The organism is Ralstonia sp. 1138, from assembly GCF_040544795.1.
GTDB classification, from domain to species: domain Bacteria; phylum Pseudomonadota; class Gammaproteobacteria; order Burkholderiales; family Burkholderiaceae; genus Ralstonia; species Ralstonia flatus.
This window is the reverse complement of the sequence record NZ_JBEPKQ010000004.1, coordinates 57,672-170,061: the sequence shown is the minus strand read 5'-3', so window position 1 is coordinate 170,061 and position 112,390 is coordinate 57,672. Positions and strand designations below refer to the sequence as shown.

Here is a 112,390-nt window from a genome sequence, read left to right as displayed (position 1 = left end):
AGCATCACCGACGTGGCCGGCGTCACGGTCGGCCATGCAACGATTGCCGGCGGCGACATCCAGACCGGCGTGACCGTGGTACGCCCGCACGCCGGCGACCCGTTTCTCGACAAGGTGCCCGCCGCCAGCGCCGTGCTCAACGGCTTCGGCAAGAGCATCGGCCTCGTGCAGGTGGAGGAACTCGGCGTGCTGGAAACGCCGATTGCGCTGACCAACACGTTTGCCGTGGGCGCCGTGGCGCAAGCGCAGATTCGCCAGGCGGTTGCCGCCAACCCGCAGATCGGCCGCGCATGGTCGACCGTCAATCCGCTCGTCTTCGAATGCAATGACGGCTACCTGAACGACCTGCAGGCGTTTGCCGTGCAGGACGTGCACTACGACGCGGCCTACGCTGCAGCAGCCCAAGCGTTTGAGCAGGGCGCGGTCGGGGCAGGGCGCGGGATGTCGTCGTTCGGCGTGAAGGGCGGCATCGGCTCTGCATCGCGCGTGGTGATACTCGCTGACGGCACGCAACGCACGGTGGGCGCGCTGGTGCTGTCCAACTTTGGCGTGACCGAAAACCTGACGCTTGCAGGGCGCCACGTCGGTGTGGAGCTGGCGAAAGCGCTGGCCGCAGGCGCGCCGACGCCCGAGAAGGGCTCGATCATCATGTTGCTCGCCACGGATGCGCCGCTTGACGCACGCCAGTTGCGCCGCCTCGCCTTGCGCGCGGGCGCCGGCCTGGCGCGTACCGGTTCCGTCTTCGGCCACGGCAGCGGCGACATCGCGCTGGCGTTCTCCACCGCCTACACCGTGCCGCACGAAGGCACACGCGCCATGCCGGCCGTCGCCATGACACACGAGTCGCACCTCGACCCGCTGTTCCAGGCCGCCGCCGACAGCGTCGAACAAGCCATCGTGCACGCGCTGTTCCACGCAACCGCCGTCACCGGCCGCGACGGCAACACGCGCCGCGCACTGACCCAATTGATCTGACCTGACTCCATGCGAATCCTGATTTCCGCCGACATCGAAGGCGTGGCCAACGTGTTCCACCCCGAGCAGACGCGCGCCGGCAACGGCGAATACGAACGCGCCCGCCGCTGGATGACCGCCGAAGCCGACGCCGCCGTGCGCGGTGCCTTCGACGGCGGCGCCACGGACGTGCTCGTCAACGATTCGCACGGCGGTTTCCGCAACCTCATCCCCGATTCCATCGACCGCCGCGCACGCTTCGTCCTCGGCAAGCCGCGCTACCTCAGCATGATGGCCGGCGTGGACGGCTGCGATGCCGTCTGCATGATCGGCTACCACGCGCGCGCCGGCAGTCGCGGTGTGCTGGCTCACACCATCAACAGCTTTGCCTTTGCGCGCGTCTGGTTCAACGAACAGGAACTGGGCGAAGCCGGCCTCTACGGCGCCCTGGCCGGCGAGCGCGGTGTGCCGGTCGCCGTGGCCAGCGGCGACGATGTGTTCATCAAGGAAACGAAACCGCTGCTGCCGCACACCACGTTCGTCGAGACCAAGCAGGCCGAAGGCCAGAACGCCGGGACATCGCTCTCGCCCGAGCAGTCGTGCGAAGCCATCTACGCCGCGGTGAAAGCCACGGTACGGCGAGGCCATTTCAGCATGCCGCTGCGCCTCCAGGCCCCGATCGTCTGCCGCCTGCAAACGCAAACACCCGCACAGGCCGACCTGTTCTGCCAATGGCCCGCCCTGGAGCGCATCGACGGCACGACGCTGCGCTTCGCCGCCGACTCCGTAGAACATGCCGTACGCATGCTCAACAGCCTCTCTGCCATGTCAGCGATGCTCCGCTGAGCGCCAGCTCAGCACATCACAGCGCCAACGCTCGCGCTCAGACGGTTTGGCCGTTGACGTTCCTGCCCTTGATGGCGCCTTGAATTTCTGTAAGCGGGCGGAAAAAAGACGGGGAACTGTCTGAGCGAAGCGAGTTTTTCCCGTCTCCGCCCGGTTACATAAATTCAAGGGGAAGTCGCCATCTCGGGCGCGCCTTTCTTTGCCTACCTTTCTTTGGCAAGACAAAGAAAGTAGGTCGGCCCCGACAGGGGACGAAACAGAGGATGGACCCAAACCCCCAACCCCAGCGTAAACTTCAGGACACCCAACCCCGAAGGAGCCCCCCATGACCCGCGCACTCACACTCACCACGTTGCTGTGTGCGCTAGCAGTCGTCACGGTAACCGCCTGCGACCGCCGCCCATCCCCCAATCCGCCCGCGCCTCAAACATCAAAAGCCGAAAAGGCCGCCGCCGCGCTCGCCAAGGCTGCCGCAGAATTCAAATGCCCCGCGCCCTCGGGCCGCTTCATGATCGACGACGGTACCAACCGCGGCCCCAAGCAACCCGTGCGCACCAACTGCACCACCGCCTACGCCACCTGCGACGCCCAGTCGCAAGCCGTCTTCGACCACTGCCCGAGCGGCCAGGTGTTCGATAAGCGCTTTTCGATCTGCGTCGTGAAAGACGCCTGTGATGAGGTGAAGTCCTGACGCTGTTTTGGGTGTTTCGGCTGAGGCGGCCGTTGCGGCCGTTGCGGCCTCGCCGGAGCGTTGCACTCGGCGCGTCGGGTTCCGAACGTCAAATGCGCGGTTCAAAGCCCGGCGCATGGGGTTCTGAACGGCAATCATCGAGTCCAGAACCAGAGAAGTGGGGTTCGGAACCCCGCGCCCTTAAAGCGCCTCGCGCGTCACCAGGAACACCTGGTCTTCGCCCGCGCTGGTCGGCAGCCAGACCAGGTCGAGATCGGGGAACGCCGCCTCAACGTTTTCACGCTCGTTGCCGATTTCCACCACCAGCACGCCGTGCGGCTTGAGGTGCCGGGGTGCGTCGGCCAGGATGCGGCGCACGATGTCCATGCCGTCGTTGCCGCCGGCCAGCGCCATGTGCGGCTCGGCGCGGTACTCGGGCGGCAGCGCCTGCATCGACGCCTCATTTACGTACGGCGGGTTCGTCAGGATCACGTCGTAATGCACGCCCGGCGGCAGCGGCGCATACAGGTCGCCCTCGTGCAGGCGGATGCGGTCTTGCAGGCGGTATTCGTCGACATTGCGATTGGCCACCACCAGCGCATCCGGCGACAGGTCCACCGCGTCGATCGTCGCATTGGGCCATTGCAGCGCCGCCAGGATCGACAGGCAGCCCGAGCCGGTGCACAGCTCCAGCACGTCGGTCGGGCCGTCTTCCTGGTCGATCCACGGTTCCAGCCCGTCTTCGAGCAATTCGCCGATGAAGCTGCGCGGCACGATCACGCGCTCGTCCACGTAGAAGCGCATGCCGTGCATGAACGCCTCGTGCGTGATGTACGCAGCGGGCACGCGGTCGACGGCGCGGCGCTCGATCACCTTCAGTACGGCCGCCACTTCTTCGGGCAGCAGGCGCGCGTCCATGAACGGCTCGAGCGTGTCGATCGGCAGGTGCAGCGTGTGCAGGATCAGGTAGGCGGCTTCGTCGTAGGCATTCTCGCTGCCGTGGCCGAAGACGAGGCCCGCCGCGGTGAAGCGCGACACGGCGTAGCGCAGCAGGTCGCGCACGGTGGTGAACGGGTGGGAAGCGGGGAGGGTAGGCGTGGTCATGGGTGACGTGAGTTGGCTCAGCGTGGGGTGGCAGCAAGCAGGTCGACGTAGGCCACGTCGAGCAGGTCGGATTCGGCAATGCCGAGGGCGTGCATCAGTTGGTGGGCGGCCTTCACGCCGTCGTCTTCGGACTGCGTATCGCGCAGCACGACTTCGAGTTCGACGAAATCGCCGAGGTCTTTCACCGCATCGACATGAATGCGCGTCTGGCCGGCGAGGTACAGCTGGCGCACCTTGATGACCCGGCCGGCGGTGCCGATGGCGGCGGCCAGCGTGTCGCGCAGGGCATCGGGCGCGCTGGTCGGAACGATGTGGTAGCTGGACACGCGCGGGCCGGCGCTGTTGGCGCGGAAGTAGTGGATCAGCTCCCCGCGCTCGGGCGAGAACTGCCGCAGCTTCAGGCGCCCGTTCGCGCAGGCGAAGAACGTGTCGTCCTGCTCGATGCGCTGGGGGCCGGAATCCGCGATGGCGGCCGCGCGTTCAATCAGCGCAGCCACATCGCGCACACGCGCCTTGATCTCGACGTTGCGCGCCATCGGGGCAACCTCAGGCGATCAACGTTTCCAAGACGCGGCGATACACGTTCTTCAGCGGCTCGATAAACGCCACTTCGACGTGTTCGTCGATCTTATGGATGCTCGCGTTCGGCGGGCCGAACTCGATCACCTGCGGGCAGATCTTGGCGATGAAGCGGCCGTCCGACGTGCCGCCCGTGGTCGACAGTTCGGTCGTCACGCCGCACTCGGCCTGGATGGCGGAGGCGAGGGCTTCGGACAGGTCGCCGCGCTCAGTCAGGAAGGGCTCGCCGCCCAGCGTCCAGTCGAGCGTGTAGTCGAGGCCGTGCGCATCAAGAATGCTGTGCACGCGCGCCTTCAAGCCGTCCGGCGTGCTGGCGGTCGAGAAGCGGAAGTTGAAGTCGATCGTGACGTGGCCGGGAATGATGTTCGTCGCGCCCGTGCCGCCGTGGATGTTCGACATCTGCCAGGTCGTCGGCGGAAAGTAGGCATTGCCGTCGTCCCACTTGGCGGCGGCCAGCTCGGCCAGCGCGGGGGCAGCCAGGTGGATCGGGTTCTTGGCCAGATGGGGGTAGGCGATGTGGCCCTGCACGCCATTCACCGTGAGCTTGCCCGAGAGCGAACCGCGTCGTCCGTTCTTGACCATGTCGCCGAGGGTGGAGACGGAAGTCGGCTCGCCGACCACGCAGTAGTCGAGGCGCTCGCCGCGTGCGCGCAGCAGGTCGCACACCTTGACGGTGCCGTCGTGCGCCGGGCCTTCTTCGTCGCTGGTGATCAGGAAGCCGATCGAGCCGGCGTGGTCCGGATGCTCAGCAACGAATTCTTCCGAGGCCACCACGAAGCCGGCAATCGATGTCTTCATGTCGGCCGCGCCGCGGGCGTAAAGCTTGCCGTCACGGTGCGTGGGCTCGAACGGATCGGAACTCCATTGCTCGACGGGGCCGGTGGGCACCACATCGGTGTGGCCTGCGAAAACGAGCAGCTTGCCGTCGGTGCCGGCGCGGCCGCGCTTGACGGCCCACAGGTTGGTCACCCGAAAGTGGTCCGGGCCGCTGATCACGGTTTCGCATTCGAAGCCGGCGGCGGTCAGGCGTTCGATCAGCACGTCCTGGCAGCCCTTGTCTTCGGGCGTGACGGAGCGGCGGCGGATCAGGTCTTCAGTGAGGGCAAGCGTGGGCTGCATGTTCGACATGACGACAGTCACGGTGATGTTGTTGTGGTTAGAACAGGGCGGCGTACTGATCCGCCGAGAAGCCGACGTTGACGCTTTTGCCGTGCACGAGCACCGGACGCTTGATGAGCGACGGGTTGGCCTGCATCAGCGCGATGGCGCCGGCTTCGTCTTCGGCGCGGGCCTTGTCGGCGTCAGACAGGGCGCGCCACGTGGTGCCCTTGCGGTTGAGCAGCGTGGTGAGCGGCACATGCTTGAGCCAGCCGGCCAGCATGTCGGCGCTCACGCCTTGCTTCTTGAAATCGTGAAACGTGTAGGCAACGCCGTTTGATTCGAGCCACGTGCGGGCTTTCTTCACGGTGTCGCAATTGGGGATGCCGTGCAGGGTCGTCATGGTGGGATTCGCAATCAGTGTCGAGAGGCTTGCAGGGCAAACGACAGGGCGGCAACGGCCAAGGCAAAACCGATGGACGCCAGCCATGTCATGCGCTTCAGGCGGCGCTCCAGCCGCGCGGCTTCGTCGCGCAGCGCGTCGATGGTGATGGCGTGCTGCTCAGCCAGCAGCTTGACGGATTCAGCCTGCTGCAGGATCGCCGCTTCCAGCTCGGCAATGCGTGTATTCGGGTCGGGCGCGGCGCCTTCTGCGCGGGCAGCTTCGGTGCCGGCTTTCTTGCGGTTCTTGAACTTGTCGATGGTCTTGTTCGCCTGCTCCAGGATGGTGGGCAGCAGCGACAGGACAGTCCCGATGGTGTTTGGATCAAGACCCATGATGCGTTGGCGCAGCTTGCCGAAGCGGGAGCCGGTGGCATTGCGTTCGGACATGGCTGCGCTTGAAGTGGTTGGCATGCCCGCAAGACTAGCAGGCATGCCTTGCGCCGGTGCTTAATCGCCGCGCAGCAGCTCGTTCAGGCCAACCTTGGCGCGCGTCTTGGCGTCGACCTTCTTGACGATCACGGCGCAGTACAGGCTGTGCGTGCCGTCCTTCGACGGCAGGTTGCCCGCCACCACCACCGAGCCCGCCGGAATGCGGCCGTAGCTGACTTCACCGGTTTCGCGGTCGTAGATTTTGGTCGACTGACCAAGGTACACGCCCATCGAGATGACCGAGTTCTCTTCAACGATCACGCCTTCCACGACTTCCGAGCGCGCGCCGATGAAGCAGTTGTCTTCGATGATGACCGGGTTGGCCTGCAGCGGCTCCAGCACGCCGCCGATGCCCACGCCGCCGGACAGGTGTACGTTCTTGCCGATCTGTGCGCACGAACCGACGGTGGCCCACGTGTCGACCATCGTGCCTTCATCCACATAGGCGCCGATGTTCACGTACGACGGCATCAGCACGGCGTTCTTGGCGATGAACGAGCCACGGCGCGCCACGGCCGGCGGCACCACGCGGAAGCCACCCGCGGCGAAGTCTTCTGCCGTGTAGTTGGCGAACTTGCTCGGCACCTTGTCGTAGAACTGCGTGAAGCCGCCGGCAGCCATCGGCGCGTTGTCTTCCAGGCGGAACGACAGCAGCACAGCCTTCTTGATCCACTGATTGACGATCCACTCGCCGTCCTTCTTCTCGGCCACACGCAGCGCGCCGCGATCGAGCTGGCCGATCACGTTGGCGACGGCTTCGCGGACATCGGCCGGAGCGGACTTGGGCGACAGGTTGGCGCGGTCTTCCCACGCTTGGTCGATCAGGGATTGCAGTTGTTGCGTCATGGTCTTGTTGGCTCTCGGAGAGGAAACAGAAGAGAAAAATCAGGTTCAGCGTTGCTGGCAGAACTCGACGATGCGGCGCGCACCTTCCAGGCATTCGTCCACGCCGGCCACCAGCGCGATGCGGACGTAGTCCTGGCCCGGATTCGTGCCGTGCGCCTCGCGGGCGAGGTAGCTGCCCGGCAGGACGGCGACGTTCTTGGCGGCCAGCAGCTGACGTGCGAATTCGGTGTCCGACAGGCCCGTGCGCTTGACGTTGGCCCACAGATAGAAGGCTGCATCGGGCAGGGCCACGTCCAGCACCTCGGCCAGCATCGGCGTGACCTGCTGGAACTTCTTGACGTACTGCGCGCGGTTGTCGCGCACATGGGCCTCGTCGTTCCACGCAGCGATGCTAGCGGATTGCACCGACGGGCTCATCGCGCTGCCGTGATACGTGCGATACAGCAGGTAGGCCTTGAGCAGCTTGGCGTCGCCGGCCACGAAACCGGAGCGCATGCCCGGCACGTTGGAGCGCTTGGACAGGCTCGAGAACATCACCAGGCGGTCAAAGCCGCGGCCCAGTTGGTGCGCGGCCTGCAGTGCGCCCAGCGGCGGATTGGCCTCGTCGAAATAGATTTCGGAGTAGCACTCGTCCGACGCGATGATGAAGCCGTATTCGTCCGACAGCGCGAAGAGCTGCTTCCAGTCTTCGAGCGTGAGCACGGCGCCGGTCGGGTTGCCGGGGCTGCATACGAAGACGAGCTGCACGTTGCGCCATTCTTCGGGCGTGATCGCGGCGAAATCGGGCGCATAGTTGCGCGCCGGGTCGCTGTTGGCGAACAGCGGCGTGGCGCCGGCCAGCAGCGCCGAGCCTTCGTAGATCTGGTAGAACGGGTTCGGGCACAGCACGCGGGCGCCGGGCTTGCTGCCGTCGATCACGGTCTGCGCGAACGAGAACAGCGCCTCGCGCGAGCCGTTGACCGGAATCACTTCGGTGGCCGGGTCGACCTTCGGCAAGCCGTAGCGGCGCTCCAGCCATGCGGCGATGCACTGTCGCAGTGCATCGGAACCGAGCGTCGTGGGATAATTCGCCAGCCCGCCAAGCGCCGCCGTCAGCGCATCTTTCACCAGGGCCGGCGTCGGGTGCTTGGGCTCGCCGATGCCGAAGCTGATCGGCGTATGGGCGGCGCTGGGCGTGACGTCCTTCACAAGCGCTTTCAGTTTCTCGAACGGATACGGCTGGAGGGCGGACAGGCGCGGATTCACGGTGTGGGCGGCGGTGTTGGGCTGGTCAGCGGGGCAAGCTGGGCGCTTGCCGGGAAGCCCGAAATTATACGGCCAACGTGTGCTGGCCGCCCCAAGACAATGCTGCATGCGGCGGATTTCCGCCGTTTTTTTATTGCTTAGATGACATCGATAGCCTCCTCGGCGGACGCGTCCGCCCACCACGAGCCGCAATGGGCGGCGGCACTCTTCATCCTCCTGGGCGCCTCGGTCTGGGGCATTTCCTGGTATCCGTACCGCCTGCTGGCCGGCTGGGGGCTCGGCAGCATGCTGGCCTCGTCGATGGCGGGCGCGGCTGCGGCCGTGCTGGCTGCCGTGGTGCTGCGTCGTCACTTTTCGACGTTCCAGTGGTCGTGGCTGATCCCGGCGCTGGGGATCGCGGCGGGCATCACCAACGCCGGCTTTGTCTGGGGCACGGTGCACGGCACGGTCATGCGCGTGCTGCTCCTGTTCTATCTGACGCCCGTCTGGACGGCGCTGCTAGCACGCCTGTGGCTGCACGAGCGGTTGGGCTGGCGTGGCGGTGTGCTGCTCGCGCTGGCGCTGTCGGGTGCGGTGATGATGCTGTGGTCGGGCCAGGCCGGCACGCCGTGGCCCGGTTCAGCGGCGGAATGGGCGGGGCTGATTGCGGGGCTCGCTTTTGCGTGCAACAACGTGCTGTCCCGCCTGGCGGGGCAGCGTCATCCGACCATGCGCCCGGAGATGCGGACCGTGGTCGTCTTCACCGGCTGCGCGCTGGTGGGCTTTCCGGCTGCGCTGATGCTCGACGGCGTGCGCACGGTACCGGCGGCTTTTTCACAGGGCAATACGTGGCTGCTGCTGGCTGGCATGGCTTGCGTGCTGGTCGGCGGCAATGCGATGGTGCAGCGCGGCCTGCAACGCTTGCCCGCCAATCGTGCGGCGCTGCTGATGCTGTTCGAGATCGTGGTCGCGGCCGTGTCGTCGGCGCTGCTGACGGCAGAGCGTCTGTCCCCACAGGAGATGGTGGGCGGCGCCTGCATCATCCTGGCCGGGGCGCTGTCGGGGCTGTCGCGGCGCAAGTAAGGCTGCCGGCGTTTCGCCAACCAACCAAGGAGTTGCCGATGTTGCTTCGTTTGATTTCCATCGCGCTGACGTTTGCACTGTCGACGGCCGCTGCGGCCGCGCACGCCGCTCCGGCGGAGACCGGCCCCGCGTATGGCCCGCGCCTGGAAGGCTTCGATTACCCGGCGCCCGTCAAGCTCTTCAAGTTCGAGTCGCAGGGCGCCGCGCTGGAGATGGCGTATCTGGACGTTGCGCCGAAACGGCCGAACGGTCAGGTGGCGGTGCTCCTGCACGGCAAGAACTTCTGCGCGGCCACCTGGGAAGGCACCATCGCCGCGCTGACGGGTGCCGGCTACCGCGTGATCGCCCCGGATCAGATCGGCTTCTGCAAATCGAGCAAGCCGCGCGCCTATCAGTTCACGTTTCAGCAACTAGCGAGCAATACGCATGCGCTGCTGGCGTCGCTCGGGATCGAGCAGGCCATCCTGATCGGCCATTCGACGGGCGGCATGCTGGCGACGCGCTACGCGCTGATGTATCCGAGCGCGGTGTCGCGGCTGGTGATGATCAACCCGATCGGCCTGGAGGACTGGAAAGCCAAGGGCGTGCCGTCCATGACGGTCGACCAATGGTTCGCGCGTGAGAAGCAAACCACCGCCGAGCGCATCCGCGCCTACGAGCAGTCCACGTACTACGCCGGGCAATGGCGCACGCAATACGAACCGTGGGTGCAGATGCTGGCCGGCATGTACCGCGGCCCGGGGCGCGATCTGGTGGCGTGGAATTCCGCACTGCTGTACGACATGATCTACACGCAGCCCGTCGTCTATGAGTTCGGCCAGTTGCGCCCGCCGACGCTGCTGCTCATCGGCCAGAAAGACACCACCGCCATCGGCAAGGACGCGGCGCCGCCCGAAGCACGGGCGCAGCTGGGGCATTACCCCGAACTCGGCCGCGCAGCTGCCAAGGCCATTCCGCGCGCGACGCTGGTGGAATTCCCGGATGCGGGCCATGCGCCACAAATCCAGGATCCTGATGCGCTGCACAATGCGCTGCTTGACTGGCTCGCCGCGCCGGCGCCTTCGCGTACCCGCCGGCCGGACTGACGCCGTTTGTCATGAAGGTGAAACTGCTTACAAATCCGCAGCAATTTGGCCTCGCGCGCTGCAAATTTCGTCCATTTTTGTAGCGATTTGATTGGCGGGAGGCCCGGGTGCGAATGGTATGATGACGCCATCCGCGCCCCTGGGGCGTGCCTTGTGAGTCCGCGCCGAACGGCGTTGGTGTGACGCTCAAGGCGCGCTCCTGGGGCGCCCGCTTTATCCCCCTTTTCTGATCCCTTCGAGACGAACACAACGTGCGCCTCTCTTCGATCAAGCTCGCAGGCTTCAAGTCTTTCGTCGATCCGACCAATTTCCATGTTCCGGGCCAGCTTGTCGGCATCGTCGGCCCGAACGGTTGCGGTAAATCCAACATCATCGACGCCGTGCGCTGGGTGCTCGGCGAATCACGCGCTGCGGAACTCCGCGGCGAATCGATGCAGGACGTCATCTTCAACGGCTCGACCCAGCGCAAGCCGGCTGGCCGCGCCAGCGTCGAACTCGTTTTCGACAACGCGGAAGGCCGCGCCGCCGGCCAGTGGAGCCAATACGCCGAAGTGGCGGTCAAGCGCGTCCTGAGCCGCGATGGCACCTCGTCGTACTTCATCAACAACCAGGCGGTGCGCCGCCGCGACATCCAGGACATTTTCCTCGGCACGGGCCTGGGGCCGCGCGCCTACGCCATCATCGGGCAGGGGATGATCTCCCGCATCATCGAGGCCAAGCCCGATGACATGCGCATCTTCCTGGAAGAAGCCGCGGGTGTGTCCAAGTACAAGGAACGCCGCCGCGAAACCGAAAACCGCCTCTCCGACACGCGTGAAAACCTCACACGCGTGGAAGACATCCTGCGCGAACTTGGCTCCAACCTCGAAAAGCTCGAGGGCCAGGCGGAAGTGGCGCAGCGCTTCCAGGCGCTGCAGGCCGACGGCGAAGAGAAACAGCACCTGCTGTGGCTGCTGCGCAAGCGGGAAGCGCAGGCTGAGCAGGAGCGCCATCAGCGCGCCATCGAACAGGCGCAGATCGATCTGGAAGCGCAGACCGCGCAGCTGCGTCATATCGAGGCCGAACTCGAAACGATGCGCGTGGCGCATTACGCGTCGTCCGACGCGATGCATGCCGCGCAGGGCGCGCTCTACGAAGCCAACTCCGAAGTCAGCCGCCTGGAAGCCGAGATCCGCTACGTGGTGGAATCGCGCAACCGGATCCAGCAGCAGATCGCCACGCTCACCGCACAGCAGGAACAGTGGCACACGCAGGGCGAGCAGGCGCAGGAAGACCTCGCCGCGGCCGAGGAAGAGCTGGCCATGGCCGAGGAGCGTGCCGCGCAGGCGGCCGAGGATGTCGCGCGCAAAGCCGACGAACTCCCCGCCATGGAAGCGCAGTGGCGCGATGCGCAGACCGCGCTGAACGATCAGCGCGCCGCGATCCTGCAATCCGAACAGGCGCTCAAGCTCGAAGCCGCGCACCAGCGCAATGCTGATCAGGCGCTGCTGCAGCTTGAGCAGCGCCGCGAACGTCTGACGCAGGAATCCTCAGGCCTCGACAAGCCGGACGACGTGCAGCTCGAAACGCTGCGCGCCGAACTGGCCGAGCAGGAAGAGGTGCTGGCCGAAGCGCAAGCCGCGCTGGAAGACGCCGAGACTCAGGTGCCGCAGCTCGACGAGGCACGCCGTGCCGCGCAGGACCGCGTGCAATCGGAAGCCGCCGCGATTGCCAGCCTGGAAGCCCGCCTTGCCGCGCTCAAGCAACTGCAGGAAAACGTGCAGACCGACGGCAAGGTCCAGCCGTGGCTGGCCAAGCACGAACTGAGCGATTTGCCGCGCTTCTGGAAGAAGCTGCAGATCGAGCAGGGCTGGGAGCCCGCACTCGAAGCGGTGCTGCGCGAAAAGCTTGGCGCGCTGGAAGTCTCCAACCTCGATTGGATCAAGGCGTTTGCGGCCGACGCGCCGCCCGCCAAGCTCGCCTTCTATGCGCCGCCGCCTGCCGCGCGTCCGGTGGAAGCGCCCGCCGGGTTGCGTCCGTTGATGTCGCTGGTGCAAGTGACGGAGCCCGGCATGCGCGCCGTGCTGCAAGACTGGCTGGCCGACGTCTATATCGCCGACGACATGCAGGCTGCGCTCGCTGCGCGGCAGACGCTGCCGGAAGGCGGCACGTTTGTCGTCCAGGCTGGGCATCTGATTGGCCGGTCGTCGGTGCAGTTGTACGCGCCCGATTCCGAGCAGGCCGGCATGCTGGCTCGCGCGCAGGAAATCGAAAACCTGAACAAGCAGGTGCGTGCGCAGATGCTGTTGGCGGACGAAGCCAAGAGCGCCGCCGTGCGTGCTGAAGCGGCGTACAGCCAGGCCAGCCAGAACCTCACGCAGGTGCGGGCTCGCGCCGAACAGGCCACGCGCCGCGTCCACGTGTTGCAGATGGATGTGCTCAAACTGTCGCAGGCGATGGAGCGCTACAACGCGCGCAGCGGCCAGATCGACAGTGAGCTGGAAGAGATTCGCGCGCAGATCGAAGAGCAGCGCGCCATCCGTGCCGAATCCGAAGCGACGTTCGAACAGCACGACGCGGCGCTCGCCGACATGCAGGCGCGTTTCGAAGACAGCCAGCAGGCGTTCGAAGCGCTGGAAGTTCGCCTGAGCGACGCACGCAACGCCTTGCGCGATCAGGAGCGTGGCGCACAGGAGGCGCACTTTGCCGAACGCAATCTGCAGAACCGCATTGCCGAACTGAAGCGCAACATCCAGGTGGCGAGCGACCAGGCGCAGCAGATCGTGCTGACGCTGGAAAACGCGCGCGCCGAGCTGGAAACCATCAACGAGCAGACCGCGCATACCGGACTGCAGGAAGCACTGGAGCGCCGTGCCGAGAAGGAAGAAAAGCTCGGGCTGGCGCGCATGGAACTGGACGCGCTGACCGCGCAACTGCGCACGCACGACGAGCAACGCCTGACCGCCGAACGCGCCCAGCAACCGCTGCGCGATCGCATCACCGAGCTGCAGTTGAAGGAGCAGGCCGCGCGCCTGAACCAGGAGCAGTTCACCGAGCAACTCACCGCTGCCAATGTTGACGAAGCGGCGTTGGCGGAACGTCTGACGGGCGACTTGAAGCCGTCGTACCTGCAAGGCGAAGTCACACGCATCAACAACGCCATCAACGCGCTCGGCCCGGTCAACATGGCCGCGCTGGACGAACTGGCGGCGGCGCGCGAGCGCAAGGGCTTCCTCGATGCGCAATCGGCTGATTTGACCGACGCCATCACCACGCTGGAAGACGCCATCCGCAAGATCGACCAGGAAACACGCGCGCTGCTGCAAGGTACGTTCGACCAGGTCAACTATCACTTTGGCGAGCTGTTCCCGACGCTGTTCGGCGGCGGCCAGGCCAAGCTGATGATGACGGGCGAAGAGATTCTCGATGCGGGCGTGCAGGTGATGGCGCAGCCGCCGGGCAAGAAAAACTCGACCATTCACCTGCTGTCGGGCGGCGAGAAAGCGCTGACCGCCATTGCGCTGGTGTTTGCGATGTTCCAGCTCAATCCGGCCCCGTTCTGCTTGCTGGATGAGGTGGACGCGCCGCTGGACGACGCCAACACCGAGCGCTACGCCAACATGGTCAAGCGCATGTCCGACAAGACCCAATTCGTTTTTATTTCTCACAACAAGATTGCGATGGAAATGGCGCAACAGCTCATCGGTGTGACCATGCAGGAGCAAGGTGTGTCCCGGATCGTGGCGGTGGACATGGATGCCGCGCTGACCATGGCGGAGGCAGCGTAAATGCAGGACAACAACCTGGTGATGGCCCTGCTGGGCGCAGGCGTGGTGTTTGTGCTGGTGATCGTTGTCTACAACCAGTGGCAGATCCGCAAGGCGCGCCGCCCCGAGGTATACAACCCGGCCGTCGACGAGACGCCCCGCGGCGAAGGTTGGACCGAGCGCGCCGAACCTGCCCTCGGCGGCGAGCGCGATGAAATCGACCGCGTCGAACCGCGTCTTGAGCCGGGGTTCTCGGCGAAGACGCATACGCCTGCTACGGGCAGCGCTGAAACCGAAGCCGGCGTGATCGGCGCTGAACTCACGCCCGCGGGCGACGATGCCGCGCTCGAAACGGCCGAAGCGGAAGAGGTTGCCGAGCCTGCGCCGGGTTCGCTGGAGCCCGCCAATGGCGTGATCGATCCGCTGATCGATTGCATCGTGCCGCTGCATCCGGAACGCGAAGTGTCGGGCGATCGCCTGCTGCCGGCGCTGACCAAGCTGCGCCGCGCAGGCACCAAGCAGATTCACGTGGAAGGTTTGAACCCCGCCGCCAATGCGTGGGAAGCCATCCGCGCCGGTCAGCGTTACCTTGACGTGCAAGTGGCCGTGCAGCTGGCCAACCGCACGGGCCCGCTGAATGCGCTGGAGTTCTCGGAATTCATCAACGCCATCGATCCGCTGTCGGAAGCGGCCGATGCCGTGCCGGAACTGCCGGACATGAACGAGACGATTTCCAACGCGCGTGAACTCGACGCGTTTGCCGCGGAGTGCGACGTGCAACTGGGCGTAAGCGTGATCTCCGACGGGGCGCCCTGGTCGGCAGCGTATGTGCAGACGGTGGCCACGCAAGACGGGCTGGTGCTCTCGCGCGACGGCACCCGTTTCACGCGCTTTCACGCCGGTGCCGATGGTGTGCAGCGCGCGCTGTTCACCCTGCAGTTTGGCGACACCAACTTCCTGCGCGATGACCTGACCGTCAAGGCGGGTCGTCAGATCACGCTGTTGCTCGATGTCCCGGTGGCGGAAGAGGCGAGCAAGCCGTTCAAGCTGGTGTGCGAATACGCCTACACGCTGTCGCAGCGCATGGGTGCGCAGGTCGTGGATGACAACCTGCGTCCGCTGACGGAGCAATCGTTCGTCGCCATCCAGAAGCATCTGCGGGTGCTGTACGACAAGCTCGAATCGCGCGGCATCCCGGCCGGTTCGAGCACTGCGGTCCGCTTGTTCAGCCACTGACGGACGCACGATGCGCAAGATTGCAGAACCCGCGTCCGGTGCCACGCCCGAGGCGCGGGCAGCTTGGCTGCGCGCCGAGCTGAACCGCTACGCCCATGAGTACTACGTGCTCGACCAGCCCAGCGTGCCCGACGCTGAATACGACCGGCTCTATCGCGAGCTGGAAGCGCTGGAATCCGAACATCCCGAGCTGAAGACGCCCGACTCGCCCACGCTGCGGGTCGGCGGCGCCGTCCTGCCCGAGTTTGCGGCGGTCAGGCATGTCATTCCCATGCTGTCGATCCGCACCGAGACCGACACCACCGCCAACGGCGCGCGTGCATTTGATGCGAGCGTACGCCGCGAGCTGGGCCTCGACGATACCGACCCGCCCGTCGAATATGCCGCCGAGCTGAAGTTCGACGGCCTGGCGATCAGCCTGCGCTACGAGCGCGGTTATCTCGTGCAGGCGGCCACGCGCGGCGACGGCACCACGGGCGAAGACGTCACGCAGAACATCCGCACGATCCGCCAGATTCCGCTGGGGTTGTCGCCCGTTGATGGTCATGTGCCTGACGTGCTGGAAGTGCGTGGCGAGGTCTACATGCGCCGCGACGACTTCGAAAAGCTCAACGCACGCCAGCGCGAGCGCGGCGACAAGACCTTCGTCAATCCGCGCAACACCGCGGCCGGCGCCGTGCGCCAGCTCGATCCGAAGATGGCTGCCGAGCGCCCGCTCTCGTTCTTCGCCTATGGGTTGGGCGAGGTGGTCGGCTGGAAGGGCATGCCCGAGACGCATTCCGGCATGCTCGACGCGCTGCAGGCGTTCGGTTTTCCGGTCAGCGCGGAACGCGCCGCGGTGAAGGGCGGAGATGGCCTGGTCGAGTTTCATGACGCCATCGGTGCCAAGCGCGACAGCTTGCCGTTCGACATCGATGGCGTGGTCTACAAGGTCAACTCGCTGGCGCTGCAACGCGAACTCGGCTTTCGCACGCGTGAACCGCGCTGGGCGGTCGCGCACAAATATCCGGCGCAGGAAGCACTGACCACGGTCGAGTCGATCGGCGTGCAGGTCGGCCGCACAGGCGCCATCACGCCGGTGGCGCGGCTGGTGCCGGTGTTCGTTGGCGGGGTGACGGTCACCAACGCCACGCTGCACAACGAAGACGAAGTGCGCCGCAAGGACGTTCGCGTCGGCGACACCGTGATCGTCCGGCGCGCCGGTGACGTGATCCCCGAGGTGGTGAGCGTGGTGCTCGACCGCCGCCCGATGGACGACGTGCCGGGCAGCGACTTGTTCAGTCCGAAGCAGCAGCCCAAGTACCCGCCGTTCGAACTGCCGAAGACGTGCCCGGTGTGCGGCTCGCACGTCGTGCGTGAAGAGGGCGAGGCGGTGGCCCGTTGCTCGGGCGGCCTGTTCTGCTCGGCGCAGCGCAAAGAGGCGATCCGCCACTTTGCCGGCCGCCGCATGATGGACATCGAAGGCCTGGGCGAGCGTTACATCGACAACCTCGTCGAGCTGGACTACGTGCACGGCATCGCCGATCTGTACAAGCTCAAGCTCGAAGACTTCCTGGAGATGAAGCGCCGCGCGGACGAGCGTGATGGCGTGACGCCCGAGACGGTTTCCTCCGGCAAGATCGCCACCAAGTGGGCCGAGAATCTGCTGGAGGGCATCCAGGCCAGCAAGACACCACCGCTGGCGCGCTTCCTTTTTGCGCTTGGCATTCGCCACGTGGGCGAGTCGACCGCCAAGACACTCGCGGACTGGCTCGGCAGCCTGGCCATCATCCGGCGCGCGCCCGCGCCGCTGCTGCTCGCGCTGCCCGACGTGGGCGCCACGGTGGCGGAGGCCATCGCCGACTTCTTTGCCGAGCCGAAGAATCAGCAGGCACTGGATGCATTGCTCGAAGCCGGGGTCGCGCCGCAAGGCGAGCACGCGCCGAACGCGAAGCTGCGCGAGAAGCTGGAGCCGGCCGAGCTGTACGCCACGCTCGGCGTGCCCAAGCTCACGGCCACGCGTGCCAAGCAGTTGGCGGTGGCAGCGCCCACGCTTGCGCAGTTGGCCAGCGTTGAAGCCGAGCAGTTGGCAGGTCTGCCGGCCGATGTGGCGGCGTCACTGCTCGAATGGCTCGCCTCGCACGACCATCGCGCGCAACTGGAAAAGCTGGACGTGCTGCGCGGCGAGCTGCTTGCCACCATGCCCGCAGAAGCCGCGGAAGAAGGCGTGCTGGCCGGCAAGACGGTCGTGTTGACCGGCACGTTGCCGAGCCTCACGCGCGACGAAGCCAAGGCCATGCTGGAAGCGGCGGGCGCCAAGGTGTCGGGTTCGGTGTCGAAGAAGACCGACTTCGTTGTCGCCGGAGAAGACGCCGGCAGCAAGCTCGCCAAAGCCGAGGAATTGAACGTGAAGGTTCTGGACGAAGCGGGTATGCTCGCGCTGTTAAAAAATCCGGCGGGAGACCAGTCATGATCCGAAACATCCTGAAGATGGGCGACAGCCGGCTGCTGCGGGTGGCCAAGCGGGTCGAGCGCTTTCACACGCCCGAACTGACCGCCTTGATCGAAGACATGTTCGACACCATGGATGCGGCGCGCGGTGCCGGCCTGGCGGCCCCGCAGATCGGCGTGGACCTGCAAGTCGTCATCTTCGGGTTCGATCGCAACGAGCGATATCCGGATGCGCCGGCGGTGCCCAAGACGGTGTTGATCAACCCGACTCTCGAACCGCTGTCGGACGAGATGGAAGAGGGCTGGGAGGGTTGCCTCTCGGTACCCGGCCTGCGCGGTGTGGTGCCGCGCTACACACGCCTGCGCTATACCGGCTTTGACCAGCATGGCCATGCCATCGACCGTATTGCCGAGGGCTTCCACGCCCGCGTCGTGCAGCACGAATGCGATCACCTGCAGGGCGTGCTGTATCCCATGCGCGTGAAGGATTTCACTCGCTTCGGTTTTACCGAAGTGCTGTTCCCGGAATTGCCCGCCAATCACGACGACTGATCGCGACTGCGGGAGCGTCGGACCTGCGGGGGCGGGTCGGCGCGTGTTTCATCCACCACGGAGACGATATGAAGCGCGATGGTTCGAGGGGCTGGCGCCGGCTGGCGCTTGGCGTGGCCATGACTGCAATGCTGGGGCTGGCCGCATGCGCGGGGCCGCAGACGCCGGAAACGACCGCGGCTGCGTCGGCTGCGCAGAAGCCTCAGGGGCCCGTCTGGCAGCGCGTGCATCTTGGCACCGATGCAGCGGGCTACGATTTCCCCGTCTACGCCAACCATCCGCTTGATGGCGATCTGAGCCGCATTCGCGAAGTCGTGTTCGTGCAGCACGGCCTGCAACGCAACGGCAACGACTACTACACCGCTGGTGCCGATCTGCTCCAGGCCAGCGGCCGCAATCCCGACGAAGTCCTGCTGATCGCCCCGAACTTTCCCGGCACGCCCGATGAAGGCAAGGGCTTCGACGGCATGCCGGTGTGGTCGGTGGATGGCTGGATCGGCGGCTTCAACGCCACCAACGCGCCGTACACGGACCTGAGTTCGCTCAAGGTGCTCGATGACCTGATCGGCTACGTGACCGACCCGGCGCGTGCGCCCAACGTCAAGCGCGTGACGGTGGCAGGCCATTCGGGCGGCGGCCAGATCGTGCAGCGCTACGCCGTGCTCAACAACGTGGACGAGGCCATCCGCAAGCGCGGCATCGATCTGCGCTACGTGGTCGCCAACCCGTCGTCGTATCTGTATTTCACGCCGGAGCGACCGCGCGGCAAGGGCTTTGCGCGCTACAGCACCAGCGTCTGCCCCGACTACGATCACTACAAATACGGCATGGTCGACATGGTGCCGTATGCCGCCGGCAAGACCGGCCGTCAGTTGTTCAACCGATACGCGCAGCGCCACGTGACCTACCTGGTCGGCACGAGCGACAACGATCCGAACCACCGCGTGCTCGACAAGCTGTGCGGTGCGGAAGCCGAAGGCCCGACGCGCCTCGATCGTGCCCGCAACTATTGGCGCTACGAGCGCTACCTGGCAGGGCGCAAGCGCGTCAACCACCAGGCGCACGAAGTGGTTGGCGTGGGCCACGACCAAGCGAAGATGTTTGGTTCGCGTTGTGGTGCACAGGCCGTGTTCGGCATGCCCGCGTCGGCCAACACCTCGGGCGCAGCCTGCCAGGCTCCGCATCTGTAACGTAGGCAGCGCGCAAAAAGAAAACCGGTCAACGCAGGGTGCGCTGACCGGTTTTTTGTTGGGGCAGAGGCTGCCTCAGAACTTCTCGAACGGCCCCAGGAATCGCCACTGGCCGACCGGCAGATCGCCCAGCACGATGCTGCCCATGCGGATGCGCTTCAGGCCCACCACTTCCAGTCCGACCTGTTCGCACATGCGGCGGATCTGGCGTTTCTTGCCTTCGCGCAGCACGAAGCGCAGTTGCTCTTCGTTCTGCCAGCTCACCTTCGCGGGCTTGAGTGCTTCGCCGTCGAGCGACAGGCCAAAGCGCAGCTTTTCCATCAGCTCTTCGGGGAAGACCTTGGAGATGTCGTGCTCGACCACGCCGTCCGGCGAATGCCACACGACGCGGACCAGGTATTCCTTCTCGACCGTTGAATCCTCGCCGATCAGGTGGCGTGCCACGCGGCCGTCCTGCGTCAACACCAGCAGCCCGGTGGAATCGATATCCAGTCGACCGGCCGGCGCCAACGCCCGACGCTGCCACGGCGCGAAGCGCTTGCGTGTGGGGTCACCTTCCCATTGGTTTTCCGGCACGAACAGCGACACCGCCGGCTGATAGCCATCTTCTGCCTGGCCGGACACATAACCGACGGGCTTGTGCATCAGCACGGTCACGCGCTCGCCTTGCTCCGAGCGCGCCGACTGGTGGATTTCGATGACCGCATCCGGCTTGACGCGTGACCCCAGCTCGGTGACGGGCTCGCCGTCCACCAATACCCAGCCGCGCGGAATCCATTCATCAGCCTCGCGGCGTGAGCACAGGCCCAGTTCGGACATGCGTTTGGACAGACGGACCAGCCCGCTCGATTCGGTTTGCGCGCCCTGGCGCGGTGCCTGCTCCTCGGCATGACGCGGGGCGCGCTCTTCACGCTCGCGCTCGGGCCGTTGTGGACGCGCCGGACGGTCTTCGAAGCGTCGCGACGGACGGTCGTTGTCAAAACGACGCGGAGCGCGGTCATCGCCATAGCGCCGCGGCGGCCGCTGCTCATCGTCGAATCGACGCGGTGGGCGTTGATCGTCACCGTACCGGCGAGGCGGACGTTCGTCGTCAAAGCGTCGCGGAGGACGCTGATCGCCATCACGACGCGGCGCGCGTTGATCGTCGCCATAGCGGCGCGGGCGCTCGTCGTCGAAGCGACGGGGCGGCCGTTGGTCGTCGCCGAACTTGCGTGGCGGGCGATCCTCGAACCGGCGCGGCGGGCGTTGCTCATCGTCGAAACGACGCGGCGGACGTTGGTCGCCATCGCGACGCGGTGCGCGTTGATCATCGCCGTAGCGGCGCGGGCGTTCGTCCTCGAAACGACGGGGCGGGCGTTGATCGTCGCTGAACCTGCGCGGCGGACGCTCATCGTCAAAGCGCCTCGGTGGGCGGTCGTTGTCGAAACGGCGCGGAGGACGTTCGTCGTCAAATCGGCGAGGCGGGCGATCTTCGAAACGACGCGGCGGACGCTCGTCATCAGAGCGACGAGGCGGCCGTTGGTCGTTGTCGAAGCGTCGCGGAGGGCGTTCGTCGTCGAACCGGCGGGGTGGGCGATCTTCGAAGCGACGCGGCGGACGCTCATCATCAGAGCGACGGGGCGGCCGTTGGTCGTTGTCGAAGCGTCGCGGAGGGCGTTCGTCGTCGAACCGGCGGGGTGGGCGATCTTCGAACCGACGCGGCGGGCGCTCGTCATCAAAGCGACGCGGCGGGCGATCGCCTTGCATGCGGCGCGGCTTGGCGTCGCGCGTCTGGCCATCGTCGTCGCGGCGGGGCGGGCGCGCCGGGCGCGGCGGCTTGCCGGCGCCTTCTTCCGGCTTGGGGCGGCGTTGCGATGGGCGCAGCGGCTGGCGCTCGCGGTTCAGGTCGGACGAGCGCAGCGGCTTGCCGGTCGAACGCACGGCATTGCCTTCGTCATCGCGGCGCACGCCGAGCGTGGTGCGCTTGCCCGGGCGCGTGGCGCGCTGCGTCGGGTCGCTGGCGCGGCGCTTGTCGTCGTCGCCCGGAAAATCATCGGAATCGGTAGTCATGAATCTAGACCGGTAAGGCTGGCGCTCAGATGGCGAGCGCATCGAGCAGCTCGCTTTCAAGCTCGAGCTGCAGTTTGTTGTCCTGGGTCAGGCGAGTGCCGTCGACCAGGAAGATGTCTTCCACGCGCTCGCCGAGCGTGTTGATGCGCGCGGTGTGCACCGACACGCGACGGTGTGCGAGCACGCGGGCAATGGCGTAGAGCAGACCGGTGCGGTCTGTTGCAGAAATGGAGAGCAGGTAGTACTGGCCGCGTTCGTCTGCCCGCAGGTCGACGCGCGGCTTGATCGGGAAGCTGCGCGACTGGCGCGAGATGCGCCCACGCGGCGGCTCGGGCAGGGCGGTTTCGCGCGAGATCTGCTCGGCGAGTTCGTGCTCGACCAGCGTGATGATGTCGCGGTAATGGCCGGGCTCCACCAGGCCGCTGCTGGGATCGGCCACCTGGAAGGTGTCGAGCGCGTAGCCGTGCTTGGTGGTGTGGATCTTGGCGTCGAGAATCGTCAGGCTCTTGCGCTCGAAGTAGCCGCAGATGCGCGCAAAAAGATCGGGCCGATCCGGCGAATACACCGCCACCTGCAGGCCGACGCCCGCCGGTGAAATGCGCGCACGCACGATCGGGATCGTCGTGTCGACGCGGTTGTAGAAGTGCCGCGTGAACCAGGCGATGTCGCGCGCGTCGTGACGCAGGAACACGCCCACGTCGAGCTGCTTCCAGAGCGCTTCGTGCGCGGTGTCGTCCAGCGCGGCCAAGCGCAGCAGGGCGCGCGCTTCTTCCTTGCGGCTTTCGAGCACGGCGTGCGGGTCGGTCGTGGCGCCGCCGAGCACGCGCAGCGTCATGCGATACAGGTCTTCCAGCAGCTTACCCTTCCAGGCGTTCCACACTTTCGGGCTGGTGCCGCGGATGTCGGCAACGGTGAGCAGATACAGCGCGGTCAGCCGGCGTTCGGTGCCGACCAGATCAGCGAAATGACGGATGACTTCCGGATCGCCGAGGTCCTGCTTCTGGGCGACCTGGCTCATGGTCAGGTGATGCTCGACCAGCCAGACGATGAGGTCGGCGTCTTCCTTGGCGATGCCGTGTTCCTTGCAGAAGCGGCGCGCGTCGGACATGCCGAGCACGGAGTGGTCACCGCCGCGTCCCTTCGCAATGTCATGGAACAGCGCCGCCACGGTCAGCACCCACGGCTTGTCGAAGTTCGCCATCAACTGGCTGCAGAACGGGAACTCGTGCGTGTGCTCGACGATGGAGAAGCGTCGGATATTGCGCACCACCATCAGGATGTGCTGATCGACCGTGTAGACGTGGAACAGGTCGTGCTGCATCTGCCCGACGATGCGGCGGAAATTGACCAGGTAGCGGCCGAGCACGCTGGTCTGGTTCATCAGGCGCAGCGCGTGCGTGATGCCCTGCGGCTGCTGCAGGATCGACAGGAACAGCGCGCGATTGGCCGGATCCTTGCGCCATTTGGCGTCCATCAACGTCCGCGCGTTGTAGAGCGCGCGCATCGTGCTGGCAGCCAATCCCTTGATGCCGCGCGTCTGCTCGTACAGCAGGAAGGTTTCCAGGATGGCCGTCGGCTCGCGCTGGTAGAGATCGGCGTCGGCAATCTCGAGCATGCCTTGTCGCTCGACAAAGCGATCGTTGATCCGCCGCGTGATACCCAGCTCGCTCGGGAACAGCTTCGCCTCGATGTTCTGCAGCACCACGGTATTGAGCTGCGTGACGGCCTTGGCGACCCAGTAATAGCGGCGCATGAGCTGTTCGCTCGCGCGCTTGGCGGTGGTGGGGCGGTAACCGAACGACTCGGCCAGTTGCGTCTGCAGATCGAACACCAACACGTCCTGCCGGCGCCCGGCCAGCAGGTGCAGACGCGCGCGGACAGTTTTGAGCAAGCGCTCATTGCTTGCCAGCTCCTGCGCTTCACGGCGCGTCAGCAGGCCATTGGCAAGCAGCTCGTTCCAGCTGGAGCCGAAACCAGCCGCCCGCGTCATCCACAGAATGACCTGCAGATCGCGCAGGCCACCGGGGCTTTCCTTGCAGTTCGGTTCGAGCGAGTAGGGCGTGTCCTGGTACTTGGCATGCCGCTGGCGCATCTCCAGCAGTTTCGACTGGAAGAAATCGGCCGCGTCCAGATGGCCCTGATAGTGCGTCTCGAAGGTGCGGTACAAGCCTTCGTCGCCGGTCAACAGGCGGGCTTCCAGCAGCGAGGTGCGCACTGTTACGTCTTGCGCCGCTTCCTTGATGCACTCGTCGACCGTGCGCACCGAGGAGCCAATATCCAACCCCATGTCCCAGCAGCGGCCGATGAAGGCCTCCAGCCGCGCCTCGAGTGCCTTGTCGGCGGTGCCTGGCAGCAGCAGGAGGATGTCGACGTCGGAATACGGGAACAGCTCGCCGCGCCCATAGCCGCCCACGGCAATCAGGGCGCAGTCGGCTGGCATCTGCTCCTCTTGCCAGAGCCGCACCAGCGCACGGTCAACGGCGCGTGCCAGCTTGGTCACGAGCTGCTGAACGTTGGCGTGCTGGTCGAACTGCGCGAACAGGTGCGCGCGCTCAGCTTTCAGGGCGTCGCGCGGTTGGACTTCTTCGGCAGGGGCAGCGGCAGCGGAGGGCATGAGTGGAGCGTGAATGAAACAGCGACCGGAACGAGCCGGTCGCTGCAGGAGTTGAGCCGAGGCGGGGCGAGATCAGCGCGACGCTGCTGCCGCTGAAGGTGCGGCTCGCCCGCGATGATCAGGCCGTGGCCGGCGCGCCTTCGTGCACGAATTCCGGTGCCGGCGGCGTCAAGGCCGACACGGTCAGCACTTCGTGGCCGGTCTCTGTCACAAGAAGCGTGTGTTCCCACTGCGCCGACAGGCTGCGATCGCGCGTCTTGACCGTCCACTGGTCGGGCATCGTGCGGATATCGCGCTTGCCCGCGTTGATCATCGGTTCAATCGTGAAGATCATGCCGGCCTTCAGCTCCATCCCGGTGCCGGGGCGGCCGTAATGCAGGATCTGCGGATCTTCGTGGAATTTCTTGCCGATGCCGTGGCCGCAATATTCGCGCACCACGCTATAGCCGGCAGCTTCTGCATGTTGCTGGATCACGTGGCCGATGTCGCCGAGGCGGGCGCCCGGGCGCACCGCGGCGATACCCTTCCACATGCATTCGAACGTGACCTGCGTCAGGCGTTTGGCGAGGATCGAGCCTTCGCCCACAACGAAGGTGCGGCTGGTATCGCCGTAATAGCCTTCCTTGGTGATGACAGTGATGTCCAGGTTGACGATGTCACCATTCTTGAGCACCTTGTCGCCCGGAATGCCGTGGCAGATCACATCGTTGACCGACGTGCAGATCGATGCCGGGAAGGGCGGATAGCCGGGCGGTGCATAGTTCAACGGTGCCGGCACGGTGCCTTGCACGTCACGCATGTAAGCGTGGCACAGCTGGTCCAGCTTGCCCGTCGTCACGCCGGGCACGACGAACGGGGTGATGTAGTCGAGAACTTCGGACGCAAGCCGGCAGGCCACGCGCATGTGCGCAATGTCTTCGGCGGTGTGAATGGTAACGGCCATGCTGTGACTCTTTCTGCACGCAGGCGCCTGAAGCGCCGCGTCGTGGCTAAAGCATGAATTATCGCACCAAAGCGCCCCGGCCGGGGTTTTCGGGCGGTGGGTGCCAGTCTTGCTTCGTTTGTCGCCAATGCTCGGAAGGTCTTGAGTCGATTGGGTTTTTGTCGCTATAATCGCAGGCTAAGCAGTTGCCGGTCGTGTGGCCGGTAGCGCTTGAAATCGCGAGCCGCCTCACCGCGGGTGTTTTTCGTATCGCATGCGAAAGATGTCTGAGGCGGCTTTAGACCTAACCCGACTGGAGAATTTCATGTCCGTGACCATGCGCGAAATGCTGGAAGCCGGTGTCCACTTTGGCCACCAGACCCGCTTCTGGAACCCCAAGATGGCCCCCTACATCTTCGGCCATCGCAACAAGATTCACATCATCAACCTGGAAAAGACGCTGCCGATGTACCAGGACGCACTGAAGTATGTGCGCCAACTGGCAGCCAACCGGGGCACCATCCTGTTCGTCGGCACGAAGCGCCAATCGCGTGAGATCCTGGCTGAAGAAGCGGCTCGCGCAGGTATGCCGTTCGTCGACAGCCGCTGGCTCGGCGGCATGCTGACCAACTTCAAGACGGTCAAGACCTCGATCAAACGTCTGAAGGACATGGAAGTCGCCAAGGAAGCCGGTGCGACCGACACCATGAGCAAGAAGGAAGCACTGATGTTCGAACGCGAAATGGACAAGCTGGTGAAGTCCATTGGCGGCATCAAGGACATGGGCGGCATTCCGGACGCCATCTTCGTGGTGGACGTTGGTTACCACAAGATTGCCGTGACCGAAGCTGCCAAGCTGGGTATTCCGGTGATCGGCGTGGTTGACACGAATCACTCGCCGGAAGGCATCGACTACGTCATCCCGGGTAACGACGACTCGAGCAAGGCTGTTGCACTGTACGTGCGCGGCGTGGCCGACGCGATCCTGGAAGGCCGTGCGAACGCGGTCCAGGAAGTGGTTGAGGCCGCTCGTGGCGGCGACGACTTCGTCGAAGTCCAAGAAGGCTAAACACAAGAAGGCGGGCGCCCGCGGCTTGATTGCGCGGGACGCGTGGCCAGGCCGCACCTGGTGGAACGCATCAGGGCTGATGGCCAGACAGGGGCGCGTAATAAACGCCCCTTTTTTTTAATTTGTCATGCGGATGTCCCACACGCGCCGTATCTCGTGGGGCGGCCGGATGGAAACCGGACGACAGGCCGGCGTGCAGCGAAGACGCAAAGACCTTTCAGCGCGCGACCGGACGACGATCTGAAACAAGGAGCATGAAATGGCGGCAATTACCGCAAGCATGGTGGCAGAACTGCGCGCGAAGACCGATGCGCCGATGATGGAATGCAAGAAGGCCCTGACGGAAGCCGAAGGCAACCTGGAAAAGGCCGAAGAAATCCTGCGTGTGAAGCTGGGCAACAAGGCAGGCAAGGCCGCCTCGCGCGTCACCGCTGAAGGCGTGGTGGCGGCTGCAGTGGAAGGCACGACCGGCGCGCTGGTCGAAATCAACTGCGAAACCGACTTCGTCTCGAAGAACGATTCGTTCCTGGCCTTCGCCAACTCGGTGGCTGCACTGATCGCCAAGAACAACCCGGCTGACGTTGCCGCTGTCGGCGCGCTGCCGCTGTCGCAAGACGGCTTCGGCCCGACCGTTGAAGACGTGCGCGTGGGCCTGATCGGCAAGATCGGCGAAAACATGACGATCCGCCGCTTCCAGCGTTTCGACGGCACCAAGCTGACGTCGTACCTGCACGGCGCCCGCATCGGCGTGATGGTGGCGTACGAGGGTGACGAAGTTGCGGCCAAGGATGCGGCCATGCAGGTTGCCGCCATGAAGCCGGTGTCGCTGTCGGCTGACGACGTGCCCGCAGATCTGGTTGCCAAGGAGCGCAGCGTTGCTGAGCAGAAGGCTGCCGAATCGGGCAAGCCGGCTGAAATCGTTGCCAAGATGGTGGAAGGCAGCGTGCAGAAGTACCTGAAGGAAGTCTCGCTGCTGAACCAGCCGTTCGTGAAGAACGACAAGCAGACCGTTGAGCAGATGCTCAAGGCCGCCAACACGACCGTGAAGGCTTTCACGCTGTACGTGGTGGGCGAAGGCATCGAGAAGAAGCAAGACGACTTCGCTGCCGAAGTGGCTGCCCAAGTGGCCGCTGCCAAGCAACAGGCGTAATGCTGCAGCGGCCGTTTCCAACGGTGCGGCGATTCACCTCCCGGCGCAGGCCGGCAGGGGGCGTTTCCACCGTTGGCGCAGCCGTATAATGCCAAACAGACAGGGCACCGAAAGGTGCCCTGTTTGCAGGTGCAGCCTGCTTGCGCGGGCATCGTTGGGGATTTTCCCGACGGCTTCCGCGCAAGAAGGTTGCGGGATGTGCGAAGTCCCCGCTTTGCACGTCGTTGTCATCTCCGCAGCGTCATTTCCCCCTTTCCTGTCTCCCGTACCAGGAATCGTCACGAGGATCTCCATGCCTGCCTATAAGCGCGTTCTACTCAAACTTTCCGGCGAAGCCCTGATGGGCGACGATGCCTTCGGCATCAACCGCAGCACCATCGAAGGGATGGTCAACGACATCGCTGAAATCGTGAAGCTGGGCGTGCAGGTGGCAGTGGTGATCGGCGGCGGCAACATCTTCCGCGGTGTCGCGGGCGGCGCCGCCGGCATGGACCGCGCCACGGCCGACTACATGGGCATGCTGGCCACCATGATGAACGCGCTGGCCCTGCAGGACGCCATGCGTCACGCCAACCTCGAAGGCCGCGTGCAATCGGCGCTGCGCCTGGACCAAGTGGTCGAGCCGTACATCCGCCCTCGTGCGATCCGCCAGTTGGAAGAGGGCAAGATCGTGATTTTCGCGGCTGGCACCGGTAACCCGTTCTTCACGACCGACACCGCTGCCGCGCTGCGCGGCTCGGAAATCGGTGCCGAGATCGTTCTCAAGGCCACCAAGGTCGATGGCGTCTACACCGCCGATCCGAAGAAAGACCCGAGCGCCACCCGCTACACCACCATTACTTTCGACGAAGCCATTTCGCGCAACCTGCAGGTGATGGACGCGACCGCTTTCGCGCTGTGCCGCGATCAGAAGCTGCCGATCAAGGTGTTCTCGATCCAGAAGCCGGGCGCGCTCAAGCGCGTCATCCTGGGTGAAGACGAAGGCACGCTGGTACACGTCTGAAGCCAGCGGAAAGCCTCATCGCAGGCCCCTTTTTTACCGTTCGCTGACCCCGCTTGAATGGCGTTGGCGAGCGGCTTCCATGTAAAATCGTCTATTGTCTTTTTGGTCTTGCCGGTGCCCTGTGTCGTGTTCCGGGGCGCAAGTTCGGCAGACCGCCGTTATCGTTCGGAGGAAGTATGAGCGTCGCCGATGTCAAAAAGAATGCCGAGCAGAAGATGCAGAAGTCGATCGAGGCTCTCAAGGCGGATCTGGCCAAGATTCGCACTGGCCGTGCCCACACCGGTCTGCTCGATCACGTGCAAGTCGACTACTACGGCTCGATGGTGCCGATCAGCCAGGTTGCCAACGTGACGCTGGTGGACGCACGCACGATCGGCGTGCAGCCGTGGGAAAAGAAGATGGTGCAAGCCGTCGAGAAAGCCATCCGTGAAGCGGACCTCGGCCTGAACCCTGCCACGATGGGCGACATCATTCGCGTGCCGACCCCCGCGTTGACCGAAGAGCGCCGCAAGGAGCTGACCAAGGTCGTGAAGGGCGAGGGCGAGGATGCCAAGGTCGCCGTGCGCAACCTGCGTCGCGACGCCAATGAACAGCTCAAGAAGCTGGTGAAGGACAAGGCCATCTCGGAAGACGACGAGCGTCGCGGTGGTGACGACGTCCAGAAGCTGACCGACAAGTTCGTCGCCGAAATCGACAAGCTGGTCGCCGAGAAAGACAAGGAAATCATGACGGTGTAAGGCCGTCTCCCGTCGCCGGCGCATTGGGCGCAGGCGGCGGGAAGCCCGATTCATGCATATCAGTTCCACACTGGCGGTGCCAGACACCGCCGACACGCCGCGCCACGTTGCCGTCATCATGGACGGTAACGGCCGCTGGGCCACCGAACGGCACCTGCCGCGCGTGGCCGGGCACAGCCGCGGCCTCGATGCCGTGCGCGCAACCGTTGAAGCAGCGGCACGCCGTGGCGTCGGTTACCTCACCCTGTTTGCCTTCAGCTCCGAAAACTGGCGTCGTCCGGCCGAGGAAGTCACCTTCCTCATGAAGCTGTTCATGACAGCGTTGCGTCGCGAAGTGGGCAAGCTCCACGACAACGGCATCCGCCTGCGCGTGGTGGGCGATCTGTCGGCGTTCAGCCCGCGCATCCAGCTATTGATTCGCGAGGCGGAGGCCAAGACGGCTGCCAACCCCGGCCTGACGGTCACGATCCTCGCCAACTACGGCGGGCGCTGGGACATCCTGCAGGCCATGCGCGCGTTGTTGGCGGCGCAGCCCGGCATTGCACCTGAGACCATCACCGAAGAGATGCTGGCGCCGTACATGGCACTGTCCTACGCGCCGGAGCCGGATCTGTTCATCCGCACCGGTGGCGAGCAGCGCATCAGCAACTTCTTACTGTGGCAGCTTGCCTATTCCGAGCTGTACTTCACCGATCGCTACTGGCCCGACTTCGATGCTGCAGAACTCGATCGCGCCTTTGCGTGGTATCGCAACCGCGAGCGCCGCTTTGGCCGTACCAGCGCGCAGCTCGAGCCCGATGTTCCCCCCGCGCTATCCGCCGGAGCCTGACACATGCTGCTGACTCGCGTCATTACCGCTGTCTGCCTGCTGATTGTCATCCTGCCCATTCTGTTCTTCGCGCCGCCCGCCGGCCTGGCCGGGTTGGTGACGGTATTTGCAGCCCTCGCCGCGTGGGAGTGGGGGCGTCTCGTCCGCCTGCCGGGCTGGTGGGGGCCGCTTCTCTATGCCGTCGTTGTCGTCGTGCTGACGATCGCCTGGCACGACATTCCCGTTCGCGGCGATGTGCAGCCGCTGTTCCACGGCGCCGTCATCGCCTGGGTGATCGCCTGGGCGCTGCTGGCCGGGGGCGTGCGCGAGTTGCACGGCACGCGCAGGATCGTTTTCACGCTGCTGGGCTTGGTGATGCTGCCGGCGTTTGTGCATGGCGCCATTGAGTTGCGCACGCACGGCGTCGCCTTTCTGCTGTCGGTCGCGTTGCTCGTGTGGGCGGCCGACGTGGGTGCGTATTTTGTCGGCAAGGCCATTGGCCGCCGCAAGCTTGCACCGACCATCAGCCCTGGCAAGTCGTGGGAAGGCGCGATCGGCGGTGCCGTGCTGGTCGCCGTGATCGCCACCGTGGCCGGCATCACGCACTGGTTTGCGCCGACGTGGTTTTCGTACCAGTTTGACCAGCGCGGCGCCGTCGTCGCCCTGGTGCTGACCATCCTTCTGGTGGCTGCAAGCGTCGGCGGCGATTTGTTTGAATCCCTGCTCAAGCGTCAGGTCGGCATGAAAGACAGCAGCCGCCTGTTGCCCGGCCACGGCGGCGTGCTCGATCGTATCGACGCGCTGCTGCCGGTGTTTCCGCTGGCTGCGCTGCTGATTTCCTGAGGCGTCTGAACATGATGCGTTTGACCGTTCTTGGCGCCACTGGCTCCATTGGCGACAGCACGCTCGACGTGGTGCGCCGTCATCCCGACAAGTACAGCGTTTTTGCGCTGACCGCCAACGCGCAGGCCGACAAGCTCGCGGTGCTCTGCCGCGAGTTTCGCCCGAAGATGGCGGTGCTTGGTTCGGCGGTCGCGGCGGATGCATTGCGTGACCAGCTCGGCGCAGAGGCCACCGGCATCGAGATCCGTTTCGGCAGCGAGGCATTGGAAGAGGCTGCGGGCCACCCCGACTGCGATGCCGTGATGGCGGCCATCGTCGGCGCAGCGGGGTTGCGCCCGACGCTCGCCGCTGTGCGCGCGGGCAAGCGCGTGCTGCTGGCCAACAAGGAGGCGCTGGTCATGTCCGGCGCGCTCTTCATGGACGCGGTGCGTCAGCATGGCGCCACCGTGCTCCCGATCGATAGCGAGCACAACGCCATCTTCCAGTGCTTGCCGCAGCAAGTTCCTCAGTTTGGGCGCGGCGTGTCGCGCATCGTCCTGACGGCGTCAGGTGGCCCGTTCCGCACGCGCGCCGTCGATTCGCTTGCTGATGTCACGCCAGATCAGGCTTGCGCGCATCCGAATTGGGTGATGGGGCGCAAGATCTCGGTCGATTCCGCCACCATGATGAATAAGGGGCTGGAGGTGATCGAAGCGCACTGGCTGTTCGGCGTGCCGGTCGAGCATCTCGAAGTTCTGATCCACCCGCAGAGTGTCATCCATTCGATGGTCGGCTACGACGACGGCTCGGTGCTGGCGCAGCTGGGCAATCCGGACATGCGCACGCCGATTGCCTACGGCTTGGCCTATCCCGAACGCATCGAAGCCGGCGTTCCGCTGCTCGATCTCGTCACCACGGGTGCACTGACATTCGAGGCACCGGATCTGCGCCGCTTCCCGTGTCTGGCGTTGGCCTTCGACGCACTGCGCGCCGGTGGTACGGCACCTGCTGCGCTGAACGCGGCCAACGAGGTGGCCGTCGAGGCATTTTTACAGCGCCGCATCCGGTTCACCGAGATTGCCGCGGTGGTGGCTGACACACTCGCCCACACCACGATCGTGCCGGCCGACTCGCTCGACACCGTTTTTGCTGCCGACGCCCAGGCGCGTCAGCAGGCTGAGCGCTATATCGCGACCGTATGCGCGCAACTGCCGGCCGCGTGAAAGCGCCCCGTCAGAGCAAGCGGGTAACATAGCGGCTTCGCGCCGGGCACCCCGGCGCGTGCCCTTCAGTGCATCCGGAGAAGGTTTTGCAGACCGTTTTAGCGTTTGTCTTTGCGATCGCGGTACTGATCGTCATTCACGAACTGGGCCACTACAGCGTCGCGCGCTTGTGCGGCGTCAAGGTGCTCCGGTTTTCCGTTGGCTTCGGCAAGGTGCTGTTCCGCCGTGTCGGCCGTGGGCCCGACCACACCGAATGGACGATCTGCGCCATTCCGCTGGGCGGCTACGTCAAGATGCTCGGCGAGGGCGCCCGGGACCCCGAGAAAGACCCACCCATCCTCCCGGAAGATCTCCCGCGCACGTTCGACCACCAGCCGGTCTACAAGCGATTCGCCATCGTCGCCGCGGGCCCGATCGCCAATTTCCTGCTCGCAATTGCGCTTTATGCCGTGCTGGCATGGGTGGGTGCGATCGAGCCGGTGCCTATTCTGGGCGCACCCCCGCCGGGCAGCATCGCCGCGCAGGCCGACCTGCGCGCACGGGACCGCGTGATCGCAATCGGCACGGACGGCGAAGCGCCCGCCGCTGTGCGCAGTTGGAGCGATGTCCGCATGCGTTTGTACTCGGCTGGCATCGCCGGGCGCGACGCGCTTGTGCAAGTGCGCGGCACGGATGGAGTCGAACGTACCGTCCGCCTGCAGGGCTTGCCGAGTGCCGCCCGTACGCCGCAGGCCGACGTGATTGACCAGATTGGTTTGCGCCTGCTTGGCGGTCCGGTCACCATCGTCGACGTACTGCCGGGCAGTGCCGCGGCACGCGCCGGGTTGCGAGCGGGTGACCAAATCGTGCGCTTCGCGGGCCAGCCGGCCGATCAGGCGATGGACCTCATCCGCCAGATCCGCGCCATGCCCGAGCAAAACGCCTCGATCGATATCCTCCGCAACGATCAGCCCATGACGTTGCCCGTTCGCCCGGACGCAGACGCCGATCCCAAGAACCCCACGGGCCCGAAGATCGGCAAGCTTGGCGCACAGCTCAACCAGAAGGTGGAAACGGCGATGATCCGGGACGAGCCCGTCGCCGCCTTGGGCCATGCCGTGGGTGAGGTCTGGCGGACTTCGGTGCTGTCGCTGCAGGTGCTGGGCAAGATGATCGTCGGTCAGGCATCGCTGCAGAATCTGAGCGGGCCGATCACGGTGGCGGACTTTGCGGGCAAGGCGGCAAGCCTTGGCTGGCAGACGTTTGTGAGCTTTCTCGCGTTGATCAGCGTCAGTCTCGGCGTGTTGAACTTATTGCCCGTTCCGGTATTGGATGGGGGGCATTTGCTGTATTATTGCGTGGAATTTTTGACTGGCCGACCCGTGCCGGAATCCTGGCAAGCAGTCCTTCAGAAGATCGGCGTCGCCTGCATCCTGCTTCTCACTTCGCTCGCCCTGTACAACGATTTGAGTCGGTTGTTTTTGACTCGAGGCTAGACCGTATTCAAATTGGGTCGGTCAGCCGCATCGTTGCCACCGGCGTGAGCGGGCAACTCAGGGTTTTGAAAACACTCAGAAGTGGATTCCGATTGAATCCAACTAGGGGATTAGATTGATCAGACAACATCGCTTCCCGCTCAGCGTGCTGGCGGCTTCCGTGCTGACCGTCACTGCCGGTCAGGCTCATGCAGTGGAGCCGTTCGTCGTCAAGGACATTCGCGTGGAGGGGGTGCAGCGCGTCGAGCCGGGCACCGTGTTCGGCTATCTGCCCGTGAAGGTGGGTGAGACCTTCACCGACGAGAAGGGCGCCGAATCGATCCGCGCGCTCTATAACACCGGCTTCTTCAAGGACGTGCAGATCCGCTCCGAAGGGAACGTGCTGGTGGTGCGCGTGGAAGAGCGCCCGGCGATCTCGCAGCTCGAGTTCATCGGCTTCAAGGAGTTCGACAAGGAAGCGCTGCGGCGTACGCTGCGCGGCGTGGGTGTGGCCGAGGCCCGTTACTACGACAAATCCCTCATCGATCGCGCCGAGCAGGAAATCAAGCGCCAGTATGTTTCGCGCGGCTACTACGCGGCCGAGGTGACGACGACCGTGACGCCGGTCGACGCCAACCGCGTGTCGATCACCTTCACGGTGGACGAAGGCCCGACCGCCAAGATTCGCCAGATCAATATCGTCGGCAACAAGGCCTTCAAGGAAGGCGACCTGCGCGACGAGATGCAACTGTCCACGCCGAACTGGCTGTCGTGGTACACCAAGAACGATCTGTATTCGAAGCAGAAACTCACGGCCGACCTCGAAGCGCTGCGCTCGTTCTATCTGGATCGCGGCTACCTGGAATTCGCCATCGAGTCGACCCAGGTGTCGATCACGCCGGACAAGAAGGACATCTACCTGACGCTGAACATCCACGAGGGTGAGCAGTACAAGGTGTCGGACATCAAGCTGACCGGTGAGCTGCTCGGCAAGCAGGCCGAGATGGAGAAGCTCATCAAGCTCAAGCAGGGCGATGTCTTCTCGTCGGCCAAGCTGTCGTCGACGACCAAGTCGATTACCGACCTGCTCGGCACGTACGGCTACGCTTTCGCCACCATCAATCCACAGCCGCAGATCAACCAGTCGGACCGCACGGTTGCGCTCACGCTGGTGGTCGATCCGGGCCGCCGTGTCTATGTGCGTCGCGTGAACGTGGTCGGCAACAGCAAGACCCGCGACGAAGTCGTGCGCCGCGAAATGCGTCAGATGGAAGCATCGTGGTTCGATGGCGAGAAACTGCAGCTGTCGCAGAATCGCGTGAACCGCACCGGTTACTTCACCGATGCCAACATCACGACGGAAGACGTGCCCGGCACGACGGACCAGGTCGATGTGAACGTCAACGTGACCGAAAAGCCGACGGGCCAGATCAACCTGGGCGTGGGCTTCTCGTCGACCGACAAGCTGGTGCTGTCGGCGGGTATCCGTCAGGACAACGTGTTCGGCTCCGGTACGAGCCTCGGCCTGGATGTGAACACGTCCAAGTCGAACCGCACGATTGCGGTGACGCAGTTCGATCCGTACTTCACGGTGGATGGCATCAGCCGTTCGACCGAACTGTACTACCGCACGTACCGCCCGCTGTACTACACGGGTGACCAGGACTACCGCGTTGTGCAACAAGGCGGCAACGTCAAGTTTGGCGTGCCGTTCTCCGAAACCGATACCGTCTTCTTCGGCATCGGCTACGAGCGCACGACCATCGACGTGACGACCAACACGCCGCTGGCTTACCAGAATTACGTCGCGAAGAACGGCCGTATCACCAACAACTTCCCGATCACCATCGGCTGGTCGAAGGATCAGCGTGACAGCGCACTGGTGCCGACGCGTGGCCGCTATCAGCAGGCCAACCTTGAATTCGGTATCCCGGGCGGCGATCTGCAGTACTTCCGTGCGTACTACCAGCACCAGTATTTCTACCCGCTGTCGAAGTCGTTCACGATGGCGTTCAACAACGAAATCGGTTACGGCCACGGTTACGGCGGCAAGGACTTCCCCGTCTTCAAGAACTACTACGCGGGCGGTATCGGCTCGGTGCGCGGTTACGAAACCAGCACGCTGGGTCCGCGCGACGCTAACGGCGTGGCCATCGGTGGCGCCAGCAAGTTCGTCGGCAACGTGGAATTCATCTTCCCGCTGCCGGGTTCTGGCGTAGACCGCACGGTTCGCCTGTTCACGTTCTTTGACTACGGTAACGTGTTCGCCGAAGGTCAGCCGTACAAGCTGGGCGACATGCGCTACTCGACTGGTTTCGGTCTGTCGTGGCTGTCGCCGATCGGCCCGCTGAAGATCAGCATGGGCTTCCCGATCAAGCGCAAGACCGAAGATCAAACGCAACGCTTCCAGTTCCAGATCGGGACTGCATTCTAATGACTGCATTCATCATGAAATCCACGCGCATCACGTTGTCCCGCATGGGCGTGTCCGCTGCTTTCGCCGCACTTGCCGCTGCCAGCTTCGCGCTGCCGGCCACGGCGCAGGAAGCGCGCATCGCTGCCGTCAATTCCGAGCGTATCCTGCGCGACTCGCAACCGGCCAAGGCCGCCCAGGCCAAGCTGGAAACGGAGTTCGCCAAGCGCGATCGCGAACTGCAGGACATGGCTGCCAAGCTCAAGGGCATGTCTGACAAGCTGGACAAGGATTCGGCCGTGCTGGCCGATTCCGATCGCAATCGCCGTCAGCGTGAACTGTCGGACCTCGACCGCGATTTCCAGCGCAAGCAGCGCGAATTCCGTGAAGACCTGAACCAGCGTCGCAATGAAGAGCTGGCCCAGGTGCTCGAGCGCGCCAATCGCGTGATCCGCTCGATTGCCGAGCAGCGCAAGTACGACCTGATCGTGCAGGAAGCCGTGTACGTGAACCCGCGCATCGACATCACGGACGAGGTGCTCAAGGCGCTGAATTCGCAATCGGCCAAATGAGGTTGTTCGCATGTCGTTTTCGCTTGGTGAACTTGCTGCGTCGCTCGGCGCGACCGTCCAGGGTGACGCAGGCCTGATCGTCAAGTCGATCGCGCCGCTGGATCAAGCGGGCGCTGATCAGCTCGCTTTTCTCTCCAATCCGCTGTACCTCAATCAGGCTGTGAGTTCCGGCGCGGGCGCGATCATCGTGTCGCCCCGCGATCTGGAAACGCTCGAGAGCCAAGGCCACGCTACTGGCCGGAACTGGCTCATTGCGGCCAATCCGTATGCTGCGTTTGCTCGTGTCGCTCAGCGCTTTGTTGCGCTGGCGGCGCGCCCCGTGGTGCCGGGCATCCACCGCACTGCCAGCGTGGAACAGGGCGCCACGGTGCCGGCGTCGTGCTCCATCGGTCCGAACGTCACCATCGAAGCCGGTGCTGTGCTCGGCGAGCGGGTGCGCATCGCGGGCAACAGTTTCGTCGGCGTCGGTGCCCGCATTGGCGATGACACGTTGCTTTACGCGAACGTTTCGATCTACCGCGGCTGCGTGGTTGGGGCGCGCTGCATTCTGCATAGCGGCGTCGTGATCGGCGCGGATGGCTTCGGCTTTGCCCCTGACTTCGGTCCGCAGGGCGGCGAATGGGTGAAGATCCCGCAGGTTGGCCGAGCCGTGATTGGCGACGACGTGGAGATCGGCGCGAACACCGCCATCGACCGCGGCGCGATGGCCGATACGGTGGTCGAGCAAGGCTGCAAGATCGACAACCAGGTGCAGATCGCGCACAACGTGCACGTGGGCGCCTATACCGTGATCGCCGGCTGCGCTGCCATTTCGGGCAGCACGAAGATCGGGCGCTACTGCATCATCGGCGGCGCGGCCAATTTTGCCGGCCACCTGACCATTGCGGATCGTGTGACCGTCTCGGGCGGCACATCCATTACCAAATCCATCACCAAGCCCGGTGGCCATTTCACCAGCGTTTTCCCATTCATGCCGCACGGCGACTGGGAGCGTAACGCGGCCATCGTCCGAGGCCTGACGCGCATGCGCGAACGGTTGCAACAACTGGAACAGCGGGTCAAAGACCTGCAGCAACAATCATGACCGAAGCAACGAATGCGACGAGCGCGACCCCCAGCGTCGTCTGCGATTTCAACATCAAGAAGATTCTCGACCTGCTGCCGCATCGCTACCCGATGCTGCTGGTGGACCGCGTGATCTCGCTGGAGCCGCGCAAGTCGATTACGGCCATCAAGAACGTGACGTTCAACGAGCCGTTCTTCAACGGGCACTTCCCCGGCCACCCGGTGATGCCGGGCGTGTTGATGCTTGAGGCGCTGGCGCAAACCGCTGCGCTGCTGACCTTCGGCGAGGCAGACCACGAGCGCAAGGAAAACCAGCTTTACCTGTTTGTGAGCATCGATGGCGCGCGCTTCAAGCGGCAGGTGATCCCGGGCGACCAGCTTGTGATGACGGCTGAGCTGCTGCGCTCGAAGAGCGGTATGTGGAAGTTCAAGGTGTACGGCAAGGTTGACGGCGAAGTCGCCGTGGAAGCCGAGATCATGTGTGCCGTGCGCGAAGACAAGTCCAAGGGCGAGGCATGACGCAAGCACAGAAGATCCACCCGACCGCGCAGATCGATCCGAAGGCCGAACTGGATTCGAGCGTCGAGATCGGTGCGTTCACGGTCGTGGGCCCGAACGTGCGCATGGGCGCGGGCACGCGCGTCGGCCACCACACGGTGGTGGAGGGCTACACGACGCTGGGCCGTGACAACAGCATCGGCCACTTCGCATCGGTAGGTGGCCGCCCGCAGGACATGAAGTATCGCGACGAGCCGACGCAGCTGATCGTCGGCGATCGCAATACGATCCGTGAATTCACCACGATCCATACCGGCACGGCGCAGGATGCCGGCATCACGTCCATCGGCGACGACAACTGGATCATGGCCTACGTGCATATCGCGCACGATTGCCGCGTGGGCAACCACACGGTGTTCTCGAGCAACGCGCAGATCGCGGGCCACGTGGAAGTGGGCGACTGGGCGATCCTCGGCGGCATGTCGGGCGTGCACCAGTTCGTGCGCATCGGCGCGCATGCCATGCTGGGGGGCGCATCGGCGCTGGTGCAGGATGTGCCGCCGTTCGTGATCGCCGCCAGCGACAAGGGCGGCAACAAGGCCGCACCGCACGGCATCAACGTGGAAGGCCTGCGCCGCCGTGGCTTTACGGCCGAACAGATCACCGCGCTGCGCCAGGCGTACAAGCTGCTCTACAAGAGCGATCTGAGCTTTGATCAGGCCAAGGCGGAAATCGCCGCGCAGATCGCTCAGGCGGATGACGCCCCGACCCGCGAGGTGTTGACCGCGTTTGCTGATTTCATTGCCGCCACCAAGCGCGGCATCGTGCGTTGAGCGAGCAGCCTCAGAACACCACGCCGGTGCGCCGCATCGGCATGGTGGCCGGCGAGGCTTCCGGTGATCTGCTGGCCTCGCTGCTGCTGAAGGGATTGCACGCACACCTGCCTGCCGACATCGCCTACAACGGCATCGGCGGGGCACGCATGGCGGAGCAGGGTTTCCAGTCGAACTGGCCGATGCACAAGCTGTCGGTCAACGGCTACGTGGAAGTGCTCGGCCAGCTGCGCGAGATTCTCACGATCCGCAAGGAACTCAAGCAGAACCTGCTGACTGTGCCCCCGCTGGCGTTCATCGGCGTGGACGCGCCCGACTTCAATTTCAACGTCGAGATCGCCATGCGGCAGGCGGGTGTGCCGGTGGTGCATTTCGTGAGCCCGTCGATCTGGGCTTGGCGAGCCGGCCGTATCAAGACGATCGCCCGCGCCGTCGACCATATCCTCTGTCTGTTCCCGTTCGAGCCCGAGATTTACGCCAAGGCGGGCATTCCGGCCACGTACGTCGGGCATCCGCTGGCGGACGAGATTCCGCTGGTGCCGGACGTGGAGGGCGCTCGCACGCGCCTGGGGCTGCCGTTGGGCCGCAAGGTGGTTGCGGTGCTGCCGGGTAGCCGGAATTCCGAAGTGAAGCATCTCGGGCCGACGCTGTTTGCGGCGATGTCGCGCATGCAGGCGGTCGAGCCGGATCTGGCGTTTGTGCTGCCGGCGGCCAATGCGACGCTGCGCGAGCGCATCGATGCCATGCGCGCGGAGCATCCGGGCCTGCATTTATGGGTCGTCGATGGTCAGTCGCACGCCGCCATGGAAGCGGCTGACGTGATCCTGCTGGCGAGCGGCACGGCAACGCTGGAAGCGGCGCTGTACAAGAAGCCGATGGTCATCACGTACAAGGTGCCCTGGTTGACCGCGCAGATCATGAAGCGCAAAGGCTATCTGCCGTATGTTGGGCTGCCGAACATCCTGTCCGGCCGCTTTGTCGTGCCGGAACTGCTGCAGGATGACGCAACGCCCGAGGCACTCGCGCGCGAAACGCTGCTGCAGCTGAGCGACCATGGCAACGCCACGTTCCTGCGCGAACACTTCACGCAGATGCACCTGACGCTCAAGCAGAACATGGCCGAGATTGGCGCGAAAGTCGTGGTCGACCTGCTGCGCAGTCGCGGTAAGCTTTGAGTCCATGGCTTCCCGCAAACCCAATCCCGATCAGCTTGGCCTGCTGCTCTCACAAGAGCCGGCGGCCAAGCGTGCGCGTCGCATCCTGTGCGGCGTGGACGAGGCTGGACGCGGGCCCTTGGCCGGGCCGGTGACGGCTGCAGCGGTCGTACTCAATCCGCGCAAGCCGATCAAGGGCTTGGCCGACTCCAAAATCCTGACTGCCAAGAAGCGTGAAGCGCTCTACAACGAGATCGTCGAAAAGGCGCTTGCCTGGCACGTGGCGGAAGCCACCGTCGAAGAAATCGATCGCATCAACATCCTGCACGCGACCATGCTCGCCATGCAGCGCGCGGTGCACGGCGTAGCGGCACTGGGCACGCTGCCCGATCTCGTGCAGGTGGACGGCAATCGTTGCCCGCAGGTGGCGTTTGCGGTGGAGGCCATCGTCAAGGGCGATGCGCTGGTGCCCGCCATCTCAGCGGCGTCCATCCTGGCGAAGGTGACGCGCGATCGCCAATTGGCCGCGCTGCATACCGAGTTTCCGCTCTATGGTTTTGACGTCCATGCCGGCTATGGCACGCCGCAGCATCTCGCCGCGATCGACCTCCATGGCGTAACGCCGCATCATCGCCGCTCGTTTGCGCCCGTGCGTCGCGCGCTGGAGGGGATGAGCGCGATCAGCATCGAAACCACCGCTGCAGGCAGCGCCTGGGACGACTGACCTTTTTCCGCTGGGCCCATTCGTGAAGCACATCACTTCCCGCGACAACGCGGTGTTCAAGCATCTCAAGGCGCTTTCGGGCTCGACGCAGCATCGTCGGCGCGCGGGGCAATCCGTGCTCGATGGCGTGCATCTCGTGGTGGCGTATCTGGATGCGGGCCATATGCCGGCGCAATGCCTGGTTTCGGAGCGCCATATCCGTCACCCGGAAGTGGCCGCGGTGCTTGATCGCGTCGATCCGGACACCGTCATCCTGCTGGCGGATAACCTGTTTGGCCAACTCACCACCGTCGTCAACGGCGTCGATCTGATGGCGCTGGTCGAGACGCCGGAGGGCAAGTTGCCGCAGACGATCGATGCAGACTGCGTCGTCCTGGATGGCATTCAGGACGCTGGCAACGTTGGTTCCATCCTGCGGTGTGCGGCCGCCGCCGGCGTGCGCGATGTCTTCATGACACCGGGCTGCGCGTTCGCGTGGTCGGCGAAGACATTGCGCGCCGCCATGGGTGCGCATTTCCACCTGAATATCGTTGAGCACTGCACCTTCGAAAGCGTGCATTCGCGGCTTCAGGTGCCGCTGTTGGCGACCTCGTCGCACGCCAAGCAGGCGGTGTTCGATGTGCCACTCAATGCACCTGTGGGTTGGGTGTTCGGCAACGAAGGCGCGGGCGTGTCGGAGGAATGGCTTTCTGCCGTGACGACACCCGTGACGATTCCCCAGCCGGGCGGCATGGAGTCGCTCAATGTGGCTGCCGCAGCAGCGATCTGCCTGTTTGAGGCCGTGCGACAACGCCGCGCGGCGTAACCCTCTCTTTTTTCTGTCGGTCACCGGTCATACGGCGTTTTCAAACGCCAGAAAAGTCCCGCATTGACTTTGACATTGAGTAATGGAACATTGAGCACGGCGCCATCGAGCGCCCTCGATACCCAGACTCAAGGAGACCGGCATGCCGAACCCCACCCTGGCGCGCGTCCATGTCGACGAACTCGCCCAGTTTCGCGAAATCCAGCAGCTCGCTTACGCGTGCGTCGAAGCCGTCGGCGGCATGCTGCGCCCCGGCATGACCGAGAAGGACGCGGCCAAGCTGCTCACCGAGTGGCTTGGCGATCGCGGCGTCCATGACTGGCTGCACAAGCCGTTCGCGTGGTTTGGCGACCGCACCGCGTTCCAGGGCTTTTCGGGCCTGACGCATATGGCCGGCTTCAACCTGGCGTTCTTTCCGTCGTCGCGGCGGTTGGAAGAGAACATGCCGGTCATCCTCGACGTGGCGCCCGTGCGTAATGGCGTGATCGCCGATGTCGGCTATGCCACGTGTCTCGGCGAAAACGCCATCCTCGACCAACTGCAGGACGACCTGATGGCGCATCGCGAGTTGATCGTGCGCTTGATCCGCGAGCGTCGGTCGATGGCCGATGTGGCCCGTGCGGTGGACCAGCTTTGCATGAAGCAGGGCGTGGAGCCGCGTCACAAGGCGTATCCGTTCAAAGTGCTGGCGCATCGCGTGGCCAAGCTCGACAGCCCCTCGAAGCCGCGTTTCGTTGCGCGCTTCGGGCTGAACGCCACGCGCAACCTCATCCTCGACCAGGTGCGCAGCGGCAAGCAGGAAGGGTGGTCGCCGCTGTGGTCGATCGATCGTCGATCCGAGCACGCGCCGGTGCCAGGCCTGTGGGCCGTCGAGCCGCACCTGGGTTTCCATGGCGTCGGGGCCAAGTTCGAGGAACTGCTCGTCATCACCGAAGACGACGCCTACTGGCTCGACGACGATCTGCCGCACGTGCGCCGCTGGCAGCAGCGTCAACGCGCGCAGCAGCGCGCTGCCTGACGTACGCGGAGGCCCAGATGAAAACGCTTCTTGAAGAGGCCCCGCTGGCGTTGTTCGAATCGCCCGCAGCGGTTTCGCCCAACGACTATTCGGAGCGGATGGTGCAGTCCGGCAGCGTCTCGCTCGCCGTCAAGACGTGGGGCAACCCGGCGCATCCGACCGTCGTGCTGGTGCACGGCTATCCCGATAACAGCGAGGTCTGGCACGAGATGGCACCGCTGCTCGCGCGCGACTACTACGTCGTTGCCTACGACGTGCGGGGTGCAGGCCGGTCGAGTTCGCCCAGGGGGATGCGCAATTACACCTTCGCGCGGTTGACCGACGACTTCATCGCCGTGATCGATGCGCTGAGCCCGGGCAAGCCTGTGCACCTGATCGCGCACGATTGGGGTTCGATCCAATCGTGGGAATTCGTGACGGAGGCGCGCCTGCGCGGGCGCATTGCGTCATACACGTCGTGCTCGGGGCCGTGCCTGGACCACGTCGGGCATTGGATGCGCGCCCGACTGCTGCGTCCGACGCCGTCGTCGCTGGGCAAGATGCTGGGGCAGCTCGTGCGCTCGTGGTACGTGCTGCTGTTCCATCTGCCCATCGTGCCGGAACTGAGCTGGCGCCTGTGGCTGGGGCGCGCGTGGCCGCGTGTGCTGCGTCGTGTCGAGAAGACCGCCATCGTGCCGCGCGCCACGCAGACGGCCGATGGCGTGCGCGGTGTGTCGCTGTATCGCGCCAACTTCATCCGCAGCCTGTTCACGCCGCGCAAGCGCGTCGCACATGCGCCGGTGCAGGTGATCGTGCCGACGCTGGACAAGTACGTCAGCCCCGCGTTGTCCGAAGATCTCTCGCGCTGGGTGCCGCAGTATTGGCGCCGCGAAGTTGTGGCTCGGCACTGGCTGCCGGTCACGCATGCCGCACGCATGGCCGAGATGGCGCGCGAGCTGATCGCGCACGTCGAGGGCAAGGCGGAATCCGAAGCGCTGCAGCGCGCGCGTCAGCGGGGCGAGCGCAAACCGCTGTCCGGCAAGCTCGCCGTCATCACGGGAGCCGGCAGCGGCATCGGTCGTTGCGCGGCGCTGGAATTCGCGGCGCAAGGCGCAGCCATTGTCGCCGTCGACATTCGTGCTGAAGACGCAGAGCGCACCGCCAAGCTCATCCGCCTCACCGGCGGCAAGGCGTGGGCGCGTACCGTCGACGTCGGCAACGCCGAGCAGATGGAAGCGTTGGTCGATTGGGTCGGCAAGGAACTGGGCGGCGCCGACATCGTCGTCAACAACGCGGGCATCGGCATGGCGGGCGGCATTGTCGACACGTCCGAGCGCGATTGGCAACGCATCCTGCACGTGAACGTGTGGGGGGTGATTCACGGAGCCCGGCTGTTCGCCAAGCAAATGGTGGCGCGCGGGCAGGGCGGGCACATCCTGAACACCGCATCGGCAGCGGCCTTTGCGCCATCGCGCGATCTTGCCGCCTATGCGACGACAAAGGCCGCGGTGCTGATGCTGTCCGAATGCATGCGCGGCGAGCTGGCCGGGCAGGGCATTGGCGTGTCGGCCATCTGCCCCGGTTTTGCCGAGACGGGAATCATGGCCTCCACGGTCTACACCGGCACGACCGAGGCACAGCAGGCGCAGCTGCGCGCCCGCGCGACGAAGCTCTACCAGCTGCGTGGCCTCAAGCCGGAGACCGTCGCGAAAGCGATGCTTGGCGCGATTCAGCACAACAAGCCCGTTGTCATGATCGGCATCGAGGCGCATTCGTCACGCTTCATCTCGCGCTATGCGCTATGGCTCAGCCGGCTGATCGCGCGCGTGAGCATGGCCGGGCATTGAACCCGCGCCGACAAGAACATCCGGAGACCACCATGACCGCGCCCGATTACTTCATCAAGGCCCGCCACGTCCGTTTCGACTGGAAGGACACGCCTATCCAGTGGATTCCCGGCGATCCGTCCAGCACGCACATCATCAACATCCTGAATCTGTTGTTTCCCGCCGGCGAATTGTGGTTCTGCCGCGTCTACAACAAGGCGCTGCCGCTGATTGCCGACGCGAAGCTGCGCGCCGACGCCGAAGGCTTTCTGCGCCAGGAGGCCGTCCATTCGCGCTCGCATGGCGGCGTGCTGACGCATTACTACAAAGACCACGGCATCGACACCCAGCCTTTCACCAAGCGGCTCGACTGGCTGTTCTCCAAGGTGCTCGGCGAGCAGCCACTGGGTCTGAAGATCGGCCACACGCGCTTCTGGCTGCGGCAGCAACTCGGCATCATCGCCGCGCTCGAGCACTTTTTCGGCTATCTGGGCAATTGGGTGCTCAACGCAAAGGGGCTGGACGCCGCCCACGCCGATCCCGTCATGCTGGACCTGTTGCGCTGGCACGGCGCGGAGGAAGTCGAGCACCGTACCGTCGCGTTCGACATCTTCCGGCACATGGGCGGCACGTATCTCGAACGCTGCTTCCACATGCTGACCACGATCCTGTTGCTGCTGTATTTCCTGGTGACGGGCTTCCGCTTCATGCACAAGCGCGATCCGGGCGCCGGCAGGTTTCCCGGCTTTATCCGCGGCTGGTGGCATGGCTCGCGGCGTAACTGCCTGCCCTCGTTCTGGAAGATGCTGGGGGCCGCGCTGCGCTATTTCCGGCCGAGCTATACGCCGCATCATGAAGGCTCGACCGAGCAGGCGTTGGCCTATCTGGAAACATCGCCGGCAGCGCAGGCCGCGGCGCACGGCGGCAACTGGGTGCGTGACCGCGCCTGACTGGTTGGGCGGCGGGCAGAAAAACAAAACGGCCGGTGCAATGCCGGCCGTTTTGTTTGCGGGGCGATGCCGCGCTCAGTAGTTGTTGTGATCCATCTTGATGTCCTGCAGGATCGTCGTGGCAATTTCCTCAATCGACTTGTGCGTCGACGACAACCACTTGATGCCCTCGCGCCGCATCATCGCTTCGGCTTCGTTGATTTCGTAGCGGCAATTTTCCAGCGCGGCATATTTGCTGCCCGGCCGGCGTTCATTGCGGATTTCGGACAGGCGCTGAGGATCGATCGAGAGCCCAAAAATCTTGCTCTTGTAGTCGTACAGCACCGACGGCAGCTTGCCGCGCTCGAAATCGTCCGGAATGAGCGGATAGTTGGCCGATTTCACGCCATATTGCATCGCCAGGTACAGGCTGGTCGGCGTCTTGCCGCTGCGCGAGACCCCCACCAAAATCACATCCGCCTCGGCCAGGTTCTTGTGTGACTGGCCGTCATCGTGGGCAAGTGAAAAATTGATCGCTTCGATGCGGTTTTTGTACGCCTCGGTGTCGGCGTTCTGGTGAAAACGGCCGATGGCGTGGGTGGACTTCAGGTTCAGCTCCTTCTCGAGCGGCTCGATGAAGGTCTGGAACATATCCAGGATGGTGGCCTTGGCCCGATGGACGATCTCGTTTGCCTCGGCATCCACCAACGTGGTGAAGACGATCGGCCTCACCCCTTCGGCGTGGAACGCCTCATTGATCTTGGCGACCGCAACATGCGCCTTGTCGATCGTGTCGACAAACGGAATCCGCACCTGGCGGAATTTCATCTCAAACTGCGCCAGGATCGAGTGGCTGAAGGTTTCTGCGGTGATCCCGGTGCCATCCGACACGATGAAAACGGTCCGGAAAGGTGTCCGGTTGGGAGATGCGGAGGCGAGGTCGGTCATCGAAAACGAGGGGTTTTTCCAGCACGCCGGCAGGAAATCGTGCTGCGGCACGGTAGAATAGCGGCGATCGTTTAGCTAAGCAATTCGGGCCAATCGCCTGTCGGGCGCTGCCGCAGCGGCAATCCTGGCATGGCTTCCGGATGATTTAGCCAAGCGATTCGTACGGCCAGACGACAAGAAGAAAGCCCCGTGCGGATCCGACCGGTTTTTCACTTAGTTTAGGGGCTTGTATGACTAACCTGTCGCAAGACGGCGCCTATGTGCTGCCGTTCGAGCAATTGCGGATGACCGATGTCGAGGTCGTTGGCGGTAAAAACGCTTCGCTGGGCGAGATGATCTCCCAGCTGGATGGCGCCGGCGTGCGCGTTCCGGGCGGTTTTGCCACCACGGCACTGGCGTTCCGCGATTTCCTTGCACACAACAACCTGACCGAGCGCATCTCGCAGCGTCTCGCCAGCCTCGACGTCGACGATGTCAAGGCGCTGGCTGTCGCCGGCAAGGAGATCCGCGAATGGGTCGCCACCGCGCCGTTCCAGCCGCGTCTGGAGCAGGAGATTCGCGAGTCGTATGCTCGCGTGTCCGCCCGCGAAGGCGCCGAGGCATCGTTCGCCGTGCGCTCCTCGGCCACGGCTGAAGACTTGCCGGACGCTTCGTTTGCCGGCCAGCAAGAGAGCTATCTCAACGTGCTTGGCATCGACGACGTGCTCGACAAGATCAAGCACGTGTTCGCCTCGCTGTACAACGACCGGGCGATTTCGTACCGCGTGCACAAAGGCTTCGCCCACGACGTGGTCGCCCTGTCGGCCGGTATCCAGCGCATGGTCCGCTCGGACTGCGGTGCCTCGGGCGTGATGTTCACCATCGATACCGAATCGGGCTTCCAGGATGTCGTTTTCATCACCTCCAGCTACGGCCTGGGCGAAACGGTGGTGCAGGGCGCCGTGAACCCGGACGAGTTCTACGTCTTCAAGCCGACGCTGGCCGCCGGCAAGTACCCGATCATCCGCCGCTCGATCGGCTCGAAGCTGATCAAGATGGAATTCACCGCGCCGGGCGAAGAAGGCCGCGTGAAGACCGTCGACGTGCCGGGCGAACTCCGCAACCGTTACTCCATCAACGATGCCGACGTGGCAGAGCTGGCGAAGTACGCCGTCATCATCGAAAAGCACTACGGCCGCCCGATGGACATCGAGTGGGGCAAGGACGGCAAGGACGGCAAGATCTACATCCTGCAGGCCCGCCCGGAGACGGTGAAGAGCCAGGCACACGGCAAGGTCGAGCAGCGTTTCCGCCTGAAGGGCTCGGCGCCGGTGCTGACCACCGGCCGCGCCATTGGCCAGAAGATCGGCACGGGCCCGGTGCGCGTGATCAACGATCCGGCTGAAATGGAACGTGTGCAGCCGGGTGACGTGCTGGTTGCCGACATGACCGACCCGAACTGGGAACCGGTGATGAAGCGCGCCTCGGCCATCGTCACGAACCGCGGCGGTCGTACGTGCCACGCGGCCATCATCGCACGTGAGCTGGGTGTGCCGGCGGTGGTCGGCTGCGGCGATGCGACCGACCTGCTGAAGGACGGCACGCTCGTGACGGTCTCGTGCGCCGAAGGCGACGAAGGCAAGATCTACGACGGTCTGCTGGAAACCGAAATCACGGAAGTCCAGCGCGGCGAAATGCCGACGATCAGCACCAAGATCATGATGAACGTCGGCAATCCGCAGCTGGCGTTCGATTTCTGCCAGATTCCGAACGGCGGCGTGGGCCTGGCCCGTCTGGAATTCATCATCAACAACAACATCGGCGTTCACCCGAAGGCGATTCTCGACTACCCGCAGGTCGACAGCGACCTGAAGAAGGCCGTGGAAAGCGTGGCCCGTGGCCATGCCAGCCCGCGCGCGTTCTACGTCGACAAGCTGGCCGAAGGCATTGCTACCATCGCGGCGGCGTTCTATCCGAAGCCGGTGATCGTGCGCCTGTCGGACTTCAAGTCCAACGAGTACAAGAAGCTGATCGGCGGTTCGCGCTACGAGCCGGACGAAGAAAACCCGATGCTGGGCTTCCGCGGCGCCTCGCGCTACATCGCCGAAGACTTTGCCGAAGCCTTCGAGATGGAGTGCCGTGCCATGAAGCGCGTGCGCGACGAGATGGGCCTGACCAACGTCGAAGTGATGGTGCCGTTCGTGCGTACGCTGGGCCAGGCCGAGAAGGTTGTCGAGCTGCTGGCCAAGTACGGCCTGAAGCGCGGCGAGAACGGCCTGCGCCTGATCATGATGTGCGAAGTGCCGTCCAACGCGATCCTGGCCGAACAGTTCCTGCAGTACTTCGACGGTTTCTCGATCGGTTCGAACGACCTGACGCAGCTCACGCTGGGTCTGGACCGCGACTCCGGCATGGAGCTGCTGGCCAAGGACTTCGATGAGCGCGATCCGGCGGTCAAGTTCATGCTGCAGCGCGCCATCTCCACCGCGTTGTCGATGAACAAGTACGTCGGCATCTGCGGTCAGGGCCCGTCCGATCATCCGGATTTTGCCGAGTGGCTGGCGAAGCAAGGCATCTCGTCAATCTCGCTGAACCCGGATTCGGTGGTCGACACATGGCAGAAGCTCGGTTCGGCTTGAGCTTGAACTAGAGCGTTACAACGAATGTCGTAAGACAAGGCGCGTATCCTGACGGGTGCGCGCTAACAAGAACGCGAAGTGCCCGGCGGCGTCCGACGCTGGCGGGGGCCGAGCGACATGCCCCCGCAGACGAACAGCGTCGCGGGGGTTTTTTTCTGGGATTCAGGGAGAGGGAGTATGTCGGCTCAGACCGTCTGGTTTTCGCTGGCCGTGCTGCTCGTCATCGGCGAGCTGATGACGGGGACCTTCTATCTGCTGATGGTCGCGATTGGGCTGATTGCCGGCGGTCTTGCCGCGCTGATCGGCCTTGCATTCCCTGCGCAGGCCATCGTGGCCGCCATCGTGGCGGTGTTCGGCATCGTTGGGCTGCGGCGTACGCGCTACGGGCGTGTCACGCGCGAGAACGCCGCCCGCAATCGCAACGTCAATCTGGATATCGGCGAGACGTTGCGCGTCGACGCCTGGTCGCCGGAGCGCCGCGCGCGCGTGCAGTATCGCGGCGCCGCCTGGGATGTCGAACTTGCACCGCACGCGCCCGCCACAGGTGGCGAGTTCCGGATCGTCGAAGTGCGTGGCAACGTGCTCGTCGTCGCGCCCAAATAACACGCACATCGCACTCAAAACAACCAACAAGCCCAACCACGGAGGTTCTATGTTCGAGCTGGGGACTCTCGCGATCATCGTCCTGTTTGCTGCCATCGTGCTCATTGCGCAGGGCATCAAGATCGTTCCGCAGCAGCATGCCTGGATTCTCGAGCGGCTGGGTAAATACCATGCAACGCTCTCGCCGGGGCTCAACATCGTGCTGCCCTTTGTCGATCGCGTGGCCTACAAGCACGTGCTCAAGGAAATCCCGCTCGACGTGCCGAGCCAGATCTGTATCACCAAGGACAACACGCAGCTGCAGGTGGACGGCATCCTGTATTTCCAGGTGACCGACCCGATGCGGGCATCGTATGGCTCCAGCAATTTCGTGATCGCCATCACGCAGCTGGCGCAGACGACGCTGCGCTCGGTGGTCGGCAAGCTGGAACTGGACAAGACGTTTGAAGAGCGCGACTTCATCAACCACAGCGTGGTCAATGCGCTGGATGAGGCGGCATCGAACTGGGGCGTGAAGGTGCTGCGCTACGAAATCAAGGATCTGACCCCGCCGAAGGAAATCCTGCACGCCATGCAGGCGCAGATTACGGCCGAGCGCGAAAAGCGTGCGCTGATCGCCGCATCCGAAGGCAAGCGTCAGGAGCAGATCAACCTTGCATCCGGTGCGCGCGAGGCCGCTATCCAGAAGTCCGAAGGGGAAAAGCAGGCCGCCATCAACAAGGCGCAAGGCGAGGCGGCGGCGATTCTGGCGGTGGCCGAAGCCAACGCACAGGCGATCCAGAAGATCGGTCAGGCCATTCGCACCGAGGGTGGTGTCGATGCCGTCAACCTGAAAGTGGCGGAAGAGTATGTGAGCGCGTTCAGCAACCTCGCCAAGCAGGGCAACACGCTCATCGTGCCGGGCAACATGGGCGACCTGAGCACGATGATTGCGTCAGCGTTGACGATTGTGAAGCAGCAGCGGCCGAGCGCGTAAAGCTCGGCAAGGCGGGAGGGCTCAGGCCTTCTCGCGCATGAGGCGGGCTTTTTCGCGCTGCCAGTCGCGGTCCTTCTCGGTTTCGCGCTTGTCGAAGAGTTTCTTGCCCTTGGCGAGGCCGATTTCGCATTTCACGCGGCCGCGCGTGTAGTGCAGGTTGAGCGGCACGAGCGTGTAGCCGCGCTGCTCCACCTTGCCGATGAGCTTCTTGATCTCTTCGGCGTGCAGCAGCAGTTTGCGGGTGCGCACGGGGTCTGGATTGACATGCGTGGAGGCCGATTGCAGCGGGCTGATGTGGGCCCCGATCAGGAACAGCTCGGCGTTACGAATGACGACGTAGCCTTCCTTGATCTGCGCACGGTTGGCTCGGATGGCTTTCACCTCCCAGCCCTCGAGAGCCATGCCTGCCTCGTAGCGCTCCTCGATGAAGTAATCGAAGAAGGCCTTCTTGTTGTCGGCGATGGTCATACGTTGGAATATGCGGTGCGCGCATTGGGGTGATGATCCCTGCATGCGCTGCGATAAAATGGCGAGTTTAACAAATCCGCCGCAATCCCAACCGGGGCGCGGCGCGCAAAGCTTTCGGATCACGCATGGCAGACGTTGAAAAAACCGTGTTGATTGGCTACTCGGCCGAACAGATGTTCGACCTGGTCACCGACGTCAAGGATTATCCGAACTTTCTGCCGTGGTGCGGCGGCGTGGAAATCTACGAGCAGACGGAAACGTCACTCGACGCGCGTGTCGATATCGCTTTCAAGGGCATCCATCAGTTCTTTCGCACGCGCAACGTGCAAACGCGTCCCACCCGCATCGATATGACGTTCGCAGACGGGCCTTTCAAGTCGTTCACCGGTTTCTGGATCTTCACGCCGCTGCGCGCGGATGCCTGCAAGATCAACTTCCACCTGCATTACGAGTTTTCCAGCGTGATCCTGGAAAAGCTGATCGGCCCCGTGTTCAGCATGATTGCGAATACCTTCGTCGATTCATTCGTCAAACGCGCCGAGGCGGTGTATGGCGAGTCCTGAATCCGGGTCCGTGATTGACGTGATGGTCTGCCTGGCGACGGTCACGCCGCCGCGGCTCGTCAACGTGCAAGTGCCGGCGCAGGCAACGGTGGCCGACGCCGTGCGCGCGTCCGGCCTGCTCAGCGGCGTGGATCTGACGATCGAGACCTGCCGGCTGGGTGTTTACGGCAAGCGCAAGACGCCCGATGCCGCATTGCATGCGCGTGACCGGGTGGAAATCCTGGGCCCGCTGATCGCCGATCCGAAGACCGCACGCCGGCGGCGTGTGCAGAAGGTGCGGGCCACGGGCACGCGCGAAGGGCTGAAGTGGCTGCGCAACGAGGCGCCGCCCAAGGACGACGTCCTCGAGTAAGTCTTAGTCTTAGCCGCAGTTCTGGTCCAGCACGGCTTGGTTGCGCTGGATGGCCTGGGCGCGCTGGTTGTCATCCATATACGAAAGCGACCCATCCGGCTGCGGCGTGGCATAGCGGCGACCGCCTTGCAGGTAGGCGGTGTCGGCGCGAAGGCGCTGGCATTCTGCCTGCTTGCGCTGGGCCTGCTCCGCCTGCTTGGCGTCGTCCTGTTCCTTCTTGGCGCGGTCGGCCATGCGCTTGCGCAGTTCTTCGTCCGGGTTGGACGCGGCGACGCCGGAGGCCGGCTGGCCGGGTTTCGCGGCTGCGTTCGGGTCTGCCGCCTTGACGCCCGAGGCCGGCGCAGACAACGCTTCATAAGCCGTCGCCGTGCGGCTGTTCGGGTTGCGGATGATGCGGCTGGGCGGCACCGACGGCGGCGGTGCGGCGTCGCTGTAGACCATGTGGCCCTTGTCGTCGCGCCATTGCCAGGCCCATTGCGCCTGGGCAACCGGGCAGGCAAGGGCGATCAGGGCAGCAGTGGCAGGCAACAGGACGTGCAGTCGTTTCATGGAGTTCTCGTTCGTGGACTGCCGACGGCGCGCTGGCCGACCCGACGACGGCCCCTCGACGCGCACGGGAGCCCGGTGGCGTGATCGCCACTCGCCAATCTACGCCGACGGCCTGGCTCGGCCTGTCGACTCGCCCCCCGGCAAGGCGCCCAGTTTATGCAGACTTGTCGTCGGCGTGCAAGCGCACCGACCAGCCGACGCCCAGGATCAGCAAGGCGATTGCGGCGATCTCAAGCGGGCGTGGCCAGCGGCCGTCGTACGCAAAGCCATATGCCAGCGCAAACAGTGTCTCGAACACGATCATCTGGCCCGACAGCGTGAGCGGCAGCCGTCGCGAGGCGATGTTCCACAGGTTGTTGCCGATCAGCGACGCGCCAAGTGCCACGGCCGCATTGACCGCCCAGAACGTGCCCCAGGCGCGCCCGCCGGCGCTCATCCATGCTGTGCCCACCGTGAGCAAAGCCACCGTGATCAGCGCTGCCGACAGAATGCCGCTCGAAATGCCATATAGGGCAGACCATTCGTTGCTGGAAAAATGCGGATTGCGCTGCAGGTAGCGGGCGTTGTCGACGGCGTACCACGTCCAGCTACACAGCGCGCCGGCCGCACAGACGATGCCGGCAATGGGCTGCCAGATCGGCCGGACATTGGCCGCCGCAGCGGTGGCCTGATGGCCAAACAGGTCGACATTGATGCAGACAATGCCCGCAGCCACCACGAGCAGCGGCCAGATCAGCCGGGAAAGCGGCACAGCGCCGTGGTCCCGCCGCCCCAGGACCGTGACGGTGATGGGCAAAATGCCGATGATCAGCGAGGTGGGCGCGACTCCGGCCAGTTGCACGGCGAAGGCCAGGAGTACGTAATAGATAAGGTTGCCGCTGCAGGATTGTCTGACGAGCGCCAGGCAATCGGCGCGCGTTATCTTGCGGGCAATGCGGGGGAGGATCGGGCCGGCCGCAATGGCCGCGATGAGGCCGTAGGCGAGGTAGCGGCCGAGGGTCAGTTCCCACGGTGAAAAGGCGGGCAGCGCGCGGGGCGCAATAAAGACCATGCCCCACATCGCCCCGGCCAGCAGGGCGCACAATACGCCAATTCCCATTCGAACACTCGCGAGGCTGATTCGGCGCGGCCGCTGGCGGCGCAGGGCGCTGGAGGTGCGTGCGCGAAGAAAAATTTATCGAGCATAGCACGGGTCTCTACAACCGTGGGGCGAATTCCCGTATAATCCGATTTTGCGCCTAGAGGAAATTGCTATGCGTCTTGTCCAGAAAGCACTCACGTTCGATGATGTGCTGCTCGTCCCGGCCTACTCGGCCGTCCTGCCCCGCGATACGTCCCTTCGCACCAAGCTCACCCGTTCGATCGAACTCGCCATTCCGCTCGTCTCCGCCGCCATGGATACGGTCACGGAAGCGCGGCTCGCCATCGCCATGGCGCAGCAAGGTGGCATCGGTATCGTCCACAAGAACCTGAAGCCGGAAGAACAGGCGCGCGAAGTCGCCAAGGTCAAGCGCTTTGAATCGGGCGTGCTGCGCGACCCGATCACCATCGGTCCGGACATGAAGATCCGCGACGTGATGGCGCTGTCGGCCCAGCACGGCATCTCGGGCTTCCCGGTGCTGGAAGGCAAGAAGGTGGTGGGCATCATCACCAACCGCGACCTGCGTTTCGAAGAGGAACTGGACGCCCCGGTGCGCGCCAAGATGACGCCGAGCGAGAAGCTCGTCACCGTCAAGGAAGGCGCGTCGCTGGAAGAGGCCAAGCGCCTGATGAACAAGCACCGCCTGGAGCGTGTGCTGGTGGTGGGCGAGGCTTTCGAGCTGCGCGGCCTGATCACCGTCAAGGACATCCAGAAGGCCACCGAATATCCGCTGGCGTCGAAGGACGAACGCGGTTCGCTGCGCGTGGGCGCGGCGGTGGGCGTGGGTCCGGATAACGATCTGCGTATCGACTTGCTGGTCAAGGCCGGTGTGGACGTGATCGTCGTCGACACCGCGCACGGCCACAGCCAGGGCGTGCTGAACCGCGTGCGTTGGATCAAGGACAACTACCCGCAAGTGCAGGTGATCGGCGGCAACATCGCCACCGGCGACGCTGCCAAGGCGCTGGTCGACCACGGCGCAGATGGCGTCAAGGTCGGTATCGGCCCGGGCTCGATCTGCACGACGCGGATCGTCGCCGGCGTGGGCGTGCCGCAGATCTTTGCCGTGTCGAATGTGGCCGAGGCACTGAAGGGCACCGGCGTTCCCCTGATCGCCGACGGCGGTATCCGCTACTCGGGCGATGTCGCCAAGGCCCTGGCTGCCGGCGCACACACCGTGATGATGGGCGGCATGTTTGCCGGTACGGACGAATCGCCGGGCGAGGTGTTCCTGTTCCAGGGTCGCTCGTACAAGAGCTACCGCGGCATGGGCTCGGTGGGCGCGATGAAGGACGGCGCTGCCGACCGTTACTTCCAGGAAGACAACACCGCCAACGTCGACAAGCTGGTGCCTGAAGGTATCGAGGGCCGCGTGCCTTACAAGGGCTCCGCATTGCCGATCGTGCATCAGCTCACGGGCGGCGTCCGGTCGTCGATGGGCTACTGCGGTTGCGCATCGATTGCCGAATGGCACGAGAAGGCGCAGTTTGTCGAGATCACCGCTGCCGGCATGAACGAATCGCACGTGCACGACGTGCAGATCACGAAGGAAGCGCCGAACTATCACCGCGACTGATCGCTTGTCGATCATCGCAAACAAGATAGAAGGCAAGCAGTACTGCCGCCGGGGTGCGCGGGCGCTCCGGCTGAATCAACCGGCGGCCGAAGCACGGGCGGCCGCCCGCAACTGGAGACGATGATGAAAGCGCTTTTGCGACTCGTTCTGTTTCTGGATGCGGCTGTCGCACTGTGCGTCGGTCTCGTCCTGCTGGCTTCACCGATGACGTCCATCTTCGGCGCGCTGCAATTGCCGCAGCCGGAGCCTGCGATGTACGGCCAGCTGCTCGGCGTCACGCTGATTGGCGTGGCCTGGCTGCTGTGGCACGCCACGGTCAACGGTCAACTGACAACCGCCGTGGCGCAGGTGGTCGGTCATGTGAACCTGGCCGTCGCCGTGCTGGTGATCGCCTGGCTGCTGTTCTTCCACCTGCCGGTGGACGGCGCAGGCCGCATCTGGCTGCCGACGTTTGCGGCGGTGCTGGCGGCGTTTTCCGCTGTGCAGATTCCCGCCTCGCGCCGCGTGCGCACCCATGAGCGCGTGCGCGCGCAGAAGGCCCGTGAAGATGCCGCGGCCGCGCGCGAACGCGAACGCGCAGAAAAGGCGCAACGCAAAGAACCTGGCTACATGCCGCCTCCGGGCTACGGCCCCGGCACTGAAGTCGACACGATTGCCGATTCCATTCCTCCACAACATGCACGACAAAGTCCTCATCCTTGATTTCGGCTCGCAGGTCACGCAACTGATTGCGCGGCGCGTGCGTGAAGCACACGTCTATTGCGAGATCCATCCGAACGACGTGTCCGACGCCTTCGTGCGCGAGTTCGCGCCCAAGGCGATCATCCTGTCCGGCAGCCACGCCAGCACCTACGAAGACCATCAGCTGCGCGCTCCGCAGGCCGTGTGGGACCTGGGCGTGCCCGTGCTCGGCATCTGCTACGGTATGCAGACCATGGCCGTGCAGCTGGGCGGCAAGGTGGAGTGGAGCGACCACCGCGAATTCGGTTACGCCGAAGTGCGCGCGCATGGCCACACCCGCCTGCTCAAGGACATCCAGGATTTCGCCACGCCGGAAGGCCACGGCATGCTCAAGGTGTGGATGAGCCACGGCGACAAGGTCGCCGAGCTGCCCCCGGGCTTCAAGCTGTTGGCCTCGACGCCGAGCTGTCCCATTGCCGGCATGGCCGACGAGGCGCGTGGCTACTACGCCGTGCAGTTCCACCCGGAAGTCACGCACACCGTGCAGGGCCGCGCGATGCTCGAGCGCTTCGTGCTGGAGATCGCCGGTGCCAAGCCGGACTGGATCATGCGCGACCACATCGAGGAAGCCGTCAAGCGCATCCGCGAGCAGGTCGGCGATGAAGAGGTGATCCTCGGCCTGTCGGGTGGCGTCGATTCGTCGGTGGCGGCGGCGCTCATTCACCGCGCGATCGGTGACCAGCTGACCTGCGTGTTCGTCGACCACGGCCTGCTGCGCCTGGACGAAGGCAAGATGGTGATGGACATGTTCGCCGGCCGCCTGCACGCCAAGGTCGTGCACGTGGATGCCTCTGAGCAGTTTCTCGGCCACCTGGCCGGTGTGACGGACCCGGAAGCCAAGCGCAAGATCATCGGCCGCGAGTTCGTTGAGGTGTTCCAGGCCGAAGCCAAGAAACTCAGCAACGCCAAGTGGCTGGCGCAGGGCACGATCTACCCGGACGTGGTGGAATCGGGCGGCACCAAGACCAAGAAGGCAACGACGATCAAGAGCCACCACAACGTGGGCGGCCTGCCGGAAACGCTCGGCCTGAAGTTGCTCGAACCGCTGCGCGACCTGTTCAAGGATGAAGTGCGCGAGCTGGGCGTGGCGCTGGGCCTGCCGCATGAAATGGTGTATCGCCATCCGTTCCCGGGGCCGGGCCTGGGCGTGCGTATTCTGGGCGAGGTCAAGCGCGAATATGCAGACCTGCTGCGCCGTGCCGACGCCATCTTCATCGAAGAGCTGCGCGGTACCAAGGCCACGGCGCAGGACGCGGCTGCCGGCCTCTGCAGCGAAGGCGATGTGGGCAAGAGCTGGTACGACCTGACCAGCCAGGCGTTTGCGGTGTTCCTGCCGATCAAGTCCGTCGGCGTGATGGGCGATGGCCGTACATACGACTACGTGACGGCGCTGCGTGCCGTGCAGACCACCGACTTCATGACTGCACATTGGGCGCATCTGCCGTACACGCTGCTGGGCCGCGTGTCGAACCGCATCATCAACGAGGTGCGTGGTTTGAGCCGCGTCGTGTACGACGTGTCGGGCAAGCCGCCTGCGACGATTGAGTGGGAGTGATTTGGTGTCTGGCAACCGCCAGCATCTAGTAGCACGAAAACACCCGAAAGCCCGCGTCACTGCGGGCTTTTTTGTATTTTGAAGTGGCATCGACCGGCAACCCGGTGCACCGTCAAGTCGCAATTTTTTATGGTATGGCGGATGGTAGTATTGGAATCGATGTCGTAGCCGGCTTCCGATGCCATGCTGCGATTTCACTGTGTTTCATGGTATTGAAATCACGCAAACCGTTGTGTCTAAAGGGTTGGCGGGGTGAAACGCCCCCACTTTTGGAACATGGTATTGCGAAGCAGGGAAGGACGGGACCATGTTGACCGATACCAAGCTTCGGAACCTCAAGCCGCAGGACAGGCTGTACAAGGTGAACGACCGGGATGGCCTCTATGTGGCCGTCACGACTGCCGGGGCGATTTCCTTCCGTTACAACTATTCGATTAGCGGTCGGCAGGAGACCATCACGTTCGGGCGCTATGGCGTTGGAGGCATCACTTTGTCGGAGGCCCGCGAGCGGTTGGGTGAGGCCAAAAAGCTGATTGCCATCGGGAAGTCGCCGGCCAAGGAGAAAGCGCGGGACAAGGCCCGTGTGAAAGGTGCCGAGACGTTCGATGCCTGGGCGCAAAAGTGGCTACGGGGATACCAGATGGCCGACTCCACCCGGGACATGCGGCGAGCCGTCTATGAGCGCGAATTGAAGCCTAGGTTCGGCAATCAGAAGCTGGTCGAAATCACCCACGAGGATTTGCGGGCGTTGACCGATGCCATCGTGGAACGCGGTGCGCCGGCAACAGCAGTGCATGCGCGCGACGTGGTGTTGCAAGTCTATCGATGGGCTATTGAGCGCGGTCAGAAGATCGAAAACCCGGCGGAAATGGTCCGGCCGGTCACCATTGCCAAGTTCGAGCCGCGTGACCGGACGCTGACACCGGATGAAATCGGGCTGATGTACCAGTACATTGAGCGTATCGGGACGACGCCTTCAATTCGGGCATCGGCGAAGCTGCTGCTGCTGACGATGGTGCGCAAAAGCGAACTGACCAATGCGACGTGGGGTGAGATCAATTTCAGCGAGGCGCTCTGGACAATTCCCAAGGAACGGATGAAGCGACGCAACCCTCATCTGGTGTTCCTGTCGAGCCAAGTGTTGGAAATTTTCATTGCCCTAAAGACCTTCTCGGGCGGGTCAAATTACGTGCTGCCGTCGCGATATGACTCCGACACGCCGATGAGTAGCGCGACGCTGAATCAGGTACTGACGCTGACGTACAAGCTGGCACAGAAAGAGGGGAAATCCCTCAATAAGTTCGGGCCGCATGATTTACGGCGAACGGCGAGCACACTGCTGCACGAGGCCGGCTACAACACCGACTGGATCGAGAAATGTCTCGCCCATGAGCAGCGAGGAGTGCGGGCCGTCTACAACAAGGCCGAGTACCGGGAGCAGCGCAAAGCAATGTTGCAAGACTGGGCGGACATGATTGACGAATGGACGCTTAAGCGACGGCCATAAAAGTGGGGCCGGGGCGTGCAGCCTGAACGCCAGACGCCCTTCGTTCCGCAATCCAAGCTTCGACCTCGTCCAAGTCCCATGCCACGTTCCGACTCGTGAGCGCAATGCGTCGCGGGAAGTCCCCTCGCCGTTCCATGTTGAAGATGGTGCGCTCCGAGAGGGGGATCATTGCCAGCAGCTTTTTCCGGTTGATGAGAGTCTTCATGATTCGCGTTTATTCCTGCGCGCGCTCGCTGGTGCGGAGGGCGCAGAGGGCGTTGGTGGGAGCAAAAGCGCATGGCTTTTGTGGCGTCATGATCGCGTAGCGGCGTTGACGGGAGCCCTTGCGACTTCGTCTGCGATCAAGCATGGCAAATGTACTTGTCAAGCAAGTACATTACTTCAAGCCACTCACAATGCAAGTATCAGATGTCCCAGGCATTCGGCTATGGCAAATGCTGCGGCTGCAGAAGCGCGCGTGGAAGCAAAGATTGTCTGCACCTAGGCGACCTAAGAGGGCGAGCCGAACGTGGTCTATGGATTCTAGGAGGTTGCCTGGGAAGGGGCGCAGGCCTATCGGACTCAAGCTAGTCGTGCGCGCATGAAGCGAGAGCAGTCCAATAATTCGGCTGATCTCCGAAAGTGGTAATTTCGTCTTGCTTGTTCTATGTTTGTTTAAATCACATTTAAAGAAAGTGATTTGGCGAGGCGCTATGAACTCGAAGTCGGACGATACTGAAGATGAGGTGCCAGTCACATTGACGGGCAGGGGCAATGTTGTGCTGGTGTGCTATGGCCCAGTCATCTTCACAGATCACTCCCTATCGGATCTTCTCCAAGAATTGGGAGACGCCGACGTCCAGAATGGTGAGCATTCAGCGGTTCACTTTCTTAAGCGGCGAAGAGGGCGCGGAGCCGGTGGAGGCGGAGGGGCGTGACCCTCGGTTTCCGACGTGGATCAGGACAAGGCTATTGCGGATGTGAATGGCGGAAGTCGGCTTGGAGCGCTTTGGCGTGGCATTCTCACGGATCAAGTCCTTTAGCTTATCTTCAACGCCCATTGTCACCTCCGTCTTTGGGTAAGCGAGTTTAGGGGCCGGTCAGCGGTATCACAATTCACGGAAACAAATGTTATAAATTAATAGTTATTTAATTATAGATTTAAATATTACTTAAATTGCTTTTTATGTGCGGCGATAGCCCTAATGTGTGATCATTATTGGGGCCTCATGAGGCAAGCCTCAGGGCGCTGATGAGCACCGGCTTGGCATTGACTGTGGGGTTGGCGGTCAGTAGCTGACACGCCATAACAAGCGCATCCGCCATCTTCTCGGCAGAGAGTTCCGCGTCGCATTCCTCCAGACTTTCCGCGAGTGTGAGAAAGGCAAGTCGCACCAATTCGGCGCTATAAGCGTCCGTGGGCTGCTGCGCCACGCCAGTCATCACCGTCTTCTGCTCCAATGGCACGATGTTCCTCCCGCCCTTTCCAGGGCTCGAGAGAGGGGCTAGCGGTAGCTCTCCGCCTTCGGCTAGCCAGCGTACTGGGACGAGCAGCGCATCCGCCAACTTCACGATATGCCGGGACGACTTGTTCCTGCCCCGCTCGATTTGGGCGATGGTCGACTGCGACAAGCGCGCCCGTTTTGCCAGGGCGTCTTGCGACAGGTTGAGTTGACTGCGCCGGGCGAGAACCCGGGAGGCGATGGTGTCCATATTGCAATTGTATTAGTGTTTTTAGCCTTTGTGTACTTGAAAAACGAGTACTTATGGCATAATCTGTGGCCTCATGAAAGCCCAAGACATCATTGCGCGCTTGCGGGCGTTTGGATTGACGCAGTTGGAAATCGCACGCCGCTCGGGCATGGCACAAACGACTGTCTCGCATCTCGGTACTGGGCTACGAGGCAAGCGGACTTCCTACGAGACGGTTCGGCGCTTGACTGAGTTGCTGAGCGAGGTGGAGGCGGAACGGGCCGACGATGTCCTGAAGGAAGCGGGGGCGCGTCGATGACACACCGTGTCGAGGAGTGCCATGTACCTCGAACGTTCTCGCGAGCGCGCGTTGCTGGCCCGCGTCGCTTTCCCTGTTTGGTATAAGGCGTGTGATGCCGACCAAGTTTGTCTATCGGTGCACTTACACCGACAGCCCTCTCGTCAACAATGGCTCGCTCACTCCCTACTTGCAGATCAAGGCCGAGAGCGCGGAAGAGGCTGCCCGGATCGCGAAAGTGGTCACCGGCTGCGCCTGCGTGCTGTCGGTTGAGCGCATCGAAGACGTGCCGATCGACACCCGTGTCTACGATGCTCCGCTGGCGTGATGCTAGGCAAGTGGGTACAGCGCTGGAGGCGTTCGATGTCGTTGATGTTGAACCCGGCGGGTTGGCCCATCAGGCCGGTAAGGTTGGACGGCATGACTGAACACCGGCTCGCCCGGACTCTTCCGCATTCGCGCGACGCGCCAATTCTCGCAGGCATCGACCGGCCCATCGCCGGGCGGCAATGCGACAACTGAGGAGACGCTCATGGTGATGCAGATGTTGATGGAGGCGTCACGGCATGGCCAGCTTGCTGTCGAAGAAGCGATTGACCGGTTGCACCGTACTTCTCCGGAGTTGTTCCACACCGAGCAGAGCCTGGGCGAACGGGTCTTCGTGGACGCGCCAAAACGCGGTGAGCCGTGCAGGCGGTTTGTACGACAGCCTGAGCGGCCCTCCGGCTGAAGCAGTCACGGGACCCGCTTGGCTAGGCTGGGTAGATTGAGTGGCGACGATCTCCGGCCGTCGGCTGTTGGGATGGACAAGCCCTCAAGTTTTCTGAGGATAGGATGGTTTCCATCACGATCATCAGTACAAAGGGCGGCGTCGGCAAAACGACGATCACCGCCAACCTGGGCGGCTTGCTCGCGGATCTCGGCCTGTCGGTCTTGATGATCGATGCTGACGAGCAGCAGTCGCTCACGAAGTATTTTCCGCGTGCTGCGCTGAACGGCCTGACACGGGTTCTGCAGACTGGTGTGGTGCTCGACGATTGCATCTCAAGCATTGAGTTGCCGAACCCGTCGAGCGGTACGCTTGACCTCGTGGTCGGTGATGCCGGCAGCGGAGCGCTGCGCGCGTGGCTGGCACCTCGCCTCGATCGCGGCCTGCGGCTGTGCAACTGCCTGCGCGTCTCTCCTGCGGCACAGCGATACGACGTTATTTTGATCGACACGCAGGGCGCCCGCGGCGCCATTCTGGATACCGCGGCACTGGCGGCAGACGTGCTGCTCTCGCCGATTGCGCCGGATGTCCTGTCGGCACGCGAATTCCGGCAGGGCACCATCGATCTCCTCGAACACCTGGATTCGGCCGGCGTCGGCCTGGGGCAAATCAAGGCGGTGATCTACCGGCAGGATCGCACGCGCGACGCGCGGGCGATTGCGGAGGAGCTGCGCAAGGCGTTCTTGTCGCTGCGCGGCAAAGTCGACGTATTGGCCACCAGCATTCCGTACGCCAAGGCCTACAAGGAGGCGGCGACGCTGCGCCTGCCGGTGCATCGCCACGAGTTCATGCGGACCGGTTCCGGTCCGTCGGCGGCCGAACTCATGCTGCGTCTGGTGTGGGAGTTAGTGCCCGCGTTGGAAGGAGAGGCTCCCGCGTTTTTGCGCCCATACATCACGCGAATGGGCGATATCGCCGTGCCTGGCGAGATGAGGGCGGTATGAGCGCGAGCGATCGCCTGCGCCAGTCCCGGTTTGCACGCATGTCGTTGGATGCCCAGTTTCCCGACACGCAGGTCACGCGACTGCGGCCGGAGGAGGATGTGGCCGGTGTTGCGGTGCTACGGGTCACCGATATCGATCCGTATGATGGCAACCCGCGCAGTGAGCGCAATGCCGCCTATGAGGAGATCAAGGCTTCAGTTCTGGCTCGTGGTGGCCTGATTACCCGGCTGACGGTGACTCGCCGCCCCGGCGCCGAGCGTTACATGATTGCCTCGGGAGGCAACACGCGGCTCGCGATCCTGCAAGAGCTGTGGGCCGAAACCGAGGACCGTCGCTTCGAGTACCAGCAGGTGCTGGTCGAGCCCTGGCAGAGCGAGTTCCATGTGCGCGCGGCCCATATCATCGAGAACACCAAGCGCGGCGAGATGAGCTTCTGGGACCGCGCCAGCGCGTGCCGTCAACTCAAGCGCGACATCGAGCGGGAGACCGGAGAAACGCTGTCCCAGCGGCGCATGGCCGAGGCGTTCGCCCTTCGCGGGGTTGAAATATCGCGCAGCATGATCCAGCTCTACGAGTACGCGGTTGACTACCTCGCACCGCTCGGACGGCTGTTGACCAACAATGCCGCCAAACGCCTGCAGCCCGCGCTGACCGAGTTTGTGCAACTGGCGCGCAAGTTTGGCACCGAACCCGAAACGCTGTTCGCGCAGACGCTCTGGCCTGCAATGGAGCGCTATAGCGGCCAGCTTGCCGAAGCTCCCGAGACCTTTGCCGTTCACGCGCTGTGTGCGGCGATCGCGGAGGATTTGGCTGTCAGCTTGTCGGTACCGGCAGCCACGCTGCGTGCGTGGCTCGACGCGCTGCGCCATGATCCAGCCGTCTCGGCAGCCCAGTTGTGTGAGGGCTCAGCCCAGCAGTCGCCAGCACGATTGCCGCCACCGACAGGGGGTATCGATGCCGCGGCGGATGGGACGTCGCTAGCCAAGTCCGCGCAGGCCGTCGAAGACGAGGCCCGTGCGATCACACAGACCACAGGGATTGTTGAAAAGCGACCGACACCGATGTCGGTCGCTGCGCAAGACATCTGTCGACGAGACGGAGCGGCTCCCGCGCCGAAGCCGCGGCCGGCCGTCGCGCTCGCGACGCAGGATCCTGCTGACCATGTTGTGGCTTATGCGCAGAGATTTGCTCATGCGACTGACCTTGAGGCTTGCTTCGTTCCCAGCAATTTGGCGCCTGCGGGGTACTACGTCGACGTCCTCCCATTTGCGGACTGTGCTGATCCGTACCTGCGCGAGGCAAGCTGGTGGATCCTCGCGCAACTCTCTGGTCAGCTGTTTCGACCGGTCGCCCGAGGTTTGCCTCCGAGCTCGGTCTGGCGTCAGGCGTTCGAGGGCGAGGAGGGTGACGCCACGAGTACGTCGGTGGCACTCGTGCTGCGGGAGGCCAATGCGCACTATGACCTGTCGACCCGGCAAGCCATGGTGTTCGCGGACTATCTGCCGCTAGTGATGCTGCACGCCTCGGGCACCGGACGGTTGCTGTCCGATCTCCTGCAGGCGGTGGTGGCGCTGCACGAGCACGCGGCGAATCGGTTCAGTTTCACGCAGGACTACCTGTTTCGGAGAAAGGAGCGCTGAACATGGCCGACCCGAATCGACGCATCCGTATCGAAGTCGATCACGCAGGGCTGCGCTCGCTGATCATGCTCGATCTGATCCGCCAGTTGAGCCAGGACGGTAAGCACCTGCTGGATGCGCAAACCGAGCAGGCGCTGCGCAGCATTCCGGCCGAACAACTGGTCAATGCGTCCTCGCTCGCGGACAAAGCCGTGTTCGTTGAACTCAATCTCAAGAGGTTGCTGCAGGCGGTGCGGCGCAGCGGCCAGTTGCCCGAGCACAACGCGGACGTGATGTACTTCCTGGCCAATGGTGCGTCGCTTGCTCTCATACAGCGGGTCTTTGCATTGGATCGCGGCGAGGTTGATCGTCTGGCGCGATTGGCGAGGGCCAACAATATGCCGTATGGGCGGCTGGGACGCCGACAGACGCTACCGCACCCCGATGAGCGGGATGCCATGCACGCGGCCTGGGCGAGGATCGACGACACGCTGATCAAGCGATACATCGCGCTGCATCGGCAATTTTCGCGGTGGCCACTGGCGGCGCTGGATGCCGTACTCAATGAATTCGGCGCGTGAGATGACAGCCAAGGCGATTGGCCCGGTGATGGGTGCCACGCTGCTGCGGCTGCTGCTGGAATTTGGCGACATCTTTCAGTGGTCGGTCCAACGGGAGGTCCCGTTGCTGCTAAGACGTAGGAGGTGTGCTCGTGAAACGAAACCCTGAATCGGCGGTGGCTACCAAGCTTCGCGCCGCACCTAACCAGGCGCCAGACAACAAACATGCACGTCCCCAGTCCGCTCGACAGGTCGTACCGGGCAAGCGCGCTGTGACCACCACGCGCGCCGTGCATCCTAGTGAAGAAGCGCTCGTCATCCAGTTCGACGGCGAGCGCCACGATGCACATGGCTTCACTCCGCACATCCTACTTACCGCATTGGATGTGCCACTCTTTATTCGCCGTGATCTGGTCGGCATGACGGGTTCGATTACCGCTGCGCTGATGCTCACCTATGCCATTCATCTCTACGATGGCCATGACGCCATTGTCGATCCGGATGGCGACGGATGGTTTCACCTGAGCATTGTGCTCTGGCAGCGCGAGACGGGCATGACGCGCCATGAGCAGGCGACCGCGCGTAGAACCCTACAGGACCTTGGCTTCATCGAGGAGGTCCGCACTGGAATGCCGGCGCGCATCTTCACCCGTGTGGTCTTCGATGCCATCGAACGGGCCATTCAGACGATGCAGGGGCGAGGGCAGTCTGCAACAGGTGACCGGTGTCAGCGCCGTGCCTAGCCTTTCCAGTGGGCCAGGCCCCGTCCGCTTCCAGGCGCTGCAGGCGGTCTATCGCAGCCTGGGCCCGCCTGTCGTTTTTCATGACAACCTTGCGCGGCTGGCGGGTTCGGTCAAGGCCGGACTCATGCTGTCGCAGGCGCTCTACTGGACCGCACGCGGCCCCGACATCGTTGCCAATGACGGCTGGTTCTACAAGACCCGTCACGAGTGGCAGAAGCAGACCGGTATGAGCCGCACCGAGCAGGAAACCGCCCGCCGTATCCTGCGCGAGCTTGGCGTATTCGAGGAACGCTTGATTGGCATGCCGCGGCGCATGTGGTTTCGCATCCAGCTTGAGCGATTGGGCGAACAACTCGCGTCTCTCGACGTCAACAGGCGTCGGTTACCGCCCGCGGCGCCGGATGATGTGGCAGCGCGCCCGCTTTCACTGCGTACCCTGCGAGCGGGCGAACAGTGGGTTCGCCAATTGCTTGGGCCCATCCAGTGGTTTCACCGCGAGTTCGCCACGCTGACGGGCAGCGTTACGTCGGCGCTTTTTCTGTCCTGCGCGCTGACGCAGTTCTTCAAGCTCGCGCGTCGCCAGGAACAGGTGCGCGGCATGACCCTGTCGCAGCCCGAGTGGTCCCGCCTGTCCGGGATGGACAGAACGCAGTTGCAAAACGCCCGCCGAACCCTACGGGAGGCCGGGGTCATTGAAGAGTTTCGCCAGGGCGTTCCGCCCGTCGTTGTTCTGCTGTTGAATCTCGACAGCGTTATGAACGGGCTGTGCCGACGCACGTGTTTGCGTGAACCAGTGAAAACCGCACCACGCAAGCCATGCGATCGGCCAGCCCGCGTGAGCGCCCAGTCGGCTCAGTCTCGGTCATCCGAGGGCCCAGTTGCGGCCTCCAGTTTGCCGGATCTCGGCATCTTGTCGGCAGAAACCGTGCAAATCAGCCGGCAGAACGCATGGCAATCAGCGGGCGGAAAACGCGCCAATCAGTCGGCGGGAAACGTGCGCAACATATATACGAAGTTAACTACAACCATAAAACTACAACGACAACAACCGCGCGCGCATGCGTCAGCCGACGCGGGTGTGCCTGCATTCGGTGGTGGTGTCGTCTTGCCGGATCTCGATACAGATGCAACAGGGAACCTGGCGTCGTCGGCGCTTCGGTTGCTGGCGCAGTGGTCTGCGACCGATGCCGCCAGGCAGGCAATCGCCGATGAACTGATTGGCGCCATACGCTTCAAGCCTGGCGGCGTGCATAACCCGCTCGGTTACTTGCATGCCATGATTGCCGCCGCCCAGCGTGGCGCGTTTACGCCGGCGTATGGGCCTCGCATCAGGGCCGCCCGCGAGGCGCAACACCGGGTTGTGATCGCGAACGCTGCCGCGGAGCATGCACTGCACGCAGCCATCGCGCACAAGCCTGCTGATCCCGTTACTGCCAGACCGGGCATTCCTGCACGCTCAACGACTGGCGCGGCCCACTTGTCACAACTACTGGCACTCGTGCGGGGGCGGACCAAGTCATGACCACCCACCGGGCTCAGGGCAGGGTGGCCGTGCCACGGCCACCCATCGATCCCTGACATTGGATGAACAGGAGTCACTCCATGACACCGATCGCATCTGCACCATTTCCCGACGGCTACGACATCGAGCGCGAGCGTCTGGCGCTGCAAGACATGCTCGACGGGGATACTGATCCGCATGATCCTCGCCAGTCTCGGTTGCGTGAACTGCTGCACCGAGAAGAAGAGCTGCGCCAGCGACAGGTCGGTGCCGAGCGCCGCAACCAGGCCGGCCCCTTGGTTCGTGATCGTGAAGCCCAGGCCATGCGCAACATGGGCGCGCTCAGGGCTGTGCAGGCGGACGTCATGCATCTGCACACGCGTGATGCGTACCGGCTGTTCCTCGGACGCGCGGCTGACGCCCGGGCCGGTGTGGCGCCCATCTACGGGGCTCGCCTGTGCGCCTACGCTCTGCGCATGTTATGGACGCAGTCTCTGCATGACAACCCTTTCGCTGATTGGGCATTGATCACCATTGATCGGGAAATTGACCAGGTCAAGACCTCGCTGCGTCAGTACGTCGACGAACTGGTTGCCAAACTCGATGCGCTGCGCTCGCGTGGTCTGGAGATCTCCATCCTTGCTGCAGCGCAGACCCAGCGTACCGAACTGACGTTCTCTTCGCCGTACGCGTACGCGATCGTCAATCTGATCCTGGACTTCGACTACGCTGTGCGCCTGGCTCGCACGCTCGGTCGCCGCGCTGCCATGTCCGACCAGGAGGTGGATGCTGCAATCCGCGCCGTACGCACGCCGCTGCGCCGGCTTATCACTCGCATTGTCCAGTTCAACACCGTTCTCCATAACGAAGCGGTACGGCATTGCACGCGAGCCGACTTCCTGCCGCAATCCAATGCCACGGCCAAGCGGCGGATCAGCATGCTGACCCAGGTCTACGGTGACCTGCCCGGCGCGGTGCTATCTGGGGTCCAGCGGCCGCGGCACGGCCAGCGCTTGATTCACCCATCTGGACCGAGGACAACCATGGGGGACACTGCGGCAGTGCTTACGCCTGAGGAAACGTCCGTAGGGTCGACACTGCTATGACCGGGCACGAGCAGGTGTCAATGTTCCTTGACGCAAAGGACTCTAAGGGTAAGGGGCTGGGGCTGCGCCAGCGGCGGGCGGGCACGCAATTGGAATCGGTCGCGGACCAGATGCGCGTGCTTGCCGCCCGGACGGATCAACTGCTGCAGGCAACGCCACTGCGACTGCGCTACTGCCAAACCGTCCCGTCCGAAGGGCGGACACCGGTGCACCAGTTGCGCTGGCGTCTGTGCGCGCGTGGCATGCCATGGCTGTCCGTACCACAATTTGTCGATCAGGCCAGCCGGCAACCGCACGTGTTGCGAATAAGCCTGCTGCAGCTGGAGGCGCAACGCATCGAGCTAGTCCAGACGGCTAAGCTCCTGCGGGCCGAATACGGTTTGCTGTCCGAGGCACGCAGGCACTGGCGTCTGGTTCAGGATGCCCTCGCGGGACCGCTGGAGAAAAAGGGGTGGCCGTGCCACGGCCACTCACTGAAGTGATGTCCGCAACAGTCCGCGCGTGCTATTTGGGGCATGGACGCCACCGATGGCGTCCACGATGCACGCAGCAGGTGGATAGCCAAATGCGCCGTACCGCAGGAGCCGTGGTACGGCTACTGGGTGCAGTCCGTACGCATATGGACGGGGCCATTCGTCTTGTGGTGCAATATTTGATACAATATTGCATCAAATTTGATGCGGACGAGGCTGCGATGAGAACGACGGTCACTATCGATGACGAGCTCTACGAGCGAGCGCTTGAACTGGCTGATCCGGCGATGGATAAGTCCGACTTGTTCCGGGAGGCCATCAAGACCTTTGTGCGCATTCAGGCTGCCAAGCGGCTTGCGGCATTGGGTGGTGTCACGCCAACAATGCGTGATGTACCGCGCCGGCACAGTAAGGCTACCGCGTGATGAGTGTGTTAATTGATACCTCGGTGTGGGTGGATCATTTTCGCCGGGGCAATGGCGCGCTCGTGCGCCTGCTGCAGGCCGATCTGGCGCTGACCCACCCGATGGTTCTGGCAGAGCTTGCGTGCGGCACGCCGCCCGAGCCTCGGGCGCGTACGCTCGGTGATATCGGGGCGCTGTTGCATGTCCAACAAGCCAGCTTGAGCGAGGTGATGGCATTCGTTGAGCGTGAGAAGCTCTATGGAAATGGCTGCGGACTTGTCGATATGGTGTTGCTGGCGTCGACACTCATGACACCCGGAACGGCGCTGTGGACGCTGGACAAGCGACTTGCGACGCTCGCAGAGCGATTTCGGGTGGACTACTCACCTGTGGTGCACTAGGGGGTGAGGCAAGTCGCGCTGTGATAGCGCGGGTGGCCGTGCCACGGCCACCTCTGGCACGCGTAAATCTGCCCCCGACACCGCCAAGCTTGCCTAAGGTTGGACCAGCTGGCGAAGCCAAAGTGCACGCCAGACAACGTTCGATTGCGCCCGGTGCTGGATTTCAAGGGCCTCCCGGCAATAATCGGCGACACAGAGCGCAACCATGCGCCGTTCTATCGCGCTTTCCCGCGTGGACAAGTTGGGGCACTCGCCCGTTTCCAAACCACTGGAGCGAGCGATATGCCAAACCGCATCGAAATCACGGGTAACCTGGGCCAGGCGCCCAATCTCAAGTACGTCGAGACCCCCAGGGGTAAGCGGCAGGTGGCCGAATTCACCATCTTCGCCGACGAGTACCGCCGCAACGCGGCGGATGAACTCGAGCAGTCCGGCGGCTTCTGGTGCCGAGTCACGGCTTGGGAGCCACAGGCGGAGCGTGTGGCAAAGCTCTTGCCTCGTGGCGCGCGCGTCCACGTCGTCGGCGCCGTACGCGTCACCAAATGGACTGATGAACACGACCAAGAGCAGACCGGCATCGATGTCAGCGCAGAAAAAGTGACGCTCGAACTTGGTCGAGTGGAGTCCGTGACGCTCAAGCGTCGTGCTGAAGCCGACGCGGAGGTCGCTGCCGACGGACCTGGCGACCCTCCTCTGTGAGGTGTCCGGGGTGGCCATGCCACGGCCACCCACTGGCGAGACGTTCCGCACGTCCGATCTCACACAGAGTACATGTCCACGTAAGCCCGGGTGCAACGCGGCGGAGTAAAAAAAGACCCGGCGAAATGCCGGGTCGGTTGGTGGGTCAGCCAAAAGCGTGTGTCTGTTTGGGGTGTTCAGACTTTGAGCTTGCGCATTTCCTCAGCCAGCACCCAAAGCGCCCGGTTGAGCTTGAGACTTTGGTCGATGCCGCTCACCGCCCGCGTTTGAATGTGTCGACCGTTTGCGGTGTGGCTGCGCAAGCCACCCTTGAGGATGCCTTCTTGGATACGGTTGAACACCGTCCACAGATCGTCGCCGTGATCTTCCATGCGGCGCGGCGTGAGCAGTTGTGTCTCGGTGATCGGTGCAGACGCTGCTGCACCATCGTACTTGAGCGCGAGCGCCGCACGCGCGAAAGCACGCTGTTCCCCAACATCGAGGATGTGCGCCTTCATGCCGTCGCGTTGTGCATCCACACGCTCGAACGTGTTGAGCACGGTGTGGGCACCTTCAACGACTTGGCCAATGACGTCACCTTTGTGGGGTACACGAATATCAGCGAAGTCGTTGCCGACCACCATGCCGTTGGAGCAGACCAGGCGGTAGACCCCTGCCACCATCTGGTAACAGCTGGAGCCGTCATGGCTATTGACGAGGACGATTTCATTGACCTCCTGGCCGATCTGGGCAACCCAGTCGGCATGGCGTAGGCGCAGCATGTGCTTTGTGTGCTCGCGCTTGCCGTCGTCGCGTACGCGCGCCTGCATGGCCATGAATGGCTGAAAGCCTTCCTTGCGCAGACCGTCGAGCACCTGGATCGTCGGGATATAGGTATAGCGCGAGGATCGGCTCTCATGCTTGCCATCGGCAAAAATCGACGGCGCTACGCGATGGATCTCGTCATCCGTTAGCGGGATGGGCGAGCGAACCGATGTGGCCGTGCGAAACGTGGTGAGTCGGGACATGGTGATTCTCCTTTGGAGCGCGGGAATCCATGTCCGCTGTTGCGGGCTGGATTGCCCGCAATGGGTTGAATGCGCCGCCATGGCGACGCAAGCCGAAAATCGCCCCGAGGGGCGCAGCCTAGAGGAAGCGTTGTGTGGCCGCGTAGCGCGCAAGCATCGCTTGGACCTCGCTAATCGGCCGGGCTTCAAAGTTCAGATCGAGCTCGATACGCGGTATGCCGGTGCCGGGCTCAGCATCGACCACGTGTAGCGTGATCGACGACATCGGGTTGCTCGCATGGTCTGGTATCTCGAAGCGCACGCGCAAATTCGACAGCGCTTCAACCGAAACGGCACCCCACTCGTCTGCGACTATGCCGCTCACATAGCCATAGGCAACGTGTTCGTCGGGATCGTATTCGGTGAGCCACCAGGTGGCGGATCCGGCAACGTCGAACAGTTTGACGATGACGGTCGGATCTTCGTCTGCGGATTGAGAGCCGAGAGGGTAGTCGCGCATGCGTTCGGCGACTTGGTTCATGAGTGTGGCGGACATGATGTCTCCTGTGCGAAAGCGACCGGGCCTGCGGACAGGCCCGGTGCGGATAAGCGCCTAGCAGTTGTTCAAGCTATCCAGCAGCTTGTGGAGGCGGTTGACATCAGCCAATGGGATATCGATGCCGATACAACTGGCACCCTGATCCTGTGGAACGGAGGCTTCCTCGCACAGTTCGCCGATCATGCGAGCGAACTGCAGCAGCTCCTGGGATGCGCCGATGCACTTCATGGTGTCGACCGAGGGATCGGCCGGCGGCATTTCGTCGATCTCTTCGATCGAGGCGATCTGCAGCGGCGAATCGGGGCGAACCGGCTCGAACGCATGCATCAGGACCGGCATGCTGGAGGAGTCATTGAACAGGGTGCCGGCATCGAAGGCGCGGCGCACGAGCTGCGCAGCGTGTTCGGCGCTGGCCGCTTCGACGCCCACAGAGACGCGCTGGACGTAGTCGACATCGACGGTGGCGATGTAGGGCTGTGCGTTTTGCGCGAAACCCGGCAGGAACGGTAATCGGTTGCGGCCGACGGAGCGCTTGACGGAGGCAGACAGATTGCGGAAGAAAGACATGGTGACGACTCCAGAAATGCAAGTCGCACAGAGCCCGCGCATGCGGGATGTGCTTCCCGCAAGGGGTTGAAAAATGCCGGCATCAGCCGACATGGGCACACGGCCAGCGGTGCTCAAGGAGAGCGTACGTGGAGCCTACGATGCAGCGCATCGACGCAACGCACTCGACTCCTCGCAGACCCATGGCCGAGAAGCAAGATGGCAGGGCATGGTTAGCGGCCCGCGAAGATGGACTCGACGGGGACCGGCTTCGAATTTCTTGCGATGCCTGCTTGCGCACGCACTGAAAAACCCTGAACGCCTGTTCGCTTGGCAAGCGCCACTTTTTCCTGGCGCCTGTGGCGTGATACGCGGATCCCGGACAGCAAGCCGCAGATCACGCTCCCAAGCAGACGACCCGTGCCGTAGGCCAACCACCCGCAGAGGGTACGGCCGCGGTGACGAATCAGCGCCTCCTGCGCACGAATGAGCAGCGTTGGATAGCGTTGCTGCAGCAGAGGCAGGTGCTTGGCGGCTTCGAGCACCGCCTGGGCGGTTTCCCGATTGCCGATGTCCGCGTACAGCTGATTCCAGCCGTCGCGCTCGAGTGCAGAGTCCAACGCCGGTTGGCGTTTGTGTTCTGGCCGGTGGCGGGCTCCAGTGGGGTGTGTGGTGGGTGTCGAATCATCGTGATGGATCGAAACGACATTGGCATTTTTCATGATGCACTCCGTCAGATAAAGCGGAGCGCTGGCCCTGGACGGGGCATTGCTCCGCAAGGGTGTGAAAGACAGGGAGGAATTCCGATCCGCTTTGCGGCGGACTGCCCGGTTTCAGGAGTTGACCGGACTGGACGCTTACGGCGTCAGCGAGCCTTTGCGTGGCCAGCGTTTTCCCCGAAGGGCTGACCCTCGGGGAAAACGCCGGAAGATCCGGCGCCTTACCAAGCATGGATCGGTGAAACGCCACGGCGATTCAGGCTGCCGTGCAGGCCTCAGGCATAGAGGGCCTTGGGCTGCCACAGTGCTTTACCGGACAGACGTCGCAAAGCGCTGTGGTAGCCCCTGGGGTAGGGAATAGGGCGGGGAGGAATGGGGGAGGACGGCCAGAGAAATCCCTGGCCGTTGTGGTTACGCAGTGCGACGCTCATGGCTGCGCGCTTGCGCGGCGGCCTGTTTGCGTCGTGCGAGGTGCCTGGCGACGGGTGCGGACGCCATTGCCGGTCCGGGCTTCGTCTTGCGGCTCGCGTGACTGCCGAGGTGCACGTTCGGTGCGATGTTCGTCTTGCGCAGCGGGTGCGGCTTCGGCTGGGGCAGCTTCATCATGCCGGGGTTCGCTTGCCTCTTGCGCGAGTTCGGCCTTAGGAGCCTCGTAGACCAGTTCGCCGTTGACCTTGGCCCACAGGACCTTGATCAGACGACCGCGAATCGACACGCCGGTCTGCCCCGTGCGCTCTCCTTGGGAGTACGTGAAGGCGACAGGCATGGCATCGCCAATGCGGAACGAAACCAGCACCTTTGCATCGCGTGCATTGGCGTCTTGCTCGAGGTCGGCGATGACTTCCTTCGCAGCGCTACCGGTCACGCTCAAATCGAACGGTGTGTATTCCACGCCATTCGCGTTGCCGCGCAGCGCCGAGATCGAGCATGCGCGATACGCCGGTCCCTTGGTCGGCTGGACCATGCGAACACGATTCAGGTAACCAATGCCAGTGGTATGAAGGTCGAAGTACTTCGTTTCTTGGGTGTTTGCAGCAGACATGGCAATCTCCGATCAACAAAAAAATCGGGAGACTGTCCGCCCGGTCGGGAGGAACAAGCTCCCGATGGGGTGGTACTGCGAAAAGAGAGTCCCGGCCTAACGGCTGTGTTCTTTCAGGGATTGAGAACCTTGCGACAGTGCGATGTCAGCGAAAGCGATTTGAGAGTGGAGCAGTTCCACGCAGTTGTCAAGTGACCAATAGCAGCCGCTTTGCAGTGACTGGGACATCGGACGTCACGGTGTCCTGATTCTTCCAGTACGAGTCACTCGTTCGTCCATCTGTGCGTGGCTACTCGATACGCAGACCATACCCTATAGGGTATGGTACTCCAATCGGTATGATGAATTTTTGGGTATAGCAGGCTAAGACAATGGCATCCGTCAACGACTGACAAGGCCGCAGTCGGCTTGATTGCTGCAAAAGCTTCTTTGGGCGGGAGTTTTGACATGAATGGTCCCCGGGTGTAAGTGTTCCACGGAGATCGAGCCGTAGCCCCCGCGTATTCCTTGGGGCCTGCCGTACGACGTGGTGCTTACAATGAAGACGGCACGTGCAGTGTTGCTGTGCCAACGAATGGAGTGGGGTGGAAGGAATGGCAACGGCGCGTGCTGGTACCAGAGAAGAGGCGCTGCGACTGTTAGACACCTGCGGAATCGCGGTCATCGAACTTGACTATGAGACCGGCTGGCAGGATGCCGTCGAGCTGGGTCGCATGGGCCAGAAGGTGGGGATTCGTGTGGAGTTTCGCGGCCACGAAAGCATTGCTGTCCCATCGCTGATCGCTCTGATGATCGGATTTTCTCGCCCCAAGCTGACGTTTCGCCAGCGCAATCTGTACTGCCAGTTCGATTTGGACGCGCTGCCAGCAGGCGAACTGGCGAAGCTGGAGGCCAAGGCGACCGCGCAGGGCGACTACATTCTCGCGGGACATCTGCTGCGTGATGTGGACGGCCGCTGGGGCGAGTAGTAGCATCCAATAGATGCGAGCCAACCTGGCGTTCCCAACGCATGAGGTGGCATCGGCGCGCGACTCTATCCGAGCGGGTCGCCCTGCGCGGTTGTCGTAGCCGCGGCCGTCCGCGGTGACCGTTGTGACAACGTCGTGTAGCCACGCCGCCTGAGCGTGCGAGCAATGGCGTCCAACTCACGCGAGAGCGCACGAGTGCCGGCTACCGTTAGCCGTTCGGCGGCGGCATCAAGTTCGGCAAGGCGCAGCAGCGCGTTGCACCGTGGCTTGGCAGTCGTGCCTTATTCGATGTTTCGCATACAAAAAAAAAGGAAGCCGAGGCTCCCTTTGCTTGCTCCCTTGTTACCCGTTTAGGGCGGCGTCCTTGACCTTCTTCAAGGCGCGTACCTTGACGCGCACCGTCGCTGGCTTGGCCTCGAACCACTGCTCCAGACCAGTGAACGGGTTCTTCCCAAAGCGTCGCTTGGTCGCAGGAACCTTCACTGACATCACCTTGAAGAGACCGGGCAGGGTGAATTCGCCGACGCCTTTCTTGTGCAACGCGCCGACGATGGTGTTCTCCAGATGGAGCAGCACCGCCTTCACGGCCTTGGCTTCAATCTGGGCTTGCTCGGCCAAGTGGGCTACTAGGCCAGATTTCGTGAACGTGTCCTTCAACGGTTTGACAGACACAGCAGCGGCGGCAGGTTTCTTTGCCGGTGCGGCTTTCTTGGGTGTCGCTTTCTTTGCTGCGGTCTTAGCTTTGGTCGCCATAGGAAAACTCGCTCTTGGGTAAATGGACCATCTACGATCAGCGCATCGCATACGCGCACGCTGCGGGCAAGCATAGCAATTCTGACACCAACTGTAACCATGCAGGTTAGCAGCCCCGTTGCCGATCTTGTGTCAACGATCCGCCATCCACGGTGGCGACCCCATCGGCGAACGTACGCGTGCTGGCATCCACAGCGCACGCGTGCGCGGCAGCCGGATCGCGCGCCTGCCAGCGCTGACAGCAGAGCAACGCGAGCAGGCACGGTGCTGCTGCAAGAACAGCCAGCACGTGTGGTTACCGAGGCCTTCGACGTCCACCACCGCACGCTGCGGCGCAGTGTGCTGGTGACGATCAATTCAGCTTGAGGCGCGATTGTGTCGTAGCGGTTGCACGTTAAACCGAGGCAATTTCAGGTGCGAACGCATGGGGCTGACGGCTTGGCTTGCCTGGGATACTAAGGTCCGTGCGCAACCGATCGTGACGGGCTCAGATTGACCGCTCGCACGAGCGGAAGTCCCCACAGCCGCGCTTGCAGTGCGATGTGCCGGGCCTGAATGCCCGAGGCGGCAAGGTCGCGGGCAAACCAGTTGTTGGCCACGCTCACCAACACGTCAGGCCGATCTTCCAGCATGGTGAGTGCCTGCAGCCAAAACAGGAAATCTTCGAAGCAGAACACGAAACTCGCACGTGCCCCGTGCAGCGTCGCCTGGTGACCACGCGCGAGATCGATACTGGCCGACGGCGTGGTCCAAGGCCGCCACAGTCCGATCGGCATGGGCACCCGCGCACCGAGCTCGAGCTCTGGCTCGCCGATCGCGAACAACCGATCGTCGAAACGTTTGTCGGAGACGATGTCGTCGGCACCGACCAACACGGTCACCTTACGCTCGCGCACAATCGCCTCGACAGATTTCCAGGCCAGCGCGAACGCAGGCTCCCACAGTCCGGCAATTTCCTCGGGCAGAATCACAACCCGGACCTCCGGCGCCGACAGCCTTTGCAGGACGATCTCGAGGAGTGCCTGCTGCCTTGCCAGTCGGCCCATCAGATCATCGGGCCGCGGATAGTGCCCCAGTCGTGTCGACACAGCGACCCACCCCTTTGGCACCGAAGCCGGCCTGTCGATGACCACGGCCACCGCGGACAGTGTGCATAAGATCAGCATGGCCATGCGTGCCGATCGGCAGGTGCGATCGCGCGCCAGTGCGGCCGCGCTGGCCAGTATCGCGAGCGCCAGTCCGAGCGCAACCCACGACCAGCCCGGAAACAGGCCTCCGGCAAGGGCGATGGGCGTCAGCCAACCGACACAGCCGAACGGCGGTATTGTCACGAGCAAGACCGCCAGGGCCGCGCGCCAGGCGGCATCGGCCGGCGCCATGCCTGGCCGCCATAACCAGCACCAGGGGATGATCAGCATCAAAGCCTGCGCGAACCACAATGCATCCCCGACGATCCAGGGCAGCGATGGAAAGAACGTGTGCGTAATGGTGGGGATGTCGCGCGTGCCGACGAGGAGGTAAGCGGCGATGGCTGATATGGCGCGACCCCTGGACGGCGCCGCTGCCCATAACGCCGGGAGCAGCACGAGCACCCACGTAGACCACAAGGGCCATTCCGGCTGCCAGGCGATCCACGCAACGCAGGCTCCGATGACAGCCGATTGCCCCCAATGCAACAGACGGCTTTCTCGAACCCATTCCCAGGTTTTACTTGAATCGCACCACATAGGTGCCATTCGCCATCGACGTCACATCGGCTTGTCCGCTGACGATCGAGGGCGGGTTGTGCACGAGCAGTGCCGCGCCGTTGCGAGGCGCAGTGGCCGGCGTCGCTTGTAGCGCGCTCGTCGTGCCTGCACTCTCACGACGTGCATCCTCCGATATCAGCAAGGACAGCGTCATCCAACCGAGTAGCACGCTGCCGAGCACCAGACCGGCAAAGACGGCCGAGTCCGGCAGGGAGATACCTGGAAATCGATGTGCAACGCCTACATCCATCCGGCGCCCGGCCCGCGCGCATAGCCCGCGCACCCAAGGGTTCATGATGGCGCGCCAGGCTAGCCAGGTGCCGTTCACGAGCGCGGCAAGTCCATTGAGGAGGCTTGTCGCATGCGTCCATTGCGCATCACTGAGCATCGCCAGCTCGGTCACCAGTTGGCGCGGCGACACCCAGTTGGACGACAATTCGCCGAGCATGCCCAGACTCGCGATCACGACGAAAGGCACTATCTGCGCAACGAGTAGCCCGAGGATGGTGATCGCCAGCCATGCAATCACCTGACGCCGTTGATTGCCCACTATCTGCATAACTTGCTCCTGCGTGTACATGGAGGGGATTTGGCCTGAGGAACCGACGGCTGGGCTTCGAGCGGGGCGGGTGGGATGGCGACGACGTGGTCCGACCGCGCAGGCCCGTGGTAGGTCACCCGAACGCGCGCTTCGCCGTCGCGGACCATGAACGCGTGCGCGATCGATGGGACGCGCACGTAGGCGGCTTGCCGGTCCAGGCGTTGTGGGATCTCCCCCGTCGCACCAAGAACGGAGACCGACATCGACGACGGTGGTACCTCGCGGAACTGGAAGTAGGTCGAGACGCCGTCGTCGAAGACCTGATAGGGCCGCTGCTGTGCGCCTTCGCCGACGTCATAGCGGAAATCCAGTCCATCCACCGTGGCGTTCTCCGTGCTGGCGCAGCCCGCCAACGTACACAGCGCAATGGCGCCGATCGCGCATTGCTGTCTCGGATTCATGGGGTCTCCTGGTTGCTGGAAGCGTTGGCATCGACGGTGATGGCGGGTGGCAGGATCAGATCCCGCGAGAGCGTGACGGTGAACGGCGTGCCGGCGGCGACCATGATGGTGGATTTCAGGTTCACGAACTGCTGGTTAAAGTTCTGCATGGTGTTGGTCAGGATCTGGCCGGCCGACGACATCGAGGAGCCGCCATACAGGGCCCCACCTGATCCACCGCCGCCGTTGTCGATCCGCGTGAGTTTGGCGACGCCGGCGACAGCGAACTGCAGCGCCAGCGAGCGAAACAGGTGGTAGTCGACGTCGCCTCCCAGCCCGCCCTGGCCCAACCGGTCCGAGAGCTGCGAGCCGGCGATATCGATGCCGTTGCCGTTGGGAAAGATCATCCGGGTGAAGCCGCCCTGCAGACGGCTCTGGCCCGGGATCAGGTCCGAGTTGTAGGGCCCAATCAGGCGCGTGCCCATGGGAATCACCACATGGCTCGAATCGATGGTGTCATAGACGTCGCGTGTCACGCGCGCTTCGAGCGCGCCCGGAATGTCGGAGTTGATCTCGCGCACGGTGGCCAGCGCGATCGCCGTTCCCTGATGCACCGTATCGGCGGAAAGCGCCAGGGTCGGTGTTGCAGGGGAGGGAATCCTGGCGCCTGTGGCACGTTCCTCCCACTGCTGCGCGCCGCCAGTCTGGTCCGCACCGTGCAGTGATCTAAGCAATGCCATGGACTGCTCTCGCGAACGCTGTGCCTGCCCGGCGCCGGCCAACGCGTCGGGCGATGTCCAACCGCCCGTGCTTGTCGGACCTGTCTGTGCCGCAACGTTGCCGTTGCCTTTGTCGTTGCCTTTGTCGAGAGTCCATCCGACAAGATCGTTGCGTGCGATCTCCTGGTCCTCAGCCGCCGTGTTACGGGTGCGCTCGTAATCGTCGATGGGCCCCTTGGCGGGTGTTGCCGGCAAGGCCTGCGGTACCGACGCCGCGGGTGCGCTCGCACCCTCACGCACCGACGCGAGCAACTGCTGGTAGCGCTTGTTGGCGGCGTCACGCTCCATTTCAGCCTTGGCCTGGGCTTGCTGAGAATTAGCAAGGCGCCCGATCTCTTCTGCCGAGCCGGTCGCATCGTTGGTCTGACGCTTGATCTCGGCCTGTTTCTTCGCTTGTTCGGATTGTTGGGGATTGGGAGACTGTGCGACCAACGCCAGGATCAGGGCCATCGCCAGCAGGATCAGCAAGGCGATGGCCCACGGGACCAGGCGGCGAGAAATGCGCCCCTTGGCAGCGTCTTCGACGGGTAGCAGGGGCGCGTCCATGGCACGTCCCTTATCGAACCTGCGGGCCGGCGGGCGGCACCGGGAAACGATGGTTGTCGATCTCGACTTGGGCACCGCCCAGCTTGAGCACCGCTTTCTGGAAAAGCTGCGCGACGACGATCGTGCGTGTGCCGTCGGGCGCGATCTCCACGGTCCAGTTTGGCAAGGTCATTTTGCCGTCGGCGCCGCTGACCATGACGACGGGCATTTCTTGCAGGGTGGCGGGAAACTGCAGGCGCGAAACGTGCCCATCATCGAAAACAGCCGCCGGCCGGATCGTTGCCACCCCGGACATGCTGTAGTCGACATTGATGCTGGAGGCGCCCGTCGACGCTGTGGCCGTTCTGGTTGGCCCCGTGGGCCGTCTGGCTGCCTGGCGTGCGTCCTGTGCCACCCATGCGGCATCGGCCGCCGCGCCGTTGCTCCAGCTCACCCGTTGATCCCAATTGCCAGCGGTCAGCGCCGGGAGCAGGGTGATCTGGTAGGTCCGTTGGCTCGTGATGATCATGACGGTGTTGTCTGCATGTGCGACCACGGGCTTGACCATCACGTGTTGGTGGTTGGCGCTGACCACGAAACGCCAGCGAGAGGGGCGCTTGTCGGACAAGTAGAACTCCTGGATTCGCTCATCCGGCGCCATCTGGAAGTCGGTAAAGCGGTTCACATGCGGTTGCACGGCGTAGACCTGATCGGGCTCATAGGGGAACGAACGCAGGTGGGGGTCGTCGAAGGGTTGTTCGCCACGCTGTATGGCCCAACCGGTGTTGAGGAGGGCGACGGTACCGGCCGCTGCGCACAGTGCCAGGCGGTGCCACATCGGATGGGGTGGTTTCACATTAGCCTCCGGCTCGATTGTTCGGATCGATGGCGTGGGCATCGCTCCAGTTGAAGTCTGTGATGGTCAGACCCACGACGCTGCGTTGTACGTCCTTCCAGGTCGCCGGCGGTGTCACGGCGTGGTGAATCACCATGGATTTGAAAGTTGGTGGCTTGGAGACGCCGTTTTCGCGCTCCGTGAGCGCGATGCGCACAATGGCGACGCCATCGGCCAGAAAGTCCGTGGACAGCACAGCAACGTCGCGGCGCAGCTCCGGCGACTCGGTCATGCGCGCGAACACCTTCTCTTCCTTGACCAGTTGAGGCAACTCGCGGGCCGACGCGCCCACTGTCAGCGTGGCGGCCTGGGCCAGGTTCTTGCGGGTCAGTGACGGATCGATGGTCCAGATCTGACCCACCCACGCTTCGAGCGCGAAGCGCACCTGCATTTGGCTGGGGGTGAATTGCGTGGCGGTGATCTCCGTGTGATCGACGCGTCCGGGCACCGCCGAGTTCGGTGCCAGGAAGTAGGGCACGATGCGCTCCAGCGGCAGCATGAACCGGATGGAACTCGCCTGGATGGCAATGATGGCGCTGGCCACCACGAGCGCCACCAGTAGCCAACGGTTTCTGACCAGGCTGCGCTCGAACACCGCGTAATAACGCAAGCGAACCTTGGCCGCTGCTCCGACGGGCGGGGGATTGCCCGTGTTCAGTGGACGGCGTCGTTTTAATAGCGACATGGTGTTTTGCGTTCCGGGGGCACGGGTGTACGATGGCCGCATCCATGGTCTTCAATGTGGCGGTCATGCCAGATGCCCTCCGACCATTGGGTAGCGGCCATCCAGTCTCGAGAGCCGTGGCAGTCGTGCAACAAGACGATTCGCCCGCGGCATATACGTCCTTCTTTTGGCTGCGCATGCAGTTGTAGGCCTGCGCGGTATCTGCAGTTTCCCTTTACAAGCGGCCGCTCTTTGCTCGACAAACTTGTGGAGTCAAGATGCGCACGTCTTTTCGGGTCGTGGTGGTCGCGCTGCTGCTGGCCATCCTTGGAATTGCTTCGACCTATGCCGTGTACCGATACCGGCGCGATGCAGCGGAAGATGCTGAAAGAGCCGCGATGGCACAGCAAATGCGTGGAGCCGCTGCGGCAACCCAAGCGCATGACCAGGCGATCCTCGATGAGGCGAGGCGGCGGGCCCAAGCGCACCGGAACGAGGATCCGACGATCACGTTTCGCAGCCAGAGGTGAAGCGCCATGCGCGCGAGCGCGTGCACTGCCGCACGCGTTTGGGTCTTCGCTGGGTTCGTCAATGTTGGAGAACATCATGCTAGCGTTGCTGGACAAGATTTTTGACGTCTGTCTGCAGGTGGTCGTGCTGTACGCTGCGTGGCGGTTTTGCCGTCACGTCGCACGACAACTGCCGGATCGCGGACCCATCGATGGTCTCTTTCGGGCGTTCTCGCGGCTTGGCGACCTCCTGCCGGAGCTGCGCGACTTTGATGCAGGAAACAGTCCCGGTCACACGCACGGTCGGCAACATCGCCGTTCGCGGCGCTGAGGTGGGTTGGGCTCGCACGCAACGTGACATGGCTTATCTCCTGGGCGCCCGGATGCGTGGCAGCGCAATCCCGCTGCTGCCGGTCATCAAGCCGTTCGCGATGCTCGGCACACAGATCAGCAGGAGTCCTATCAACAACGCAAAGATCAACACGCCAATGGCCGCGGTGATGTCGTAGCCCATGGCTGCGCTGCCGGTGCTGTTCAGGTAGGCGACCTGATCGGTGAGGGTGGTGACGGTACCGCCGAGCATCTTGAGCATCGCCGCCGCCACCACCTTGAAGATGGCCGAGGAGAAGGTGAACTTGAACCAGCCTTCAGGAAGGGACGAGAGTACCGGTACGTTCTCGAGTACGGCCCAAGGGATGAAGAAAGGCCCGAACGCGATGCCGATATACATCATGACCACGCCCACCATGTAGACCGCTGTGTAGATGGCCAGCAGGATGGCCAGGACGATCTTGGTGCCGATGCCGATCCCCGTGGAGATCAGGCTGGTGAAAACGGACAATTTGCTGTCCCACCAGTTCTTCATGGAATCGAGCCAGCCCTGCTGTGGCGCATTGGCGGTGGCAGCACCGCCGTCGAGCGGAGTCGCAGGCGTCGGCTTGGCCGCGCCCTGTGTCACGATCGTGGAATCGTCCATCTTCTGGATGATGGCGCTGATCTGGGTGGCGCCATGACTGAAGATGTCGTCGCCCGAGAGCCCGGTCATCTGCTGACTCAGATAGCTGGAGCCGTCGACGATGACGGACTTGATGCTCAACGCGCCCCCCAGGTAGGTGGTCAGCAGCATGCCGACGATGCCCAGGCGGATTGCCAGCCAGATCAAGCGTTGCGACAGATCGTCGAAGTCGCGGTCTTCGAGCAGGTATTGAAGCCACATCCAGAGAAGACGCACACCAGCAAGCGCACCAAAGATCGCCAGGCCAGTGGTCAGCAGCGAACTCGCCATGCCTGCGCCCTCGGTACTGATTGCAGCGAGTCCCGTTTGCAGCAGGGTACTGGTGGGAAGTTCCATGCTCGCCGCTTCGCGTCAGTGCGACAGGTAAGCAACCAGCGTCCACGACCATCGGGCGAGATCGAACGCGGCGAGTAGCCCGATGACAGGAACCATCAGGCGAGCCTGTGGGTGCCGCACCAGGGTGGCCAACAGTCCCCATGCGAGCGTCATGCGCCAGCTCCAATGGATGGGCCCTTCGCTCTGGAAGCGCGCCCGCGCATCCGGATCCAGCGCGTCGAGTGCGCGCAGATTGCGGTCGATCCAATGCCACTGCTCGGCCGACAGGACAAGCGTCTTGCGCAACATGGCGAGATACCCGCTCACGGTGTCGTCGAAGGGACGCAGGTTGGCCATCGCGCTCACCACTGGGTCTTGAAATGGATCGTCGGGTCTGTGCGCTGAATCTCGGCGCCCCGATCCGTGGCTTGCTGCAGCATCAGCAATTCCTTGGCGCGCAGGAACTGATCGTCTTGCGCACGCTTGTATTGGTCATTGCCCAGCGCCAACTGGTGCTCGAGCGTGAGCCGACGGATGTCCATCAGCACGCCGCCGATCATCGACGACTGCGTGGCCAGGTGCTGCAGTCCTTGCACCGAGCCCGTGATCGCGGAGATCTGGGACGTCATGGCGCTCAGTGCCGACGCTTGTGTCTGCGCATCGTTCAGGGCCTGCAGATCGCGCTGGATCTGATCCTGGTAGGCTCCGCCCTTGGTCTGTGCGAGTTGCAGTTCGGCGTTCAGGTATTGATTCGGGTTCATGTGCAGGGCGTCCATTTGCCCCTGCCGGTACTGCAGAACCTGATAGGCGTTGTTGAATGTCCTCTGGACGCTCCCGACGGTATTGGCCAGCCCCTGGTACGTAGCGACCAGCTTCTGCCAGGGCATCGTGACGCTGCCCAAGAGACTCTGCGGAATCTGTTGCAGTTGCTGAACCATGGTGGCGTACTGATTGAGTTGCGTCTGAACCATCTGCGCCTGCTGCGCCACCGAGTCGACTAGCTCCAGGTGATTGAGCAGTTGCGTCACTTCGGTGGCACCGCCCGTGCCGGCGACACTGCCGGCCCGTGTGGGCAGGGCGGTCGTGGCCAACACAGCCAGTACGAGGACAGATCTTGCAAAAACGCTGGCACGGGTCATGTCATGCCTCCCCGTGCGTGGTCTGCGCGGCCGCGCGGGCCATCGACTCGCGCTCGGCTTCGATGAGGTCCTGCACGTAGGCCTCCTGCCATCCCGGCTGCGGATTGCCTCCGTTGTAATGCCGATCGAACACCGTGTGTGCCAGGCGATCCGATCGCAGGTAGGCCCGCGTCACTTCGTCGTGGCGCAGTTCGAGCATGACTGCGCCGTCCGGCTTGACGATGAGGTAATCCTGCTTCGGCGTGGCCCAGCCCAGGGCGTCGATCTGCGCGTCGTTGAGTTGGAACTGCTCGCTGTAGATCGCGCGCAGTCCAACGTTGTCCCGGGCGTTGTGATTGGGCAGAAACATCCGGGTCGGGAAGTTGTCCCGAATGGCGGGGAAGATCGTGCTGCGCTCGTAGTCTTCTACCGACTGCGTGGTCAGCATGAGCGTGGTCAGGCGTTTGCCCAGGGTGGCAGCCCAGCCGCGCAGCACGCGCTCGACGGCCGGCTCCTGCAGCAGAAATGAACACTCTTCCACGTAGATCAGGGTTGGTTCGCGTTTGGCTGAGCCGCTCGTGAACGACAGTCGCGCGTCGACGCGCATTACGATGTAGAGCAGGAACGGCACCGCGACGCGGCGGTTCTTGAGAATGTCAGCCATCTCGATGCAGGTGAGCTTGCCCAGCGAGAAGGCGTCGGTATCGTTGTCGAAGACGTGCGCATACTGGCCGTCCGCTACCCATGCGTCGAGGTGGATCTTTAGATGGGGTGGCAGATGCGTGCGAATTGTGGACAGTGTCCACAGCGCCCGGTTCGTGAGGGCTGCAGTCTCCTGGAGCGCCGACCATACGGCGCCCAGATCGTCCGAATTCATGCGGTAGCCGTTCATTTCGATCAGCACGCCGATCCAGTCAGCGAGCCACTCGTGACGGCTCGGATCGGCCAGGAACGCCGCTATCGGCGCGAACGAGATTCCGCCCGCATGACGAGATTCCCGATCGAGCGCGACGGCAACGTGCTGGCCGCCCTGCAGCAGGGTCGGGATGCGGCACGAGAAGTCGCGATCGAGGATGATGACGTTGGCCCTCGGATACTGGCGGAATTTGGTCCAGAGGAAGTTGCATTGCAGCGTCTTGCCGGTGCGCGATGGGCCGGCCACGAACATGTGAGGCAGGTCGCCGTAATAGGTGGTCAGGTAGTAGAGGGTTTTGGCCCGCGTGCGCGCGACCATCAGCGGATAGCACGGCTCGCCCAACTGCTCGGTCAGGTACTGCACCACCCGTTCGCCGACGTCCTCGGTATGCCAGGGGACAAGATCGGCCAGGTTGCCGGTGCTGAGGAAGTGCCAGTGCACGACGTCGGCCCACTGGCCGGGGACGGTGCCGCCGATGGCCGAATCCAGATGCAGCGTTTCCCGCATGGGCACCATGTGTGCCGACCGTACGGCGCGGTCCGCATCGGTATAGACCTGCTCCATCTCCTGACGTGTCTCGCCGTGGGCGAGCACGGTCAGGTTGTGCCATCCATAGAACAACTGCCCGCGCGTGATATCCGCCTCGGTGTCGTACGTCTCCTGCGTCATGGCTTCTTTGGCGGCGTTCTTGGACGCCACGTCGTCGGCATGCTCTTGGGTTGCGCGCATGGCGATGCGGGCCCATTGCTTGGGCGAGAGTTTGGTCATCTCGTTGTAGCGCCGCATTTCCTTGACGTGCGCGAGCTGCTCCTCGCGGCTCGCTACGCGAAAACACTGGGAGATCGTCAATTCGCCGTCGATGCCCAGCAAGCGCGAGAGCAGGTAGGATGTGGTGCCGCCCTCGGCGCCGCCTGGATAGCCTCGCGGCTTGATGGCCAGCGCCGCGACATGGTGAGGGGTGGCCCCCTCGAAAATGCCGAAATCGGCGCCCGGATAGAAATGCTGGTCCGGCAGATAGGCGTCGAGCATCCAGCCATCCGCGGGGGAGACCACCCGCTCGGTCTCGCTGTTGCGTGGATAGGCGTTCTGCAGAAACGCCAGGCGCTCGGGCCCTTCAAGGCGCCGGAATCGCATCTCGGGCAGGCTCGCGACGAAATCGGCGGCGAGCTTGTCGGCACCATTCAGCTGTGCATCGAGCTCGGAGGCACTGTAGGCGAAAGCATCGCGCGCGCTGAATAGAGCGCGCGCCGCAAACCATAGCGCGCGCGGGGCTTCCATGGCTTCGACCGTCGAGAAATGGTGGAACCGCTCGAAGAACGCAGCTGAACCGCGCTCGGGCAGCAGCAGGGCCGAGAAGTAGTAGCGATTGGTGTAGGCGCGCCCCTGCCGGAACCACGCGCGGCGCAGATCGTCGATGCGCTGCGACACGGTGTCGGGCATCGGCATCGTCGGGTAGTGGCGTACGCGCCGGCGGCGCACCGTGAACCACATCGTGACGGGGCGATCCGCCATCTGTAGGAATGCCTGCTGCGCGCGTTCGGCGACGCGGTCGAAATCGGCTTGCGTGGCGCCAAAGGGATTTGGTCCCTGGTATTCGAAGTTGAGCAGGACGCCGGAATCCTTGCACACCACGTGGTGATCGCTGGCTTCAAAAAGCCATGGGGCACGCTCGGTCATCGACCGGGCACTGCCGTGATAGCGGGCCTGACGACGGTTGAGGGATGTGCGGACGTTCATGGGCAGCAAGTGGTTAGATCAGCCGGTCGCGCCCAAAACCCAGTGGACGGGCGTTGACGCGCCCCGTCCGATGGCGGCGAATCTGTGGCCAGGGCTCATAGACGTTGGCCTGACGCATGTAGCGCAGGTACTTCGTGCGCGCAAAGGCGTCCTTGCGGGTCATGGCGCGCAGTGAGTAGAAGAGGGCGGCAAGCATGACGCTGCCGATGGCGGCCACCATGAAGGAGTGCACCTGCAAGGCGCCCAGCCCCAGAATGGCGGCACAGGCGAACCACAGTCGCAGCAATCGCCATTCGATGCCCATGGCGACCTTCTGACCGGAAAGGAAGTGGCGCACGGGGGTTCGTCGAGGCGTATACATCTCAACAGCCGAAGGTGACGCCGAACACGGCGGTGATGATCGATTTCATGCCCAGCAGCCCAGCCACCGCCGCCACGACCCGCAAGATATGGCCGACCACGCCCTTGGTCTCGGTGACGGCCACGGTGATCAGCAGGATTGCGCACACGATGAAAGCAATGGCGCCGATCAGCGTGGTGGAGAAGAAGCCCATCAAGTTGCAGAACGGCGTCAGAAACGGATTCATTGCGGCGACCTGGCGTGTCAGTTGGCAAAGCGGGAATAGAGCGATCGGAGCCGGTACTCGCCGGCATCGGTGAGGCCCAGGATCTCGACGATTGATTCGGGAGCGCGTCCCGCTTCCTTGGAGCAGAAGATCACGTAGCGAAACGTTGCGGTGATCTGCGCACGCATGGCGGCCAGCGGCCAGTTCGTGGCCCGCTCGGATTGGCGGATCATGGATTCCAACCGGGGCAGGGCCTGCTCGGGGGAGTCAGAATGATAGGACGCCCCCGAGCCGGAATGGCCGGTGTTCAGGGCATCCATCAGGTCGTACGCATCGGCGCCGCGCACCTCGCCCACAAAGATGCGGTCGGGGCGCAGCCGCAGTGCGAGCCGTACCAGGTGCGTGACGCTGACGCCCAGGTCCGGATTGGCCTCGAGCTGCAGGTAGTTCGGCCGCTCCAGCTGAAGTTCGGTCGTATCCTCCAGTACGATCAGCCGCTCCTGGCGGGGCACCTCGTCGATCATCGCGTTGAGCAGCGACGTCTTGCCTGCGGAGGTGGAGCCAGCGAGGATGAAATTGTCGCGGCGGACCATCAGGTCGTGCAGAAAACGGAGCATCAATGCATCGCCAGCGGCAATATCCAGCGTCTGACCGCGCCGCTCGTGTGCGTGCGAGCGCGTCAGGTTTGGCGTGAATAGCCCCTCGTCCAAGTACTGGCGCAGGCTACGTTTGCTCCGGGCGTGTTTGCGAATGGCCATAGCGGGTCCATGCACGGCAATCGGTGGCATGACCATCGCCACCCGCATGCCGGGCATGCGGCAATCCAGGATCGGGTGATGATCGCGGTCATTGATGGCGGCCAACGCCTTGTACGCGCCGGAGATATTGCGCTCGGCCAACGCCACGTCGAGCACTTCCAGAGAACCCTGGCGCTCCGCAATGACCTGGCCTGGGCCAGGACCGTTGATGAGGAGTTCAATGACGCAGGGGTCGGCAAGCCATGCGGCGATCGGGTCCATGTGGGCGGCGAAGACGCGCTCGTCGTGGTGCGTCTTATGGAGCGTCAACATGGTCGGCTCCATTGGGTTGGGCGGCCACGTACGTGCCGATGTCGTCGTCATGGACTAAGGTGTTCGTCTGGGCGACCGATCGCTGAGGGGGCGCGGACCGCACAACGACGGGTGTGGGCAGCGCCGGGCTACGCTCTGCGGCCGTCGGTGCATCCGATTCCAGACGGATGGCCGGCACTTTGAGGACATCCGGGCGGTCGGCAGCATTGGTGATCATCTTGGCGACGTATCCGTCACGGAAGCCGGTGGTGAAATTGCCCGCGTAATAGCAGGAGACGGCGGCCCGCAAGGCTTGCTGTTCGCTGGCAAACAGAGGGCGTGCTCGCGCAAAGCAATCCCGCAGGACGATGCCACCCGCGTGCAGGTTCGTGCAGGGATCGAAGATCGACGCCTCGGTCTGGCCGTATTTGATGAGGTTGTGCGGGTTGATCTGACTTAATCCGAGCGAGAAGTTGTAGCCCTGTACCCGTAACAGGCGTACAGCTTCCAGCGCCTGCGCGTACGAACGCGGCTGACGCAACAGGCGAGCGCCCACGACGCCAATGGCAAACGGGTTGCCCGAGGATTCGGTGCGTACGATGGCGGCCAGCGTGACGGGATCCACGTCGGGTGCACAGCGCCGCGCAAGGTCCGTGAATGAAACTGGTGCTGCCGCATCGGAGGCAGTGGCTACGACGTCGTTACGCGTTGAAAAGGTCGGGGTCTGGGTCGACCAGGAATGATTCGCAGCCGCCACGCTGTCTAGCCCGGTACGCTGGTCTTCTTGTGGGACTGTTGCGGGATGGGCTCCATGTGCCGGACCTCGTGCAGACGCGTCGCTCTCGGGCTGCATCACGGAGATGGCCGGTGGCATGCCGAGTGCTGCAAGGATCGGGAAGGAAATGGCGGACTGGTTGAGCATGGCGTGGTAAAAGTGCCGCCCATCAATCGGGCGGCTAAGTCCCAAAAAAAACAAGTTGGAGCACTCGCTCCGAGGATCATTGAAGCGATGTCGACCGTCGGAATCGCGTTAGCATCCGCAAAAAATCGGGGCGATTCCATGCTGGTAAAAGCGAGATTTTTTGCTGCAGCTGTGCTAGCGCGGGATCTGCCACGGGCGACCCAAGCGGAGAGGCGAGTGCGTGGGTTGAGCCCCAAAGGAATACGCCAAAAGGCAAAGGGCATCGCGAAGGAAAAAGGGGGAAGGGACTTACCTAAAGGACGCTCCGCATTGCAGTGCTGAAAACACGCACGCCAATGCGGAGCAAATGACCCAAGGGTTAAGGGCACCAGCACAGGCCAAGGGGGAAGGGAATGTGTGAAAGGGGCCACGTTCGACGGCGAAATACACCCTGCGGTTACAAAATCGATGCAGGAATTCCGATGCCATTGCTTTGGCGCGGTGCATGGAAATCCACCGGGCGTCGCCCTAGGCTCGAAGCACACTCGACACCGGAATCCCCCATGGCCGTCACTCACGGCGTCACACTGGTCGACCGTAACCGCATGCGGCAATTGCGTCGCGCCCTGGCCCAGCTACATGCCACGCATTGGATGGCGCCGATCCGGCAGTGGCTGGAGCACTTTCGTGGCCTCGAGTCACGCAGCCTCGGCGAAGCACGTCCTGTGGATGAGCTTTGCGCAATCCTCGGTCCGCTGTCCCAGTCACACCACCGTCTGACGAACGAAGAATTGGCACAGACTTTGGCGCGGGCGCCGTTCTTATGTTGGCGTGCGTGCTGTGCATCCGGCACGCGATGGAAGCCGCTGGAGCAAAGCCTCGAGCAGTTCGCGGCAGCGCTGGCCCCGTTTGAGCTCCGACTCTGGTGCTCGGACTGCAGCGAGCCTGCTCCCGACCAATGGGTGGCATGGCTGATAGCCCGGGTGGGTGGTAGGGAATTGGATGACGAGTAACGCGGACTGGCTCGGTGCCGCTGCGGCCCTCTCGCTCGCGGGCGCCGCGTGGTTAACGGCAAAGACCTGGCGGCCCATTTGGCGCGCACGGCCAGGCGCGGTGTCCGCGCGTTCTCCTGAGCGCAAGGTGGTGGTGCTGCGCCAAGGCCAGTTGCCCGTGCTGGACGGCAAGACATTGATGCAGGCGGTGGGAATGCAGGGCACGCTGCAGCGCATTCGGGCGAACGCGGGGCTGTCGACAGCGAATTTTGAGCGCGACATGTTGCCCGTTATCGAGCGCGTTGCGCAGTTCGTGCAGCAACTACCGGCCTCGGAGAGTCACCACCACGCACAGCCTGGCGGACTGCTGGTCCATATGCTGGAGGTCACGGATGCCGCCCTACGGATCCGGCGGGGGCGGATTCTGCCCAAAGGGGCCCCGATCGAAATGGCGGCACGTCTGGAGCACCGCTGGACCTATGGGGTCTTTCTTGCCGCCATGCTGCACGACATCGGCCGGCCGATGGCGGATGTGCGCGTCACCATGTTCCGTACGCCTGATGCCGAGGGGGGGCCATGGATTCCATTGACGGGCTCCATGGCCGCGCATGGCGCGCTTGCCTACACGGTGGCGTTTCCGTTGCCTGCCGAACGCGACTACGGTGCGCATCGGCGCCTGCCGATCGTTCTGATGCAGCAACTGGTGCCGCAGGCTGCGATGCTATGGCTGGCCGCGGATCCTGAGCTGATCAGGCAATTGAACGCGTTTCTTTCTGGAGAAGCGGATCCGTCGTCGCCAATCGCGGAAATCGTGACCGCGGCCGACCGCGAATCGGTGGCCGCCAATCTCCGCTACGGACCGCGCACGCGCTTTAGGACCGCGCGCGCGGTACCGCTCATTGAGCGCCTCATGCAGGCACTGCGAAGGATGCTCCTCGAGGGTCTATTGCCAATCAATCAGACGGGGTTTTCAGCGGGGTGGAGCGATGGGGAGGCACTGTGGCTGGTACCCAAGACCGTGGCGGACGCAGTACGCGAGTATCTGAAGAAGCACGAGATCGGCGAAGGCGCTGGCGCAGGCATTCCGACTGACAACAATCGGCTGTTCGACACTTGGCAGGAATATGGTGCCGTCATCCCCAACGCCACCGGTGGCGCGCTCTGGAACATTCATATCGAATCGAAGCACAACGGCAAGGCGCTCAATGCGCTGCGCTTTCGGCTCGACGTGCTCTACGCGCAGGCCGATGCGTATCCCAAGCCGTTCGAGGGCAGGATCCGGATACTGGGCGAAGGCCTAGCTAATGCAGTTGAGCCTGAGACCGCATCCCCGTGTGCTGATGCGATAGAGGTGACGTGCAAGCTGGCCTCGCCACCGGAGGCCGCCCAACCACACGTACTGGCCGCGGCTGACACGCATCTGAACGGTGCGGAAAGCGCAGTTGACTGCGCGAAAGCGCAACCCGTTAGCGAGTCCTTGCAGCTGTCATCCGAGCCAACCCGCGAGTCAGTGCCAGCGGCGAGCAAGGGGCGCATGCGTACCGGGCCAGTCGATTTTAAGCGCGTGCTGGCGCAGACAGTCGGCGAAGTTGGCGAAGTCGGTGCAGATCCACTCACACAGACCACGGCCCTCGCGGGACCAGTCAACCCCTATGCGAGCGTCGTCGAGGCGCTGGCAGACGCTCCGATGCCGCTGGCGGCGCAATTCATGGCTTGGCTGCAGGCTGAAATTGCGCAAGGGATCCTGCCGTTCAACCGGGCTGGCAGCCCGGTGCATTTCGTGGGCGAGGGGATGCTGCTGGTCTCGCCGGCGATCTTTAGGTTGTTTCAGCAGAAGGCCATCGCGGCGGGTGCCGTGGACATCCCGGACGGCGACAGAGGCTATGTCGCGATTCAGTCAGCGCTCATCAAATCGCGCCTGGCCCTGGAGTCCGGGAAGAAAGATTTCCTGCACGTGTTTGTTGTCGACCACGCCCGCCGTACGGCGAAGCTGACCTGTCTTCTCATTCCCGCACCACAGCGCTGGTTTGACCCGTTACCGCCGCCCAATCCGATCTTGCGACGCTTCGATCCCGAGCGTGATCGCGAAGATCACGCATCGTCGCCGCGCGCATCGCGCGGGATCACGGACCATGCCGGATCCGATCGATAGCATTTTTCGGCCACCCTATGAACTGGTGTCGACATGCGTCTGCGGCGCCGGCACGTTGGCGGCGCTTTGCGCCTCGCGGTGGGTTTATGCGCCTCAGAGTGTGGCCTACACCGTCGCCGCGGCGACCGGCGCGATGGCGGCCATCCGGTTGCATCAAGGCTTGAATATCCTCCGCCAGCGCTGGAACCTGCGGCGCTTGCGCGGCTACGCGCTGGATGCGGACCGGATTCCCTGGTCGCGCAGGCAGCAGTTCATCGGCAGGGGTTTTCTGTGGGAGCCCAAGCATGCCCAACGTCTGCATGACCTCTCGCTGCCCGAGAACGCACACCTGATGCGGCCGACCTGGATGTATCAGCTTGCCCGCAAGCTGGAGCTGCACACCGAGCATACGGGCCTGACGGGACTGGGGCGCTTCACGGGTGCCGATCGCTGGTGGAACCCCATGCGGCCGCTGCCGCCCGTAGAAGGCAATCCCGCCCTGCACGGCATCGAACTGACTGAGCGCGATGTTTGGTCACCGCTGTCCGAGCGGGTGGGGCACACACTGGTGTTGGGGACAACCCGGGTAGGCAAAACCCGCCTGTGTGAGATCTTCGTGACGCAGGATATCCGCCGTGGCGACATCGTGATCGTGTTCGATCCCAAGGGCGACGCGGCGCTTCTCAAGCGCATGTATGCCGAAGCCTCGCGAGCCGGGCGGCTCGCACAGTTCCACGTGTTCCACCTGGGCTATCCGGAACTCTCCGCGCGCTACAACGCGCTAGGGTCGTTCGGCCGCGTGACGGAAGTCGCGACCCGCACCGCAGGACCGTTGCCCTCCGAAGGTCAGTCGGCTACCTTCAAGCAATTCGTCTGGCGCTTTGTGAATGTCATGGCCCGGGCGATGACCAGCCTTGGCGAGAAGCCCAGCTACGAATCCATCTACCGCAATGCGGTGTCGATCGACGGCCTGGCGCAGCGGTACTTCGAGCAGTTGCTCGATGCACGCTGTGCCGGTTGGCGTGAAGATGAGGAGGGTCCCGACGCGCTGGCCGGCACCGACGAGGCGAAGAACCTGATCAGGAAAACCGGCCGCGCGCCGTCGACGCTGGCCATGTCGCTCTACATTCGCCGACGCGGCATCGACGACATGGTGGCTGATTCGCTGATCTCGGTCTTGGTTAATGACCGCACGTATTTCGACAAGTTGGTGTCGAGCCTCTACCCCTTGCTGGAAAAGCTCACCACCGGCGAAATCAACGGCCTGCTGTCGCCGCGCTACGAGGATGCGACCGACACGCGTCCGATCCTGGACTGGATGAATGTAATCAACAGCGGCGGCATCGTCTACGTCGGGCTCGACGCGTTGTCCGACCCCGAGGTGGCCGCTGCGGTCGGTAATGCGATGTTTACAGACCTGACCTCGATCGCCGGCAAGATCTACAAACATGGACAGACCTATGGGCAGTCGGCGGAGGCGCCGTCGCGCAAGCTGTGCCTGCACGCGGACGAGTTCAACGAACTGATTGGCGACGAGTTCATTCCGATGGTGAACAAGGCGGGCGGTGCGGGCTATCAAGTCACGGCATACACGCAAACCGGCCAAGACATCGAGGCGCGCGTGGACAGCGCCGCCAAGGCCGAGCAGATCGGCGGTAACTTCAATTCGCTGTATATGTTGCGGGTCAAGAATCTCAAAACGGCAGAGATCCTGACGGACCAGTTGCCGGAGGTGAATATCGTGGCGCGCACGCTGCAGTCGGGCGTGAACGACGGCACCTCCGCAGGGGGCTTGGGCGAGTTCAGCAGCAATACGCGTGATCAGCTTCAGAGCGTTCGCACGCGCCTGCTTGAGCCGTCGAGCCTATTCCAGCTACCCAAGGGGCAGGCCTTCGCGCTCATCGAGGGCGGGCGGCTATACAAGCTGCGCTTGCCGTTGCTCGCGTCAGCGGAGGATGCGCACATGCCAATGCACCTAATGCAGATGGCCAACGCCATGCGGCAGCGCTACGAAAGCTATCGGCTGCAGACGGACGAAGATGATGGTTTGACTGTGGAGGGGACAGGAAGTGGCTTCTAGCCAAGCAAGTCGAGTCGAGGAGCCGGCAGCTCTGCAGGTCTTCCTGCACCCGTTTCGTACGATGGGATTTGCGCTGCTGCTGGGCTTTCTTGTCATTCTGCTGGCCCTTGTCATCGATGCGTGGCATTTCCATGCAAATCCGGACGATGGGGTGGTGACGCTGCATCAGTTGCTTGAGGAGGGCATGGCGGATACCACTCGCAATGGTGAGATCACCCCAGTGACCGCCGTTGCCGTGCAAGCCGTGCGATGTGTCTCCGGCTGGATTGCGTTGGTTGTGCCTCCGCGCGGGGGACCTGTGACAGTGCCGACCGATGTGCCGTTCCAGCGGGTCGCGTCAACACTGGACGCCAACACGGGGTTGGCTGTCAGCGTGATTCAGTTGGTGGTGCTGCGCGCTGTTCTTGTGATCGCGAGTCTACCGATCATCTTGTTTGCATCGGTACTGGGTGTCGCCGATGGCCTAGTGGCCCGGGCAATTCGCCGGGCAAACGCGGGTCGCGAGTCGGCGCATCTGTTTCTGCGTGCCAAGCGGTTGCACTGGGTGGGACTCACCACGGTAATTAGCCTGTTTCTTGCGTTGCCGGTGTCGATCCACCCGGTATCGATTTTTCTGCCGTACGCTTTGTGGGCCGCACTGCTGTCGCGGTTGCGGTGGAAGTACTACAAGAAATATCTATGACGCGTTCCCCTCTGCACGGCTATTTTCAAGTGAACCGCCCCAGAGGCGTACTGCTTGTGGGTTGACGTCGCTAAGCTTGGCGGTCGCGATGAATAAGTACAGTGCGGCTGCGCGCTGCGCGCTGCGCGATGACAACCGGGTTAGTACTGGTAGCCTACGGATACGTGTTTCATGGGCGCCTACGAGGGGAGAGGTTCTCCCGAATGCGTCGTTGATGGTCAACAAACGCCTGCAACAAATTTTTGCAATTACGATGGGCATACGTGCCACAGTCCGAACCCGGATGTAGCCATCTTTTTGCTCGCGCAAGTGTGTAGCAGCGACAGCTCCCGTGAAGCGCAACGTGGGGTGCCGAACAGTGTCATCGGAAAGACCTGCATCCATCCTGTTTGCCGAAACACAGATAAAACTAGCGCAAAAGGGGGCGTTCACATAGACGAAAAGGACTCGGGGCAATCCCAGTCCTTGCCCAACGGGAGTCGTCATGCTGCATCGCTCTGTGGTTGTACCAACCCATGCCCTTGGCAAGGGGAAATACTGTGCCGTCATTTCGGCTGCGCTGATCGCGGTACCTGCTGTATCTTGGGCCACCCTTGGCGGCGATCCCACTCCGTATCCAGACAGTGATCGCCCTGGTTTGGGTAAAACCATCCACCGCGAAAAGGCGAAATCACTCTATACCGTTCACACCGATGTGACGCTGCAAGGTGTGGAAATTCACCAATATGTCGGACCCGATGGCCGCGTGTTTGCGATTACGTGGAAGGGGCCGACCAATCCTGATCTGAGGGCATTGTTCGGACCTGAAGCGTTCGACAAGGCGACCCATCGTCAAGCGACATCTCCGCGAACCGGCCTGCACGCAACGATGCAGCGGTTCGACGATCTGGTTGTGCAGGCGCATGCCTTCGCACATCAACATCAGGGGCGCGCTTGGATCCCAGCGCTGATTCCGGTTGGTGTATCGCCGGAGGAAGTCCAATGAAACGCGCGATCATCCTGCTATTGATAGCGGTTACTCTGGGTGGTTGCGGCGGCGCCAATGATTCGAATGACCCGAATGCAACGGCTGATGACGGAAGCGGAAGCTCTAGCAGTAGCCCGACGATCTCAGACAATGGGCCGGGGCCGAATTACAGCTATGCCCCGGTCAGCGGCAACAACGTTGTACCACTGTACTTCGAGCCCACGGAATCGGAAGACTACGGATGGAATACACCGTACGTTACCGTTCAGCTTTGCGTACCCGGAACGCAGCAGTGCGTAACTGTCGATCATGTTCTGGTCGATACGGGATCGACGGGGTTCCGCGTCATGAAGTCGGCACTGAACGGCTTGAACTTACCGCTCGCGACCGATCCCGTAGATGGCTCATCAATCAGTGAATGCTTTGCTTATGCGACAAGCGAAGTGTGGGGGCGCGTCGGTCAGGCAGATTTGCACGTCGGGGGAGAGAGCGCCGCCAATATGGCTTTGCAGGTCATTGACGATACGCCTGGCAGCGATGCCAACGTACCGTCAGATTGCAAGAACCAGGGAGTGTTGACCGACACCGTTTCTGAATTCGGCGGCAAAGCGATCATCGGTGTGCATCAACAGTTCAGCGACGGCGGAAGTTACTACCGGTGCTCGACGGGCATCTGTATGCCGACGCAATCGAGCCCGGTCACGGTCAAGAACTCCGTCGCCGCCTTTGCGGCTGATAACAACGGCGTGTCGTTACAGGTCGCGCCGGTACCGGACCTCGGCACACCCGCTGCAGTGGGGCAAATGATCTTCGGGATCAATACGACTAGCAACAACCAGATCGCGGGGCTGACGGTGCTCAGTACCGATGCGAACGGCTACATCAATGTCAGCGATGGTACGCAAACCATACCTGGCTTTATCGATAGCGGCACGGCCTACTACATCTACCCCAATAAGCGAAAGGTTCAGACCTGCCCGGACAACAGCACGTGGTTTTGTCCGTCGAGTCCTACGGATATTGACATCACCCTCACGGGTGCTATCGGACCACAGCGACTGTCGACGTCGTACCGCCTGACAAACTATGACGCGTTCGCTGCCGAGACGGGGATCGAGGTCGTACCGGTTGGGGCACCTGGTTCGGTATTTGGCGACGGCAGTGCCTGGTACGCCTTGGGCCTACCGTTCTATGGCGGTCGCCGCATCTACGGCTCGATTCAGAACAGCGATAACGATCCAATGTACTACGCGATGTAATCAAATTTGTCGTCGCCCTCGGTAGCGTGAAACCTGCAGCGCCATCAAATAGGACGGCAGCCGGTGCTGAGTGGCATTTACGAAGAAAAATATAAAGGAAGCGCTATGCGACTGCTCCTGTCATTCTTCTCACTCGTAGTAGCTATTGTGCTGTCTGCTTGCGGAGGCGGCGAGGACTCGTCGACAACAGCGGCGCCAGTGATTGCCCCCTTGCTTGCTGATCGACAAATATTTGAGTCCGGGGAATTGCACGGCGGCGCGGCAACGTTGTACTTTCGCCTGCCTTACGGCGGAGGTCCGATGATGAGCGGTGCTGATTACGTCTACGCGAATTCTAGCGGCGGCTTACTAGCCTCGCCTGGCAGCGCCGGCCCGCAGATCGAGACCCCTACATTGAAGGCCCTGGTGAGCGGCTTCGCATTGCCGAGTAATACACCAGGTTCCACGCGCTATCTCGCCTCCGGATCGATTTTGGTTCGTTCGCCCAGTGCCAATCGGCGTGTTAGCTATACCGCTGCCGGCATACAGTTCGAACTCTTGGCGGACGACGGCGTGAGCGTGGTCCAAACCACAGTGCAGAAGAGTTTCAGCCAAACGGCTTTGAGCGGCGACCTGAGTGCCGCGCCAGCAGAGCTTCTGGCGCAATACCCGCTCGACTATTGGCAAAACGGTAACAATCTAAAGGCGGGTGCACAGTGGGAGCCAGGAGCGGCCTATATCAAGCGGGCTGCGACGAATATCGGCGACACTTATATGGTGCAGAATTGCTTTGTCAGCAAAGCGAAGACCGCTGCCACCGCTGGCGATCAGCCGACACCTTGCTATAGCGGCAAGACGTTGACGAGCGATGGTGTTTTTCCGATTAATTTGTATCAACCCGGCGATAACTGGCCCTACGAGCACGATGAGCAAGGCGATGGCACATTCACCCACATCAGTGGCGTGAATATGTGGATCGCAAATGCACCGCTACCATTGCAGAACAGCCCGACTGAGGCTCGACGGATCTATTTCGAGCTCAACGGCAACATTTATATCGGTGTATTGATTTCCGACGGGACTCCGCTCAACGTGCGGCAAACCGACGGCTCCGTAGTGAGCTACTCCATTACTCTCAACTCGCAGGCCGTGAGCAGCATTCAAAACGCGCTGGTTGGCAACCCGGCCGTTGCAGGCTCGAAAGCCGGTGCCATCCGCTCGGCGGCAAATACCGTGGATCTGTTCGGTATTGGTGGCCACGGCATCAACGGCATGCTATCGCCAACCGATTTGCGTCAACACTACAACATCCCAGCTTGGCTAGACGGCATGGGGCAGACCATCGCCATTATTAACGAGCCCAGTGCCGCCGCCTTCCTTGATGACATCAATACATTTAGCCAGCAGTACAATTTGCCACAGATGGCACTGTGTGATGCCACACATGCCAGTGCTTGCTTGCGCATCGTCTGCACGAGTTCCGCCACAACAGGCGATGACTGTCCTACCGGTAGCACCATTGCAGGTGGTGGCAGCGGCGCCGGGTCAGAAGCGACCCTGGACATCCAAATGGCCCACGCTATCGCACCGAAGGCAACGTTGGTGTTGGTGTTGGCAAGTGGAACGTCTCCTGCGCACTTCTTCGACGCAGTCGATTTCGCCTCCAATAAACTGGACGCAGTGCCCGCCGCTATTTCGATGAGCTACGGTTTCAATCTGTCAACCACAACCAGGCCGTCGACCGCTGTGCTGGATGGAAAATTGCGGGGCTATGTCACCCAAGGTATCGCGCTGTTCGCCTCCAGTGGTGACGCCGGCAACTATGGTGGACGGATTTATTGCAGTCCGACCAGCACTACATGCGTCCATTATCCGGCAGTCTCTCCCTTCGTGACCGCCGTGGGCGGTACACGTATCACTTCCGTTTCTGCGAGTGGCGCGTCTGGCGAGCAGGCCTGGCAGTTCACTGGCGGCGGAATCGGCTTGGCGCCCATGCCGAGTTGGCAATCGACGTATCTGAGCGGTAGTAACGACGCCGCAGTTATCACCGCCAACAATGGCATGCGTGCTAGTCCGGACGTTGCCGCGGTCGCCGATTATGCGCATAGCGCAATAGCTATCTATCGTGCGCAAAGATGGGGGGCTGGAGGCGGTACGAGCGCGGCTACGCCGATCTGGGCAGGCATTTCGGCGTTGCTGGCACAGTCCATGGCCAGTAATGGCGGTAACTCGCTTGCTATTCGCATCCAAAATGCAGCCGATGGCGGCGGCTTCGCGAGCCTGCTTTACGGGGCGGCGACTGGCTCTTCCTTGCCCAGTTTGCTAAATATCACGGTGGGTAACAATAACCTCACTGGCAATGGTGCCTGCGCAATCTGTGCCTCGCTGGGAGGTTACAGCGATCTCACGGGTTTAGGTGTGCCGAACGTCATGCGGCTGCTGGGAAATCTCTGACCAATCTTCCCATCCGCTGCGTGTTACATGTTAGCTAGGTAGTCGGTCCTGCAAAACGTCTTGAAGGCAACCGCGCACGACACCGATGGTACTCGTAGCCGTCTGATCATGGCGCTGCTGGCCAACTGGCATTTCCTTTCGACGAACGGGAAACGTCACCTTAATGTCGCACGGCTCCCCAAGCAACGTAGTCTCTTGCTGCGTCGGTGCATCTGACGTCTGATCGGTGTACTCGGCGACGACCTGTTTGAAGAGCTGGCGCGCCCACACCAGCATCGGATTCGTGTTGCGGCTGCGGTGCCAGAGCATGTTCAGGCTCAACGCGGTATCCAGGTCGTCCGGCAGCGGGAACGCGTTGAGGTCGTACGTCTTGCATACCCGATCCTTCATTAGCGAGTTGACCGTGAAGATCATGTCGGTGTGCGCGGCGACTTCGCCCTGCGTGCGCCAGCCGTGCACGGTCATGGTCGAGTTGCGCTTGAGGCCGCGCTGCTGCAGGGCGTAGGCAGCGGACTGTTGCATCTATGCTTTGAGCAGTATCTTGGCCCGTGCAATCCTGCAGCCGAAGTGGCGTGCCACGCTGGCGTAGCGGTGACGGCACCTGGAGCTGCTTTGCAGCAACTCGGCCACCATGGCTTCAGTCACCTGCACATCAGCACACTGCGGCCGGGTTGCTGGGTCCATGGCCTTCTTCAGCGGACGCATTGAACGAACTCTTGACACCCGTTTTGCTGATGGCTGGCACGAGCCGTGTTGTCGTGACCTGGCCAACCGTGGGTTCGTTACGCGCGCTTGATGAGCCGGATCACAAACAGCAGAATCACCGCGCCGATCAGCGCTGTGGCGATCGAACCGATCCAGCCTGCCCCAAGCGAGATGTGCAGAACACCCGAAAGCCAGCCACCGATGAAAGCGCCGACGATGCCGACCACGATGTCTACAAGCAGGCCAAAGCCGCCGCCACTCATCAGTACACCCGCCAGCCAGCCAGCGATAGTGCCAATCACAACCCAAGCGATCAATCCATGTGTCATGGTTTCATTCCCTCTTTAAAAACGTTTTTCGTTGGCAGCCGTTACTGGACCGACTGCGGCAAGGCGTCCCTGCTTTCGTGGCCGGATATCACCGGCCATCAAAAGCGTGCTCCGGCTGCACAACCGGCATGAAATCCGCCATTGCCGCCACTGCCCGCGCAGCCAAAGATGCCGCACCCTGCGAGAGAGGCTGCCGCAACCACCAGAACAAGCAATCGCGCGACGGCTGTTTTCATGACGCTTCCGGCAAAAGCGGCTTCGCGTCTGCCGCCTTCGTTTTCAGTCCCATTCTTGGAGGCGCACATCGTGCTTCTGTTTGATGATTGACGCCTCTTGCTCGTGCTCAGCAATCACCTGCAAGGTGGCTTGCCTCATCAGCGAGCCCGGAGTCAAGGTCGAGGAGAACGCCTTGAGCTGCGCAAGCGAAAGCGCGACGGGCCGCGAGAGATCGTCGATCATCAACGGTCCGATTGCATGCCAGAGGAGGGCAAGTTCACGCTGCCAGGCCTGGCGGCAGTTTTCCGCCATTGGCGGCCAGCGCCTTCATGAGTTCTGCGTGCAGCCATATGTTCATGGTCGCTGAATCCGACATGTCGCCCTGGTAGCTCAGTTCCTGCGCAAGCCGCTTGCGATGCTCGAGGCTGCTGTCGACCCCGAGCGCCTTCATGGCGTCAACGATTGAGGTGCGCCAGTTCAAGGATTGACCGCTTTCCTGGACAAGCTGGTCCATCACGGACTCAACGTCGACCTGGGCAAGCGGTGGCGGATTGTTTGTAGCGTCCGCGCTGGCTGCGCTCGCGGGATCCGGCACCGGCTCGGCAGCGGGTGGCGGTTGATCCGGTTTGGCTTTGCCGAAAATTTTGTTGACGATATCGCCAAAAATGCCCATGTCTGTGCTCCAACGTGTACTGTTCAGAAGCGGCCGCTGATTCCCATGCCGCAGACCGGTGACTTTGGCGCGGACTGCGCCGAGCGGAGAAGGGGCCTTGCGCTACTGCCCCGTTTCGTCCTTAGCCGTGCACGCGATGGTGGTGATGATGCGCGTGACGCTTGTGGTGCGGGTAATGGCCACCGGCGCTTTGAGAAAATGCACTGGCGGCGAACAGCGTGGCAATGACGGCAATCATCAGCTTCTTCATGACTGGGGCCTCAGCAGTAAAAATCGACAGCCAACGATTGGCCGCCTAAGTTGGATGAACGCTACGGCTCGCCGAGCGTCGGTTCCGGTAGATTGAGAAATCAGTGGGTCACGCGGGTGACGCCACCTGAGGACAGAAGGCGCACGCGCTCGCCCGGACGAAAAGTCTCATCGGCATCCTGTGTGATGGCACGGTATTCACCATCGTCAAGCTTGACGGTGATTTCCAGCCCTGGTCGCTTGTTCGCCTGGTTTTCTGCGACGCTGCCAACCATACCGCCAGCAATCGCGCCGAGGATGCCCGCCGCCAGTGAGCCATTGCCGCGCCCGATGGCTGCTGCTGAACCAATGCCCCCAATGGCGCTGCCCGCCAGCGAGCCGACACCGGTTTGTTCGTGGTCGATCACGACGGTGCGAACTGAATCCACGGTCCCCAAGCGCACGGTCTGCTCGCGTTGTGCTTGGGCCGAGGTGTAGGCACTGTTGGAGTTGGTCCCCATGGCGCAGCCTTGCAGGCTAAGCGCAGCGGCCAACAAAGCGCCGGTACAGATGCGAAAAATAGTTGTCATGATGACCTTCGGAATCAGTATGTTCGGCACATGAAGGGCGTCGTGCCGAACACGGATACGCGTTCGGTTGCGGATCGGACGGCTCACTGTTGCGAAGCGTTGGAGCCCGCTGCCTTTTTGTGATGGTGATGACGATGACGCTTGTGCTTGGCAGGTGCGGTCACGGTACCGGCATCGTGGGCAGGTGCCATTGCGACGTCTTGCTTCGGGGCCGCCTGAGGCATGGAAATTTGCGCTTGTGGCGCCGCCACTTGAGGTGCAGTGACCTGTGGCGCAGTCACTTGCACTTGGGGTACCGTCACCTTGGGGGCGGTCACTTGCACTTGTGGCACAGTCACCTGTGCGAAGGCTGCGATGGATGCCAGGCTGGTGACGACGGATGCAGCAATCTTCTTCATGCAATCTCTCCTTTGCTTTGTGTTGGGTTCGTGCGGAGACAGGGTCTCCGCACGTCAAAAACGGCCCTCTCGAATACATCGTTGACGGTCCAGCGGGCCGGTTTCAAATGTTTGCAATTAGTCAAGCTGCTCCGACGCGCACCGTCAGAATCCGTATGAGTCCTGATGGCGGTGTTACGTTGCTTGCGGCATGTAACGTAACAACTGGGATACACGCCGTTGTTTGTCTTCCCTTAATTCGTTCAGAGAGTCACTGTTCCGGGGCGGTAAATGCGCAGTCAGCAGCGCCGCAGACTTGGCCAGCAGTAAAACTGGAGCCTCCAACCCGCCGTCTCCTCCTTGGCATGCTTTTTGTTTAACACATTAACGGTGAGTCAGCCAAAGCGCGTACGTCGTTATGTATGCGCCTTAAGCAATACAGGCTGCGCCTTGGATTCCGTTGATCAATCTTGGGGGAGGGGGATTTGGTCACATAGGCCGAATCCCGGCAAGAATGGACATAGGGTACGCTCGGGTAACGACAGAAGAACCACAACGGGATCGCGCGATTGACGCGTTTGCGCGAGAGGGCGGCGAGGTCAAACGTGCGTTCGCGCCGTCAGACCATTGGTTGCCTACCACGATCGGGAGCTATGCGTTCGCGGTAGGGCGGGCCTTGGAACACTACGGTGTCGACCCGGACGCGGCATTCAGAGCTGCCGAGGTGTTGAAGCCGCAAGGCAGCAACCCCATGGCTCGAGTACCTGTCGCCGCGATATCACGTCTCTTTCGCTTCGGGGTGATGGCCACCGAGGATCCGTACTTCGGGCTGAACGTCTCTCGCCATCTGCATCTGGCGGACCTGCATGCGTTCGGCTACGCACTGATGGCCAGCAGCACTCTGATGGATTACTGTCGCCGGCTTGTTCAGTACTATCCGGTTTTCTCATCAGGTGCCCGTGAGGTCACGCTTGAGCAGGATGGCGAGCACGTTTCCCTGCGATGGCATCTCACCGAAGGTGTGTGTGGCGAGACGAAGGACGCTGTTCTTGCCTTCTTCGTGACCTCGATGCGGCAGCTGTACCGCCCAGCAATGAATCCCGTTCGGGTCGAGTTTCACCACGCGATGCCCAGCGAAGGGGAAGAGCCCTACCGGCGACTGTTTCGCGCACCGATCGTTTTTAACGCGCCCCAGCCCGCACTGGTTATATCTCGCCAAGATCTGGAGCAACCGCTTGTCGGTGCCTGTCCCGAGCTTGCGCAATATCACGATCAGGTTGTCCAGGGCTATCTGGCCCGCCTGGATGGCAACGACGTGGTTCGGACGGTCAGAAGAAAGATTGTCGAATTCCTCCCCACTGGAGAGTGCGGACGTGAGCGCGTTGCCCAAGCCATGTGCATGAGCGCGAGCACCTTGCAGATCAAATTGGCACAGCGCGATACCAGCTTTCAGGCGATTCTGGACGAGACGCGCAAGGAGCTTGCGTGCGGCTATGTTCAGCAACTCTCTCGGCCACTGATCGAGATCGCGTTCCAGCTGGGCTTTTCCGATAGCAGCAACTTCACGCGCGCCTTCAAGCGCTGGACAGGCTTGTCTCCCAGCGACTACCGGCTCCGACAACGGTATCAAGGCCAGTCATAGATCCCATTTGGGAGGTGTCTATCTGACGGTGATCAGCGGCTTGCATACGAATTGGGTGCAGCGGCGTGCGGCTTCAGCAGTACGATCAGAATGGCCACCCGCACGTGGTCACGCGCACCATGCGCGTGAAATCCTCCTGACATCGACGCTCTCTGTTAAGAGCCCGCTTGAGGTCGGCTTTCGTACATCTGATGATGCGTTAACAACGACGAGAGCACCTCCGAGTCTTCACGATCATGCCGCCCCAAATCGCCTGTCAAAAAAAGAAGCCAGAGCCCGGGGGGAGCATCTGGCTTGCATAAGTCGAGGGCGCCGGAGCTCAGCCGTAAAAACGGTAGTCGCCCTCGAATCGGAATGCTGTGCGTAAAGAGCGCGGCTACGGGGATAGTCTCAGGGACTCGCACAGCAGGGCCAGCTTAATGTGGCGAAGCCGCGCTAAACATCAACAATCGCAACGAGACGGCTGGACGTCTTACCGGGCAGACAGTGCTGTGCAGGTACGATGCTTTGCGCTGTGACAACGCAGTCGAGATCACAAGAATGGATTGGTGTACCGGAGCTTCCGGACATGCGCGGCTGCCGCCCGCAGCCAATCCATTTGAGGACGTTGCAATGTCAACTGGCCAATCCATTGCCGCTGTGATCAACCAATGTCTGCGCCATGCGCAGGTGATCGAGCCCATCTCTGCGCGGAAGACGTTTCACCACGCTTTCGATGTCTACCTGAAGGATTCCAACGCGTACGCCAACACGTACTTCGCCCGCTATTTTGAGTGGCAGGGTGTGGTGCGTGAGCGCTGGTTCCACGAGTGCATTGATGCCGAACTGCTGATGAGCGGTCAGGTGATCTTCGTGACCAAGCAAGCGCACCAGGAGTTTGTCGAGGAGACGTTTCCGTTTCAGCGTGTCGATTGCTATCTGAACACGTTCCGGGTGCAGCCATGCTCGCTCCACCTAGTGTTCCGGTTTGTGTCCCAAGGTCGTCTGGTGTCGCTCGGCTACCAGCAGGTCGTTTGCGCAGATGCCAAGCGCAACATTCTGCGTTTGCCCGAGCACGTGCGGCTGCGGGTCAAGGAATATGAGGTGGATGCTCTGCCGCAGATGGCGTAATCGTCGTTAAGTACGACGACGGTGGTCGGGGAAACCGTAGCAAGAACCGCGTGTATTCCCCGACCGCGGATTCACACTGGATACTGCCCCCAAACACGACCATCACCCGGCGGCAGAATGTGAGGCCTACCCCAGCGCCTTTGCCATGGTGCTTGGTCGAGAAGAACGGATCAAAGATACGCCGCACGATGGTGGGTGGAATACCGGTTGCGCTGTCGCGGACCTCCAGCACGTAATCGTTTCCGTCTTGCCGAGCGCCAATTTCGATGTGCCCTTTGTGCGCAATCTGGATCGCATGCAACGCGTTTTTTAACAGGTTGAAGAGGACGTAGATCAGCAACGTATCGGAGCCGATGAAGCGCCAGTCCGCGCTGAACTCGACCACCTGCACGCGCTCACGCTCCCCGACCTGGAACGGGTAGGTCGCCAGCGCCTCGTTGACGCAGTCCCGCAATGCATGCGCGGCGAAGCTACGGCGATCCAACCGTTCCAGGGTGACCGAGGCCAGAGCCATCTCAATGACGTTGTGTGCTGAGGCGACTTCCGATGTGATGGCGCCCGCAAGCTTCGGTAGCCGGTCAAGCAGGGCCAGTTGCTGCGGCGGCTCGCACAAGCCATGATCGACGGCCAGTTGATAGCCGTGCACGACGGTGGGCCATGCACGGGCGATCTCGGTAGCCTGCATGCGGATCGTGGTGAGCGGCGTGCGCACCTCATGTGCGACCGTGGCGGCTAACGCATAGGGCTGCATGAGGTCGTACCGCACGACCCCCACCGCGATGATGCCCAAGCTGGCGGCAATGAAAACCACACCGGGTGGATAGAGCGCAATGCCATAGTTGACGGCGTAGTCGCCAGCAGAGAGCGTGTAAAGCCCCAGGCCCGATAGGCAGACCCATACGCGCTTGTGCTTTTCTGCTGTGGCGTGCTTTTGGGCTGAATACAGCAACCAGGCACTACGCAGTGCCAGAATCACGGTCTGCGCAATGTGGGTCGCCTCTAATGGTCCCGCTTTGGGATAGAACCCGAAGGGAAATGTCCAGACACCGGCAATCACCCAATTGCTGCCAAGTAGCAGGGCGATCAGCAGGGCATCTAGCGCGTACGAAGCGGTGATCCAGCGACGCTCGTCAGGACATTCCGAGATATCCGCGATGAAGTGATAGAACGCTGTGGGTACGACAAGAATCGCAATCCAGCCAAGTTTGGCGAGGATGTGCGCAACTCGGTATCGGTGATCCTGAACAGAAAGGCCCACAGCCCTTGCCACAAGCAGGTCAGTACCGTCATGCCGAAGAACGCCACGCTCGCGTGCGTGCGGCCACGTGTCGTGATGACATAGACGCCGTAAAACAGAAAGAGCGATGAGACGAACGCTGGCAGTAGGGCGTACATGAAAGCGTGAGCGAGATGGCAAGGATGTGGCTGCCGGTCGTGAGATCAATCCGGATAGGAACACAGGATAGTGCTTAAAACGCCTGAAACCACGCGTTTCGATTTGACGAATTTCTTATGCTGATTTATTGGTTTGATATCAATTCGAGTGAATCAGAAAGCGAGGGCCATGCGTAATGGTGTTCAAAAACGATGCGGAACATTGCAACCACAAATCAGTTTTTGATCAAGAGACCGCTTATTGCACACAGGCTTACCAGAAATACGGATACCCCCAAACGGGCCAACCGTACCCAACTCCCCAACCGCCACGGCGGCCCCATCCTCCGCCGTAGAAAACCGAATAGCTGCCGTAGTAGGGCGCGGGTGCGTAAGACGGCGGGGCAACGTATTGGCGCACTTGCGCTTCACGCTCGGCTGCCTGGTCGGACTCACGCAAGGCTTGGGCGTTCAAGTCGTCCAGGCGCTTGCGCTGCTCGGGGGGGAGTGTTGCACCCGTGCGGCCTTGTTCGTCGGACGGTACACGAGCGGTATAGGGCGCGCCGTCCGGACCCCGTGGGACGACGACACAAGCAGAGACGACAATCGCAAGGCCGGCCAATAGGGCCATCTTGGCGATGCGCGCCGGACGTCGTGATCGTTGAAATAGAGAGGGCATGCATGCTCCTTGGTCGAGGACGATATCCGGATATAAGACGATGGGATCGTGCCGTTCCGCTGTGGTGTCGATTGCCGTGCGCCGACGAATTCGTCAACCGTGTGCGGTGTTGTGCAGTTCTTGGTCACTGGAGCAGCACGGCGCTTAGCCTCAAAGCCGACCACCGCGAAGCTCCCACGGCGAGGCGATGGCCAGCCCCCCGTCCTCGTGTTCGACAGCGCCGCCATTCACCACAGCATCGGCCAGGACACGCTGGATCGCTGGTTCAGGGAACATAAAGCACTCCTTTTCTTTCTGCTGCCACACAGCCGCGAACTAAACATGAACATGATCGAGATCGTCTGGAGGCATTTCAAATTCACTGACGTCGTTCGTCACCTGGACCCGCGACACCGTTGACGCTGAACAGGCCGAACTCCTATCCGGCCTTGGTAGCAAGTTTCAAGCAAAATTTCTGGTGAAAATTTAAGCATAGGAGCGTAGCGGCGCAAGCCACACGGTTAGTGAGCTACAAATTTTGATAATTGCGATATTAAATAAAGGTGCTCATTTATTTTTGGTTATCGACATGCGGCATGGCCTACCCGCCCATGCTGGAGGAGCGGAGCAAATAGTCCCTGTCGTCGACATGTAGCAGCGGACATTGCCAGAACGGTGATGTAGTTCGCTGACCGCAGCAACACCTCCCTCTCTTACTTGAAGGATTCGACCGGAGGCGGCCGGTCGAAGCGGTGCGACCACGCAACGTTTTATAAACGTTTCCAACTGGACGGTTCGTCGAAGGTCTGCGCGCAGAATGCGATGGCCCGTTGTGTTTGCACAACCCCACAATTTTTGACAATGAATTTTCGCTGACGTGGTAGGTGAAATGACGATGTTGGCAAACACCGCGCCATTGTTGGCCTTGCGGATGCGGGGTGAGAAATGCTTCCTTTCAATGGAAATAAAATTTCCTTCCGATGGAAGCGAAAAGGTGATCTCGGTGGAAGTAAAACTTCCTCCTGGATAACCTTCCAAATTTTAAACATCCGGGATGTCTGGACGCTTGGGTTTACGGATGCTTAATATGCGGCCCCATGGAGCCGATCACCGTTATCCTCGCCGACGATCACCCGCTGCTAATGGAAGGGGTGGAATCCTTGCTGGCCAAGCACGGCATTCGCGTCTTGGGCAAGATCACCGATCCTTGGCAAGTCGTACCCTGCTATAAGCAGCACCGTCCCGCGGTGATCGTTCTCGATTGCCGGTTCGGAGATGAACTGCTGGGCTTTGCTGTCGCACGAGAGCTTTTGGCAGCAGATCCCGAAGCCAGGATCGTCTTCTACAGCCAGTTCGACGAAGAACTGGTCATGAAGGAGGCGTATCAGATCGGCGCCTTCGCTTTCCTCTCCAAAGAAACGGGTATCACCGAGTTTGTCCAAGCGCTCCAAAACGCGGCGCTAGCGCAGACCTTTTACCCGCCGCAGATCACGTCACGGCTGCTCTCCCTGGCCATCCACGGCACGCCAACGCCGAAGGAACTGCTGAGCGAGCGGGAATTCAGCATCTTTGTGCTGCTTGCACATGGCAAGAGCGCAGCCGAAGTTGCCGAGGCCATCGGCACAACGACGAAAACGGTGAGCGCCAGCGTCCAGAGTATCAAGGACAAGCTGAAAATCAGTAGGCCGGCGGAGTACACGCTGCTGGCGGTCAAGCACCGGTACATCAAGCCATGACCGAAGTGCGCGCAAAATGGCCGACGGGCTGGCTCGGCACGGTGTCATATTGGGTGGACCACGGAATCTTCCGTTTCCGAGAGCCGGTCGACTGGCTTGGCATGGCCGCAATCGATATGGGTTGGGACCCGGCCAACATCGACTGGCCAACAACCAAGCACGCCACCGGAAAGCCGGAAAAGCGCGCCAGCGCTTGCGGCACACTTGATCGGCCGCATCTCCTCACAGCCGTTGTGACACTGGCGATGGCAGGTCTGTGCACACTCGCGTATTTGTGCTTTGACACCTACCGTTCCGCGCGCGAGCACTTGGAGGAGCAGGTTGTCTCCTATGTGCATCTCATCGCAGCGCATGACCAGGACAGTTTTGTTCTCGCGGATACGTTGCTGCAGGGGGTGGCCGACGCACTGATGTGCGCCGACCTAACAGGACCCCTGAGCCCGAACCGCCACAGGGAAATGTCGGCATTGCTGCAGCGCTATCGTCAGCGACTGCCTGGTGTCGCATCGTTTACGATCATCGGCCAGGACGGCATTCGCCGTGCTGGCATCGTGGGTCCCGACAACACTGACCTGTCCAGGCGCGGGTATTTCGTCGCGCTCAAGAATGGCCGGGACTTCTTCATCAGCAATGTCGAAGACGGACTGGCGAGTGGCAAGACTGGTATTCACGTCGCGCGGCGTGTGTCAGGCCCGGCAGGAGAATTTTGCGGTGCTGTACAACTCAACCTTGGCGCCAAGGATGTTTTCTACCGCTTCTACCAGTCGCTGAAGCTTGATGACGGGTTCGAGGCCGCTCTTCGCGACAGCTACCGGCATCTGATTAAGTTTCCCGAGGCTTTGAGCGACAAGGAAGAGGCGCTGTCGCCTCTGCTTGCTGAACAGATGGGGCGCGGTACTCGCCAGGGCGTCATCGAGCTACCCGGCGCGGCAAACCGGCCTGGCAAGCTGGTCGCCTTTGAGCGCCTGGGCGATTCGAGCATCTACGCCCTGGTGGCGGTCCCCAATGGCGAGGCTCTGCGCCGGCAGATCCTCAGTTTCGTGATCGCGAGTCTTGGGATGCTGGCGTTGGCGATGTGCGTGGTGATGGCGAGCAAGCTTGCGCGATTGACCGCGCAGCTCAACAACGCGCGTGCCACTGCAGAAGAGGCGGTCGCGAAGAAACGCAAGATGATCGGCAGGATCGACGAAGCTGTCGAGATCGAGCGGAAGCGGATCGCCGGCGATATCCACGACACCCTGAATGCAGAGGTCGTACAGATCAAACTCCACGCCCAGCATATCCAGTTTGCTTGTGATGAGGCCGACGGAGCCAAGATCGATGACATCAAGAAGCACGTCGCGGCTATTCTGGCCGTGACACAGAAGACGTATGAATGGGGCCGGCAGCTTGTGCGCAACCTGCGGCCAGAAAGTATCGACGCTCTTGGTGTGCAAGGCGCGATCGCGCAGGCCGTGCAGACGATGAACAGCCTGCACCCGTCATGCGAGTTTATTTTGCAGGGGGACGAGTGTGTCCGCTTCGCCAGTGATCAGGTCTCGATGGTGGCTTACCGCGTCGTGCAAGAAGCACTGATGAACACAGCGAAGCATGCCGGGGCGAGCTGTGTTGTGGTGTCACTGCAGGCGGAAAGCGCGAACCGGGTCAGGATTGTGGTGATGGATGACGGCAACGGCTTCGATCCGGTCGCTGGTGCCGAAGGCTATGGGTTGGCCAGCATGCGCGAGCGCGTAGAGAGCGTTGACGGGCAACTGCGTATTCAGGCGGCAGCTAGTCGGGGATGTCGCTTGGAGGTTGTGCTGCCGTGCTGACCCCCACAGATGTCCACAGATGAGCCGAATGACGAAGTCTTGTCACCGCGATCCTGGGCATCGCGCTGTGATCCGGGTCGGCAAGGAACTTTTCGCGCCTGGCAGGCGGTCTGGGCTCAACGCAGCCCCGCGTCGGGCCAGGGCCAGAGACGAGACCTTTGCCCAGAGCGATCCAGGCGACGCTATCGCTGAAATATTCTTGGATGCCGAGCGTGTTGGATGGGGTGTTGCTCGTCTCGGTAACATTTTCCATAAATTCAATTTTATTGATATCTGATTTAATGGAAATTATCGTATTTTTTGATACAAGTTTTGATAATTGATTTCCTTGAATCTGGATATCGTTTGGACAGGTTGGCCCGGTGGCGGCGCTTTTCTGAATGCGTGCCGGCCTGATCGCCGCAACCTGTCACTGAAGTGCCTTCAATTATCTTAAGGATCCCCGGACCATGCACGCGGATACGGCGTTACGAATGCTGAGTGACCTGTTCTGGACGGGCATCGTCGTCTGCGCACCCGTGCTCGGCCTGACAATGCTGGTGGGTTTTGTCATCAGTTTGTTGCAGGTGGTGACCCAGGTGCAGGAGAACTCGCTGACGTTTGTGCCGAAGCTCTTCACCGCCGTGATTAGCCTCATGGTTTTTGGGCCTTGGATGCTGCGGAAATTCGTTCAGTTTTCCGTGCACCTGTGGTCCGACATCCCTTCCATGATCTGAGCAAATCGTGGCTGTTTCCACCATTTCAGCATTTGACGCGAACCGCATTGGGACAGTGTTTTTACTGTCTTTGCGGCTAGGCGCCACGCTTCTCGCGACACCGATCCTGCCCGCAGCGGGCGTGCCGACGCTCGTGCGGGTCTTGGTGGTACTGGCGCTGGCCATGGTGCTTTCGCTGAGTTTGCCTGGCGCCGATGTTCCCTTCGATATGACGGCACACGTCGGTACGCTGTTGCAGGCGGCGCTGACCGAGTTGGCACTGGGGATGACGCTCGCGCTTGGGATTCTCCTCGCCTTTGCCGTATTTACCACTGCCGGGCAACTGCTCGATCTGCAGATTGGCTTTGGCATCGCGCAGGTGCTGGACCCGGCGACCAACGCGCGGATGCCGCTCTTTGCCACCGCATACAACCAGGCCGCCG

The 112,390-nt window shown here is 62.7% G+C and carries 111 protein-coding genes and 2 pseudogenes (2 of these 113 only partly in view); 67 read left to right on the top strand and 46 right to left on the bottom strand.

Features of this window, described 5'->3' with window-relative positions; all coding sequences use genetic code 11:
• The 3 genes from ABIC76_RS18375 to ABIC76_RS18365 all read left to right on the top strand — a co-directional run.
• Nucleotides 1-975 carry the 3' portion of a DmpA family aminopeptidase gene (locus tag ABIC76_RS18375; protein ID WP_354534850.1) on the top strand. Its footprint begins 51 nt before the window's first position, so the window shows 975 of its 1,026 coding nt (coding positions 52-1,026); its start codon lies beyond the left edge, outside the window; it ends in the stop codon at nt 973-975.
• Between the two features lie 9 nt (nt 976-984).
• Nucleotides 985-1,800: a M55 family metallopeptidase gene (locus ABIC76_RS18370; RefSeq protein ID WP_354534849.1), complete on the top strand. Its 816-nt coding sequence runs from the start codon at nt 985-987 to the stop codon at nt 1,798-1,800.
• Nucleotides 1,801-2,125: 325 nt separating this feature from the next.
• Nucleotides 2,126-2,491: a chitin-binding domain-containing protein gene (locus ABIC76_RS18365; RefSeq protein WP_027677490.1), complete on the top strand. Its 366-nt coding sequence runs from the start codon at nt 2,126-2,128 to the stop codon at nt 2,489-2,491.
• Between the two features lie 180 nt (nt 2,492-2,671).
• Here ABIC76_RS18365 and prmB read toward each other — a convergent pair whose 3' ends face one another.
• The 7 genes from prmB to dapC are packed head-to-tail and all read right to left on the bottom strand — an operon-like array spanning nt 2,672 to nt 8,215.
• On the bottom strand, nt 2,672-3,574 hold the full coding sequence (gene prmB / locus ABIC76_RS18360; RefSeq protein WP_027677489.1) for a 50S ribosomal protein L3 N(5)-glutamine methyltransferase: 903 nt from the start codon (nt 3,572-3,574) through the stop codon (nt 2,672-2,674).
• Between the two features lie 17 nt (nt 3,575-3,591).
• A complete protein-coding gene (locus tag ABIC76_RS18355; protein WP_354534848.1) occupies nt 3,592-4,110 on the bottom strand; it encodes a class IV adenylate cyclase in 519 nt (172 codons plus the stop codon).
• Nucleotides 4,111-4,120: 10 nt separating this feature from the next.
• Complete coding sequence (gene dapE, locus ABIC76_RS18350) at nt 4,121-5,272, bottom strand: succinyl-diaminopimelate desuccinylase (RefSeq protein ID WP_354535060.1); 1,152 nt, start codon at nt 5,270-5,272, stop codon at nt 4,121-4,123.
• A gap of 37 nt (nt 5,273-5,309) precedes the next feature.
• Nucleotides 5,310-5,654, bottom strand: a complete 345-nt coding sequence (locus tag ABIC76_RS18345; RefSeq protein ID WP_027677486.1) for an arsenate reductase — start codon at nt 5,652-5,654, stop codon at nt 5,310-5,312.
• A 14-nt stretch (nt 5,655-5,668) separates the two neighbouring features.
• Nucleotides 5,669-6,082 carry a hypothetical protein gene (locus tag ABIC76_RS18340; protein WP_102067111.1) on the bottom strand — a complete coding sequence of 138 codons (414 nt, stop codon included), beginning with the start codon at nt 6,080-6,082 and terminating at the stop codon, nt 5,669-5,671.
• A gap of 60 nt (nt 6,083-6,142) precedes the next feature.
• Nucleotides 6,143-6,970: a 2,3,4,5-tetrahydropyridine-2,6-dicarboxylate N-succinyltransferase gene (gene dapD, locus ABIC76_RS18335; protein WP_104565955.1), complete on the bottom strand. Its 828-nt coding sequence runs from the start codon at nt 6,968-6,970 to the stop codon at nt 6,143-6,145.
• Nucleotides 6,971-7,015: 45 nt separating this feature from the next.
• Nucleotides 7,016-8,215, bottom strand: a complete 1,200-nt coding sequence (gene dapC / locus ABIC76_RS18330) for a succinyldiaminopimelate transaminase (RefSeq protein WP_354535059.1) — start codon at nt 8,213-8,215, stop codon at nt 7,016-7,018.
• 141 nt (nt 8,216-8,356) lie between these two features.
• On the opposite strand from dapC, the gene ABIC76_RS18325 reads away from it, so the two are divergent.
• From ABIC76_RS18325 to ABIC76_RS18295, 7 genes are all read left to right on the top strand, one after another.
• Nucleotides 8,357-9,277, top strand: a complete 921-nt coding sequence (locus ABIC76_RS18325; protein ID WP_354534847.1) for a DMT family transporter — start codon at nt 8,357-8,359, stop codon at nt 9,275-9,277.
• A 38-nt stretch (nt 9,278-9,315) separates the two neighbouring features.
• Nucleotides 9,316-10,362 carry an alpha/beta fold hydrolase gene (locus tag ABIC76_RS18320; protein WP_354534846.1) on the top strand — a complete coding sequence of 349 codons (1,047 nt, stop codon included), beginning with the start codon at nt 9,316-9,318 and terminating at the stop codon, nt 10,360-10,362.
• Between the two features lie 251 nt (nt 10,363-10,613).
• Entirely contained in the window at nt 10,614-14,129 is a 3,516-nt protein-coding gene (gene smc, locus ABIC76_RS18315) for a chromosome segregation protein SMC (protein WP_354534845.1), read from the top strand.
• Entirely contained in the window at nt 14,130-15,344 is a 1,215-nt protein-coding gene (locus ABIC76_RS18310) for a cell division protein ZipA C-terminal FtsZ-binding domain-containing protein (protein WP_354534844.1), read from the top strand. It abuts the gene before it with no gap.
• 10 nt (nt 15,345-15,354) lie between these two features.
• Nucleotides 15,355-17,796 (top strand): NAD-dependent DNA ligase LigA, encoded by a 2,442-nt coding sequence (gene ligA, locus ABIC76_RS18305; protein WP_354534843.1) that lies wholly within the window; start codon nt 15,355-15,357, stop codon nt 17,794-17,796.
• Nucleotides 17,793-18,326, top strand: a complete 534-nt coding sequence (def, locus tag ABIC76_RS18300; RefSeq protein ID WP_027677478.1) for a peptide deformylase — start codon at nt 17,793-17,795, stop codon at nt 18,324-18,326. Before ligA ends, def begins: the two co-directional genes overlap by 4 nt.
• A gap of 68 nt (nt 18,327-18,394) precedes the next feature.
• Nucleotides 18,395-19,516: an alpha/beta fold hydrolase gene (locus ABIC76_RS18295; protein ID WP_354534842.1), complete on the top strand. Its 1,122-nt coding sequence runs from the start codon at nt 18,395-18,397 to the stop codon at nt 19,514-19,516.
• Between the two features lie 75 nt (nt 19,517-19,591).
• On the opposite strand, the gene ABIC76_RS18290 is transcribed toward ABIC76_RS18295, so the two are convergent.
• The 3 genes from ABIC76_RS18290 to map form a co-directional block, all read right to left on the bottom strand.
• The gene (locus ABIC76_RS18290) at nt 19,592-21,607 is read right to left on the bottom strand and encodes a pseudouridine synthase (protein ID WP_354534841.1); all 2,016 of its coding nucleotides are present in this window, start codon (nt 21,605-21,607) and stop codon (nt 19,592-19,594) included.
• Complete coding sequence (locus tag ABIC76_RS18285; RefSeq protein WP_354534840.1) at nt 21,591-24,179, bottom strand: [protein-PII] uridylyltransferase; 2,589 nt, start codon at nt 24,177-24,179, stop codon at nt 21,591-21,593. Before ABIC76_RS18285 ends, ABIC76_RS18290 begins: the two co-directional genes overlap by 17 nt.
• 118 nt (nt 24,180-24,297) lie before the next feature.
• Entirely contained in the window at nt 24,298-25,122 is an 825-nt protein-coding gene (gene map / locus ABIC76_RS18280) for a type I methionyl aminopeptidase (RefSeq protein ID WP_027677474.1), read from the bottom strand.
• A gap of 304 nt (nt 25,123-25,426) precedes the next feature.
• On the opposite strand from map, the gene rpsB reads away from it, so the two are divergent.
• The 19 genes from rpsB (at nt 25,427) to ABIC76_RS18185 (ending at nt 45,204) form a co-directional block, all read left to right on the top strand.
• Nucleotides 25,427-26,170 (top strand): 30S ribosomal protein S2, encoded by a 744-nt coding sequence (rpsB, locus tag ABIC76_RS18275; protein WP_354534839.1) that lies wholly within the window; start codon nt 25,427-25,429, stop codon nt 26,168-26,170.
• 259 nt (nt 26,171-26,429) lie between these two features.
• A complete protein-coding gene (gene tsf / locus ABIC76_RS18270; RefSeq protein ID WP_027677473.1) occupies nt 26,430-27,320 on the top strand; it encodes a translation elongation factor Ts in 891 nt (296 codons plus the stop codon).
• A gap of 292 nt (nt 27,321-27,612) precedes the next feature.
• On the top strand, nt 27,613-28,323 hold the full coding sequence (gene pyrH / locus ABIC76_RS18265; protein WP_009238238.1) for a UMP kinase: 711 nt from the start codon (nt 27,613-27,615) through the stop codon (nt 28,321-28,323).
• Nucleotides 28,324-28,499: 176 nt separating this feature from the next.
• Nucleotides 28,500-29,060, top strand: a complete 561-nt coding sequence (gene frr, locus ABIC76_RS18260; RefSeq protein WP_027677472.1) for a ribosome recycling factor — start codon at nt 28,500-28,502, stop codon at nt 29,058-29,060.
• A 52-nt stretch (nt 29,061-29,112) separates the two neighbouring features.
• Nucleotides 29,113-29,889 (top strand): polyprenyl diphosphate synthase, encoded by a 777-nt coding sequence (gene uppS / locus ABIC76_RS18255; RefSeq protein WP_354534838.1) that lies wholly within the window; start codon nt 29,113-29,115, stop codon nt 29,887-29,889.
• Between the two features lie 3 nt (nt 29,890-29,892).
• Entirely contained in the window at nt 29,893-30,711 is an 819-nt protein-coding gene (locus ABIC76_RS18250; protein ID WP_354534837.1) for a phosphatidate cytidylyltransferase, read from the top strand.
• Nucleotides 30,712-30,722: 11 nt separating this feature from the next.
• Nucleotides 30,723-31,913: a 1-deoxy-D-xylulose-5-phosphate reductoisomerase gene (ispC, locus tag ABIC76_RS18245; protein WP_354534836.1), complete on the top strand. Its 1,191-nt coding sequence runs from the start codon at nt 30,723-30,725 to the stop codon at nt 31,911-31,913.
• 86 nt (nt 31,914-31,999) lie between these two features.
• Complete coding sequence (gene rseP, locus ABIC76_RS18240; RefSeq protein WP_102067123.1) at nt 32,000-33,388, top strand: RIP metalloprotease RseP; 1,389 nt, start codon at nt 32,000-32,002, stop codon at nt 33,386-33,388.
• Between the two features lie 115 nt (nt 33,389-33,503).
• The gene (bamA, locus tag ABIC76_RS18235) at nt 33,504-35,801 is read left to right on the top strand and encodes an outer membrane protein assembly factor BamA (RefSeq protein ID WP_027677467.1); all 2,298 of its coding nucleotides are present in this window, start codon (nt 33,504-33,506) and stop codon (nt 35,799-35,801) included.
• Nucleotides 35,801-36,352, top strand: a complete 552-nt coding sequence (locus ABIC76_RS18230; protein ID WP_004626688.1) for an OmpH/Skp family outer membrane protein — start codon at nt 35,801-35,803, stop codon at nt 36,350-36,352. Before bamA ends, ABIC76_RS18230 begins: the two co-directional genes overlap by 1 nt.
• 10 nt (nt 36,353-36,362) lie before the next feature.
• Nucleotides 36,363-37,436, top strand: a complete 1,074-nt coding sequence (lpxD, locus tag ABIC76_RS18225) for a UDP-3-O-(3-hydroxymyristoyl)glucosamine N-acyltransferase (RefSeq protein ID WP_354534835.1) — start codon at nt 36,363-36,365, stop codon at nt 37,434-37,436.
• Nucleotides 37,433-37,936 carry a 3-hydroxyacyl-ACP dehydratase FabZ gene (fabZ, locus tag ABIC76_RS18220; protein ID WP_092970542.1) on the top strand — a complete coding sequence of 168 codons (504 nt, stop codon included), beginning with the start codon at nt 37,433-37,435 and terminating at the stop codon, nt 37,934-37,936. Before lpxD ends, fabZ begins: the two co-directional genes overlap by 4 nt.
• The gene (lpxA, locus tag ABIC76_RS18215; protein WP_027677464.1) at nt 37,933-38,748 is read left to right on the top strand and encodes an acyl-ACP--UDP-N-acetylglucosamine O-acyltransferase; all 816 of its coding nucleotides are present in this window, start codon (nt 37,933-37,935) and stop codon (nt 38,746-38,748) included. Before fabZ ends, lpxA begins: the two co-directional genes overlap by 4 nt.
• A 41-nt stretch (nt 38,749-38,789) precedes the next feature.
• The gene (gene lpxB, locus ABIC76_RS18210; RefSeq protein WP_354535058.1) at nt 38,790-39,923 is read left to right on the top strand and encodes a lipid-A-disaccharide synthase; all 1,134 of its coding nucleotides are present in this window, start codon (nt 38,790-38,792) and stop codon (nt 39,921-39,923) included.
• Nucleotides 39,924-39,927: 4 nt separating this feature from the next.
• On the top strand, nt 39,928-40,626 hold the full coding sequence (rnhB, locus tag ABIC76_RS18205) for a ribonuclease HII (RefSeq protein ID WP_354534834.1): 699 nt from the start codon (nt 39,928-39,930) through the stop codon (nt 40,624-40,626).
• Between the two features lie 22 nt (nt 40,627-40,648).
• Entirely contained in the window at nt 40,649-41,431 is a 783-nt protein-coding gene (locus ABIC76_RS18200; protein WP_316876171.1) for a TrmH family RNA methyltransferase, read from the top strand.
• Nucleotides 41,432-41,573: 142 nt separating this feature from the next.
• A complete protein-coding gene (locus tag ABIC76_RS18195) occupies nt 41,574-42,449 on the top strand; it encodes a M24 family metallopeptidase (protein ID WP_354534833.1) in 876 nt (291 codons plus the stop codon).
• A 17-nt stretch (nt 42,450-42,466) separates the two neighbouring features.
• Nucleotides 42,467-44,275 (top strand): SDR family oxidoreductase, encoded by a 1,809-nt coding sequence (locus ABIC76_RS18190; RefSeq protein WP_354534832.1) that lies wholly within the window; start codon nt 42,467-42,469, stop codon nt 44,273-44,275.
• A gap of 32 nt (nt 44,276-44,307) precedes the next feature.
• Nucleotides 44,308-45,204 carry a metal-dependent hydrolase gene (locus ABIC76_RS18185; protein WP_343548647.1) on the top strand — a complete coding sequence of 299 codons (897 nt, stop codon included), beginning with the start codon at nt 44,308-44,310 and terminating at the stop codon, nt 45,202-45,204.
• Between the two features lie 75 nt (nt 45,205-45,279).
• Here the strand turns inward: ABIC76_RS18185 and ppsR are convergent, their stop codons facing one another.
• Nucleotides 45,280-46,131 carry a posphoenolpyruvate synthetase regulatory kinase/phosphorylase PpsR gene (gene ppsR / locus ABIC76_RS18180; RefSeq protein ID WP_027677457.1) on the bottom strand — a complete coding sequence of 284 codons (852 nt, stop codon included), beginning with the start codon at nt 46,129-46,131 and terminating at the stop codon, nt 45,280-45,282.
• 230 nt (nt 46,132-46,361) lie between these two features.
• Between ppsR and ppsA the strand changes: the two genes are divergently transcribed.
• The 3 genes from ppsA (at nt 46,362) to ABIC76_RS18165 (ending at nt 50,328) form a co-directional block, all read left to right on the top strand.
• Nucleotides 46,362-48,749: a phosphoenolpyruvate synthase gene (gene ppsA, locus ABIC76_RS18175; protein ID WP_354534831.1), complete on the top strand. Its 2,388-nt coding sequence runs from the start codon at nt 46,362-46,364 to the stop codon at nt 48,747-48,749.
• Nucleotides 48,750-48,926: 177 nt separating this feature from the next.
• Nucleotides 48,927-49,352, top strand: coding sequence for an NfeD family protein (locus ABIC76_RS18170; RefSeq protein WP_102067134.1), 426 nt, complete (start codon nt 48,927-48,929; stop codon nt 49,350-49,352).
• Between the two features lie 49 nt (nt 49,353-49,401).
• Nucleotides 49,402-50,328, top strand: a complete 927-nt coding sequence (locus ABIC76_RS18165; protein WP_354534830.1) for an SPFH domain-containing protein — start codon at nt 49,402-49,404, stop codon at nt 50,326-50,328.
• 21 nt (nt 50,329-50,349) lie between these two features.
• Here ABIC76_RS18165 and smpB read toward each other — a convergent pair whose 3' ends face one another.
• On the bottom strand, nt 50,350-50,796 hold the full coding sequence (gene smpB, locus ABIC76_RS18160; RefSeq protein ID WP_027677453.1) for an SsrA-binding protein SmpB: 447 nt from the start codon (nt 50,794-50,796) through the stop codon (nt 50,350-50,352).
• 125 nt (nt 50,797-50,921) lie between these two features.
• Between smpB and ABIC76_RS18155 the strand changes: the two genes are divergently transcribed.
• Together ABIC76_RS18155 and ABIC76_RS18150 are read left to right on the top strand one after the other, a co-directional pair.
• A complete protein-coding gene (locus ABIC76_RS18155) occupies nt 50,922-51,359 on the top strand; it encodes a type II toxin-antitoxin system RatA family toxin (RefSeq protein ID WP_009238217.1) in 438 nt (145 codons plus the stop codon).
• A complete protein-coding gene (locus ABIC76_RS18150) occupies nt 51,346-51,711 on the top strand; it encodes an RnfH family protein (protein ID WP_102067136.1) in 366 nt (121 codons plus the stop codon). Before ABIC76_RS18155 ends, ABIC76_RS18150 begins: the two co-directional genes overlap by 14 nt.
• Nucleotides 51,712-51,720: 9 nt before the next feature.
• On the opposite strand, the gene ABIC76_RS18145 is transcribed toward ABIC76_RS18150, so the two are convergent.
• The gene (locus ABIC76_RS18145) at nt 51,721-52,260 is read right to left on the bottom strand and encodes a DUF4124 domain-containing protein (protein WP_027677451.1); all 540 of its coding nucleotides are present in this window, start codon (nt 52,258-52,260) and stop codon (nt 51,721-51,723) included.
• A 154-nt stretch (nt 52,261-52,414) separates the two neighbouring features.
• A complete protein-coding gene (locus tag ABIC76_RS18140) occupies nt 52,415-53,359 on the bottom strand; it encodes a DMT family transporter (protein WP_354534829.1) in 945 nt (314 codons plus the stop codon).
• 154 nt (nt 53,360-53,513) lie between these two features.
• Here ABIC76_RS18140 and guaB point away from each other — a divergent pair, with 154 nt between their 5' ends.
• The 4 genes from guaB to ABIC76_RS18120 all read left to right on the top strand — a co-directional run bounded on the left by guaB (nt 53,514) and on the right by ABIC76_RS18120 (nt 58,780).
• Complete coding sequence (gene guaB / locus ABIC76_RS18135; protein WP_027677449.1) at nt 53,514-54,977, top strand: IMP dehydrogenase; 1,464 nt, start codon at nt 53,514-53,516, stop codon at nt 54,975-54,977.
• 123 nt (nt 54,978-55,100) lie between these two features.
• A complete protein-coding gene (locus tag ABIC76_RS18130; protein ID WP_012761917.1) occupies nt 55,101-55,679 on the top strand; it encodes a hypothetical protein in 579 nt (192 codons plus the stop codon).
• Nucleotides 55,654-57,273, top strand: coding sequence for a glutamine-hydrolyzing GMP synthase (gene guaA, locus ABIC76_RS18125; protein WP_354534828.1), 1,620 nt, complete (start codon nt 55,654-55,656; stop codon nt 57,271-57,273). The genes ABIC76_RS18130 and guaA overlap by 26 nt, the downstream gene beginning before the upstream one ends.
• 307 nt (nt 57,274-57,580) lie before the next feature.
• Nucleotides 57,581-58,780 (top strand): tyrosine-type recombinase/integrase, encoded by a 1,200-nt coding sequence (locus ABIC76_RS18120; RefSeq protein ID WP_343548651.1) that lies wholly within the window; start codon nt 57,581-57,583, stop codon nt 58,778-58,780.
• On the opposite strand, the gene ABIC76_RS18115 is transcribed toward ABIC76_RS18120, so the two are convergent.
• Both ABIC76_RS18115 and ABIC76_RS18110 read right to left on the bottom strand, forming a co-directional pair.
• Nucleotides 58,764-58,985: a helix-turn-helix transcriptional regulator gene (locus ABIC76_RS18115; RefSeq protein WP_343548652.1), complete on the bottom strand. Its 222-nt coding sequence runs from the start codon at nt 58,983-58,985 to the stop codon at nt 58,764-58,766. The genes ABIC76_RS18120 and ABIC76_RS18115 overlap by 17 nt on opposite strands.
• A gap of 1,001 nt (nt 58,986-59,986) precedes the next feature.
• A complete protein-coding gene (locus ABIC76_RS18110) occupies nt 59,987-60,472 on the bottom strand; it encodes a helix-turn-helix domain-containing protein (RefSeq protein WP_343548653.1) in 486 nt (161 codons plus the stop codon).
• A 73-nt stretch (nt 60,473-60,545) separates the two neighbouring features.
• On the opposite strand from ABIC76_RS18110, the gene ABIC76_RS18105 reads away from it, so the two are divergent.
• The 13 genes from ABIC76_RS18105 (at nt 60,546) to ssb (ending at nt 69,968) form a co-directional block, all read left to right on the top strand.
• Complete coding sequence (locus tag ABIC76_RS18105; RefSeq protein WP_343548654.1) at nt 60,546-60,770, top strand: helix-turn-helix domain-containing protein; 225 nt, start codon at nt 60,546-60,548, stop codon at nt 60,768-60,770.
• Nucleotides 60,771-60,864: 94 nt separating this feature from the next.
• Nucleotides 60,865-61,077: a hypothetical protein gene (locus tag ABIC76_RS18100; RefSeq protein WP_343548655.1), complete on the top strand. Its 213-nt coding sequence runs from the start codon at nt 60,865-60,867 to the stop codon at nt 61,075-61,077.
• Nucleotides 61,078-61,281: 204 nt separating this feature from the next.
• Nucleotides 61,282-61,479 carry a hypothetical protein gene (locus ABIC76_RS18095; protein WP_354534827.1) on the top strand — a complete coding sequence of 66 codons (198 nt, stop codon included), beginning with the start codon at nt 61,282-61,284 and terminating at the stop codon, nt 61,477-61,479.
• Between the two features lie 104 nt (nt 61,480-61,583).
• A complete protein-coding gene (locus ABIC76_RS18090; protein ID WP_354534826.1) occupies nt 61,584-62,462 on the top strand; it encodes a ParA family protein in 879 nt (292 codons plus the stop codon).
• Nucleotides 62,459-64,102 (top strand): ParB family protein, encoded by a 1,644-nt coding sequence (locus tag ABIC76_RS18085; protein WP_354534825.1) that lies wholly within the window; start codon nt 62,459-62,461, stop codon nt 64,100-64,102. The genes ABIC76_RS18090 and ABIC76_RS18085 overlap by 4 nt, the downstream gene beginning before the upstream one ends.
• 2 nt (nt 64,103-64,104) lie before the next feature.
• Nucleotides 64,105-64,662 (top strand): hypothetical protein, encoded by a 558-nt coding sequence (locus tag ABIC76_RS18080; protein WP_354534824.1) that lies wholly within the window; start codon nt 64,105-64,107, stop codon nt 64,660-64,662.
• A 131-nt stretch (nt 64,663-64,793) separates the two neighbouring features.
• Nucleotides 64,794-65,384 (top strand): hypothetical protein, encoded by a 591-nt coding sequence (locus ABIC76_RS18075; RefSeq protein WP_354534823.1) that lies wholly within the window; start codon nt 64,794-64,796, stop codon nt 65,382-65,384.
• Nucleotides 65,377-66,906: a hypothetical protein gene (locus ABIC76_RS18070; protein ID WP_354534822.1), complete on the top strand. Its 1,530-nt coding sequence runs from the start codon at nt 65,377-65,379 to the stop codon at nt 66,904-66,906. Before ABIC76_RS18075 ends, ABIC76_RS18070 begins: the two co-directional genes overlap by 8 nt.
• A gap of 80 nt (nt 66,907-66,986) precedes the next feature.
• Entirely contained in the window at nt 66,987-67,991 is a 1,005-nt protein-coding gene (locus ABIC76_RS18065) for a PFL_4669 family integrating conjugative element protein (RefSeq protein WP_354534821.1), read from the top strand.
• A 20-nt stretch (nt 67,992-68,011) separates the two neighbouring features.
• Nucleotides 68,012-68,473, top strand: coding sequence for a hypothetical protein (locus tag ABIC76_RS18060; RefSeq protein WP_354534820.1), 462 nt, complete (start codon nt 68,012-68,014; stop codon nt 68,471-68,473).
• 212 nt (nt 68,474-68,685) lie between these two features.
• Nucleotides 68,686-68,889 (top strand): type II toxin-antitoxin system VapB family antitoxin, encoded by a 204-nt coding sequence (locus ABIC76_RS18055; RefSeq protein ID WP_343548664.1) that lies wholly within the window; start codon nt 68,686-68,688, stop codon nt 68,887-68,889.
• Nucleotides 68,889-69,269, top strand: coding sequence for a type II toxin-antitoxin system VapC family toxin (locus tag ABIC76_RS18050; protein WP_343548665.1), 381 nt, complete (start codon nt 68,889-68,891; stop codon nt 69,267-69,269). Before ABIC76_RS18055 ends, ABIC76_RS18050 begins: the two co-directional genes overlap by 1 nt.
• Before the next feature lie 282 nt (nt 69,270-69,551).
• Entirely contained in the window at nt 69,552-69,968 is a 417-nt protein-coding gene (gene ssb / locus ABIC76_RS18045) for a single-stranded DNA-binding protein (protein WP_354534819.1), read from the top strand.
• Between the two features lie 176 nt (nt 69,969-70,144).
• Here ssb and ABIC76_RS18040 read toward each other — a convergent pair whose 3' ends face one another.
• The 5 genes from ABIC76_RS18040 to ABIC76_RS18020 all read right to left on the bottom strand — a co-directional run bounded on the left by ABIC76_RS18040 (nt 70,145) and on the right by ABIC76_RS18020 (nt 73,820).
• Nucleotides 70,145-70,975 (bottom strand): DUF932 domain-containing protein, encoded by an 831-nt coding sequence (locus ABIC76_RS18040; protein WP_354534818.1) that lies wholly within the window; start codon nt 70,973-70,975, stop codon nt 70,145-70,147.
• Between the two features lie 118 nt (nt 70,976-71,093).
• Complete coding sequence (locus ABIC76_RS18035; protein ID WP_354534817.1) at nt 71,094-71,510, bottom strand: DUF2958 domain-containing protein; 417 nt, start codon at nt 71,508-71,510, stop codon at nt 71,094-71,096.
• Between the two features lie 57 nt (nt 71,511-71,567).
• The gene (locus ABIC76_RS18030; protein ID WP_343548669.1) at nt 71,568-72,173 is read right to left on the bottom strand and encodes a hypothetical protein; all 606 of its coding nucleotides are present in this window, start codon (nt 72,171-72,173) and stop codon (nt 71,568-71,570) included.
• Between the two features lie 119 nt (nt 72,174-72,292).
• The gene (locus ABIC76_RS18025) at nt 72,293-72,781 is read right to left on the bottom strand and encodes a hypothetical protein (RefSeq protein WP_354534816.1); all 489 of its coding nucleotides are present in this window, start codon (nt 72,779-72,781) and stop codon (nt 72,293-72,295) included.
• Between the two features lie 424 nt (nt 72,782-73,205).
• Nucleotides 73,206-73,820, bottom strand: a complete 615-nt coding sequence (locus ABIC76_RS18020) for a DUF3577 domain-containing protein (protein ID WP_354534815.1) — start codon at nt 73,818-73,820, stop codon at nt 73,206-73,208.
• A 593-nt stretch (nt 73,821-74,413) separates the two neighbouring features.
• Between ABIC76_RS18020 and ABIC76_RS18015 the strand changes: the two genes are divergently transcribed.
• Entirely contained in the window at nt 74,414-74,788 is a 375-nt protein-coding gene (locus ABIC76_RS18015) for a PHA-granule associated protein 4 (RefSeq protein ID WP_343548671.1), read from the top strand.
• Nucleotides 74,789-75,130: 342 nt separating this feature from the next.
• On the opposite strand, the gene ABIC76_RS18010 is transcribed toward ABIC76_RS18015, so the two are convergent.
• The 7 genes from ABIC76_RS18010 to ABIC76_RS17980 all read right to left on the bottom strand — a co-directional run bounded on the left by ABIC76_RS18010 (nt 75,131) and on the right by ABIC76_RS17980 (nt 81,196).
• Nucleotides 75,131-75,541: an HU family DNA-binding protein gene (locus ABIC76_RS18010; RefSeq protein WP_343548672.1), complete on the bottom strand. Its 411-nt coding sequence runs from the start codon at nt 75,539-75,541 to the stop codon at nt 75,131-75,133.
• Nucleotides 75,542-75,996: 455 nt separating this feature from the next.
• Complete coding sequence (locus tag ABIC76_RS18005) at nt 75,997-77,133, bottom strand: carbon-nitrogen hydrolase family protein (RefSeq protein WP_343548673.1); 1,137 nt, start codon at nt 77,131-77,133, stop codon at nt 75,997-75,999.
• Between the two features lie 115 nt (nt 77,134-77,248).
• A complete protein-coding gene (locus ABIC76_RS18000) occupies nt 77,249-77,869 on the bottom strand; it encodes a hypothetical protein (protein ID WP_354534814.1) in 621 nt (206 codons plus the stop codon).
• On the bottom strand, nt 77,839-78,291 hold the full coding sequence (locus ABIC76_RS17995; RefSeq protein ID WP_354534813.1) for a TrbG/VirB9 family P-type conjugative transfer protein: 453 nt from the start codon (nt 78,289-78,291) through the stop codon (nt 77,839-77,841). Before ABIC76_RS17995 ends, ABIC76_RS18000 begins: the two co-directional genes overlap by 31 nt.
• Nucleotides 78,288-79,595, bottom strand: coding sequence for a TraB/TrbI/VirB10 family type IV secretion system protein (locus tag ABIC76_RS17990; protein ID WP_343548676.1), 1,308 nt, complete (start codon nt 79,593-79,595; stop codon nt 78,288-78,290). The genes ABIC76_RS17995 and ABIC76_RS17990 overlap by 4 nt, the downstream gene beginning before the upstream one ends.
• A gap of 10 nt (nt 79,596-79,605) precedes the next feature.
• On the bottom strand, nt 79,606-80,412 hold the full coding sequence (locus ABIC76_RS17985; protein WP_354534812.1) for a TrbG/VirB9 family P-type conjugative transfer protein: 807 nt from the start codon (nt 80,410-80,412) through the stop codon (nt 79,606-79,608).
• Between the two features lie 19 nt (nt 80,413-80,431).
• Entirely contained in the window at nt 80,432-81,196 is a 765-nt protein-coding gene (locus ABIC76_RS17980; protein WP_343548678.1) for a VirB8/TrbF family protein, read from the bottom strand.
• Between the two features lie 215 nt (nt 81,197-81,411).
• Between ABIC76_RS17980 and ABIC76_RS17975 the strand changes: the two genes are divergently transcribed.
• On the top strand, nt 81,412-81,663 hold the full coding sequence (locus ABIC76_RS17975) for a hypothetical protein (RefSeq protein WP_343548679.1): 252 nt from the start codon (nt 81,412-81,414) through the stop codon (nt 81,661-81,663).
• A 76-nt stretch (nt 81,664-81,739) separates the two neighbouring features.
• Nucleotides 81,740-81,973 (top strand): hypothetical protein, encoded by a 234-nt coding sequence (locus ABIC76_RS17970; protein WP_343548680.1) that lies wholly within the window; start codon nt 81,740-81,742, stop codon nt 81,971-81,973.
• 33 nt (nt 81,974-82,006) lie between these two features.
• Here ABIC76_RS17970 and ABIC76_RS17965 read toward each other — a convergent pair whose 3' ends face one another.
• Genes ABIC76_RS17965 through ABIC76_RS17930 form a run of 8 tightly spaced genes read right to left on the bottom strand, consistent with a single transcriptional unit; the run spans nt 82,007 to nt 88,983 of the window.
• Nucleotides 82,007-82,993, bottom strand: coding sequence for a type IV secretion system protein (locus tag ABIC76_RS17965; protein ID WP_354534811.1), 987 nt, complete (start codon nt 82,991-82,993; stop codon nt 82,007-82,009).
• 15 nt (nt 82,994-83,008) lie between these two features.
• On the bottom strand, nt 83,009-83,329 hold the full coding sequence (locus ABIC76_RS17960; RefSeq protein WP_354534810.1) for a hypothetical protein: 321 nt from the start codon (nt 83,327-83,329) through the stop codon (nt 83,009-83,011).
• 5 nt (nt 83,330-83,334) lie between these two features.
• Complete coding sequence (locus ABIC76_RS17955) at nt 83,335-84,066, bottom strand: TrbJ/VirB5 family protein (RefSeq protein ID WP_354534809.1); 732 nt, start codon at nt 84,064-84,066, stop codon at nt 83,335-83,337.
• Between the two features lie 46 nt (nt 84,067-84,112).
• The gene (locus ABIC76_RS17950) at nt 84,113-86,743 is read right to left on the bottom strand and encodes a VirB4 family type IV secretion system protein (protein WP_354534808.1); all 2,631 of its coding nucleotides are present in this window, start codon (nt 86,741-86,743) and stop codon (nt 84,113-84,115) included.
• A gap of 13 nt (nt 86,744-86,756) precedes the next feature.
• Nucleotides 86,757-87,047, bottom strand: coding sequence for a hypothetical protein (locus ABIC76_RS17945; protein WP_354534807.1), 291 nt, complete (start codon nt 87,045-87,047; stop codon nt 86,757-86,759).
• A 58-nt stretch (nt 87,048-87,105) separates the two neighbouring features.
• The gene (locus ABIC76_RS17940) at nt 87,106-87,330 is read right to left on the bottom strand and encodes a hypothetical protein (RefSeq protein ID WP_343548686.1); all 225 of its coding nucleotides are present in this window, start codon (nt 87,328-87,330) and stop codon (nt 87,106-87,108) included.
• A 17-nt stretch (nt 87,331-87,347) separates the two neighbouring features.
• Nucleotides 87,348-88,379 carry an ATPase, T2SS/T4P/T4SS family gene (locus ABIC76_RS17935; protein WP_354534806.1) on the bottom strand — a complete coding sequence of 344 codons (1,032 nt, stop codon included), beginning with the start codon at nt 88,377-88,379 and terminating at the stop codon, nt 87,348-87,350.
• Nucleotides 88,363-88,983, bottom strand: a complete 621-nt coding sequence (locus ABIC76_RS17930; RefSeq protein WP_354534805.1) for a lytic transglycosylase domain-containing protein — start codon at nt 88,981-88,983, stop codon at nt 88,363-88,365. Before ABIC76_RS17930 ends, ABIC76_RS17935 begins: the two co-directional genes overlap by 17 nt.
• 839 nt (nt 88,984-89,822) lie before the next feature.
• Between ABIC76_RS17930 and ABIC76_RS17925 the strand changes: the two genes are divergently transcribed.
• The 7 genes from ABIC76_RS17925 to ABIC76_RS17895 all read left to right on the top strand — a co-directional run bounded on the left by ABIC76_RS17925 (nt 89,823) and on the right by ABIC76_RS17895 (nt 99,803).
• Complete coding sequence (locus ABIC76_RS17925; RefSeq protein ID WP_354534804.1) at nt 89,823-90,272, top strand: hypothetical protein; 450 nt, start codon at nt 89,823-89,825, stop codon at nt 90,270-90,272.
• Complete coding sequence (gene mobH, locus ABIC76_RS17920; RefSeq protein ID WP_354534803.1) at nt 90,262-92,403, top strand: MobH family relaxase; 2,142 nt, start codon at nt 90,262-90,264, stop codon at nt 92,401-92,403. The genes ABIC76_RS17925 and mobH overlap by 11 nt, the downstream gene beginning before the upstream one ends.
• Entirely contained in the window at nt 92,384-94,462 is a 2,079-nt protein-coding gene (gene traD / locus ABIC76_RS17915; protein WP_354534802.1) for a type IV conjugative transfer system coupling protein TraD, read from the top strand. Before mobH ends, traD begins: the two co-directional genes overlap by 20 nt.
• Nucleotides 94,452-95,144 carry an IncC plasmid conjugative DNA transfer DtrJ family protein gene (locus ABIC76_RS17910; protein WP_343548692.1) on the top strand — a complete coding sequence of 231 codons (693 nt, stop codon included), beginning with the start codon at nt 94,452-94,454 and terminating at the stop codon, nt 95,142-95,144. The genes traD and ABIC76_RS17910 overlap by 11 nt, the downstream gene beginning before the upstream one ends.
• A gap of 484 nt (nt 95,145-95,628) precedes the next feature.
• Complete coding sequence (locus ABIC76_RS17905) at nt 95,629-96,129, top strand: DUF2844 domain-containing protein (protein ID WP_354534801.1); 501 nt, start codon at nt 95,629-95,631, stop codon at nt 96,127-96,129.
• A complete protein-coding gene (locus ABIC76_RS17900) occupies nt 96,126-97,370 on the top strand; it encodes a DUF3443 family protein (protein WP_354534800.1) in 1,245 nt (414 codons plus the stop codon). The genes ABIC76_RS17905 and ABIC76_RS17900 overlap by 4 nt, the downstream gene beginning before the upstream one ends.
• Nucleotides 97,371-97,475: 105 nt before the next feature.
• Nucleotides 97,476-99,803: a S53 family peptidase gene (locus ABIC76_RS17895; RefSeq protein WP_354534799.1), complete on the top strand. Its 2,328-nt coding sequence runs from the start codon at nt 97,476-97,478 to the stop codon at nt 99,801-99,803.
• Nucleotides 99,804-100,007: 204 nt separating this feature from the next.
• On the opposite strand, the pseudogene ABIC76_RS17890 reads toward ABIC76_RS17895, so the two are convergent.
• From ABIC76_RS17890 to ABIC76_RS17860, 7 genes and pseudogenes are all read right to left on the bottom strand, one after another.
• A pseudogene (locus ABIC76_RS17890) lies at nt 100,008-100,307 on the bottom strand (type 2 periplasmic-binding domain-containing protein); the annotation flags it as partial.
• A gap of 278 nt (nt 100,308-100,585) precedes the next feature.
• Nucleotides 100,586-100,837, bottom strand: coding sequence for a GlsB/YeaQ/YmgE family stress response membrane protein (locus ABIC76_RS17885; RefSeq protein WP_354534798.1), 252 nt, complete (start codon nt 100,835-100,837; stop codon nt 100,586-100,588).
• A 279-nt stretch (nt 100,838-101,116) separates the two neighbouring features.
• The gene (locus ABIC76_RS17880; RefSeq protein ID WP_354534797.1) at nt 101,117-101,296 is read right to left on the bottom strand and encodes a hypothetical protein; all 180 of its coding nucleotides are present in this window, start codon (nt 101,294-101,296) and stop codon (nt 101,117-101,119) included.
• Between the two features lie 34 nt (nt 101,297-101,330).
• Complete coding sequence (locus ABIC76_RS17875) at nt 101,331-101,726, bottom strand: DUF3597 domain-containing protein (protein ID WP_354534796.1); 396 nt, start codon at nt 101,724-101,726, stop codon at nt 101,331-101,333.
• 121 nt (nt 101,727-101,847) lie between these two features.
• Nucleotides 101,848-101,976: a hypothetical protein gene (locus ABIC76_RS17870; protein WP_354534795.1), complete on the bottom strand. Its 129-nt coding sequence runs from the start codon at nt 101,974-101,976 to the stop codon at nt 101,848-101,850.
• A 100-nt stretch (nt 101,977-102,076) separates the two neighbouring features.
• Nucleotides 102,077-102,544, bottom strand: a complete 468-nt coding sequence (locus ABIC76_RS17865) for an outer membrane lipoprotein (RefSeq protein ID WP_354534794.1) — start codon at nt 102,542-102,544, stop codon at nt 102,077-102,079.
• Nucleotides 102,545-102,627: 83 nt separating this feature from the next.
• Nucleotides 102,628-102,942, bottom strand: a complete 315-nt coding sequence (locus ABIC76_RS17860; protein WP_354534793.1) for a hypothetical protein — start codon at nt 102,940-102,942, stop codon at nt 102,628-102,630.
• A gap of 655 nt (nt 102,943-103,597) precedes the next feature.
• Here ABIC76_RS17860 and ABIC76_RS17855 point away from each other — a divergent pair.
• Together ABIC76_RS17855 and ABIC76_RS17850 are read left to right on the top strand one after the other, a co-directional pair.
• Nucleotides 103,598-104,563 carry an AraC family transcriptional regulator gene (locus tag ABIC76_RS17855; protein ID WP_354534792.1) on the top strand — a complete coding sequence of 322 codons (966 nt, stop codon included), beginning with the start codon at nt 103,598-103,600 and terminating at the stop codon, nt 104,561-104,563.
• Between the two features lie 612 nt (nt 104,564-105,175).
• The gene (locus ABIC76_RS17850; RefSeq protein ID WP_354534791.1) at nt 105,176-105,673 is read left to right on the top strand and encodes an acyl-CoA thioesterase; all 498 of its coding nucleotides are present in this window, start codon (nt 105,176-105,178) and stop codon (nt 105,671-105,673) included.
• Here ABIC76_RS17850 and ABIC76_RS17845 read toward each other — a convergent pair.
• From ABIC76_RS17845 to ABIC76_RS17835, 3 genes and pseudogenes are all read right to left on the bottom strand, one after another.
• A pseudogene (locus ABIC76_RS17845) lies at nt 105,633-107,068 on the bottom strand (sensor histidine kinase). The gene ABIC76_RS17850 and the pseudogene ABIC76_RS17845 overlap by 41 nt on opposite strands.
• A gap of 253 nt (nt 107,069-107,321) precedes the next feature.
• The gene (locus ABIC76_RS17840) at nt 107,322-107,726 is read right to left on the bottom strand and encodes a hypothetical protein (protein WP_502947868.1); all 405 of its coding nucleotides are present in this window, start codon (nt 107,724-107,726) and stop codon (nt 107,322-107,324) included.
• A 150-nt stretch (nt 107,727-107,876) separates the two neighbouring features.
• Entirely contained in the window at nt 107,877-108,002 is a 126-nt protein-coding gene (locus ABIC76_RS17835; RefSeq protein WP_354534790.1) for a hypothetical protein, read from the bottom strand.
• 800 nt (nt 108,003-108,802) lie between these two features.
• On the opposite strand from ABIC76_RS17835, the gene ABIC76_RS17830 reads away from it, so the two are divergent.
• From ABIC76_RS17830 to ABIC76_RS17815, 4 genes are all read left to right on the top strand, one after another.
• Entirely contained in the window at nt 108,803-109,441 is a 639-nt protein-coding gene (locus ABIC76_RS17830) for a response regulator transcription factor (RefSeq protein ID WP_354534789.1), read from the top strand.
• On the top strand, nt 109,438-111,252 hold the full coding sequence (locus tag ABIC76_RS17825; protein ID WP_354534788.1) for a histidine kinase: 1,815 nt from the start codon (nt 109,438-109,440) through the stop codon (nt 111,250-111,252). The genes ABIC76_RS17830 and ABIC76_RS17825 overlap by 4 nt, the downstream gene beginning before the upstream one ends.
• 449 nt (nt 111,253-111,701) lie before the next feature.
• On the top strand, nt 111,702-111,968 hold the full coding sequence (locus ABIC76_RS17820) for a flagellar biosynthetic protein FliQ (RefSeq protein ID WP_354534787.1): 267 nt from the start codon (nt 111,702-111,704) through the stop codon (nt 111,966-111,968).
• A 7-nt stretch (nt 111,969-111,975) separates the two neighbouring features.
• A protein-coding gene (locus tag ABIC76_RS17815) for a flagellar biosynthetic protein FliR (protein WP_354534786.1) crosses the window boundary here: on the top strand, nt 111,976-112,390 show its 5' portion. 431 nt of this gene lie beyond the right edge of the window; 415 of the gene's 846 nt are visible here — the first part of the coding sequence; it begins with the start codon at nt 111,976-111,978; its stop codon lies beyond the right edge, outside the window.

Bases quoted from the DNA above. Each gene is read 5' to 3' on its own strand.
- ABIC76_RS18370 (WP_354534849.1), top strand. From the start codon at position 985: ATGCGAATCCTGATTTCCGCCGACATCGAAGGCGTGGCCAACGTGTTC.
- ABIC76_RS18365 (WP_027677490.1), top strand. From the start codon at position 2,126: ATGACCCGCGCACTCACACTCACCACGTTGCTGTGTGCGCTAGCAGTC.
- prmB (WP_027677489.1), bottom strand. From the start codon at position 3,574: ATGACCACGCCTACCCTCCCCGCTTCCCACCCGTTCACCACCGTGCGC.
- ABIC76_RS18355 (WP_354534848.1), bottom strand. From the start codon at position 4,110: ATGGCGCGCAACGTCGAGATCAAGGCGCGTGTGCGCGATGTGGCTGCG.
- dapE (WP_354535060.1), bottom strand. From the start codon at position 5,272: ATGCAGCCCACGCTTGCCCTCACTGAAGACCTGATCCGCCGCCGCTCC.
- ABIC76_RS18345 (WP_027677486.1), bottom strand. From the start codon at position 5,654: ATGACGACCCTGCACGGCATCCCCAATTGCGACACCGTGAAGAAAGCC.
- ABIC76_RS18340 (WP_102067111.1), bottom strand. From the start codon at position 6,082: ATGTCCGAACGCAATGCCACCGGCTCCCGCTTCGGCAAGCTGCGCCAA.
- dapD (WP_104565955.1), bottom strand. From the start codon at position 6,970: ATGACGCAACAACTGCAATCCCTGATCGACCAAGCGTGGGAAGACCGC.
- ABIC76_RS18325 (WP_354534847.1), top strand. From the start codon at position 8,357: ATGACATCGATAGCCTCCTCGGCGGACGCGTCCGCCCACCACGAGCCG.
- ABIC76_RS18320 (WP_354534846.1), top strand. From the start codon at position 9,316: ATGTTGCTTCGTTTGATTTCCATCGCGCTGACGTTTGCACTGTCGACG.
- ABIC76_RS18310 (WP_354534844.1), top strand. From the start codon at position 14,130: ATGCAGGACAACAACCTGGTGATGGCCCTGCTGGGCGCAGGCGTGGTG.
- ligA (WP_354534843.1), top strand. From the start codon at position 15,355: ATGCGCAAGATTGCAGAACCCGCGTCCGGTGCCACGCCCGAGGCGCGG.
- def (WP_027677478.1), top strand. From the start codon at position 17,793: ATGATCCGAAACATCCTGAAGATGGGCGACAGCCGGCTGCTGCGGGTG.
- ABIC76_RS18295 (WP_354534842.1), top strand. From the start codon at position 18,395: ATGAAGCGCGATGGTTCGAGGGGCTGGCGCCGGCTGGCGCTTGGCGTG.
- ABIC76_RS18290 (WP_354534841.1), bottom strand. From the start codon at position 21,607: ATGCGCTCGCCATCTGAGCGCCAGCCTTACCGGTCTAGATTCATGACT.
- ABIC76_RS18285 (WP_354534840.1), bottom strand. From the start codon at position 24,179: ATGCCCTCCGCTGCCGCTGCCCCTGCCGAAGAAGTCCAACCGCGCGAC.
- map (WP_027677474.1), bottom strand. From the start codon at position 25,122: ATGGCCGTTACCATTCACACCGCCGAAGACATTGCGCACATGCGCGTG.
- rpsB (WP_354534839.1), top strand. From the start codon at position 25,427: ATGTCCGTGACCATGCGCGAAATGCTGGAAGCCGGTGTCCACTTTGGC.
- tsf (WP_027677473.1), top strand. From the start codon at position 26,430: ATGGCGGCAATTACCGCAAGCATGGTGGCAGAACTGCGCGCGAAGACC.
- pyrH (WP_009238238.1), top strand. From the start codon at position 27,613: ATGCCTGCCTATAAGCGCGTTCTACTCAAACTTTCCGGCGAAGCCCTG.
- frr (WP_027677472.1), top strand. From the start codon at position 28,500: ATGAGCGTCGCCGATGTCAAAAAGAATGCCGAGCAGAAGATGCAGAAG.
- uppS (WP_354534838.1), top strand. From the start codon at position 29,113: ATGCATATCAGTTCCACACTGGCGGTGCCAGACACCGCCGACACGCCG.
- ABIC76_RS18250 (WP_354534837.1), top strand. From the start codon at position 29,893: ATGCTGCTGACTCGCGTCATTACCGCTGTCTGCCTGCTGATTGTCATC.
- ispC (WP_354534836.1), top strand. From the start codon at position 30,723: ATGATGCGTTTGACCGTTCTTGGCGCCACTGGCTCCATTGGCGACAGC.
- ABIC76_RS18230 (WP_004626688.1), top strand. From the start codon at position 35,801: ATGACTGCATTCATCATGAAATCCACGCGCATCACGTTGTCCCGCATG.
- lpxD (WP_354534835.1), top strand. From the start codon at position 36,363: ATGTCGTTTTCGCTTGGTGAACTTGCTGCGTCGCTCGGCGCGACCGTC.
- fabZ (WP_092970542.1), top strand. From the start codon at position 37,433: ATGACCGAAGCAACGAATGCGACGAGCGCGACCCCCAGCGTCGTCTGC.
- lpxA (WP_027677464.1), top strand. From the start codon at position 37,933: ATGACGCAAGCACAGAAGATCCACCCGACCGCGCAGATCGATCCGAAG.
- lpxB (WP_354535058.1), top strand. From the start codon at position 38,790: ATGGTGGCCGGCGAGGCTTCCGGTGATCTGCTGGCCTCGCTGCTGCTG.
- rnhB (WP_354534834.1), top strand. From the start codon at position 39,928: ATGGCTTCCCGCAAACCCAATCCCGATCAGCTTGGCCTGCTGCTCTCA.
- ABIC76_RS18195 (WP_354534833.1), top strand. From the start codon at position 41,574: ATGCCGAACCCCACCCTGGCGCGCGTCCATGTCGACGAACTCGCCCAG.
- ABIC76_RS18190 (WP_354534832.1), top strand. From the start codon at position 42,467: ATGAAAACGCTTCTTGAAGAGGCCCCGCTGGCGTTGTTCGAATCGCCC.
- ABIC76_RS18185 (WP_343548647.1), top strand. From the start codon at position 44,308: ATGACCGCGCCCGATTACTTCATCAAGGCCCGCCACGTCCGTTTCGAC.
- ppsR (WP_027677457.1), bottom strand. From the start codon at position 46,131: ATGACCGACCTCGCCTCCGCATCTCCCAACCGGACACCTTTCCGGACC.
- ppsA (WP_354534831.1), top strand. From the start codon at position 46,362: ATGACTAACCTGTCGCAAGACGGCGCCTATGTGCTGCCGTTCGAGCAA.
- ABIC76_RS18170 (WP_102067134.1), top strand. From the start codon at position 48,927: ATGTCGGCTCAGACCGTCTGGTTTTCGCTGGCCGTGCTGCTCGTCATC.
- ABIC76_RS18165 (WP_354534830.1), top strand. From the start codon at position 49,402: ATGTTCGAGCTGGGGACTCTCGCGATCATCGTCCTGTTTGCTGCCATC.
- smpB (WP_027677453.1), bottom strand. From the start codon at position 50,796: ATGACCATCGCCGACAACAAGAAGGCCTTCTTCGATTACTTCATCGAG.
- ABIC76_RS18155 (WP_009238217.1), top strand. From the start codon at position 50,922: ATGGCAGACGTTGAAAAAACCGTGTTGATTGGCTACTCGGCCGAACAG.
- ABIC76_RS18150 (WP_102067136.1), top strand. From the start codon at position 51,346: ATGGCGAGTCCTGAATCCGGGTCCGTGATTGACGTGATGGTCTGCCTG.
- ABIC76_RS18145 (WP_027677451.1), bottom strand. From the start codon at position 52,260: ATGAAACGACTGCACGTCCTGTTGCCTGCCACTGCTGCCCTGATCGCC.
- ABIC76_RS18140 (WP_354534829.1), bottom strand. From the start codon at position 53,359: ATGGGAATTGGCGTATTGTGCGCCCTGCTGGCCGGGGCGATGTGGGGC.
- guaB (WP_027677449.1), top strand. From the start codon at position 53,514: ATGCGTCTTGTCCAGAAAGCACTCACGTTCGATGATGTGCTGCTCGTC.
- ABIC76_RS18130 (WP_012761917.1), top strand. From the start codon at position 55,101: ATGAAAGCGCTTTTGCGACTCGTTCTGTTTCTGGATGCGGCTGTCGCA.
- guaA (WP_354534828.1), top strand. From the start codon at position 55,654: ATGCACGACAAAGTCCTCATCCTTGATTTCGGCTCGCAGGTCACGCAA.
- ABIC76_RS18120 (WP_343548651.1), top strand. From the start codon at position 57,581: ATGTTGACCGATACCAAGCTTCGGAACCTCAAGCCGCAGGACAGGCTG.
- ABIC76_RS18115 (WP_343548652.1), bottom strand. From the start codon at position 58,985: ATGAAGACTCTCATCAACCGGAAAAAGCTGCTGGCAATGATCCCCCTC.
- ABIC76_RS18110 (WP_343548653.1), bottom strand. From the start codon at position 60,472: ATGGACACCATCGCCTCCCGGGTTCTCGCCCGGCGCAGTCAACTCAAC.
- ABIC76_RS18105 (WP_343548654.1), top strand. From the start codon at position 60,546: ATGAAAGCCCAAGACATCATTGCGCGCTTGCGGGCGTTTGGATTGACG.
- ABIC76_RS18100 (WP_343548655.1), top strand. From the start codon at position 60,865: ATGCCGACCAAGTTTGTCTATCGGTGCACTTACACCGACAGCCCTCTC.
- ABIC76_RS18095 (WP_354534827.1), top strand. From the start codon at position 61,282: ATGGTGATGCAGATGTTGATGGAGGCGTCACGGCATGGCCAGCTTGCT.
- ABIC76_RS18090 (WP_354534826.1), top strand. From the start codon at position 61,584: ATGGTTTCCATCACGATCATCAGTACAAAGGGCGGCGTCGGCAAAACG.
- ABIC76_RS18085 (WP_354534825.1), top strand. From the start codon at position 62,459: ATGAGCGCGAGCGATCGCCTGCGCCAGTCCCGGTTTGCACGCATGTCG.
- ABIC76_RS18080 (WP_354534824.1), top strand. From the start codon at position 64,105: ATGGCCGACCCGAATCGACGCATCCGTATCGAAGTCGATCACGCAGGG.
- ABIC76_RS18065 (WP_354534821.1), top strand. From the start codon at position 66,987: ATGACACCGATCGCATCTGCACCATTTCCCGACGGCTACGACATCGAG.
- ABIC76_RS18060 (WP_354534820.1), top strand. From the start codon at position 68,012: ATGTTCCTTGACGCAAAGGACTCTAAGGGTAAGGGGCTGGGGCTGCGC.
- ABIC76_RS18055 (WP_343548664.1), top strand. From the start codon at position 68,686: ATGAGAACGACGGTCACTATCGATGACGAGCTCTACGAGCGAGCGCTT.
- ABIC76_RS18050 (WP_343548665.1), top strand. From the start codon at position 68,889: ATGAGTGTGTTAATTGATACCTCGGTGTGGGTGGATCATTTTCGCCGG.
- ssb (WP_354534819.1), top strand. From the start codon at position 69,552: ATGCCAAACCGCATCGAAATCACGGGTAACCTGGGCCAGGCGCCCAAT.
- ABIC76_RS18040 (WP_354534818.1), bottom strand. From the start codon at position 70,975: ATGTCCCGACTCACCACGTTTCGCACGGCCACATCGGTTCGCTCGCCC.
- ABIC76_RS18035 (WP_354534817.1), bottom strand. From the start codon at position 71,510: ATGTCCGCCACACTCATGAACCAAGTCGCCGAACGCATGCGCGACTAC.
- ABIC76_RS18030 (WP_343548669.1), bottom strand. From the start codon at position 72,173: ATGTCGGCTGATGCCGGCATTTTTCAACCCCTTGCGGGAAGCACATCC.
- ABIC76_RS18025 (WP_354534816.1), bottom strand. From the start codon at position 72,781: ATGAAAAATGCCAATGTCGTTTCGATCCATCACGATGATTCGACACCC.
- ABIC76_RS18020 (WP_354534815.1), bottom strand. From the start codon at position 73,820: ATGTCTGCTGCAAACACCCAAGAAACGAAGTACTTCGACCTTCATACC.
- ABIC76_RS18015 (WP_343548671.1), top strand. From the start codon at position 74,414: ATGGCAACGGCGCGTGCTGGTACCAGAGAAGAGGCGCTGCGACTGTTA.
- ABIC76_RS18010 (WP_343548672.1), bottom strand. From the start codon at position 75,541: ATGGCGACCAAAGCTAAGACCGCAGCAAAGAAAGCGACACCCAAGAAA.
- ABIC76_RS18000 (WP_354534814.1), bottom strand. From the start codon at position 77,869: ATGTACACGCAGGAGCAAGTTATGCAGATAGTGGGCAATCAACGGCGT.
- ABIC76_RS17995 (WP_354534813.1), bottom strand. From the start codon at position 78,291: ATGAATCCGAGACAGCAATGCGCGATCGGCGCCATTGCGCTGTGTACG.
- ABIC76_RS17990 (WP_343548676.1), bottom strand. From the start codon at position 79,595: ATGGACGCGCCCCTGCTACCCGTCGAAGACGCTGCCAAGGGGCGCATT.
- ABIC76_RS17985 (WP_354534812.1), bottom strand. From the start codon at position 80,412: ATGTGGCACCGCCTGGCACTGTGCGCAGCGGCCGGTACCGTCGCCCTC.
- ABIC76_RS17980 (WP_343548678.1), bottom strand. From the start codon at position 81,196: ATGCGGCCATCGTACACCCGTGCCCCCGGAACGCAAAACACCATGTCG.
- ABIC76_RS17975 (WP_343548679.1), top strand. From the start codon at position 81,412: ATGCGCACGTCTTTTCGGGTCGTGGTGGTCGCGCTGCTGCTGGCCATC.
- ABIC76_RS17970 (WP_343548680.1), top strand. From the start codon at position 81,740: ATGCTAGCGTTGCTGGACAAGATTTTTGACGTCTGTCTGCAGGTGGTC.
- ABIC76_RS17965 (WP_354534811.1), bottom strand. From the start codon at position 82,993: ATGGAACTTCCCACCAGTACCCTGCTGCAAACGGGACTCGCTGCAATC.
- ABIC76_RS17960 (WP_354534810.1), bottom strand. From the start codon at position 83,329: ATGGCCAACCTGCGTCCCTTCGACGACACCGTGAGCGGGTATCTCGCC.
- ABIC76_RS17950 (WP_354534808.1), bottom strand. From the start codon at position 86,743: ATGAACGTCCGCACATCCCTCAACCGTCGTCAGGCCCGCTATCACGGC.
- ABIC76_RS17945 (WP_354534807.1), bottom strand. From the start codon at position 87,047: ATGGGCATCGAATGGCGATTGCTGCGACTGTGGTTCGCCTGTGCCGCC.
- ABIC76_RS17940 (WP_343548686.1), bottom strand. From the start codon at position 87,330: ATGAATCCGTTTCTGACGCCGTTCTGCAACTTGATGGGCTTCTTCTCC.
- ABIC76_RS17935 (WP_354534806.1), bottom strand. From the start codon at position 88,379: ATGTTGACGCTCCATAAGACGCACCACGACGAGCGCGTCTTCGCCGCC.
- ABIC76_RS17925 (WP_354534804.1), top strand. From the start codon at position 89,823: ATGGCCGTCACTCACGGCGTCACACTGGTCGACCGTAACCGCATGCGG.
- mobH (WP_354534803.1), top strand. From the start codon at position 90,262: ATGACGAGTAACGCGGACTGGCTCGGTGCCGCTGCGGCCCTCTCGCTC.
- traD (WP_354534802.1), top strand. From the start codon at position 92,384: ATGCCGGATCCGATCGATAGCATTTTTCGGCCACCCTATGAACTGGTG.
- ABIC76_RS17905 (WP_354534801.1), top strand. From the start codon at position 95,629: ATGCTGCATCGCTCTGTGGTTGTACCAACCCATGCCCTTGGCAAGGGG.
- ABIC76_RS17900 (WP_354534800.1), top strand. From the start codon at position 96,126: ATGAAACGCGCGATCATCCTGCTATTGATAGCGGTTACTCTGGGTGGT.
- ABIC76_RS17895 (WP_354534799.1), top strand. From the start codon at position 97,476: ATGCGACTGCTCCTGTCATTCTTCTCACTCGTAGTAGCTATTGTGCTG.
- ABIC76_RS17885 (WP_354534798.1), bottom strand. From the start codon at position 100,837: ATGACACATGGATTGATCGCTTGGGTTGTGATTGGCACTATCGCTGGC.
- ABIC76_RS17880 (WP_354534797.1), bottom strand. From the start codon at position 101,296: ATGATCGACGATCTCTCGCGGCCCGTCGCGCTTTCGCTTGCGCAGCTC.
- ABIC76_RS17875 (WP_354534796.1), bottom strand. From the start codon at position 101,726: ATGGGCATTTTTGGCGATATCGTCAACAAAATTTTCGGCAAAGCCAAA.
- ABIC76_RS17870 (WP_354534795.1), bottom strand. From the start codon at position 101,976: ATGAAGAAGCTGATGATTGCCGTCATTGCCACGCTGTTCGCCGCCAGT.
- ABIC76_RS17865 (WP_354534794.1), bottom strand. From the start codon at position 102,544: ATGACAACTATTTTTCGCATCTGTACCGGCGCTTTGTTGGCCGCTGCG.
- ABIC76_RS17860 (WP_354534793.1), bottom strand. From the start codon at position 102,942: ATGAAGAAGATTGCTGCATCCGTCGTCACCAGCCTGGCATCCATCGCA.
- ABIC76_RS17850 (WP_354534791.1), top strand. From the start codon at position 105,176: ATGTCAACTGGCCAATCCATTGCCGCTGTGATCAACCAATGTCTGCGC.
- ABIC76_RS17840 (WP_502947868.1), bottom strand. From the start codon at position 107,726: ATGCCCTCTCTATTTCAACGATCACGACGTCCGGCGCGCATCGCCAAG.
- ABIC76_RS17835 (WP_354534790.1), bottom strand. From the start codon at position 108,002: ATGTTCCCTGAACCAGCGATCCAGCGTGTCCTGGCCGATGCTGTGGTG.
- ABIC76_RS17830 (WP_354534789.1), top strand. From the start codon at position 108,803: ATGGAGCCGATCACCGTTATCCTCGCCGACGATCACCCGCTGCTAATG.
- ABIC76_RS17825 (WP_354534788.1), top strand. From the start codon at position 109,438: ATGACCGAAGTGCGCGCAAAATGGCCGACGGGCTGGCTCGGCACGGTG.
- ABIC76_RS17820 (WP_354534787.1), top strand. From the start codon at position 111,702: ATGCACGCGGATACGGCGTTACGAATGCTGAGTGACCTGTTCTGGACG.